The sequence below is a fragment of the Mucilaginibacter gracilis genome (assembly GCF_003633615.1).
Lineage (GTDB): Bacteria > Bacteroidota > Bacteroidia > Sphingobacteriales > Sphingobacteriaceae > Mucilaginibacter > Mucilaginibacter gracilis.
This window is the reverse complement of the sequence record NZ_RBKU01000001.1, coordinates 2,364,525-2,479,867: the sequence shown is the minus strand read 5'-3', so window position 1 is coordinate 2,479,867 and position 115,343 is coordinate 2,364,525. Positions and strand designations below refer to the sequence as shown.

Annotated in this window: 110 protein-coding genes, 1 tRNA gene and 1 pseudogene (2 of these 112 cut by a window edge); 61 read left to right on the top strand and 51 right to left on the bottom strand. The window is 42.2% G+C overall.

The genetic code is table 11. The annotated features are described in order from the left end of the window. A protein-coding gene (locus BDD43_RS10610; protein WP_040627014.1) for an SDR family oxidoreductase crosses the window boundary here: on the top strand, positions 1-359 show its end. The gene continues 370 nt to the left of window position 1, outside the view; only the last 359 of its 729 coding nucleotides appear in the window; the start codon falls outside the window, past its left edge; it ends in the stop codon at positions 357-359. Positions 360-513: 154 nt separating this feature from the next. On the opposite strand, the gene BDD43_RS10605 is transcribed toward BDD43_RS10610, so the two are convergent. Both BDD43_RS10605 and BDD43_RS10600 read right to left on the bottom strand, forming a co-directional pair. Continuing rightward, positions 514-819, bottom strand: coding sequence for an NIPSNAP family protein (locus BDD43_RS10605; RefSeq protein WP_008504411.1), 306 nt, complete (start codon positions 817-819; stop codon positions 514-516). Between the two features lie 12 nt (positions 820-831). Beyond that, positions 832-1,230, bottom strand: coding sequence for a DUF4267 domain-containing protein (locus BDD43_RS10600; protein ID WP_008504412.1), 399 nt, complete (start codon positions 1,228-1,230; stop codon positions 832-834). A gap of 16 nt (positions 1,231-1,246) precedes the next feature. Here BDD43_RS10600 and BDD43_RS10595 point away from each other — a divergent pair, with 16 nt between their 5' ends. Beyond that, the gene (locus BDD43_RS10595) at positions 1,247-1,525 is read left to right on the top strand and encodes an NAD(P)-dependent oxidoreductase (protein WP_040625684.1); all 279 of its coding nucleotides are present in this window, start codon (positions 1,247-1,249) and stop codon (positions 1,523-1,525) included. Between the two features lie 355 nt (positions 1,526-1,880). Beyond that, complete coding sequence (locus tag BDD43_RS10590) at positions 1,881-2,513, top strand: GNAT family N-acetyltransferase (protein WP_121197648.1); 633 nt, start codon at positions 1,881-1,883, stop codon at positions 2,511-2,513. Positions 2,514-2,635: 122 nt separating this feature from the next. Here the strand turns inward: BDD43_RS10590 and BDD43_RS10585 are convergent. Continuing rightward, positions 2,636-2,734 (bottom strand): annotated as a pseudogene (locus BDD43_RS10585) (AraC family transcriptional regulator); the annotation flags it as partial. A gap of 199 nt (positions 2,735-2,933) precedes the next feature. On the opposite strand from BDD43_RS10585, the gene BDD43_RS10580 reads away from it, so the two are divergent. The 5 genes from BDD43_RS10580 (at position 2,934) to BDD43_RS10560 (ending at position 7,567) form a co-directional block, all read left to right on the top strand. Then, on the top strand, positions 2,934-5,162 hold the full coding sequence (locus BDD43_RS10580) for a Nal1-like putative serine protease (protein WP_121197647.1): 2,229 nt from the start codon (positions 2,934-2,936) through the stop codon (positions 5,160-5,162). Next, complete coding sequence (locus BDD43_RS10575) at positions 5,131-5,775, top strand: hypothetical protein (protein WP_162847035.1); 645 nt, start codon at positions 5,131-5,133, stop codon at positions 5,773-5,775. The genes BDD43_RS10580 and BDD43_RS10575 overlap by 32 nt, the downstream gene beginning before the upstream one ends. Then, a complete protein-coding gene (locus BDD43_RS10570) occupies positions 5,775-6,305 on the top strand; it encodes a hypothetical protein (protein WP_121197645.1) in 531 nt (176 codons plus the stop codon). The genes BDD43_RS10575 and BDD43_RS10570 overlap by 1 nt, the downstream gene beginning before the upstream one ends. Before the next feature lie 117 nt (positions 6,306-6,422). Next, entirely contained in the window at positions 6,423-6,638 is a 216-nt protein-coding gene (locus BDD43_RS10565; protein WP_121197644.1) for a hypothetical protein, read from the top strand. 350 nt (positions 6,639-6,988) lie between these two features. After that, positions 6,989-7,567 carry a hypothetical protein gene (locus tag BDD43_RS10560; protein ID WP_121197643.1) on the top strand — a complete coding sequence of 193 codons (579 nt, stop codon included), beginning with the start codon at positions 6,989-6,991 and terminating at the stop codon, positions 7,565-7,567. A 69-nt stretch (positions 7,568-7,636) separates the two neighbouring features. On the opposite strand, the gene BDD43_RS10555 is transcribed toward BDD43_RS10560, so the two are convergent. Together BDD43_RS10555 and BDD43_RS10550 are read right to left on the bottom strand one after the other, a co-directional pair. Continuing rightward, positions 7,637-8,731: a hypothetical protein gene (locus BDD43_RS10555; protein WP_121197642.1), complete on the bottom strand. Its 1,095-nt coding sequence runs from the start codon at positions 8,729-8,731 to the stop codon at positions 7,637-7,639. Between the two features lie 170 nt (positions 8,732-8,901). Next, a complete protein-coding gene (locus BDD43_RS10550; RefSeq protein WP_162847034.1) occupies positions 8,902-9,456 on the bottom strand; it encodes a DUF4209 domain-containing protein in 555 nt (184 codons plus the stop codon). Between the two features lie 153 nt (positions 9,457-9,609). On the opposite strand from BDD43_RS10550, the gene BDD43_RS10545 reads away from it, so the two are divergent. From BDD43_RS10545 to BDD43_RS10525, 5 genes are all read left to right on the top strand, one after another. Beyond that, entirely contained in the window at positions 9,610-10,905 is a 1,296-nt protein-coding gene (locus BDD43_RS10545) for a tyrosine-type recombinase/integrase (protein ID WP_121197640.1), read from the top strand. Positions 10,906-11,016: 111 nt separating this feature from the next. Beyond that, a complete protein-coding gene (locus BDD43_RS10540; RefSeq protein ID WP_121197639.1) occupies positions 11,017-11,727 on the top strand; it encodes a hypothetical protein in 711 nt (236 codons plus the stop codon). 3 nt (positions 11,728-11,730) lie between these two features. Next, positions 11,731-12,120, top strand: a complete 390-nt coding sequence (locus BDD43_RS10535; protein ID WP_121197638.1) for a plasmid mobilization protein — start codon at positions 11,731-11,733, stop codon at positions 12,118-12,120. 31 nt (positions 12,121-12,151) lie between these two features. After that, positions 12,152-13,192, top strand: a complete 1,041-nt coding sequence (locus tag BDD43_RS10530; RefSeq protein WP_121197637.1) for a relaxase/mobilization nuclease domain-containing protein — start codon at positions 12,152-12,154, stop codon at positions 13,190-13,192. Between the two features lie 29 nt (positions 13,193-13,221). After that, positions 13,222-13,635 carry a hypothetical protein gene (locus tag BDD43_RS10525; RefSeq protein ID WP_121197636.1) on the top strand — a complete coding sequence of 138 codons (414 nt, stop codon included), beginning with the start codon at positions 13,222-13,224 and terminating at the stop codon, positions 13,633-13,635. On the opposite strand, the gene BDD43_RS10520 is transcribed toward BDD43_RS10525, so the two are convergent. Beyond that, positions 13,632-14,057 (bottom strand): hypothetical protein, encoded by a 426-nt coding sequence (locus BDD43_RS10520; protein ID WP_121197635.1) that lies wholly within the window; start codon positions 14,055-14,057, stop codon positions 13,632-13,634. The two genes, BDD43_RS10525 and BDD43_RS10520, sit on opposite strands and share 4 nt — an antisense overlap. Positions 14,058-14,120: 63 nt before the next feature. On the opposite strand from BDD43_RS10520, the gene BDD43_RS10515 reads away from it, so the two are divergent. Further along, positions 14,121-14,726 (top strand): hypothetical protein, encoded by a 606-nt coding sequence (locus BDD43_RS10515; RefSeq protein ID WP_121197634.1) that lies wholly within the window; start codon positions 14,121-14,123, stop codon positions 14,724-14,726. Positions 14,727-14,799: 73 nt separating this feature from the next. On the opposite strand, the gene BDD43_RS30005 is transcribed toward BDD43_RS10515, so the two are convergent. Both BDD43_RS30005 and BDD43_RS10510 read right to left on the bottom strand, forming a co-directional pair. Beyond that, a complete protein-coding gene (locus BDD43_RS30005) occupies positions 14,800-14,964 on the bottom strand; it encodes a hypothetical protein (RefSeq protein WP_162847033.1) in 165 nt (54 codons plus the stop codon). Positions 14,965-14,972: 8 nt separating this feature from the next. Next, positions 14,973-15,452, bottom strand: coding sequence for a hypothetical protein (locus tag BDD43_RS10510; protein WP_121197633.1), 480 nt, complete (start codon positions 15,450-15,452; stop codon positions 14,973-14,975). A 209-nt stretch (positions 15,453-15,661) separates the two neighbouring features. Between BDD43_RS10510 and BDD43_RS10505 the strand changes: the two genes are divergently transcribed. Genes BDD43_RS10505 through BDD43_RS10495 form a run of 4 tightly spaced genes read left to right on the top strand, consistent with a single transcriptional unit; the run spans position 15,662 to position 18,926 of the window. Further along, a complete protein-coding gene (locus BDD43_RS10505) occupies positions 15,662-16,336 on the top strand; it encodes a recombinase family protein (RefSeq protein ID WP_121197632.1) in 675 nt (224 codons plus the stop codon). 10 nt (positions 16,337-16,346) lie between these two features. Continuing rightward, positions 16,347-16,523: a hypothetical protein gene (locus BDD43_RS30000; protein WP_162847032.1), complete on the top strand. Its 177-nt coding sequence runs from the start codon at positions 16,347-16,349 to the stop codon at positions 16,521-16,523. Between the two features lie 3 nt (positions 16,524-16,526). After that, on the top strand, positions 16,527-17,867 hold the full coding sequence (locus tag BDD43_RS10500; protein WP_246001531.1) for a radical SAM/SPASM domain-containing protein: 1,341 nt from the start codon (positions 16,527-16,529) through the stop codon (positions 17,865-17,867). A 36-nt stretch (positions 17,868-17,903) separates the two neighbouring features. Continuing rightward, positions 17,904-18,926 carry an IS110 family RNA-guided transposase gene (locus BDD43_RS10495; RefSeq protein ID WP_121197631.1) on the top strand — a complete coding sequence of 341 codons (1,023 nt, stop codon included), beginning with the start codon at positions 17,904-17,906 and terminating at the stop codon, positions 18,924-18,926. Between the two features lie 448 nt (positions 18,927-19,374). Here the strand turns inward: BDD43_RS10495 and BDD43_RS10490 are convergent, their stop codons facing one another. The 3 genes from BDD43_RS10490 to BDD43_RS10480 form a co-directional block, all read right to left on the bottom strand. Further along, on the bottom strand, positions 19,375-19,698 hold the full coding sequence (locus BDD43_RS10490; RefSeq protein ID WP_121197630.1) for a type II toxin-antitoxin system RelE/ParE family toxin: 324 nt from the start codon (positions 19,696-19,698) through the stop codon (positions 19,375-19,377). After that, positions 19,688-19,903, bottom strand: coding sequence for a hypothetical protein (locus BDD43_RS10485; protein WP_147425608.1), 216 nt, complete (start codon positions 19,901-19,903; stop codon positions 19,688-19,690). Before BDD43_RS10485 ends, BDD43_RS10490 begins: the two co-directional genes overlap by 11 nt. A gap of 109 nt (positions 19,904-20,012) precedes the next feature. Next, on the bottom strand, positions 20,013-21,287 hold the full coding sequence (locus BDD43_RS10480; RefSeq protein WP_121197628.1) for a site-specific integrase: 1,275 nt from the start codon (positions 21,285-21,287) through the stop codon (positions 20,013-20,015). A 601-nt stretch (positions 21,288-21,888) separates the two neighbouring features. On the opposite strand from BDD43_RS10480, the gene BDD43_RS10475 reads away from it, so the two are divergent. From BDD43_RS10475 to BDD43_RS10440, 8 genes are all read left to right on the top strand, one after another. After that, a complete protein-coding gene (locus BDD43_RS10475; RefSeq protein WP_121197627.1) occupies positions 21,889-22,740 on the top strand; it encodes a universal stress protein in 852 nt (283 codons plus the stop codon). 3 nt (positions 22,741-22,743) lie between these two features. Then, on the top strand, positions 22,744-23,955 hold the full coding sequence (locus tag BDD43_RS10470; RefSeq protein ID WP_121197626.1) for an acetate/propionate family kinase: 1,212 nt from the start codon (positions 22,744-22,746) through the stop codon (positions 23,953-23,955). Beyond that, positions 23,936-26,305, top strand: a complete 2,370-nt coding sequence (locus BDD43_RS10465) for a phosphoketolase family protein (protein ID WP_121197625.1) — start codon at positions 23,936-23,938, stop codon at positions 26,303-26,305. Before BDD43_RS10470 ends, BDD43_RS10465 begins: the two co-directional genes overlap by 20 nt. Positions 26,306-26,328: 23 nt before the next feature. Further along, entirely contained in the window at positions 26,329-27,729 is a 1,401-nt protein-coding gene (locus BDD43_RS10460) for a L,D-transpeptidase scaffold domain-containing protein (protein WP_147425607.1), read from the top strand. Positions 27,730-27,829: 100 nt separating this feature from the next. Continuing rightward, positions 27,830-28,654 carry a universal stress protein gene (locus BDD43_RS10455; RefSeq protein WP_162847031.1) on the top strand — a complete coding sequence of 275 codons (825 nt, stop codon included), beginning with the start codon at positions 27,830-27,832 and terminating at the stop codon, positions 28,652-28,654. Positions 28,655-28,917: 263 nt separating this feature from the next. After that, positions 28,918-29,691: an MlaE family ABC transporter permease gene (locus tag BDD43_RS10450; RefSeq protein WP_121197622.1), complete on the top strand. Its 774-nt coding sequence runs from the start codon at positions 28,918-28,920 to the stop codon at positions 29,689-29,691. A 7-nt stretch (positions 29,692-29,698) separates the two neighbouring features. After that, on the top strand, positions 29,699-30,478 hold the full coding sequence (locus tag BDD43_RS10445) for an ABC transporter ATP-binding protein (protein WP_121197621.1): 780 nt from the start codon (positions 29,699-29,701) through the stop codon (positions 30,476-30,478). A 5-nt stretch (positions 30,479-30,483) separates the two neighbouring features. Next, positions 30,484-31,476 (top strand): MlaD family protein, encoded by a 993-nt coding sequence (locus BDD43_RS10440; RefSeq protein WP_121197620.1) that lies wholly within the window; start codon positions 30,484-30,486, stop codon positions 31,474-31,476. Between the two features lie 114 nt (positions 31,477-31,590). Here BDD43_RS10440 and BDD43_RS10435 read toward each other — a convergent pair whose 3' ends face one another. From BDD43_RS10435 to BDD43_RS10390, 10 genes are all read right to left on the bottom strand, one after another. After that, positions 31,591-33,999 (bottom strand): glycoside hydrolase family 3 N-terminal domain-containing protein, encoded by a 2,409-nt coding sequence (locus BDD43_RS10435; protein WP_121197619.1) that lies wholly within the window; start codon positions 33,997-33,999, stop codon positions 31,591-31,593. 20 nt (positions 34,000-34,019) lie between these two features. Further along, positions 34,020-35,243 carry an endo-1,4-beta-xylanase gene (locus tag BDD43_RS10430; protein WP_121197618.1) on the bottom strand — a complete coding sequence of 408 codons (1,224 nt, stop codon included), beginning with the start codon at positions 35,241-35,243 and terminating at the stop codon, positions 34,020-34,022. Positions 35,244-35,568: 325 nt separating this feature from the next. Then, positions 35,569-36,990 carry an agarase gene (locus tag BDD43_RS10425; RefSeq protein WP_121197617.1) on the bottom strand — a complete coding sequence of 474 codons (1,422 nt, stop codon included), beginning with the start codon at positions 36,988-36,990 and terminating at the stop codon, positions 35,569-35,571. A gap of 531 nt (positions 36,991-37,521) precedes the next feature. After that, the gene (locus BDD43_RS10420; protein WP_121197616.1) at positions 37,522-41,619 is read right to left on the bottom strand and encodes a hybrid sensor histidine kinase/response regulator transcription factor; all 4,098 of its coding nucleotides are present in this window, start codon (positions 41,617-41,619) and stop codon (positions 37,522-37,524) included. A 137-nt stretch (positions 41,620-41,756) separates the two neighbouring features. Beyond that, on the bottom strand, positions 41,757-43,967 hold the full coding sequence (locus BDD43_RS10415; RefSeq protein ID WP_121201952.1) for a glycoside hydrolase family 3 C-terminal domain-containing protein: 2,211 nt from the start codon (positions 43,965-43,967) through the stop codon (positions 41,757-41,759). Between the two features lie 57 nt (positions 43,968-44,024). Further along, on the bottom strand, positions 44,025-46,244 hold the full coding sequence (gene bglX / locus BDD43_RS10410; RefSeq protein ID WP_121197615.1) for a beta-glucosidase BglX: 2,220 nt from the start codon (positions 46,242-46,244) through the stop codon (positions 44,025-44,027). Between the two features lie 63 nt (positions 46,245-46,307). After that, on the bottom strand, positions 46,308-48,050 hold the full coding sequence (locus tag BDD43_RS10405) for a RagB/SusD family nutrient uptake outer membrane protein (protein WP_121197614.1): 1,743 nt from the start codon (positions 48,048-48,050) through the stop codon (positions 46,308-46,310). A gap of 23 nt (positions 48,051-48,073) precedes the next feature. Beyond that, a complete protein-coding gene (locus tag BDD43_RS10400) occupies positions 48,074-51,115 on the bottom strand; it encodes a SusC/RagA family TonB-linked outer membrane protein (RefSeq protein WP_121197613.1) in 3,042 nt (1,013 codons plus the stop codon). Between the two features lie 30 nt (positions 51,116-51,145). Continuing rightward, complete coding sequence (locus BDD43_RS10395; RefSeq protein WP_121197612.1) at positions 51,146-52,876, bottom strand: RagB/SusD family nutrient uptake outer membrane protein; 1,731 nt, start codon at positions 52,874-52,876, stop codon at positions 51,146-51,148. Between the two features lie 3 nt (positions 52,877-52,879). Then, complete coding sequence (locus BDD43_RS10390) at positions 52,880-56,050, bottom strand: SusC/RagA family TonB-linked outer membrane protein (protein ID WP_121197611.1); 3,171 nt, start codon at positions 56,048-56,050, stop codon at positions 52,880-52,882. An 868-nt stretch (positions 56,051-56,918) separates the two neighbouring features. On the opposite strand from BDD43_RS10390, the gene BDD43_RS10385 reads away from it, so the two are divergent. The 3 genes from BDD43_RS10385 (at position 56,919) to BDD43_RS10370 (ending at position 61,512) form a co-directional block, all read left to right on the top strand. Further along, positions 56,919-57,500 carry a helix-turn-helix domain-containing protein gene (locus tag BDD43_RS10385; RefSeq protein ID WP_121197610.1) on the top strand — a complete coding sequence of 194 codons (582 nt, stop codon included), beginning with the start codon at positions 56,919-56,921 and terminating at the stop codon, positions 57,498-57,500. 503 nt (positions 57,501-58,003) lie between these two features. Beyond that, positions 58,004-60,355 carry a TonB-dependent receptor gene (locus BDD43_RS10375; protein WP_121197608.1) on the top strand — a complete coding sequence of 784 codons (2,352 nt, stop codon included), beginning with the start codon at positions 58,004-58,006 and terminating at the stop codon, positions 60,353-60,355. Then, entirely contained in the window at positions 60,355-61,512 is a 1,158-nt protein-coding gene (locus tag BDD43_RS10370) for a PepSY-associated TM helix domain-containing protein (RefSeq protein WP_121197607.1), read from the top strand. The genes BDD43_RS10375 and BDD43_RS10370 overlap by 1 nt, the downstream gene beginning before the upstream one ends. Positions 61,513-61,818: 306 nt before the next feature. On the opposite strand, the gene BDD43_RS10365 is transcribed toward BDD43_RS10370, so the two are convergent. The 4 genes from BDD43_RS10365 to BDD43_RS29995 all read right to left on the bottom strand — a co-directional run bounded on the left by BDD43_RS10365 (position 61,819) and on the right by BDD43_RS29995 (position 64,606). Further along, positions 61,819-62,883 (bottom strand): serine hydrolase domain-containing protein, encoded by a 1,065-nt coding sequence (locus tag BDD43_RS10365; RefSeq protein ID WP_121197606.1) that lies wholly within the window; start codon positions 62,881-62,883, stop codon positions 61,819-61,821. Positions 62,884-62,897: 14 nt separating this feature from the next. Further along, positions 62,898-63,947 (bottom strand): alpha/beta hydrolase, encoded by a 1,050-nt coding sequence (locus tag BDD43_RS10360; protein ID WP_121197605.1) that lies wholly within the window; start codon positions 63,945-63,947, stop codon positions 62,898-62,900. 68 nt (positions 63,948-64,015) lie between these two features. Continuing rightward, positions 64,016-64,417 (bottom strand): hypothetical protein, encoded by a 402-nt coding sequence (locus BDD43_RS10355; protein WP_121197604.1) that lies wholly within the window; start codon positions 64,415-64,417, stop codon positions 64,016-64,018. 36 nt (positions 64,418-64,453) lie between these two features. Continuing rightward, positions 64,454-64,606, bottom strand: a complete 153-nt coding sequence (locus tag BDD43_RS29995; protein WP_162847030.1) for a hypothetical protein — start codon at positions 64,604-64,606, stop codon at positions 64,454-64,456. 129 nt (positions 64,607-64,735) lie between these two features. Here BDD43_RS29995 and BDD43_RS10350 point away from each other — a divergent pair, with 129 nt between their 5' ends. Continuing rightward, the gene (locus BDD43_RS10350) at positions 64,736-65,905 is read left to right on the top strand and encodes an IS4 family transposase (RefSeq protein WP_121196589.1); all 1,170 of its coding nucleotides are present in this window, start codon (positions 64,736-64,738) and stop codon (positions 65,903-65,905) included. Here BDD43_RS10350 and BDD43_RS10345 read toward each other — a convergent pair. The 6 genes from BDD43_RS10345 to BDD43_RS10320 form a co-directional block, all read right to left on the bottom strand. Next, positions 65,902-66,474, bottom strand: a complete 573-nt coding sequence (locus tag BDD43_RS10345; protein WP_121197603.1) for a hypothetical protein — start codon at positions 66,472-66,474, stop codon at positions 65,902-65,904. The genes BDD43_RS10350 and BDD43_RS10345 overlap by 4 nt on opposite strands. Before the next feature lie 56 nt (positions 66,475-66,530). Beyond that, positions 66,531-66,749: a hypothetical protein gene (locus BDD43_RS10340; RefSeq protein WP_121197602.1), complete on the bottom strand. Its 219-nt coding sequence runs from the start codon at positions 66,747-66,749 to the stop codon at positions 66,531-66,533. 48 nt (positions 66,750-66,797) lie between these two features. After that, positions 66,798-67,613: a sterol desaturase family protein gene (locus BDD43_RS10335; RefSeq protein ID WP_162847029.1), complete on the bottom strand. Its 816-nt coding sequence runs from the start codon at positions 67,611-67,613 to the stop codon at positions 66,798-66,800. A gap of 110 nt (positions 67,614-67,723) precedes the next feature. Then, complete coding sequence (locus BDD43_RS10330; RefSeq protein ID WP_121197600.1) at positions 67,724-68,503, bottom strand: LytR/AlgR family response regulator transcription factor; 780 nt, start codon at positions 68,501-68,503, stop codon at positions 67,724-67,726. Continuing rightward, positions 68,500-69,522 (bottom strand): sensor histidine kinase, encoded by a 1,023-nt coding sequence (locus tag BDD43_RS10325; protein ID WP_121197599.1) that lies wholly within the window; start codon positions 69,520-69,522, stop codon positions 68,500-68,502. Before BDD43_RS10325 ends, BDD43_RS10330 begins: the two co-directional genes overlap by 4 nt. A 262-nt stretch (positions 69,523-69,784) precedes the next feature. Beyond that, positions 69,785-70,237 (bottom strand): PA2169 family four-helix-bundle protein, encoded by a 453-nt coding sequence (locus tag BDD43_RS10320; RefSeq protein WP_121197598.1) that lies wholly within the window; start codon positions 70,235-70,237, stop codon positions 69,785-69,787. A 265-nt stretch (positions 70,238-70,502) separates the two neighbouring features. Between BDD43_RS10320 and BDD43_RS10315 the strand changes: the two genes are divergently transcribed. The 4 genes from BDD43_RS10315 (at position 70,503) to BDD43_RS29990 (ending at position 73,693) form a co-directional block, all read left to right on the top strand. After that, complete coding sequence (locus BDD43_RS10315; protein WP_121197597.1) at positions 70,503-71,690, top strand: MFS transporter; 1,188 nt, start codon at positions 70,503-70,505, stop codon at positions 71,688-71,690. Between the two features lie 141 nt (positions 71,691-71,831). Continuing rightward, the gene (locus BDD43_RS10310; protein WP_121197596.1) at positions 71,832-72,995 is read left to right on the top strand and encodes an ATP-binding protein; all 1,164 of its coding nucleotides are present in this window, start codon (positions 71,832-71,834) and stop codon (positions 72,993-72,995) included. Between the two features lie 327 nt (positions 72,996-73,322). Then, positions 73,323-73,505 carry a hypothetical protein gene (locus BDD43_RS10305; protein WP_121197595.1) on the top strand — a complete coding sequence of 61 codons (183 nt, stop codon included), beginning with the start codon at positions 73,323-73,325 and terminating at the stop codon, positions 73,503-73,505. Positions 73,506-73,537: 32 nt separating this feature from the next. Then, positions 73,538-73,693, top strand: a complete 156-nt coding sequence (locus BDD43_RS29990) for a hypothetical protein (protein ID WP_162847028.1) — start codon at positions 73,538-73,540, stop codon at positions 73,691-73,693. A gap of 80 nt (positions 73,694-73,773) precedes the next feature. On the opposite strand, the gene lpxB is transcribed toward BDD43_RS29990, so the two are convergent. Further along, complete coding sequence (lpxB, locus tag BDD43_RS10300) at positions 73,774-74,886, bottom strand: lipid-A-disaccharide synthase (protein ID WP_121197594.1); 1,113 nt, start codon at positions 74,884-74,886, stop codon at positions 73,774-73,776. A gap of 1 nt (position 74,887) precedes the next feature. Beyond that, positions 74,888-75,142 (bottom strand): hypothetical protein, encoded by a 255-nt coding sequence (locus tag BDD43_RS10295; RefSeq protein WP_121197593.1) that lies wholly within the window; start codon positions 75,140-75,142, stop codon positions 74,888-74,890. Between the two features lie 152 nt (positions 75,143-75,294). Between BDD43_RS10295 and BDD43_RS10290 the strand changes: the two genes are divergently transcribed. From BDD43_RS10290 to BDD43_RS29980, 4 genes are all read left to right on the top strand, one after another. Beyond that, positions 75,295-75,858, top strand: coding sequence for a hypothetical protein (locus BDD43_RS10290; RefSeq protein ID WP_121197592.1), 564 nt, complete (start codon positions 75,295-75,297; stop codon positions 75,856-75,858). Positions 75,859-76,079: 221 nt separating this feature from the next. Then, on the top strand, positions 76,080-76,250 hold the full coding sequence (locus tag BDD43_RS29985) for a hypothetical protein (RefSeq protein ID WP_162847027.1): 171 nt from the start codon (positions 76,080-76,082) through the stop codon (positions 76,248-76,250). A gap of 42 nt (positions 76,251-76,292) precedes the next feature. Then, complete coding sequence (locus BDD43_RS10285) at positions 76,293-77,213, top strand: IS1595 family transposase (RefSeq protein WP_121197591.1); 921 nt, start codon at positions 76,293-76,295, stop codon at positions 77,211-77,213. A gap of 13 nt (positions 77,214-77,226) precedes the next feature. After that, complete coding sequence (locus tag BDD43_RS29980) at positions 77,227-77,364, top strand: hypothetical protein (protein WP_162847026.1); 138 nt, start codon at positions 77,227-77,229, stop codon at positions 77,362-77,364. A gap of 95 nt (positions 77,365-77,459) precedes the next feature. On the opposite strand, the gene BDD43_RS29975 is transcribed toward BDD43_RS29980, so the two are convergent. Together BDD43_RS29975 and BDD43_RS10280 are read right to left on the bottom strand one after the other, a co-directional pair. Then, complete coding sequence (locus tag BDD43_RS29975) at positions 77,460-77,621, bottom strand: hypothetical protein (protein WP_162847025.1); 162 nt, start codon at positions 77,619-77,621, stop codon at positions 77,460-77,462. Positions 77,622-77,761: 140 nt separating this feature from the next. After that, positions 77,762-78,208 (bottom strand): hypothetical protein, encoded by a 447-nt coding sequence (locus BDD43_RS10280; protein WP_121197590.1) that lies wholly within the window; start codon positions 78,206-78,208, stop codon positions 77,762-77,764. Between the two features lie 525 nt (positions 78,209-78,733). On the opposite strand from BDD43_RS10280, the gene BDD43_RS10275 reads away from it, so the two are divergent. Beyond that, positions 78,734-79,246, top strand: coding sequence for a hypothetical protein (locus tag BDD43_RS10275; protein ID WP_121197589.1), 513 nt, complete (start codon positions 78,734-78,736; stop codon positions 79,244-79,246). A gap of 75 nt (positions 79,247-79,321) precedes the next feature. On the opposite strand, the gene surE is transcribed toward BDD43_RS10275, so the two are convergent. Next, the gene (gene surE / locus BDD43_RS10270; RefSeq protein ID WP_121197588.1) at positions 79,322-80,095 is read right to left on the bottom strand and encodes a 5'/3'-nucleotidase SurE; all 774 of its coding nucleotides are present in this window, start codon (positions 80,093-80,095) and stop codon (positions 79,322-79,324) included. A 118-nt stretch (positions 80,096-80,213) separates the two neighbouring features. Here surE and BDD43_RS10265 point away from each other — a divergent pair, with 118 nt between their 5' ends. Next, a complete protein-coding gene (locus tag BDD43_RS10265; protein ID WP_121197587.1) occupies positions 80,214-80,768 on the top strand; it encodes a Uma2 family endonuclease in 555 nt (184 codons plus the stop codon). Positions 80,769-80,804: 36 nt separating this feature from the next. Here BDD43_RS10265 and BDD43_RS10260 read toward each other — a convergent pair whose 3' ends face one another. The 4 genes from BDD43_RS10260 to acs form a co-directional block, all read right to left on the bottom strand. After that, positions 80,805-80,990, bottom strand: coding sequence for a CsbD family protein (locus tag BDD43_RS10260; protein ID WP_121197586.1), 186 nt, complete (start codon positions 80,988-80,990; stop codon positions 80,805-80,807). A gap of 75 nt (positions 80,991-81,065) precedes the next feature. Next, positions 81,066-82,427, bottom strand: coding sequence for a hypothetical protein (locus BDD43_RS10255; RefSeq protein ID WP_147425606.1), 1,362 nt, complete (start codon positions 82,425-82,427; stop codon positions 81,066-81,068). Positions 82,428-82,510: 83 nt separating this feature from the next. Further along, entirely contained in the window at positions 82,511-82,855 is a 345-nt protein-coding gene (locus BDD43_RS10250; RefSeq protein WP_121197584.1) for a hypothetical protein, read from the bottom strand. A 15-nt stretch (positions 82,856-82,870) separates the two neighbouring features. Further along, positions 82,871-84,778: an acetate--CoA ligase gene (acs, locus tag BDD43_RS10245; RefSeq protein WP_121197583.1), complete on the bottom strand. Its 1,908-nt coding sequence runs from the start codon at positions 84,776-84,778 to the stop codon at positions 82,871-82,873. A gap of 97 nt (positions 84,779-84,875) precedes the next feature. On the opposite strand from acs, the gene BDD43_RS10240 reads away from it, so the two are divergent. Next, entirely contained in the window at positions 84,876-85,385 is a 510-nt protein-coding gene (locus tag BDD43_RS10240) for a hypothetical protein (protein WP_121197582.1), read from the top strand. Here the strand turns inward: BDD43_RS10240 and BDD43_RS10235 are convergent. After that, on the bottom strand, positions 85,377-86,258 hold the full coding sequence (locus BDD43_RS10235) for an IS982 family transposase (RefSeq protein ID WP_121196630.1): 882 nt from the start codon (positions 86,256-86,258) through the stop codon (positions 85,377-85,379). The two genes, BDD43_RS10240 and BDD43_RS10235, sit on opposite strands and share 9 nt — an antisense overlap. A gap of 47 nt (positions 86,259-86,305) precedes the next feature. Here BDD43_RS10235 and BDD43_RS10230 point away from each other — a divergent pair, with 47 nt between their 5' ends. The 13 genes from BDD43_RS10230 (at position 86,306) to BDD43_RS10170 (ending at position 99,701) form a co-directional block, all read left to right on the top strand. Continuing rightward, a complete protein-coding gene (locus BDD43_RS10230) occupies positions 86,306-86,530 on the top strand; it encodes a hypothetical protein (RefSeq protein ID WP_121197581.1) in 225 nt (74 codons plus the stop codon). Positions 86,531-86,640: 110 nt separating this feature from the next. Then, the gene (gene rpmB / locus BDD43_RS10225) at positions 86,641-86,874 is read left to right on the top strand and encodes a 50S ribosomal protein L28 (RefSeq protein ID WP_008505040.1); all 234 of its coding nucleotides are present in this window, start codon (positions 86,641-86,643) and stop codon (positions 86,872-86,874) included. 112 nt (positions 86,875-86,986) lie between these two features. Further along, positions 86,987-87,169 (top strand): 50S ribosomal protein L33, encoded by a 183-nt coding sequence (gene rpmG, locus BDD43_RS10220; protein WP_121197580.1) that lies wholly within the window; start codon positions 86,987-86,989, stop codon positions 87,167-87,169. Between the two features lie 113 nt (positions 87,170-87,282). Further along, positions 87,283-87,450, top strand: coding sequence for a DUF4295 domain-containing protein (locus BDD43_RS10215; protein ID WP_121197579.1), 168 nt, complete (start codon positions 87,283-87,285; stop codon positions 87,448-87,450). A 71-nt stretch (positions 87,451-87,521) separates the two neighbouring features. After that, positions 87,522-88,487 carry a signal recognition particle-docking protein FtsY gene (gene ftsY / locus BDD43_RS10210; protein ID WP_121197578.1) on the top strand — a complete coding sequence of 322 codons (966 nt, stop codon included), beginning with the start codon at positions 87,522-87,524 and terminating at the stop codon, positions 88,485-88,487. Between the two features lie 124 nt (positions 88,488-88,611). Beyond that, positions 88,612-89,946, top strand: a complete 1,335-nt coding sequence (gene rimO, locus BDD43_RS10205) for a 30S ribosomal protein S12 methylthiotransferase RimO (RefSeq protein WP_121197577.1) — start codon at positions 88,612-88,614, stop codon at positions 89,944-89,946. Positions 89,947-89,992: 46 nt separating this feature from the next. Further along, positions 89,993-91,600 carry a bacillithiol biosynthesis cysteine-adding enzyme BshC gene (gene bshC, locus BDD43_RS10200; protein WP_121197576.1) on the top strand — a complete coding sequence of 536 codons (1,608 nt, stop codon included), beginning with the start codon at positions 89,993-89,995 and terminating at the stop codon, positions 91,598-91,600. A gap of 128 nt (positions 91,601-91,728) precedes the next feature. Beyond that, a complete protein-coding gene (locus tag BDD43_RS10195) occupies positions 91,729-92,805 on the top strand; it encodes an Ldh family oxidoreductase (RefSeq protein WP_121197575.1) in 1,077 nt (358 codons plus the stop codon). Positions 92,806-93,093: 288 nt separating this feature from the next. After that, positions 93,094-94,230: an FIST signal transduction protein gene (locus BDD43_RS10190; RefSeq protein ID WP_121197574.1), complete on the top strand. Its 1,137-nt coding sequence runs from the start codon at positions 93,094-93,096 to the stop codon at positions 94,228-94,230. Positions 94,231-94,233: 3 nt separating this feature from the next. Continuing rightward, positions 94,234-95,775, top strand: a complete 1,542-nt coding sequence (locus BDD43_RS10185) for an ATP-binding protein (RefSeq protein ID WP_121197573.1) — start codon at positions 94,234-94,236, stop codon at positions 95,773-95,775. A 144-nt stretch (positions 95,776-95,919) separates the two neighbouring features. Then, positions 95,920-96,600 carry a GNAT family N-acetyltransferase gene (locus tag BDD43_RS10180; RefSeq protein WP_121197572.1) on the top strand — a complete coding sequence of 227 codons (681 nt, stop codon included), beginning with the start codon at positions 95,920-95,922 and terminating at the stop codon, positions 96,598-96,600. 678 nt (positions 96,601-97,278) lie between these two features. Then, complete coding sequence (locus tag BDD43_RS10175; RefSeq protein WP_121197571.1) at positions 97,279-98,451, top strand: glycosyltransferase family 4 protein; 1,173 nt, start codon at positions 97,279-97,281, stop codon at positions 98,449-98,451. Between the two features lie 38 nt (positions 98,452-98,489). Continuing rightward, entirely contained in the window at positions 98,490-99,701 is a 1,212-nt protein-coding gene (locus tag BDD43_RS10170; RefSeq protein ID WP_121197570.1) for an acyltransferase family protein, read from the top strand. A gap of 76 nt (positions 99,702-99,777) precedes the next feature. Here the strand turns inward: BDD43_RS10170 and BDD43_RS10165 are convergent, their stop codons facing one another. Genes BDD43_RS10165 through BDD43_RS10155 form a run of 3 tightly spaced genes read right to left on the bottom strand, consistent with a single transcriptional unit; the run spans position 99,778 to position 104,733 of the window. Continuing rightward, the gene (locus BDD43_RS10165) at positions 99,778-100,929 is read right to left on the bottom strand and encodes an FIST signal transduction protein (protein WP_121197569.1); all 1,152 of its coding nucleotides are present in this window, start codon (positions 100,927-100,929) and stop codon (positions 99,778-99,780) included. Positions 100,930-100,941: 12 nt separating this feature from the next. Beyond that, a complete protein-coding gene (locus tag BDD43_RS10160) occupies positions 100,942-103,350 on the bottom strand; it encodes an ATP-binding protein (protein ID WP_121197568.1) in 2,409 nt (802 codons plus the stop codon). Positions 103,351-103,371: 21 nt separating this feature from the next. Next, the gene (locus BDD43_RS10155; protein ID WP_246001528.1) at positions 103,372-104,733 is read right to left on the bottom strand and encodes a sigma-54-dependent transcriptional regulator; all 1,362 of its coding nucleotides are present in this window, start codon (positions 104,731-104,733) and stop codon (positions 103,372-103,374) included. Between the two features lie 245 nt (positions 104,734-104,978). On the opposite strand from BDD43_RS10155, the gene BDD43_RS10150 reads away from it, so the two are divergent. Further along, positions 104,979-106,334 (top strand): BamA/TamA family outer membrane protein, encoded by a 1,356-nt coding sequence (locus BDD43_RS10150; RefSeq protein WP_246001527.1) that lies wholly within the window; start codon positions 104,979-104,981, stop codon positions 106,332-106,334. Between the two features lie 31 nt (positions 106,335-106,365). On the opposite strand, the gene BDD43_RS10145 is transcribed toward BDD43_RS10150, so the two are convergent. Continuing rightward, positions 106,366-106,797 carry a DoxX family protein gene (locus BDD43_RS10145; RefSeq protein ID WP_121201950.1) on the bottom strand — a complete coding sequence of 144 codons (432 nt, stop codon included), beginning with the start codon at positions 106,795-106,797 and terminating at the stop codon, positions 106,366-106,368. A gap of 282 nt (positions 106,798-107,079) precedes the next feature. On the opposite strand from BDD43_RS10145, the gene BDD43_RS10140 reads away from it, so the two are divergent. After that, on the top strand, positions 107,080-108,342 hold the full coding sequence (locus tag BDD43_RS10140; RefSeq protein ID WP_162847023.1) for a carboxypeptidase-like regulatory domain-containing protein: 1,263 nt from the start codon (positions 107,080-107,082) through the stop codon (positions 108,340-108,342). A gap of 171 nt (positions 108,343-108,513) precedes the next feature. Then, positions 108,514-108,708 (top strand): hypothetical protein, encoded by a 195-nt coding sequence (locus BDD43_RS10135; protein WP_121197565.1) that lies wholly within the window; start codon positions 108,514-108,516, stop codon positions 108,706-108,708. A gap of 9 nt (positions 108,709-108,717) precedes the next feature. Here the strand turns inward: BDD43_RS10135 and BDD43_RS10130 are convergent, their stop codons facing one another. The 3 genes from BDD43_RS10130 to BDD43_RS10120 all read right to left on the bottom strand — a co-directional run bounded on the left by BDD43_RS10130 (position 108,718) and on the right by BDD43_RS10120 (position 110,638). After that, positions 108,718-109,221: a hypothetical protein gene (locus BDD43_RS10130; RefSeq protein WP_121197564.1), complete on the bottom strand. Its 504-nt coding sequence runs from the start codon at positions 109,219-109,221 to the stop codon at positions 108,718-108,720. A 43-nt stretch (positions 109,222-109,264) separates the two neighbouring features. After that, entirely contained in the window at positions 109,265-109,675 is a 411-nt protein-coding gene (locus BDD43_RS10125) for a hypothetical protein (protein ID WP_147425605.1), read from the bottom strand. A 186-nt stretch (positions 109,676-109,861) separates the two neighbouring features. Next, complete coding sequence (locus BDD43_RS10120) at positions 109,862-110,638, bottom strand: SDR family oxidoreductase (RefSeq protein ID WP_121197562.1); 777 nt, start codon at positions 110,636-110,638, stop codon at positions 109,862-109,864. 92 nt (positions 110,639-110,730) lie between these two features. Here BDD43_RS10120 and BDD43_RS29690 point away from each other — a divergent pair, with 92 nt between their 5' ends. Next, positions 110,731-110,934, top strand: coding sequence for a hypothetical protein (locus BDD43_RS29690; RefSeq protein ID WP_147425604.1), 204 nt, complete (start codon positions 110,731-110,733; stop codon positions 110,932-110,934). Here BDD43_RS29690 and BDD43_RS10110 read toward each other — a convergent pair. Next, positions 110,931-113,273: an efflux RND transporter permease subunit gene (locus BDD43_RS10110; protein WP_121197560.1), complete on the bottom strand. Its 2,343-nt coding sequence runs from the start codon at positions 113,271-113,273 to the stop codon at positions 110,931-110,933. The genes BDD43_RS29690 and BDD43_RS10110 overlap by 4 nt on opposite strands. 100 nt (positions 113,274-113,373) lie before the next feature. On the opposite strand from BDD43_RS10110, the gene BDD43_RS10105 reads away from it, so the two are divergent. Continuing rightward, the gene (locus BDD43_RS10105) at positions 113,374-113,730 is read left to right on the top strand and encodes a diacylglycerol kinase family protein (RefSeq protein WP_121197559.1); all 357 of its coding nucleotides are present in this window, start codon (positions 113,374-113,376) and stop codon (positions 113,728-113,730) included. Then, entirely contained in the window at positions 113,730-114,455 is a 726-nt protein-coding gene (gene recO, locus BDD43_RS10100; protein WP_121197558.1) for a DNA repair protein RecO, read from the top strand. The genes BDD43_RS10105 and recO overlap by 1 nt, the downstream gene beginning before the upstream one ends. A 92-nt stretch (positions 114,456-114,547) precedes the next feature. Here recO and BDD43_RS10095 read toward each other — a convergent pair whose 3' ends face one another. Further along, on the bottom strand, positions 114,548-114,931 hold the full coding sequence (locus tag BDD43_RS10095) for a response regulator (RefSeq protein WP_121197557.1): 384 nt from the start codon (positions 114,929-114,931) through the stop codon (positions 114,548-114,550). Positions 114,932-115,135: 204 nt separating this feature from the next. Here BDD43_RS10095 and BDD43_RS10090 point away from each other — a divergent pair. After that, positions 115,136-115,210, top strand: a tRNA-Val gene (locus BDD43_RS10090). On the opposite strand, the gene BDD43_RS10085 is transcribed toward BDD43_RS10090, so the two are convergent. Then, positions 115,170-115,343, bottom strand: the final stretch of a protein-coding gene (locus BDD43_RS10085) for a recombinase family protein (RefSeq protein ID WP_121201949.1). The gene runs 1,392 nt beyond the window's last position; the window shows 174 of its 1,566 coding nt (coding positions 1,393-1,566); its start codon lies off the right edge, out of view; it ends in the stop codon at positions 115,170-115,172. The genes BDD43_RS10090 and BDD43_RS10085 overlap by 41 nt on opposite strands.

The window sequence follows — 115,343 nt, the reverse complement described above, 5'->3', positions numbered from 1 at the left end:
TTGATCTGCTAAAAAAATCACCGCAGCCACGCATTGTAAACGTGAGTTCTGCCATGGGCTCGCTTTCCCTCGCGGCAGGCCATCCCGGCAGCCCTAAAATGGCTTTATATCAATCAAGCAAAGCTGCGCTCAATATGTACACGATCAATCTTGCTTATGAGCTCCGTGATATGCCGTTTAAAGTCAACATGGTTTGTCCGGGTTATACTAAAACCGATTTTACAGGGCATCAGGGAACAAGCACAGTACAAGAAGCCGGGCAGCGTATTGCCAAGTACGCTTTGATTGATCAGGATGGCCCAACAGGAAAGTTTATCAGTGAAGAATATTTTCTTGAACCGGCGAGTTGCCCGTGGTAAAAAAGCTTTTCTTATAAATGAACTGCTTATGGCAGTGCAAAAAAGAGGCTGTATCATAATGACACAGCCTCTTTAATCTTAAAAGACGTTGACGGAAAGCCTAATTATAATGACTTTTACAAGATGTCAGAAAACGTCATGCAGTAAAATTCTGTTAGTTTCCAGACCTTAAAATCTTCGTTTCTATATTAATGATTTTGTTTCGGTCAAATCCCGCAGTATCAGCAGCAAATTCCGCGCTTTTTAAATAGCGTTCAGTCATTTCATCGGCATCGCCATCGTCCGGAAAGGATACCAGGGCGATGACCTGGTTTGCAATCCCCGGTGTATTACCGATCCAAACGCCTTTGACCTCAAAGCCGAACTTCGGAAGGTTTATTCTGTGCTTAGCCCAATTTGCTGTGAAATATTGTGCGGCTGTTTCTTTATCAGCGAGGGTGTAAATTCTTAGTTGGTCCATGATGTTAATTTTTTACTTTGATGGTGTTTTTATTTGAGGTTTAGCGGTCAGTAACAGTATGCCGACTACTGAACAAATAATAGTCGCTACAATATGCGGTATCGCCTGTGGCACACTGGTATAACTTTTTTCGAGCACAGTAATCATATCGGAAACAGGGATGATGGTTGCGACTACTAACATTACGCCCAGGGCCCGGCGTTCTTTCATCAAAACTAAAGCGCACAACAAGATCCCGGAAAATATATCCCTGATACCTTTGATGTGATGAAAAGAATAGTCGCCATTTGAATTAAAGCGGATGCCGAATGCGGCTGTTGCCACTTCAGGAGAGGAAAAAAAGCGGGCTCCCAGGAACACCATTCCCAGTCCCAGTAAAAATGCGATTGCATAAGAAATTTTTGTTGTCATGATAATTTGTTTTTAAATGTTGATACAAAATTATCCCTGCAGCAGCGGGCGTTCATGCACCTGGGTTAACAAATTAATTTTGCGTGGTAATTCTTTTACGGCCCCGGCTAATCATATAGAACCAGGTGAGCGCACGGGTGAATACAGGCTCGTAACCACTAATTTGGTTTTTGATGTGCATGGCGACAGCAAAATTTCTTATGTAGATTATGCCGCTGCTCTGGTTGACGAAATCAAAAACAAGCGATTTTTAAACCAACAGTTTAGCATCGGCCATTCACCCGACAATGAATAATGATTTGATCGGATGGCCGAATTACAAAACTCATTAGAAAGCAATTAATTTAATCGTCTAAATAGCTTTTTTAAATTGTTAAGACGCTAAGATCATATCTGTGGTACTTCGTTTAAATCTTATATCGCAAAAAAAATAATTCGTTAACGTTGTTGTATCAACGATTTCCGAGTGAGTTATTGGAATTGGAGAAAGGTCTTTGCGCCAAAATTATAGTCTGTTAAGTCATGAACGCAACAATCAACAGCGGAGTATAGCCACGAATATGTCAAAAAAGTGATGACACTTTCTGTTGCGTTCACCTGAAGGCGATCGTAATGCTAACTTTGTGCTCCCACACGATAAAATCGCCATAATGAATAAAGAGATCTCACCAGGTTACGTTTTTAAGTATGCAGCGCTTGCGGAATCCTTATATAACTCACTAAGCGATGACCCTTTTTATATTGCGTTGTTAAAACCGTTAGCGGGAGAAGCAGCTAAAAAAACTGCATTGTTAAAATACCTCGACTACTCCATGCAGGAGGCAACTCAATACGGCAGGTTATTTATCCCAGACGGTGACCCTAACGGAGTTTCCATCTGGGCTCGGCCTATGGATGAATCCGCTGAAACAGCAAAAAAACTGGCTAAGAAATCTTTTATCAGGCAAAACATCGGAAAACATTCACTCCATATTTACGACCTAATCAATGCTTTTATGGCGGATAAGGTACAGCAATCAATCCCTGATGATGCCTGGTACCTCTCTATTCTCGGTGTGAATCCTGCCCGCCAGGGACAAGGGCTGGGATCGGCGCTGGTACGTGGTGTTTTACAGGATACAGATCGTCTAATGAAACCGACCTACCTGGAGACTTTCAATCCCAAAAGCCTCCCGTTTTATCAGCGTTTAGGCTATGAAATAATAGCCAAGGTTGATGAACCCAATACCAATGCTTCATACTGGGTGCTGATGCGTAAACCGGTCAGTTCGTTGCTGGCCTGAAGTTTTCAAACGCCGCATCAAATATTTAAAATAAAAACACCAGAAGTATAGATCACGACCAAAATTGATATCGCTCCAGTTGATGCTTTATTGTTTCCGAGTAGGCTGCCTTTCTGTCGCTTTTAATTAAAAGACTGTCTGAACTCCAAAGGCGAAACATTTGTCTTTGTCTTGAAAAGTTTGCTGAACGATTGTGAATGTTCGAAGCCTAATTCATATGCAAAACACTATTGTTCCGACATAGTGTGCGGTCATAAGATGGCAAGAAATAATATGCCGGTACGCTGATATCTTTATTTAAAATACAAACAGCTCGTTCGCAAATCGGTGAATTAGCCAAGCTATTTAATAAATAATTAACATCTAACTTATTGTTTATTAATAAATTAAATAATACCTTGTAAGCCTAAACCGTAAACCATGAGCACCTTTGATCCTTCGGAATATAACTTCGCCGAACTTTCACTGAAAGATTTGGCTGACGCCCGTGAAGACTTCCACCTTCATTTGATGAAAAAAAAGAATGTAGTAGCAACCGCTCTAGGTTATTACCGCATTCGCAAAGCAGAAAAGTGGCCCACAGCCGAAAATCCCCACCCGGACAACTCAGGCTTTAAATCTACCGCCCGGACGCTGGAAAATTCCGAAATAAGACCGTATTCATGGCCGGCGATCCTCGTCTTTGTCGATACCTGGGAGAATCCCCAGGCGCTTATTTCCGACTCGTCGGCGATTATTCCCAAAACATACTATCTGAAAAACGGAAAGGCTGTTCCGATATGTGTCATCGAGTCGAAGAAACAGGATAGAGTAACCTCTGACGTAGATATCGACGGTTTGCATTTCCCGACCAATATCATCAGCGGCGGGTTCCCGCTGATGACCGAAGTACAAGGCCGCGATCACATTGCATCATTCGGCTGCCTCGTAACTGATGGCCACTACACCTATGCTTTAACCAACCGTCATGTGACGGGAGATCCCGGATCGGAGATCACGACGTTTCTTGATGGAAAAGAAACGGTGGTAGGTGAAGCGTCCGAACTGCAGATCGGCCGGGTTTTGTTCAACGAGATTTATCCTGATTTTCCCGCGCAGAAGACCTATCTCAACATGGATATCGGTTTGATGCGCGTAAACGACGTCAACCAGTGGAAAGCCGAAATACTGGAGATCGGCGAAATGGGCAGGCTGATTGACATTAATAACGATAATATCAGCCTAAAACTGGTCGGACAACCTGTAATAGGTTATGGTGCCGTTTCCGGTAAGAAGATCATTGGTGAATTGCAGGCCCTGTTTTACCGCTACAAGTCTGTCGGCGGGTTTGACTATGTCAGCGATTTCCTGATCGGCCCGGCGGCGGGGCAACCGGTCGGCGAACTGAACGTGCACCATGGCGATTCGGGTACCCTGTTGCTGGTAGATTGCCCGGAGGGCGGCGAGCCGCTGGGTATTTTATGGGGGATGCACGAATTTATTGAAAATGCCGGTAAAAAAGTTCAGCCGTATATCCTGGGTACTTTCCTGAGCAATGTCTGCAACTATCTCGATGTGGAGATCGTCCGTGACTGGAACCTCGGCCAGGTCAACACCTGGGGTTCCGTAGGGCACTTTAAAATTGGCGCTTACGCCTGTGAACTGGTTAAAGCGAACACCAAGTGTTCCACTTTCCTGATGGCCAACCAAAAAAACATCGGTTATACGGATTTGGATATGACCGGGGGCAAAATGGTACCCGGTAAAGTTCCGCACGGGACTTTTGTGCCGCTGGCGGACGTTCCGGATATCATCTGGCGCAACGATCCCAGGCGAAAAGCCGATGAATCTAACCATTTCGCGGATATGGATGAACATAACCCAGCGGTGATGAATGATCAGAGCCTGTTAAAACTGAACGAGGACCTTAATTTTATAACCATCGAACAATGGCTGGCGTTTGACAAGGAGATGGACATTGCTGATCCGGTTTATAAAACCGAGAAGGACGGCACCAAAACGCTGCGGCCCCGCCGCGGGGCCTTGCCGTTCCGGATATGGCAATGCTATAACCAGATGATCAAATCGCTGAAAGCAGGCAATTTGAAAGAATACCTCGTGGCCGGGGGGATTATGTCCCACTATGCCGGAGACGCCTGTCAGCCCCTGCATATTTCCTATCTGCACCACGGGGAGACCGTGAAGGAAATGGGTGTGCACTCGGATTATGAAACAGGTTTGATCGCCGCCAAAATGGCCGACCTCTTCCCGATGATCCACGCCCTGGGGCAGGAGGTCAACGATGCGGAGCTGATCGGCCCGCACGGCAAAGATGCCGCGGTTCATATCATCAGCCTGATGCGAAATACTATCGCGGCGTTCCCGCCGATGGAGGTACTGGAAAGCTGGAGGAATGCCAAAGGCCGGGGTAAAACGGAAAAAATGTGGGCCGAGCTGAATGATAAAACTGCTGCAACCATGGCGACCGGCGCGCATGCGCTGGCTATACTTTGGCAGAGCGCCTGGAAACACGGCAATGGCGATGCGCTTCCCACAGAAGCACTGATCGAGTTAAAGCAGGCCGACCTGATCAAATTATACAGCGACCTTACTTTCATCCCGTCTTATACGCTCGACGATGTCGAAGCTTATAAAGCGGTTTGCTGGTAGCTGTATTCAGTTATGCAGGTTCATCGGAATGATAGACAAAACAAAAGTTCCTTTTACTGAGTCAGCCCGGTATTTTGGCCTGTTGGCGATTTTGTTTGGCGCGGGTCTTTATGTTTGCTTTCATTTTCCTAAAACAATACCTGCAAAATTGCTCGACCTGCGGAAGGATAAAAGCAGGAACCATTACGCCGTGATTTTCTGCGAAAGGGACGCGGGGTTTTACGGCCATGTTTTCATCACGATGTCTGATTATCATGATCAGCGGAAATTCCCGGTCACGGAAGCTTATGGCTTTTACTCGGTAGCCCGCGATAGCTATGAAGTCGTGAGGGACAGCACAGACAGCAGGATAGAACTGGACCTGCAGGGCAAAAGAGCGATCCTGTTTCCGGTCAAATTTACATTGGTTGCCTGGATCGACAGCACGAAGTTCGAGGATTGCCAAAAACTGTTGTCGCTGTCATTTAAAAGGTCCAAACGGTACAAGTTATTTAATAACGACTGTATTACGTTCGTACAGCATTTTGAAAAAACACTAGGCCTGAAAAGCCCGTCCAGGTTATTGAATCCGGAGCCTAAGCAGTATATTGAAGCATTATTTGAACTGAACTGATGGAAATAAAACCCTACTGGGCCAACGTGGCCTTCGGCTGCCTGCTTTCGGTCATCGCAGCCGTAGTTTTAACGCGCAAGGATATCACCCTGGCAAACGGGATGCTGATATGGCTGCTGTTTATGATCTGCATCGGCCTGAGTTTTTCCGCCGGTTTCCAAGGCAGGCAGTCCGTAGGCAAAGCGGCTTTACTTATCTCATTAGCTTTGCTCGCCGCCCTGTGCTTTAAGGGTGCTGCGGAGATCATGATTAAAGGTGGGTACTTCTACGTAGCTAGTATCGGCGAAGTCAGCGTCCAGGAAATGAAGAATATCGACAATCTGAAAAAATACGCGGCGTTTTATTTTGCCATCTTCCTTCTTACGATCCCTGGATTGACCGTGGCCATCTTTGCCCGCAAAATCGTTATCGATCTGCTAACCAAGCTATTTTCCATCACGGAAGGACGATTAAAGACAATCACCAACATTCTCAATTATTCGATCAAGATCATTAGTATTGTACTGGGCGCAATCCTCGCATTAAAATAAAAAAGGTCGGCCAGGAACATTGATGGGCAATTTTCAATTTGAGGATGATATAAAGTCATTTGGAATTGATGTAGAGGTTACAATATAGAGTTCAAACCATTTCGGTAATTTAAAGCGATGAACAGATCTGGCCTGAGCGATTTAACAAGCCTTCAAATAAATCCGAAACCTAATCAGATTATAACCGATTTTGAAGAATTTAAGGCGGGGTACAAATTGATGCAACTCAAACTTGATGGTGATACATTGTTAAGTAGATTTTTCCTTGTTATTACTGGCAGCCTTAAACTTTTAACGCTGGAAATGCAGGTTCGCCTTCGCTCTGCGCGCTAACGCGCACGCCGCTGCGGATCGCCAGCATTTCCAGCAGCTGCAACAGCCGCAGTTTTGGCTGCGCTTCGCCAGCCCAGGCGGCTAAAGCCGTCCCTGCGCTGACCAAAACAACGGCAGTTGCCTTTATTTGGTTTTAATGACGACTTCTATACGGGCGGACAGGTTTTATCCAGCAATGCTCTAAAGCGCTGTGTTCCGGGTAACACTCTTTTCCGCTAAAAATTAAGTTTTTACAACAAAGGTAGCGCGCTATTCAGGTGCCCGTCAAGGGTATATAAACCCCGCTTCGCGAGGCCCTTGACAGGCACCCGCCGCGCACTGTAAGGTAATAAAAACTTAATTTTTAGCTTATGGAAAAGTTTGCATTAACCCTTCAGTCCAAAACAGCCATTGACGAACACATGGCTGACAACCACCTGATGCGCTACGAGCGGGAGATTATGGCTGAAATTGTTTCAGTTATTGAAAAAGACGACGAAAAAGCTTTAGCCTGGTTCGCAGGCTTCGGTGATAGTTTCCAGCAGATACTAATGAATGTAAATGAACACCGCAGGGCACTGGAGTTCGGATTTACAGATATTGCGTTTAATCAATACGGCTGGTTCGCAGCACCGAAGTTCTTAGACCGTGAGGTTATTAAGTTGGAGCAAAGCGAAATTCGTATCGGGCGTGGGCCAAATGGCATTTGGGCCTATGCTTTAAGCTGCAATTATGGTACTGCCGGTAGCAGCGGCCCGCTATGCGTTTTTTGCACAAAATATCCTAACCGCGAAGCGGCTTTAACGGCTGCCCTGGCGGAAATGAAAGCCAAAATGTCGCAGTATATCGGTAATACCGACACGACGAATTATAAGCAGCATGTGCTGCAAAAAACCTTAAAAGCGATTGCAGCATGTGAAGTTAGTATGGTGCAGCTGACTTTATTTTAATCGTTGTTTATTCAACAAACGGGTAGCTAATGCTGCGCATACGGTATAGTTTATACGCATCCGTGCTATTTATTTTTTCAGCAGGTCCTTTTTAAAGAAGTCTTCCATGATATGAAATTTCAACTGCTTGCCTGCCGTTTTTGGCTCTAAATATTTCTTCATGTCCTCAAAAATAGCTTTAGTATCGGCGAGTTCGGTATCGGTATAGATCATCACGAATACACCATGCTTTTTAAAAAAATCGCGGTGTTTGCGCATTTCTTTTTCAAAGTTATCTTTGGCCATTTCATTGATCTCCTTATTGGTCAAGCTGGCTGTTTTGGCCAGATGCCCGTGACTTGACCAGGGGGAAAGTTCAAAACCAACTTTATTTAGGGTATCTGATTGAATAATGGTGAAATCGAGTCTGTACTTATGCTTTTTCAATAACCCATCATACCGAAATTCAGGAATAAGCAATGGCACGCTTTCCGGGTTTTCATGCCCTTTTACATAATCGATATAATGCTGTGCAATAGGCTTTTCGTAAGCGGAACCGGAATTCCGCACAATAACGTTTTTAAAGAATTTGAGGTAATCATCCACTGTAGGAAATGTCATGATCTCGAATTCGTCGGGTACTACTAGTCCCGTCTTCAAAACATGCCCTATAGTCCAGTATTTTTTGTCGAAATGTCTGATCTCGCTCTTGTCATTTTCCCATTTATCGTTTGGAAACCGAGGGGTGATCAATAATCCATAAGATGCATTTTCCTGTCCGATCCAGATTTCGCTGTCCTCAATTGCCGGGCGTAGTTTTGATAAAGCCTCATAATTTCTGAGGTAGGTCCGCTCTAAAAAAACAAGCAGGTATTCTTTGAAAACTTTATACTTTTGTAAGAGCTTGAAGGTTTCGCATTCGGGACTGTCGGGATAATCCCTCATTTCCAATACCCGTTTTTCATATCCCTGCAACCAGGAACTAATAAAATGGTCTGCTGAAGTGATCACCTCATTTTTGATGTCGATATAGTCCGCAAATTTTCCGCCGATTTTACCATGCAGGGAATGGACAGAATCGATACGGGTTTTCTTCAGCACTTCTGCTTCCATCCCCTGAAGCTTGGCTGTCAATTCATCTATGATTTTATTTCTCGCTGTTTTTTCCGGGTCTCTTTTAGCCATGACAAGTTTGGTTTAGGAAGCAATATTTAATTAGGATAATATAATCGGTTATAATGGAATAATATCAAATCTAAACATGCTTTCCGGATAGTCAAAACTATTTTAATGCGTTCTGGGCATTTTAAGGATCGCGACTGAGAAGCCATCCGGTTGTCCCTAAGTTTTGTGCTTTACTTTTGTATTTCACTGATCTTCATGGCCTTCCGGACGATATCGTTGTACTTGGCGAGACGGACGTAGGCCACTAACAGGATGTTGGATAAGGCAACAGTATAATTATGGTCATAATAAAAAGCATGTGCCACATTATTCCGGATATTATAGCCGCATGCAGTGAACGTATAAAGCCAAAAGTCAAGGTCGTCTTTTTTAAATTTGGTTTGTAATTCGGGGCTTTGCAAAAGCTCGTTAACATCTTTATTAACGGTTTGATCTTCTCTTACTTTAATCGTCGTTAAACCCGCCATCCCGCAGAGATCGCGGAGCAGGCCCTCGAACTTAACTGCCAGTTGATCAAATGCCATCTGTTCTTCCGGTGTCAGCAGCTTTTCTTTGTCCGTAATGTTAACCTTTAAGAGGATCTCCAGTGCGGGGCGCAGGCTGGTCATCCACCGGTGGGTGAATTGTGTATCACTTAAAGCCGTTTTGACCAGTTCATTCTGGAACCAAGTATGGTTAAAATAATCAAGGCCTTCGGCCACGAAATCTCTTTTTGATTTTTTCATTTTATTTACCATATAGCAAGCATTAATTGTTAAGTACGATCAACGATTTAGTCATCGAAACCGGCCTTAACTGGTATTATTCCCACCGGCCCGTTTTTACTCACCAGGGGAGAACCGTGGCTGCACCGACCTAACCCACAGGAAAGGCTACCGATGACTAAAACTTTTAACTTTACGATCTCTGAATTAGATAAACTGCCAATACCAGCCAAAGGCAACAGAAGCTATTACAAGGACACCCAGGTCAGAGGGCTGTTCTTTGCCATCCAGCCCAGCGGCGCAAAATCATTCTATGTGATCAAAAAGATTGCCGGTAGAACCGAGAAGATCTTTTTGGGTAAATACCCCGATCTGACCATCGAAAACGCCCGAAAACTCGCTAAAATCAAACTTGGCCAGATTGCCATGGGCATCAACCCGCAAAACGAAAGGCGCAAAATTCGTAATGAAATGAATTTCGGGCAGCTATTCGACCAATATTTGCACCGTTACAGCAAGGTTCATAAAAAATCCTGGCTGGCCGATCAGCAGGATATTACCCGCTTTGTACCGCACTGGTTCAAGCGGAAGATTTCGGACATCAAACGCCCTGAAATCAAACGGCTGCACGAAACCATTTATCGTGACCACGGGTTATACCAGGCCAATAAAATGCTGCAGCGCATCCGGGCGATTTACAATAAGGCCACCGAATGGGGTTGGGAGGGTAATAATCCCACAACCGGCATCAAAAAGTATAAGGAAAAGTCCCGTGACCGGTTCATATTACCTGCCGAGTTGCCGTTTATTTTGCAAGCGATCAATGATTACGAAAGCGAGACGGTACGGGATTATTTATGGATGTTGTTTCTCACCGGCGCACGCAGAACCAATACTTTGATGATGCGCTATGAGCAGATCAATTGGGAATATTGCGAGTGGCGCATCCCGGATACCAAGAATGGCGACCCGGTAACGGTGCCACTGATGCCCCGCGCCATGGAAATTCTGCAACGCCGTTTTGAGGTAGCACAAAGCCAATGGGTGTTTCCGAAAAAAGGAGATTGTGAAAAACATACCGCCAGCGTCAAAACTGACTGGCAGAAAATTACAGAACGGGCGACCTTGTTGTTATGGCAGCAGAATGAAAAAAATGCTTGCTGGTTAGATAGCCTCGGAAAACGAATGTCTGGTGCGTATGATGGTGGCATGCCATTCAAGCAAATCATCAAACAGGCGGAATCGGAAAACTTTCAGCTTCCCCAGGGTGTCACCGATATTCGCTTGCATGATATCCGCCGAACCTTTGGCAGTTACCAGGCTATCAGCGGAGCGAGCCTCTCGATCATCGGCAAGAGCCTGGGGCATAAATCACCACAGGCAACCGAAATCTATGCACGGTTAAATCTTGACCCTGTACGGGCATCCGTTGAAACAGCAACCAATCTGTTTCTATTACAACCGGCGTAAATCAACGATCTAAAAATCCGAACTATCGAATCTGTTTCATAACAGGTTCGATAGTGATTCGGTGTGAAAAAACCGACGATGTAATAAAATTCGATCTACACGTACCTACCCATGTCTTTAATTTTGGAAAAGATCAATGCTTTTCCAGTGAAGCAAAACGAAAAAGAAAGCTGGTATCTGTCACCCCTGCGGGAGGAAAATACTGCAAGTTTTCATGTGACCGGTAATCTCTGGCACGACTTCGGGGACGGCACCGGGGGCAATAGCGTCGATTTTGTTTGCCATTACTTAAAATGCACGCAGGAAAACAACACGGCTTCGGATGCCTTGCGCTGTATAAACAACATGACGGCAAATTCCAAGCCTTTGCTGATTATTCCTGATGTAGTGCCCAGAAATGCAGAGAGCGAGCGATCATTGGTTTTAACCAAGGCCCATGCCATTCAGGAACCATCATTGATCGCCTATCTGCAAAAGCGGGGCATATCCTTAAACTACACGCCGAAATGTCTGAAAGAAGTCCATGTGTACAATAAAAAAACACAAAAGAGCTTTTATGCTTTGGGCGTTAAAAACGAAGAAAATGGCTATGAATTACGGAACCCTAATTTCAAAGGCAATATCGGAACAAAGGATATTACCTTTATCCGGGGAACCATTCCCAAACCCGATAAAATACACCTGTTCGAGGGCATGTTTGATTACCTGACGTTCCTGACGATCATGAAAACCCGCAATCATACGGATGATATGATCGTTTTAAATTCGCTGTCCTGCCTGAATTTAGCGGTGCCCTACATTAAAAACTATGGCCCTCTTTAAAAAATGAAAAAGAACATGAAACGCACGCGCAAAAATGGCGGCGAAAAACGCGACCTTTTTTTTAGGTTTCGCGTAAACGCCGATGAAAAATTGACTTATCAGCAACAGGCGAAAAATAATGGCTTGTCGGTCAGTGATTACATGCGCAAGCGACTTGAGGGCCAAGATGAATTATTAGACCGAAGGGATTATTTAAGATTGCTTGCCGAGTTAAGCAAGCAAGGTAGTAACCTTAATCAATACGCAAAAGCAATGAATATATGGGTCAATATAGGCAATGACCCTCAAATTGAACCGGGAATGATCCGGCATTGTATAACAGAAATTACCCGACTAAGCCGGGAACTCATGGAAATTATCAAACATGCTAATCGCAGGAAAACCACGCGGTAACGCTTCACAGCTTGCCAGCTATTTATTGACAATGGGCGAGAACGAACGCATCTCAATTTTTGATGTAGATGGGCGCAATGATGCGGATGCATCTCATTTAAAAGATATGCTTTACAGCATGCAATTAAATAGCGAACTGACTCGCAGCGATAAGAGTGTTTACCATGCTTATATCAACCCTAACCCGGATGATACGACCGACCGGGCCATGACGATGGAAGAATGGCAACAGTCGATTGATATTCTTACCAAGCAATTAGGCTATGAAGATCAACGCCGGGTTGTGGTGCTGCATGAAAAACCCGGCGCACGTGTTCATGCCCATATCGTTTTTGAGCGATATAACCATGAGCGCGGCACAATGGCAACATACGAGCATAATTATAAAGCCCATGACCGGGCGCGGGCGGAAATGGAAAAGAAATTAAACCATAGGCCGACCCCGCAGAAGAACAAAAACCGCGACCGCCATAAACAAACTTTAACGGAGATATGGAAGCGCACAAATACGGCAGACGAGTTTTTAAGAGAAGCGGAAGCGAATAACTATAAAATCGCCAAAGGCACAGACAGGCCGTTTCGCGTGATTGATGCGGATGGTGTTTCATTCGATCTGGTGAAAAAACTGGATGGGATCAACACCAAAGAAGTAAGGGTGCGTTTTGGTGAAACGGAACTGATCCCGGAAAAAGAAGCGATCCGGGAAATGCAAGCGATCAAGCAGCAACGCAGCCATTTACAGGAACAAAAGCCCGTTGAAAATATCCCGTCCGGTTCTGCAAAAACACCTGCCCTTGAAACCACCGCACAGGATGACGCGCGGCAGAAGTTTTTGCAGAACGTGAAGGATGTCAGAGAACGCAACCGTTCCCTGACGCGTGAGATAACATGGTCCGTCTTGATTGCATTGCGGGTGTGTTTCTCATTCAAGGGAAATGCTGCCGATCAACGCGCGGTACAGAAACAAAAGTTTGTTTCCTGTGGCTATGAAATCACAACAAGCCTGCAACAAAAGCCGCCGGATAAAACGCTTGGCTTTATTGAAGCTGCACAATTTTACAAACCAACATAATTATTATTCACCTTTAAATTTTTTCAATCATGAAAGAGGAAACCAATGAAACCACAAACGCATCACAACCAACTGAAACAGAAATGAACGGCATGTATCAAAATGCATGGCTGGGTTTTCATGCAGATGCGCAGGAAGCCAAACAGGATTTAAACCGCCGCTATGCTAAAATGGTCAATACGTTTGGCAGCTATAAACAGATGCCGGACGGCGTGAAAGAAATCCTGAAAGAGGATTACGCGGCCCATAAAGCCAAATGGGGCGAAAATGGCGAAGAACAGCAAAAGCGTTTTGGTGCTAATGAACCAGAACCTATTCAATTAGCTGGCACCACCAAAACACAGCCATCGCCGGAACAATCGCAAAAAAGGCAGGAGTTTTTGCAAAAGATGCAGGCACAACGCCAGCCACAGCCAAGCCGCAGGATGGAATATGAGCGTTAAGGTTGTTGCGGCCCGACATCATGCAGGATGCCCCTGTACGGCGGCAAGATGCCCTGATCGATACGATTCTGATCGTATGCAAGGGGAACGTCGTACAGGTCACCGATCACTTTTTTTAAAAAGTTATCGATATAATCCCAATCATGGCCGATTGTTTTATGGGTTATCAGGTATTCAATAAAACCTTGAATAAGCAGGCGGATAAACGGCTCATTGGTAATGGCGTTTTTGTGCGGGTTATAATGGTCGCCTAAATAATGCATGAGGGCTTTACGGGCAAGATGACCAAAACGCGGCAGGCTTTTGGGATCGTGGAATAAAAACCGGTCGGAATATTGATCGCCATAAAACCATTTGGAACATTCCAGTACACCGTTTTTATCGCGGAACGTGTCCCAGAAAGAAAGTTCGTATTTATACATTAAAATATTCTCCCGATATTTATTGATAAATAATATCACAAAGAAATCCTAAACTCAATTATTATGAATGATAAAGAGGAAAAAATCCCGCTTTTTGTTAAGGATTACCTGAACAAAATGGAGTATGAGGGCTATCCCGATTTTGTGAAACTCTCCCGCGATTACTTTAAGGAGCGGGAAGATTATCCGGGTAAGTATGCCGAGCAAGCGGCTCATTTAAATGACCACAATCGCCGCACCGGACAAAACCGCCAATTAAATTATGAGGACGGGCTGAAAGGCATTGATACCAGATATAAGCAAAGTGCTTATCAAACAGCTAAACAACATGGGTATAAAGGCCCCGATCCGAACAAGCCCAGTGATAAGCAATTTACCAAACAGGGCGAGAAGTTTCAGGGCATGATTGATAACGTAAGGAAACGCCAGACGGAACGCGAACAAAACCAGGAAGCTTTACGAAGCCATGAAAAGAAAAACATCGAAACCTTAAAAGCGCAAAACCCTTATAAGCAAGAAGCCCCAAAGGTGGAATTTAAAGACATGGAACAGCCATCCGGCACAAAGCAACAAAGCAAGGAACAACAACGTGCCGCATTCCTTGAACAGGTCAAAAAAACAAGGGAACAACAGACACAAATACAACCGGGAAAACAACCGGAAATCTAAATCTGAATTTTGGGCGTGACCCGATGGGCCGGGTTTTGTGTTGCAAGTCCGCGCCCTCCGGGCTGTGGGCTTTTCACTGCAATCCCTCACGCATAAAAATAAAGCCCCGGCACACTCGCTGTTTCGGGGTTTTAACCTTATCACAATAGTGGCGGATGCCACCGGTAATAGAAGCTGGAAAGTTAAAAAATAAATTAAAACCAAAATTTCCAAATCGGTGTGTTTTAGAATTATTCATTTCGCCTGTTATAAATGCCGCCCAAACCACTTAAGGCTTTTTTCGATTGATATGCTGTTATCGTAGATATCGTGCCCTTCAACTTTCAAGTGCAATTTTGACAATTCTTGACGAAACAAATCAATCGTTTCTTGATTGTCATTTGGATTAAGCGTTTCCGAGAATACCACCAGAAACCCGCCCGGAATAATCACTTTCTTATTTGTATCGTTAACTTCTACGTGATAATACCTTTTGGGGTCAATTTCCAAGCTGTCTTCTATTCGATCGTATGTTTTCCCGTTTCTGGTGAATATCAATTTATCTACAGTGAATGGACCGACCCCGTTATTCTGCACATGAACAAATAGCGTTCCGTCACGATCCTCAAAATCAATCTGTGCCAATGGCTTGACCGATTTTTGGTTATGGACGCGTTGCAAATACGCTTGATAATAGGTAGTCAGCAAGGCAAGGAGCGAAAGAACAAGCGTAAGAACCACAGCCATTATTGCCACCGTAAAATAAAAAAAACGATTTCGGTTTGCTTATTACCAAACCATCCTCAATCCATGGATAAAAAGCCCGATTTTTCTGCGATAGCCAAAATCTAAATCTATTGATTTACAATCGGTTCGAAATTTCCATTAAACGATTTTTAACCAATTTTCATTCAAATATAGTGGATGGTTTAACGGTGAACAAAAAGAGATAGTCCATGAAGCAAGCGATTGGGTATTACCGGGTATCGACGGGCAAACAGGGCAAAAGCGGTTTAGGGCTGGAAGCACAACAAAGCGCGGTTGAGCATTATTGCAAAGCCAACGATTACCAGTTGCTGACGGAGGTGGTCGAAGTCAAATCAACACGGAAACACCGTGCCGGATTATTCGATGCGCTCGATTTGTGCAAACAGAACAAGGCAACTTTAGTAGTTGCACGGCTCGACAGGCTTGGGCGGGATGTTGAGCAGATTGCAAAAATATTTAACTCACGTTCTAAAATTGAAGTAAAAGTGGCCGATAATCCCCATGCTAATCGTTTTACGATCCATATTCTGGCGGCAGTTGCCGAAGATCAGCGCCAGCGGATCAGTGAAACGACAAAAGAAGCGTTGAAAGCTGCAAAAAATCGCGGTGTTGAACTCGGTAAAAATGGCAAATTATTTTTATCGGTGGCCAATAAACAGGCAGCGGAAGACTTTGCCCGGAAACTGTTCCCGGTTATACAGCGGTTAAAAAAACGCGGGATCGTTACAGGCCGTGCGGTTTGCGATGAATTAAATAAGAAAGGTGTGCCGACCTTCCGCCCCGGCGGCAAATGGCACCCAAGTTCCGTTCATACATTATTGACACGGATACATAAACAAGAGAAAGAATTAGAAACCATTTAATATAATTACCATGTTAACAACAAACAACAACATCCTTTTTGACGATCTTGCAACAATTAGTTCAGCCCAACTTTCCGGTAACTCCGCAGATAATTCCATCATGTATGGAGATTGCGGCAATAGGTTTGAAATAGAGACCTCTGTTAATGAAAATCTTGATTGTGTAGATAATCAAATGGATTCCTAAAACATGAACTCCTTGATACCGCAGAGATCTCCTGAACTGCTCATCAATCGCGTAGGCAATGGTTTTGCCTACGCGGTAAACTGTTCCTATCCAAATTCATTCCGGCTGTTGAACGATCGCCAATACGAAATATTACAGGCGGTAAACGGTGTCGATGATATTCAGGTAATTGCCGATAACTTGTCTATACCATCTGATACGCTGGAGCAATTTCTATCGATGCTTGGTAAAACCGAGATTGTCAGTTTCAACGGTTTTACCGTGCCGGAAAAACCATCCGCACCAAAATCATTGAATTTCTGGATACACACCACCAATGCGTGCAATCTTGGCTGTAGCCATTGTTATATTTCCACGCTGAACACGGGCAAAGGCATGACCGATGCGGTACGGCAACAATTGCTGCTTAAGTTATTAGAAGCAGTTAAATTAAAAGGCATCCGGCATATTAGGCTCCGGCTGGCCGGAGGTGAACCGATGGGGCAGTTCAATGTTTGGAAAACATTTATCCCCGAAGCCAAACAGGTTTTGGCCGATGCGGGATGCAAGTTTGATGTCGGCTTTGTTACCAATCTGACCATACTGAATGATGAGATCATTGCGTTTTCTAAGCAATACGGCATTGGATATGGCGTATCGCTGGATGGTGTAGAAGCCACGCACGATGCCACCAGAAGTTTCCGGTCAGGTTGTGGTTCATTCGGCATCGTTGATACCAATTTGCGGAAACTAATAGCGGCTGGTATTCCCGTGTCGGTTAATACTGTGGTAACCAACCTCAATTTAATTGGTTTGCCTGAATTGACCCGCTATTTGATTGCGCTTGATATTCCGTTTCGGTATTCGATTGTGAAAGGCGCACATATAGATGCGGAATTGCTGGATCAATATCTTTCAGCATCTTACACCATTATGCAAGAAGCCATACAAAATGGCTGGGCTTTTTCCAAACGCTACCAATTTTGCGACTTAAAGCCGAATGAGTTAGGTTTTCAAACCTGTGCATCCGGGTTCTCTGGCGGTGCAATTTATGTTGATGGCAGTTTCAAATATTGTCATGTACAATTCGGCACCGAAACACAATCTGCCTATTCCATTTTTGATGACGGTTTAGACCTTGTCGATATGATCGCAAGCGGTGAGCATCATGAGGATGATAAATCAGACGATTGCAAAAAATGCCGCTATCGTTCCGTTTGCACAAGCGGATGCCCTGTGTATCGCGTTGACGGCAAAGACCCGCAATGCAGCCTTTACCATCGATTTATCCCGAAATATTACGAATTACAGGCGAAAGAAAGATTAGCATTGATGCGGCGATGCAAAGTACTAAAACTGGAATGATTTAACTATTTATATATTTTAAATTATATAAGTGCAATGGCAATCGATAAACCTAAAAAATACAGCTATTTTATAGGGATCGATGTATCACGTAATGAACTTGATTTTGCCGTGCAGCAAGGCGGTATTTACCTTTACCACAAAGAAATCGGTAATCAAGCAGCCTCTATAACCGAGTTGGTAAATGAATTCAAGAACCTGCCGAAATTTATCATGAGCCGGGCGGTTTTCTGTATGGAAAGTACAGGCATTTATTGCAACATAGTGATTGCCGTACTTAAAAAGTTTAAAGCGAATATCGTTCAGGAAAGCCCCTTGCATATAAGAAATTCTTTAGGGAATATCAGGGGCAAAAATGACAAAGTAGATGCCATGCGTATCGCCGCATATGCTTACCGGCATCGGGACGAACTTAGGCTATGGGTGCCAAAAAGAAAGGTTGTGCAACAATTGGCTGATCTGTCCGCGCTTCGTGTAAGGCTAATGACTACACAGGTCGCACTTAAAAACCCGTTACTGGAACAAAAGGATTTTTTGAAAAAAGGGGCGGCTTCCGAAACCTATAATTTGTGTAAAAGAAGCCTTACCAGTATTGCGCTGGATATTGATTCTTTGGAGAAACATATTTCAGCGCTGATCGCAGAAGACGAACATCTCAAGCGGTTATTTGATATCGTTACTTCGGTAACATGCATCGGTTTGATTACAGCCTTGCAAATGATTATTCATACCAATGAGTTTAAAGATATTTCAACGGCTAAAAAATTTGCCTGCTATGCTGGCGTGGCACCATTTAAAAACGAATCCGGTGGATTTTTGCAACGGGCACGCGTCTCGCATATTGCCAATAAGAGGATGAAATCCTTACTGCACATCTGTGCCGTGGGCGCGTTAAGGTACGACAAGGACATTAAGATTTATTATGAGCGAAAGATCGCCGAGGGCAAACCGAAAATGTCCGTTATTAATGCCGTGCGTGTAAAATTAATCAACCGCGTTTTTACTTGCGTACATCAAAATCGGCTCTATCAAAAGGATTATAAAAGCGTTGATGTTTAGAACATATTTGATAGCGAATTAAAATATAACGGCGGAGGTTGAATTAGGACCAGTTCAAGGTTTATGACCTTAGTGAAGAAATAATTACTCCACCGTTATATTTTTATAAATTTAATAAGCTCACATTATAGCGGTGGAGGTCGAATTAGGATCAGTTCCGGGTTAATGACCCTCGTAAAGAAATAATTGCCCCGCCGTTATTTCAATTGAATTAATCAAAACGATAATATAACTGGATAAAACACACCAAAATGACCCCTTTTGGCCCACTCAAAAAGGTCCCCTTTGCCAGTTGAAAGATATAACGGCAAGGAGCATCATATTCCGTTTAAGATACCCGCTCTATAAGAGGATTTGATACCTGCCGTTTTTTCCCCGCGCGCTTTTGTGGCTTACGTCCTGCGGCACGTTTTTGTTTTTAGGGAGGATTGTTGTTGGATAATTATTCTCAAATACTATCAAGCAGTTTTTGCAGTTCCTTATCGGAAATATCCGCTTGTTCCGATTTATCGTAAATCGACAAAAGCAAAACCGTTGTTTCAACAACGGCGCAATGCGTTATAACACGAGCGCCGCCGGATTTGCCTTTTCCTTTCGAGGCAATGGCAAGCCTGATCTTGTAACAACCCTTGCCCATCGGCGTACCAGCCGTTGGATCGGTCTCCAGCAAATTGAAAAGGTTAGTGATTTCCTGCTTAAGAGAGGGGTATTTTTTGATGAGCCGTTTCAAATCCTTATCGAACGGCTCAATTGTAATGACATTATAACTCATTAAGCAATTCGGAAGCCGGGCGCGTCTTCAACTTGCCAGCCTTTACCTTTTCGAGGTTCTTAAAGGCTTTTTTAATGTGCATAATTTCTTCCAATATCGCGGCATTCGGCTCGGATATCGTTTTCGCCTTCACATAGGAATGTTGTTTAATCAGTTCCTTAAAGCTTGCAGCCTTGTTATCTGCTATTTCCACTAACATTTTCATCGTTTCACCTTTTATACAAATATATACCGAACGCAGGCAAAAGTCAATCATTTACCGTCTTTTCAGTATGTTAAAATAAAATAACTGGAAGCTTTCGCCCCCAGTTATTTTAGAACCCAATCACGGCATCGATTGCATCATCCGCTTTTTTGGTGGAAAAATTCGACTGGTAACCCATTGTGGTAAGCAGGCTTTCATGGCGGTATAGCTTTTGCAGCACCTTAGGATGGATTTCTTTTTCTTCGGCGCGTTGCGCAAAAGAGTGCCGCGCCTTGTGTTGCGAGGCGTTTTTGGTGCTGCCGATCATCACCATGATACTGCCCATTGCCTTATTCAGCCGCTTTACCACATGCGAGATCCTGCGGCGCAGTGCGAAACGGTCATCCAGTGATGGTAAATCTTTCAGGTAAGGGAATATCAGGTTATGCCTGTTATTAACTTTATCGCCGCAGCCATAGCGGTATTGCTCAATAATTGCCAAAGCCTTGCCCGGCACTTTCAACGAACCATGCTCGCCGTTTTTCGACATTTGATAATACAGTCTGCCATCCTGTAAATCCGTCCATTTCAGCAACAGGCAATCAGTGACCCGCATGCCTGCAAAAAAATATTCCGTCAGCCAAATATTGCGGGCATCGTTATAAATCGGCGTATGCCCGGACAAGTCCAATGTTTCAAGGTTGGCTATCTCGGTTTCACTTAAACCCACTTTGGCGGATTGAGGGAACCTGATGGTAACCTTGCCATGTGCCCCAAATGGGTAATCTTCTTTACTGGCAAGTTTTGCCGAAATCGCTCGATTATAAATCGTGCGGACAATAATCAGGTGGTTGGTAATTGTCCGTTCGCTTAATGGTTGTATCGCGCTTTTATCGCTGAAACGGTATTTTTTTGCCGATTTCAGAAATACAACATAACGCTGCATAAATTCTGAATTGATTTCCGGGAAAGTAACCTTGCCATCTTTGGCAAACTCATAAAAGCGTTTCAGCCGCGCTTTATCAGTTCTAATAACATCATAATTTCCGCATTGAAATTGTTCCTGCATATGCCGGTCGGCAATATCCCTGAAATAGACTATTCTTTCTTCAACAGGCTTTAATTCAGTTTTCACCGCCTTTGCTGAAACCTTGCCTTTGGTTTCCAGTTCCAATGCCTTATCATTGGCTTTGGCTAATTCCGTCAGCAGGAAATTGTTCAGGCGCGTTGCATTCGGATGCGTTTTTCTGACGCGTTGCGATTTTTCATCCCACTGGCTTAAACTGTCAAGTTTTTGTCCGGTGAGAATGTACTCCTGCTTACGATTGATCGTAATGCAAATTGAAATTGGAAACTTGCCGTCCTTGGCGGCGCGTTTCCTGATGTAAACCCTTACGGTTGCCATGATGAAAATGTGTTTAAAACCCTTCTTTATCTCCCGATAAAGCTATTAGTTTTGGTCATACAATGTTCATACAATGGCTGTATCAATATGTGATGTAGTGTGATGACCTGAAAGAGAAAACTGCGTTTAAACGCCATATGGGTATTTTTTGCATCGCCTCATTTCAATTGTGGCAACTTTCATAACCCTAAGGTCGGCAGTTCGATCCTGCTCCCCGCTACCAAACAGGCGAAAGCGGCAAAATCCAGATTTAATTCTGGTATGCCGCTTTTTTTATTGCCTATAACCTGCTGTAAATAAGCAATATACAAAAACACAAAATTTATTCGAGAAGTTCGACACCCATCGGTTTTCTTACTGTAACCTATGCCGCTTGGGAATAGCAAAAATTGAATCTTCTGTTTTGTGAAATAATCCCGATGAAGAAATAACCAGGCAACGGCATAATTGAGTTGCTTGCATTTTGGGAGTACAAATTTATTTGATCACTCCGACACGACACTTCCCCAAAATTTACTGAGCCAGATCAATTTTCGGGGTGACGAAAATCATTTGATCAAGAATGTTAAATCGACAGCTTTGAATAATCAAAATATTGATTATGAAAACTTTACTCTTAGCCACAGATTTTTCGGAAACAGGCAATCACGCCGTAAAATATGGTTATAGGCTCGCCCAGCAGTTACAGGCCAATGTTATGATATGCCATGCCTTTATGATTCCTGCCGAGTTGCCGCAGGTAGGTATTGTAGTTTGGCCGACAGAAGTTCATGAGGATATCCTTGAGGATAATGAAAACAAGCTGCAACAGATTAAGCAAGAATTGAAAAAGTCTGTCCACGGCACATTTATCCCTTCGGTTAAACTACTGAACGAGATTGGCCCTGTGGCGGAGGTCCTAAAAAATGCTGGTACTTCGGAAGCTGCAGATATGATTATCATGGGAACGCATCATGAAGGTATTAACACCCTCTTACTGGCCAATCACAGCAAGACCATGATCGACTACCTGAAAAAACCCTTACTGCTGGTACCTCCGAAAGCAAAGATTAGTTTGCCCGGAAAAATCTCTTTCGCCTCCGATTTCAGGCATCCCGGTCAGGATCTGGAGATGATACTTTCGTTGATGCCATTGATCAGGTCGCTTAATGCGGAATTGCATATCACTCACATCCAACCCACAGGACACCACTCGGAACACAAGCTCTGGGAAATCCAATTTTTGAATGATATCGTTCAGCGTTCTTCTTATTCTAAAATATCGACCAAAATAATTTCGGATGATAACCGTGTAGCGGCATTAGAAAAATTAAGTTCCGGCTTTGAAACTGACTTGTTGGTGATGGTACACCATCACCATGGTTTTTTTGAAGAGATCTTTAAAGGGAGTTATACCAAAAAAACCGCAAAAAACACTGCCGTACCACTACTTATACTTCATTCAAACGAATAGACCATGGAAAATCGATCTTATATTTTAGCGATGAATTGCGGTTCATCGGGCATCAAGTTCAGCCTTTTCAGTTCTGATAAATTAGAAGCTGAACTGACGGGGAGCGTTGAGCTGGCTGATACCGCTGAAAGTCACTTTAATATTACCAGTCGCAACGGGATGGTACTGGTCAATTACCCGATAGCACACCAGGATATACATACCGCGGTGAAGGAGATCGTATCATGGTTCCACCTTAACAGGCAGCATTATCCGCTTTCGGCAATTGGCCATCGTATTGTACAAGGCGGCCCGGAGCACAGACGGCCTTGTGTGATAGATGCGGACTTATTGAATAGTTTACAACATTGGGCCTACCTTGCCCCGAACCATTTGCCGGACGATATCAAGGTGATCAAAGCTTTCCGCAAACAGTTCCCGGATGCTTTGCACGTAGCGTGTTTTGATACTTTTTTCCATCGGGATATGCCGGATGTGGCCAAGTATTATGCATTACCGTCCCTTTACCGGGATAAGGGGCTCATACGGTACGGTTTCCACGGTATATCCTGCGAATATATCATGAACAAGCTCGGTACAATTTCGCCGGCAATAACCCAAAAAAAGGTCATTGTTGCCCACTTGGGCAACGGCTCAAGTATTACAGCCATACAAAACGGCCAAAGTGTGGAAACAACGATGGGCATTAGTCCATCTGGTGGTATCCTGATGGGCACCCGTGCGGGCGACATCGATCCGGGTGTCACCCTGTTTCTGTTAAAACATGAAAATCTGACAGTTACCGAACTGGATGACTTGTTGAGCAAACACGCCGGACTGAAAGCACTCGCCGGCCACAGCAATATGGAGTTGCTGTTAGCGAAAGAAGAAAACGATACGCGATCCGAAGAGGCGGTAAAAGCATTCTGTTACCAGGCCAGGAAAGCAATCGGTGCGTTAACTGCCGCCCTTGGCGGATTGGATGTCCTGGTTTTCACCGGCGGTATCGGTCAGCATTCGGCACGCATACGCGAACTCATTTGCGAGCCGCTTGATTTTCTGGGTATCAACCTTAACCCAAAAGCTAATCATCAAAACCGGGTTTTGATCTCTGCTAAGGGGGCAAAGGCAAAAGTATATGCTTTGGCCACACACGAGGAACAAATCATAGCCAGCCATACCAAACAATTACTTCAGCAACAAACTATAACAGATCATGACCGCACTAACCATTAACAGGACAGAACTAATACACGCCTACTGGCGCGCCGCTAATTATTTGGCAGTGGGGCAGATCTATTTGCAGGATAATCCCTTGCTGCTGGAGCCGCTCAAGCCTGAACATATTAAGCCTCGCTTGCTCGGGCATTGGGGCACTTCGCCCGGCCTTAACCTCATCTATGTTCACCTAAACCGTCTCATCAACGATACGGGAGCAAATATTCTTTACGTTTGCGGGCCCGGCCATGGCGCTCCTGCCATTGTGGCCAATACTTATTTAGAAGGTACGTATACCGAAATTTATCCTAGCATCGAACAAAACGCGAAAGGGATGAAAAAACTCTTCCGTCAATTTTCCACGCCGGGCGGAATTCCGAGCCATACCAGCGCTCATACGCCGGGTTCTATCCACGAAGGCGGCGAACTCGGTTATTCATTGGTACATGCCTACGGCGCGGTAATGGACAACCCCGACCTGCTGGCGGCCTGTGTGATTGGCGATGGCGAAGCCGAGACCGGGCCGCTGGAAGGTAGCTGGAAATCATTGGCGTTCATCAATCCTAAAACAGATGGAGCAGTGTTGCCAATATTACATTTGAACGGTTACAAGATTTCTGGCCCAACGGTTCTGGCACGGATGGAAGAGAACCGCCTCAGGTCCCTGTTCAGCGGATACGGCTACGAGGTTTTCCTGGTGGAAGGTGATGACCCGATGGTGGTTCACGGCTTGATGGCTGAAACGCTCGACTTTGTTTACCAGCGTATCAAAGCCATTCAATACAAGGCCAGGACGAGCAATGGTAGTAATACGCAGCACATCAGCTGGCCGATGATCATCCTGAGGACACCCAAAGGCTGGACCGGCCCGAAGGAATGGAAAGGGGTGCCTATAGAAGGAACTTTTCGCTCGCACCAGGTGCCGCTTACAGGCGTGCGGGAAGACCCGGAAAAGCTAAAGATGCTGGAAGAATGGATGCGCAGTTACCGGCCCGAAGAACTGTTTGACAACAAAGGAGCATTAATTCCTGAACTGGTGAACCTCATACCAGAAAATGGTAAACGAATGAGCGAACTGCCGTATGCTAATGGCGGTTTGTTATTAAAAGAATTGCTATTACCCGATTTTAAAAAATACGCGCTTCCCATCCGCCAGCCTGGCACGATAGAATCTGAAAGTACGCGCAACCTGGGAAAATACCTGAAAGATATTTTTAAACTCAATGCTAAAAATCGCAATTTCAGGATATTCTGTCCGGATGAAACGACATCCAACCGATTGGACGCGGTGTTCGAAGTAACGGAACGACGGTTTATGGAACAGATTATCCCGAATGATGATCATTTGTCTGTAGACGGGCGGGTAATGGAAGTATTGAGCGAACATTTGTGTGAGGGCTGGCTTGAAGGTTACCTGCTAACCGGCAGGCATGGACTATTCCCCTGCTACGAAGCTTTTGTAACCATTGTTGATTCTATGGTGAGCCAGTACGCCAAGTGGGTCAAAACATCGCGCGAACTGCCCTGGCGCAAACCGGTAGCGTCGCTTAATTATCTTTTGACCTCGCACGTATGGCGGCAGGATAATAACGGCTATAGCCACCAGGGCCCAGGCTTTATTGATACGGTTGTGAATAAAAAAAGTGCCGTAGTGCGTATTTATTTGCCGCCCGATGCGAACAGTCTATTATCCGTAATGGATCATTGCCTGCGCAGTAAGGATTATGTGAACGTGGTTATCGCGGGTAAGCAGCCCGAGCTGCAATGGCTCACGATGGACGAAGCAATTGAGCTATGCACTAAAGGAGCTGCCGTATGGCCATGGGTGGGGAATGATGAGGGCGGTATGCCGGATGTGGTAATGGCCTGTTCGGGCGATGTGCCGACTCTGGAAACCGTAGCCGCTGCCGAATTATTAATGGCCTATTTTCCTGATCTCAAAGTGCGGTTGGTTAATGTACTTGACCTGATGTCGCTATCGCCATTGGCCTATCATCCACACGGTATGAGCGAAGCGCTGTTTACCTCCTTATTTACGGATACAGCACCCGTTATTTTTGCATTCCATGGCTATGTCAGGATCATCCACGACCTGGTACATGGCCGCCCCGAACCGGCCAGGTTCCATGTACGGGGTTTTATGGAAGAAGGTACAACCACAACACCATTTGATATGGTGGTATTAAACCAGATGAGCCGCTATCACCTGGCTATGGAGGCGGTAAAACGGGTTGGCGGTTTGTCGGAGCAAGTCCCGGCGTTCATTGATTTCTGCGAAAAAAAACTGGTTGAGCATCACGAATACATATGCAAATACCTGGACGATATGCCGGAGATCAAGAACTGGAAATGGGGCGGCACTAAATAATATTCACTAAAAAAAGGTAAACTATGAAAAAGTCCAGATATTTCTATCGCATCATCAGCATGGCAGGGCTTGTCTTGTTATTAAGCGGCAACACACTATTGGCGGTACAAGCTCCACCCGCAGCTATCCGTAACCAGCTCATTATACAAAGCCGTTTCCTATACTATCCGGCAACGGTCAAAAGGTTTTATGCAGCCACAAATTACAAGCTGGCATGGGTTGCCCCAGATACTGTGAGTACTCATGCTTCGGATGCCATGTTACTTTTAGATTGCGTTCGGCAATATGGGTTAAACCACGCCGATTATCATCCCGCTCAATTATTATACAACAAGTTAAATACACTAACCACTCACTACGCACTGGCAAGCGCAAATGATAAAGCCGCATTTGATATTTTTCTGACAGATGCCATAATCAGGTTCGTTAATGATCTGCATTACGGCAAACTTAATCCGAGGTACACGGCAAAATTGCTGGATTCCCGCATTAACGATGGTGTTGCAGCCGAAACTGTTTTGAGCTTAGCTATCCACAGTAAAAATTTCATGGCTGCGATAGAGAATGTGCAGCCAAAGTCAGCGCAGTATCGGGAACTGCAGCGGCAGATGCATTTAATGGCCGGAGTATTGGTTGGTGATTGTTACGACTTGCCCGAAGCATCCCTACGGAATGTTGCGGTAAACATGGAACGTCTCCGTTGGTTTCCTATCAAAGGTAGCAGGTACGTACAGATCAATATCCCATCCTTTACCTTAAAAGTTCACCAGCAGGATACTGATCTTTCTTACCGCGCAATAGTTGGAAAGAAGCAAACGCCCACAGCAGTAGCATCCGGAAAATTAACGGCGATAAGCATTGGCGAACCCGTGCCGGATATCCGCCGATGGCTACCTTCTTTACTTAACGCGCCTACTTACACAGAAAAACATGCTTACCAAATTTATGACCGCGATGGCAGGCGCATGGAGCCTACAGCCGCAAATATAGCCGCGGCCCGGCAAAACCCTGCCAAGTATCGGTTAATCGCTCCACCCACTGATCCGAATTTAGACAATCAGATCAATTTCAAGGTGGATGGTGCTAATGTTATTCTGTCTGGCTCAGCAAGCGGGCGCTTGCTTAAAAACAGGCAATCAGCTTTAACAAATGGGTCAATCCGTGTGGATGGGGCAGACCAATTAGCAATGGGTTTGCTTGCACAATATGCAAACCAGGACAGTCCGGCCGAGCTTCGTAGCGCAATTAAAAATAAGCAACTACGCCAATACCGGCTTAAAGAGCCACTTCCAATTTATGTAACCTACCTTACCTGCGAGGTGAAAGATGGCTTGCTGCAAACTTACAAAGATGTGTATGGCAGAGATCAGCAAGTGGCTGAGGCGTTATATAGGGGTGCTCATGTAGTACCGGCATACCAATAAGGGCCCGGTTTGATGTAGAACAGCAAATTCAGTGATGCCGGTCATTTTGTAAAGGGTTATGTGTGCGGATATTTACAAAGCGCTTCCAAATGCCTCGCAAATGAAAACTATCCTTGTAATTAACGACCACTCACCCGAAGCAATACACGCGGCAAAGGTGGGCCTATTAATAGCCCAACACCATCATGCCGACTTATTGTTGGCTAACTGCCAGACATATGCCGGAAAAACGTTGGAAAGAGCCGTAGCGGGCGGCCTTTATAAAGACACGGGCTATGCCCGTAGTGAAAATTACCTGCTGGATGATTTACAGTGCTTCAATCAATCAGTAAATGGCTTTAAGCCGCAGATCAGCTTGGCAGAACTATCAGGAGCTGGTGAAGTTGCAATAGCGGAATTTGCAGCGAAGAACCAAGTAGAAATGATTGTATGCGGAGTTATGCCCGATGCCGGGAATCCCCGGAGTAAACTAAGCAACAGCAAGCTTTTAAAAAAAATTAATTGCCCTTTATTGCTTGTGCCTTATGGCTGGGAAATAAAAAACATAGAGCGTATGTGTTATATAGCCGAACTACGATACTGTAGGCTTGACGTTGTAACCTACCTGGCCCATTTTGCGGCGCCCTGGCCGGCTGATGTATCTATTGCACATTTATGTGCCAAAAGCTTACCAGAGATGGAAGCTAAATATGCGCAAACCGTTTTTGAACAGCAGTATCAAAATAAGGTAAATTATCCGCGCTTGCTGTTTACCCCTGTTGGCGAGCGCGATGTACGCCTTGCCGTAGATGTATTTATCCATGCGATGAACACAGATATTTTGGTGCTGGTTAATCAATGTTTTCATTTCCAGGATGCTTTGGGAGGCTCCACCGTTGACCATTTCCCTGCGCACATAACGGTACCGTTGCTTATTTTTCCATAAGTCAATAAGCAATGCTATGCCATCCTCAATCTCCTCAAAACTTTTGGAGCGTTCCGGGGGATTAGATTCAGCAAATCGTGTTCTAACTCAGGCTAAATAGTGACGGCGGTCATTACATACAAGCATATTAAAGCAGAATTTTACAAGCACCAACTACCAGCATACGATCAAAGTAACCGTCATGAAAAAATTCATTTTAATTTTCCTTTCCCTCAAACTCAGACGGCTTAAAAAAACCATAACCCTATTATAATTGAGTACCGATGAACAGCTTGGTAACCAAAACAAGATCATTTTTAAACGAGACAGGCAGTATATCCAAATTCACGGCACGCTTTTTTTCCGTGGGGATACGCCCGCGTTACGAAGTAAAGGAACTGCTAACTCAAAGCTATGTTATCGGCTACCGGTCACTTCCATTAATCGCCTTAACAGGGTTTATCATGGGCCTGGTACTAACGATGCAACTGAGACCATCACTGGTGGTTTACGGAGTTGAGTCTAAGCTCCCCATCATGATCGGGATAGCTATCGTGCGTGAGATCGGCCCGGTTATTACGGCGCTCATCTTTGCAGGCAAAATAGCCAGTAGCATAGGCGCTGAACTCGGTTCAATGAAGGTTACCGAACAGATAGACGCGATGGAAGTTAGCGGCACCAATCCCTTTAAATACCTGGTAGCTACCCGTGTGCTGGCTGCAACATTAATGCTGCCGGTACTAACCGTCCTTGGCGACGCGATCTGCTTATTTGGCGCTTACATCGGCGTAAACATGCATACCGTAACAAGCTACCGCCTTTTTATTGCGCAGGTATTTGAGGACCTATCCTTCGGTGATTTTGTTCCTGCATTCATCAAAACCTTCTTTTTTGGTTTTGCCGTAGGCCTTATCGGTTGTTACAAGGGCTATTATTCGAGTAAGGGCACGCGTGGCGTGGGCAATTCTGCCAACACCGCGGTTGTACTGGCATCAGTCATGATCTTTGTGATCGATCTGCTTGCTGTTCAGATCACCGATCTTTTGGGTTTAAACTGATAAACAGATGAAAACCACCGAACTTAACCCCCCCACCCCATCCCCTGTTGAAGGATTTGAAAAGCCAGTCATCCTAATCGAACATTTATATAAATCGTTCGGCAACCTCACGGTGCTTAACAACTTTAACCTGGTTGTGAACAGGGAAGAGAATGTGGTTGTACTTGGAAAATCAGGTTCCGGAAAATCGGTGCTCATCAAATGTATTATCGGCCTGCTCAAACCAGAAAGCGGGAATATATTAGTTTTTGGTGAGAATGTACCTGAGCTGGCTCATGACGAACTTGACCGGATCAGGACGAAGATCGGTTTCCTGTTCCAGGGGAATGCACTTTATGATTCCATGACGGTCCGCGAAAACCTGGAGTTTCCGCTGCGTCGCCACTGGATCGATTTTTCGCAGCAAAAAGTAGACGAACTGGTGATGGAGGCACTCAACAACGTAGGATTACCGCATACTGTTGACATGATGCCCGCGGAACTATCCGGTGGAATGTTAAAACGGGTTGCACTTGCCCGAACGCTGATCCTTAAACCGGAGATTATTTTATATGACGAACCTACAACGGGCCTCGACCCGGTTACCGCCCGCGAGATTGACACCATGATCATCAGCCTCCAAAAAAAATACCACACCACTTCCATCATTATTTCGCACGATATGAACTGCGTGAAAAACACGGCCGACCGGGTAGTGCTACTTGCCGCCGGAAAGTGTTATGCGGAGGGAACTTATGCCCAGTTCGAGGCCTCGGCAGACGAAAATATCAAACAGTTTTTTGAATAAAAATCATGGCAAACGAAACATCAAATAACACAAAACTGGGAGTATTCGTACTCGCGGGGCTTATTGCGCTTATCGCGACATTTTATATGATCGGTAAGAACCATAATCTGTTCGCCGGGAGTTTTGAGCTGAGAACCCGCTTCCCAAACCTCAACGGACTGATTGTGGGTAACAACGTGCTCTTTGCCGGCATCCAGGGTGGTACGGTAAAAAGTATCAGGCTGATCAATGATACTTCGATCGAGGTAACGATGACCATCGATGACAAGGTGAGTCCATTCATTCACAAAAACGCACTGGCCGCCATCGGCACCGACGGCCTTATGGGTAACAAGGTGGTCAATATTTCGGCTGTCAAAACTCAAAGCCCGCTGGTACAAAGCGGTGATATGCTGGCCACAAAGAAAATGCTTAACACGGAAGAAATGCTGCAGACACTCTCAAAAACCAATAGCAATATCGCTCTCATCTCCGAAGGTCTTAAAACTACGGTTCTCCGCATAAACGAAAGTTCTGTTTGGGGCGTATTGAACGATAAAGATGTTGGTATTAGTTTGAAGACATCTTTAAACAACATCGTTAAGGCAACGGGCAATGCCAACCAAATAACGCTGGCTATAAACCATATGGTAATACAGGCCAAAAATGGAAAAGGTACGCTTGGTGTTTTGTTGGCCGATACGGTAACAGGATCAGAGCTAAAACAAGCGATTAGCCAAGTTAAAGCTGCCGGCGCAAACTCAAAACAAATGACCGCGGGCCTCAATACATTGGTACAAAACCTGAACAAAGACCTCGCCAGCGGCGATGGGCCGTTACATATGCTGCTTAAAGATACAGCCGTGTCCAATGATCTTAAAAAGAGCATGGAAAACATTCAAAAAGGCACTGATTCATTTAACCAGGATATGGAAGCCCTGAAGCACAACTTTTTGTTCAAGGGCTACTTTAAAAACCTGGAAAAAGAAAAGTTGAAACAGCAAACCAAAAAGAAGTAACGCGCACCTGAAAAAGAAATTCAGAGCTATAACCGACTGAACGGAATCGCTTTTCTAAAATAGCAAAAAAACAAATATTCCCCTCGCTTTTGAGTATAGCAAGGGGAATAAAGTTTAAGGTTTAACTTCGAATTCTTTTGATAAACGGATATTTTCAGATGAGCTGCCAATCATCACCTTAAACTTTCCGGGTTCAACTGTCCAGTTCATATTGCTATCCAATAAAGCCAAATCGTCGGGATGTAAAGTAAATGTAACACTCTTTTTTTCTCCCGGATTAAGCGGTACACGCTCAAAGCCCCGCAGGTCAAATTCATAGGTGGTTACGCTGCTTAATTCGTCTTTCAAATAAAGTTGCACTACTTCGTCACCGGCAACACGGCCTGTGTTAGCAATGTCCACCGTAACTTTAACTTCACCCTGAGCATGCTCGGTCTCGGGCGTTATGGTAAGGTTACTATATTCAAACGTGGTATAACTTAAGCCAAAGCCAAATGGATATAAAGCACCGTTAACACTACTTTTACCGTAACCATTGGGGCCAGAGGTTGGCTGATTTGCCTGCGACGCCGGTTTGAATGGAAAATTCAATTCAATCTGCCCTGTAGTTTTTGGAAAAGTGATCGGCAGTTTTCCACCCGGGTTATTATCTCCGAATATTGTTTCGGCAATAACCTGCCCGCTTTCGTTACCAGGGAACCAGGCTTCTAAAATTGCAGGCAAATATCTATTTTCCCAGTTAATGGTAAGCGGCTGGCCGTTCACCATAACCATCACAACTGGCTTGCCTGTAGCATGTAAAGCCTGGAGTAGCTTAAGCTGCCGGCCCGGTAAGCCTAAGCCTGTGCGCGATAAACCCTCGCCCACCTGCCCAACACTTTCGCCAACCACGGCTACAATTACATCAGCTTGTTTAGCAAGGTTTACTGCCGAATCTATTTTAGCCTGCTCAATTGCCGACAAGGGTGTTTCTATGATCTCGCTTTCAGGCCAAGTTGGGTCGGTTACATCACATCCTTTAGCGTAAGTAACATTTGTAGCTTTCCCAACGTAGTTTTTTATTCCATCAAGCACACTGATCACCGGGTTATTTGACGGACCGTAACGGCTAACCGCGTAAGCTTTATCGGCCGCGAGCGGCCCCGTGATAAAGATATTTTTGAGATTATTTTTATTTAATGGCAAGCTATTGTTCGCATTTTTTAACAATACTATTGCTTCGCGATTCATTTTTAAACTCATTGCCGTTGCATCCGCATTATGAACAAGAATATCGGCCGCTTTTGTATCAGGCACGTAAGGGTGGTCAAATAATCCCAGTTTAAATTTAACCTTCAATACATCCGCCACCCTCAAATCAAGCAGCTTCATCGATATTTTTCCTTCGGCAACTAATTCACGCGCGGGCAGTATATAAGTTTGCGGCATGGTAAAATTAGTACGCACATTTAAACCTGCTTCCATGGCCTGGCGCACCGCTTCCTTAATATCTGCGGCTACATGGTGTTTACTGTACAGCTGCTCCAGGGCTTCACTATCCGAAACAACATATCCTTCGAAACCATATTTTTCACGCAGCAGTTCAGTTAAAAAATAATGACTGCCGGTTATCGGTACACCGTCGTAATCGTTATAGCTGCTCATAACGCCTAAGGGGTGGGCTTCCTGTATAACCCTCCTAAAAGGGTATAGATATAGCTGATGCATTTCACGAGGTGCAACATGGGGGTCTGTACGCACATTACCGTCCCTTCCACCCTTCGGAATGCTGTATACTGCATAATGTTTCAATGTTGAGGCCACACCTTCCTCTTGTATCCCTAGCACCATTTGTTTTCCTAATTCGGCAATATGGAAAGGGTCTTCCCCATAACATTCAACCACCCGTCCCCACCGCTGGTCGCGTGCGGGGTCCAATATGGGCGCATATACGTTAGTGTATCCTAAGGCTTTCGCTTCGCGTCCAACAACCTGGCCGGCTTTTCGCACCAATGCCTTGTCCCAGGTGCTGCCAATGCCAATAGGTGCCGGCAAGCCGGTTGCCCTGTCGTGGTTAAGACCATGAATACCTTCGTTTGTAAAATCCACGGGGATACCTAAGCGTGTTTCTTCAACAAACCATTTCTGTATGGTATTGATGGCGCCGGCGTGCTTGCTGTATGGGTAGCTGTATTGTGTTGGCGCACGATCGGTACGCGAGGCGAGGCCGTTCAGTTCCTCATCTATATTAGCTATCCCATCTTTCCATACTTCATTTTTCCAGGATGCTGCTGGCATTTCTTCTTTGAGTACGCGTTTATAACCATACAGGGTGGCCAGTTGGCAAGTTTTCTCATCAACTGTCATCTGCGAAAGCAGATCTTTTACCCGGACTTCAATAGGCTGTTTTGGATCTTCAAAGAGATCCATTTTTCCGTTTTTATTGAAATCAACCCAGCCCTTATGATAGATTGAATTGGTTTGTGCCCGGGTATCAACTGCAACAATGGTAAAAAGTAAAATAGCAAGCGTAGTTTTTAACATATAATTTTAAATATATTTTATTAAAGCGTTGAAAGAGGATTTAGAAACAAGCCGTCGAAGAAATAATTCCAGGCGGCCTTCTTTGCATAATTCAAGTCATAAAGGGTAGCACTGTTTTTTTGTGTTTGCGGGCTATAATTAAATGTTGTGCCCGAATCCTTATCACCCACACTCCAGGTGGTTATACCGAAACGCTGAGCAGCAGGAACATATTTCCTGTACAACATAGGCACATGTTTGTACAACGAATCCTGTAAGCCTAACTGAACCGGGTTTGGGATGTATACGGTTGCCGGTTGATCTGCCAGTTTAACGTCCATCTCAGATATATGAACCAACAATCCGGTAGACGCCATCTTCACTATAGCGGCTTTGATTAATGATTCGTCGGCATTATAATCAAGGTGCATTTGTATGCCTATTCCGTCAATAATTGGTTTGCCATTATAAGAATATGTTTTGAGGTCCATTAACAACTTATAAATAGAGTCTCGTTTTACGGCAAGTTTTTCAATATTATAATCATTGTAAAAAAGCTTCAAATTCGGATTATGGTTTTGTTCGGCTGCCATACGGGCATAAGTAAACGCTTTTTTAATATCGTCCTTACCGATATTGCGGCGCCAGATACTTCCCTGGTCATCTCCGTTGCTGGCATCAATATTTTTCGCGTTGCGAATATTGCCGCTATCGTATATCGCTTCGTTAACCACATCCCATGATTTTACAATCGGCGTCATCCCGTCAGCCTCAAATTGTGTACTATAGTATTTAACCACTTCTGTGATGTGACGTTTCAAAAGCGTATCGAATAAGGCTGGTTGGGCTGTACCGGTTTCGTAAGCGGCTATCCACGCCGGATTACTCTTGTGCCACACCAGGTTATGACCATGAATGCGGATGTTATTGGCCTTGGCAAAGGTTAACAGCGCTTTAACGGTATCAAAGCTAAAACGCCCTTCCGAAGGCTGCAAAAACCTCACTTTCATGTTGTTTTCGGCAGTAATACTGTTATATTGCGTAGGCACAAGGCTTAAAAATGCTGAATTGGTTAAGAAACCAAGGTTTATGGATGCCCCAATAACAATATCAGTATTTGCTTGTTTTAAAGTGGTATAAACTACAGTATTGGTAGTGCCGTCTGTGGGCGTGGTAGTTTTGGTGCCACCATCTTTGGAATCGCTCTTCGAGCATCCCAAATACAATACACTCAACAATAAAACTTTGGTAAAAGTGCTTTTCATAAAATGGTAATTAATTTTTTATAATTGGTTTACAAAAATTGGTAATGTTTTAAAAAAGCGGGTTACATAAACAGACTTATTTAGGTAGTCAAAACGCCTTTTTATCCGGTACATGTAATCAAACCCGTACTCGCATTATTGTCAATAAAGATGCCCGTAGCAGACTCTTTTCTGCCGCGGGCATCAATATTTATCATTTCGTTATAAAAGCTTACTTTAAAAACCAGCTAGAATTGTATCGCCTAAACCATTGTAAAATTTGGTCCATCCGGCTTTTTTACTCCAACCTGGCAAACTCCATATTTCGGCGCTGTTTTGTTGTGTTTTATTGGGTTTTATTTCTCTTGTCAAAAAAATCGATTAGCGAATATGCCTGATCATTCAGTTCCTTCATTTTATTGGTTAAAGGCGTATAACTCTTATAGTGAATATCCAGGATGCCTTTGTTGGCGTCGGTATTGGACGGATCGACGTTTTTATTTGCAGGGTCGTTGTCCTGGTATTTAAACCAGTGCCAGCCAACACAATTCACCGATTCCATTAAACCCAGCGTAAAGTTTTGATAAAATAAGCCACGGTCGTCCTGGGTTTTTACCACCCAGCCCGCGCCTGCAAAATTACCCATACCCGAATCTTCGCCTTTGGTGTACCATTCCGTTATCAGGAAAGGCTTACCGGCCCATTCACCCCAGTGCTGCATATCTGCCACTTGCGGCGTCCATTGATTGTAGTAGTTGATGGATACGGCGTCGAGGTATTTACCGGCCGCTTTCAGCACTTCAGGAACGCTTTTAGGATAGCCATTAAAGCGGCATCCAATATACATATGGTTAGGGTCGTATTTTTTTATTGCCTTGGCTACCTGCGAAAAATAACGTTCAGCTACAAAGCCTAAAAATTGATTGCGGTAAATATCATTAATGCTGTCCCGGCTGATATGGTGCTCTTGTAACCATTTCCTGGCCGATAAATAACCAATATCTGTGGTATCTTTCTTCGATAAAAAATTATCCAGAGTTTTTCTGTAAAAAGGCAGTTCATTGTCCGAAAAATAACCGTACAAATTTTTGTCGTTTTTATTTTTTGCCAGTTGTTTTGCGTAAGTGTCACAATAAGCTTCAAACTCCTTATCAAACACAAAAATCGCATCGTCTGGGTAGCCCAAGTGGCCCGATTGCTGGTATGCGCCTTTTTTCCGCCCGTAACTTCCCATAAAATCCATGCTTACCGTATAGGCCATAGGCCTGATAGCTGCCGGCAAACTTTTAAAATCCTCCACAGACGACCAGGCACCCAACCCGTTGAAGCCGAGATTTTCTAACATTTCGGTTGTTTTTACCGCCCAATCCTTAGACCCCGAAAACTGATTATCAAACCCGTCCTTAGCATTTCCCGAACGGCTCATCACCACATTATTCATTCCTTTATGAATAAAACAGTATCCGTCAGGATCAATGGACCACCACCTGCCGTTAAGCTTTTCTACATGATAAAAGCCGGTAAATTTTCCATGCATATCCATACGGCCACCATACTTATCCAATTTTATTTTGTCGTTCGGCTGGTAACCGATCAGGGTATTTAAAGCGCGAGTGGGGTATTCTTTATATTCACTAAATCCGGGAGGCTTGCCGCTCCCCTGGTTAGATATTTTGGAACTTACCTTTAAGGTATATTCGCTAGCTGTTTGCGCGTAAACGGGGCTCGCAAAAAAGAGCACTGATAACAGGATAACTTTCTTTATCATTTATATAGGTTTATTATTTAAAAACTAACAACGGGCCATTGCAGCTTACCAGCCACATACCAGTGGTAATAAGCACTTATAACCTAAAATTTATTAATAGCTTTAATGGGCTTTCTATTAATTGGTGTCGCAAAACTGCGATGATTTAACATTGGGCGTGAGGCACAAACCGACTTTTTTAAGGGGCTAAAAAGCCTTTATTGGAGTTTCCGACTTAAAATGTTTTTTCAAAAAACAGACTATTGCTGAGTTTCCGTTAAAGTATCATATAAAGCGTTAATTACATGGGGACAGTAATTTCCGGCTTTTATTGATATAGAATTTTGTTGAGAATTTATCTTTAACGGAACCTCCTTATCGCGGCAAGCGATACGAATTGAGGCAATCTAAAAAAACGATGGAGCAGTTTTAAACCCCCTTGTCTTATCTGTAAAATCATCCTCACTTTTATAAGTGAAAACAGGTAATTATAGGCTTAACAGCCGCCGGTTAGGAAAATATCTTTTGAAGGGCGTTGAAATTTTATACCCACTAATTCATTAATTCGGATGGGTTTTTGCCATATTGCTTCTTAAATTCCCGGCTAAACCATTTTCGGTCCTTAAAGCCTACCTGATAGGATACTTCGTAAACGTTAAATTGCTTTTGCTGTAGCAGCATAGCGGCTTTTTGTAACCTAACAGATTTAAGAAAATCTAACGGCGACATATCAGTAACGGCACATATTTTTTTATACAATACAGTTTTACTCATACCAACGGCCTTGCCCAATGCAATTACTCCAAATTCGGGATCCCCGATATTATCATCTATTATTTTCAGCACCTTACTCATAAATTGTTCATCGGCCGAATTAAAAGCCAGAGTGGTGTGTTCCCCGGGTAACTGCCTGGCGAATTTTTTTCGCATGGCCTCCCTCGAAGCCAAAAGATTATGTACACTTAACTCCAGTATTTTTGTACTAAAAGGCTTCGTAAGGTAAATATCAGCACCCGTTTGGAGCCCGTTAATTTGATGAATGTGCGCTGCAAGAGCGGTTAACAATATCACCGGGATATGGCTTGTGCGCTCATCTTTTTTTATTTTATGGCATAGTTCCAAACCGTTCATCACAGGCATCATCACATCGCTAACGATCAGATCCGGAATCTTGTCAACTGCCTCATCAAACGCTTCCGCGCCGTTTGTGCAAGCTATAATATGATAGTTGGCTAAGGTATCGGCAATCAGTTCTCTTAAATCAGCGTTATCTTCCGTTATCAATACGGTGTACTCCTCATCTTCGTGAGTAAAACCGTGGTCGTTAAGCACATCGATCTCTGATCGCAGTTTATAAGAATTCAAATTCTCCTGTCCCCCTTCTGCGGCCATGATATGGACGTTTTGCGACACTGAGTTTTTATACGGCAACGAAACAGTGAATGTTGTTTCGCCAGCCTCGGTAGCTGATGCGGGGCGGCTATGAACTGTTATATTACCATTATGAAGCTCTATGATGCTTTTTGACAGCGCAAGCCCAACGCCCGTTCCAGGTTGCGACTTATCAGGATTTACCTGGTAAAAGTTTGTAAATAGTTTTTCCTGAAATTCTTTGGGAATTCCCTTCCCATTATCCGTAACTTTAATAACAGCATAGGTATCATCGGTAGTTGCTATTGAAATTTTAATTCTACCATGGTCGTGGGTAAATTTGAACGCATTGGAAAGCAGGTTAAAAAAAACCTTTTCTAACTGGTCATTGTCCGAATAAAGTGAAACGGTAGGGCCGGGCACTTCAAAGTCATATTGTATACCCCTGCTTTCCGCAAGTTGCATAAAAGACAAATAAATTTCGTTAATAAAAGGTACAATATTATTTTCATGTAAATAAAGCACCATATTACCGGTTTCCGCTTTCCTGAAATCCATTAATTCGCCAATAAGCCTGAATAGCCTTTCAGCGTTATTTTTCACTTGTAATATTTGCTTATTAACGGCCGGGTCTTCATACGTTCTTTTGTACAGGTTTTCTATCGGGCTTAAAATGAGCGTTAGCGGCGTGCGGATTTCGTGAGATATATTGGTAAAAAAATCCATCTTCATCTGGTAAAATTTCTGTTTCCTCTCATTCTCCCGGTGTTCGTTATAAAGATCCCGCTCCAAACGGGCCCGGCTCTGGAAAAACTGGACCACTTTGGCCAGAGTAAGCAAGGTTAAAACGGCATATAATAAATAAGCCCACCAGGTTTTCCAAAACGGCGGCAGTATCCGCAAACGTAAACTTCGCCCTGTATCATTCCATATACCATCGTTGTTAGATGCTTTAACACTAAAAACATAGTCTCCAGGAACCAGGTTTATTAAACTTACTTCGTTTTTGTTATCAATGAGCTGCCACTTATCATTATTAGCTAATCCGGCTATTTTGTAGGCGTATACATTTTTAGTGGGATTAATAAAGCTTAAAGCCGAAAATTTAACAGTGATATTGTTTTTATTGTACGGAAGGGATATCTCGTTAAGCTGGTTCAACGGTGCCTCGATATCGCCTTTCTCACCGAAACGCGCTTCCTGGTTATTGATAAACAGGTTGGTTAATAAAATTTCGGGCTTTCTTTGATTTTTGATGATCTTTTGGGGATAAAAAGCCGTGATGCCATTCATACCTCCAAATAAAATTTCGCCCTCCCGGGTGATGAGCCTAGAATTGATCAAAAACTGGTCACTCAGTAAGCCGTTTGCGGATGTAAAATTCTCAATCTCGTAATTTCCATTTAAAGGCAATTTACCTTTTTTTAGTTTGATATGAGAGATACCATTATTTGTGCTCGCCCATAAGCCGCCTGAGCTATCCTGCACAATAGCGTTTACAATGTCGTCAGCAAGGCCATCGGCTTGCCTTATGGCATAGATGCGGTTGCTTTTAGCATCAAAATAACATAGCCCGCCGCCATCACTACCCATCCACAGATGCCGATCTTTATCAATTAAAAAACAAAAAATATTATTACTTCCTAACACGGGATTTTTATTGCGCTGATAAATAGCAATGGTATGTGTTATTTTATTATACCTGTTTATACCGCCTTGCGTACCTATCCATAAATCATTACCGTCGGAGATCAAAGCGTTAACATAATTGTCACTTAAGCCATTGGGTTTGTTTTCTTTCTTTATGGTCATCAATTCGGCGCCGGCATAGCTCACCAGTTTTAATCCTGCGCCGTTAGTGCCAATCCAAACGCCGTCCCGGTCGGGCAATATGGCATTAATAAACTTGCCACCGGGCTTGGCAACTAACAGTTCAAGCCTGATGGGCAGAATTGTATGAGTAGCGATATTAAATTTGCAGAGCCCGTCCAACGTGCCCACCCACAGGCTCCCCAGCGAGTCCATGGCCAGCGACTTGATGTCATTACTGTATTTATCGGTTTTAAGACCGGTAATGGCGTAGTATTTTGAGAGCCCGGCAGCACGGTCAAGGCAATTCAACCCGCCTCCTAATGTCCCTATCCACAATTTTTTATTTTTATCTTCCAGTATCGTTTCCGCAATGGGTACGTTCAGTCCTAAATGATTGCCTACGCGCTCCCCAATGGTGCAAAAATTTGCGTTACCAGGATAAAAAAAGTTAATATTACCAGAGTAGGTCCCTATCCAAACATTGTTCGTTTTATCTTCCAGTAATGCCCAGGTAGAGTTATCACTAAGGGAAGTCGGATCTGCCCCATCATGGTTGTACTTGGTAATGGAGTTACTGTTAAGATCAACTATTGCAACTCCGTTTCTGGTAGCCACCCAAACTTCATTATTCCTGATCAAAATATCATTTATCCAATCTGAAGGCAGAGCTAAAGCCGTATTTTCATTGTAGTGCGTGCAAACGTTATTCCGTTCGCTATACCTAAATATTCCATGTTCTTCGGTTCCAAACCATAAATCGCCGTAATTATCTTGTTTGATAACCATAATACGGGCGGCTGCCAGCTCTTTATTTTGCCTTAAAGGTTCGGGCAGTGGTATAGCGGCCCCACTCTTGGAGTCAACTCTTTTCAGTCCATGTTTTACACCTACCCACAGTGTTTTACGTTTATCTTCAAACAACGACAGTGTGTATCCCTGGTATAAGTCTTCTTCGCCGGTTTTCTTTAAAGATACGGGGCTAATAAATTTTCTACTTTTAAGGTCTACAATTTTTATTCCTTTGAAGGTTGACACCCATATTTTGCCATAACTATCTTCCTGTACAGAGGTAACATAATTAGCCCCGCCCTTTGCCGCAGAGATGCCAAAATGTAAAAACTGCTCAGTATTTTTCTGGAACAAATTCAGGCCGCCGCCCGTTGCAATCCAAAGGCGCCCGGTTTTATCCTCATAAATTTTATTGATCCTGTTATGGCTGATACCATTGGGCAGAGAACTATTGTGCCTGAAATTTTTAAATTCGTTGCCATCATACCTTGATAGGCCAGCTAAATTACCTATCCATACGTAACCGCTCCTGTCCTGGACCATCGAACTGATTGGGCTTTGAATTAACCCGTTTTTGTAATTGATATGTTTGAAATTGATCTGCGCAACAACCACCGCCGTGTTCAAAATGAACATCGCTATCAGTAAGCTTGTCGAAAAAGCATATTTGCTTTTCATTTTAAGTAAAAATAATTCCGAATGGTTAATAATGGTCAACAAATTTACTTAAATCTACCGAACAATAGGTCGGTTAAATAATTTCATCAAGGGCGCGACGAATAATTGTCAACTTATTAGCGTATAGCGAAATATATTTAAATTTTAACAGTAGCTCTAAGCATTTCTCCACGTGATGAATTACCCAAAATCAAATCATAATTACCAGGTTCGATAACCCAATTTCTCTTTACTTCATCGTAATACTTCAACGCATCCAATTCAATCTGTATAGTCACTTTTTTTGATTCGCCAGCCTTAAGAAATACTTTTTCAAAACCCTTCAATTCCTTTTCCGCCCGCGAAACCGCCGAATTTTGTTTATGCGTATACAATTGCACCACCTCAGCGCCTGCCCTGCTGCCTACATTTTTAACAGTTAAAGTCGCTGTGATACGCTTCCCGGCAAACTTTGTAGATAACCCCTTAAAAGTAAAACTGGTATATGATAAACCAAAGCCGAAAGGAAACTGCGGTTCAACGTGATAAGTATCAAAGTAACGATAACCGACAAAAATCCCTTCGTTATAATGTTCCGTTCCATCTTTACCAGGATACTCACCTAATTTTTCGGATGGAGAATCGGCCAGCTTTTTAGGGAAAGTAAATGGCAACTTTCCGGAGGGGTTAACTACGCCAAAAATTACCTTAGCCAGCGCATTACCCCCCTCCATGCCCGGATACCAACCTTCGATAATTCCTTTGGCCTTGTCAACCCACTGAGTGATATCTATCGAACCGGCACCCATTAAAACAATAATTGTATTGGGGTTAGCTTTCAACACGGCGCTAATCAATTCATTTTGTCCAAACGGCATATCAAGGTTCTTTTTATCTACGCCTTCCGCGTCAAACGCGTTATCCTCCCATTTACTGTAATTATAGCCATGGGTCCAACCACAAAAAACAATGGCGGCATCTGACTTTGATACCGCGTTAACTGCATCCTTAATCAACTCCTCGTTAGCTTGCTGTCCCCTTGCAATTTTATATCCCTGGGCATAGTTGATTATAACAGAGCTGTCAACAAGATTTTTAATTCCCTGTAGCGGGCTAATTTCATACCTGGCTTTTATCTGCGAGCTTCCGCCGCCCATCGCATTTTCGCGAGAGGCATTTTCCCCAATAATCGCTATCGACCTAATCGCTTCCTTTTTTAATGGTAAAATGCCGGATTCATTTTTAAGCAACACAATACCCTCCTCCGCTACCTTTAAAGCAATTTGCTGATGATTGGCTGTGTTGTATTCACCAGGCTTCCGTTTGGTACCTATCATATTAGTTTTAAACATTACGCGCAATATGCGGGCTACCTTATCATCAATAAACGTTTCACTCACCCTACCGCTTTTAACCATCGCCAAGGCAGAATCGGCCATAAAAAAATGATCATAAACAGACCGGGGAATTTCCCCCCGGTTTACCACACCGGTTTGACTGACAGATTTGCTGAGCCAAACCAAGTCAGATCCCATTTCTATATCTGTACCGTTTTTTAAAGCATCCAGCGTATGATGAACCGATCCCCAGTCGCTCATAACCAAACCCTTAAAGCCCCATTCTACTTTTAAAATATCGTGAATAAGGTATTTATTTTCTGTAGCATACTGGCCCCTAAATTTGTTGTAGGCCCCCATAACTGTATTCACTTTACCAACCTGAACGGCGGCTTTAAAACCAGGCAGGTAAATTTCGCGCAAGGCCCTTTCAGACATTTCAACGTTAATACTCGTCCGGTTGAGCTCCTGGTTATTCGCAGCAAAGTGTTTTACGCAAGCCGAAATTCCCTGATCCTGCACACCTTTAATATAGCCAACTACCATTTTACTAACCAGGTATGGATCTTCGCTTAAATATTCAAAATTTCTACCATTCAATGGCGTTCGGATAATGTTAATACCCGGCCCCAGTATCACATCTTTACCGCGATAATTTGCTTCGCTGCCTAGCACAGTTCCAAAAGCATAACCTAATTGTGGGTTCCATGTAGCTGCCAGCGTATTACCGGTAGGCAGATAGGTTCCTGAGTCGTCCACGTTTTTGATTGCATTCCAGCCGCGTCCGTGCTCCAGGCGCACCCCGTGCGGCCCATCAGACATGGTCAGTTCCGGAATTCCTAATCTTTTAACCCCACCGGATGTAAACGAAGAACTACCATGAATCATCTGCACCTTTTCCTCCAGTGTCATTTGTTTCAATAGTCTGCTGATCTTCAATTCTGTGAGGTCTTGCGCGAAAGAATATGAAAAGGCCGTGAGAGCTACCAGCAATAAGCTCACTTTCACGAATGAATATTTATAAGTATGCATTGACATTTGTATTAATGGAATGGATTTACCCAAACCGGTTTTTTTTAAATAAAACAATTATTGAACCATGAAGTCGCCCTGTAACCGGATATCATCCGACGAACTACCCACCATAACTTTAAAAGCGCCAGGCTCTGTTACCCAGCCCGTGCCCGATTTATAAAACGAAAGTTGATTTGGTTTGATTTTGAAAGTAACTAGCTTACTCTCGCCCGGTTTCAGCATAACTTTTGCAAAGTTTTTTAATTCTTTCACAGGGCGAACAACTGACGCAATCTTATCCTGAATATAGAGCTGAACCACATCCGAACCCGAAAAAGAGCCGGTGTTAGTTAGTGTAAACGAAATATTAAGGTCATCCTTACCTAACAAAACCGGCTTGTCTAGTTTAATATCACTGTAACCAAATTTGGTATAACTTAGCCCATATCCAAAAGCATAGCGCGGGGTGTTAGGTAAATCTAAATAGGCCGATTTATATTTAATACCGCTATGTTCGGTAACCGGTCGCCCCGTATTGGCATAACTGTAAAAAACCGGAATTTGCCCCATGGCACGAGGAAAAGTTATGGGGAGCCTACCCGAGGGATTATAGCTGCCCGAAATAACATTTGCCAAACTGTTACCTGTTTCAGATCCCAACCAAAAAGCATAAATAATTGCATCCGCCTTATCGGCAATACTGTTAAATATCATCGGGCGGCCAGCCATTAAAACAACAATCACTTTTTTACCTGTAGCCTTAACTAAGTTAAAAAGCTCCTCCTGCCTTCCGGGCAAACAAATATCCGATCTTGATTTAGCCTCGCCAGACATGTAGCCGGCTTCGCCTAAAACCATAATAACCACATCAGCTTCTTTAGCAACTGCTAGGGCCTCATTGAATCCGGCGCTGCTGGTATCACTAATATCACAACCACGGGCATAGCTCAATTTCGATTTATTTCCATATTTATCCCGGATGCCTTCGTATACACTGGTATAAGTTGTCGTGTCCGAATAAACAGTCCAGGTGCTTCCCAGGTCTTGCTTTGCTTTCACCAAAGGCCCAATTAAAGCAATTTTAGCAGGAGCATTGTTCAAAGGCAAAATTTGCTTGTCGTTCTTTAACAGCACGATCGATTTTTCGGCTACCGACCGGGCTATGAGCGCAAAACTTTTATCATGCATAACTTTGTCTTCTCTCGCCTGCACAGAAAACTTGTATGGATCATCAAATAAACCGAGCTCAAATTTTTTATATAAAATTCGCCTAACAGCATTATCTACGGCCTCAACCTTCACCTCGCCCAAATTGACGAGTTTTTCGAGGTTGTTTTTATAAGCCAGGCTTTCCATATCCATGTCATTACCTGCTAAAATCGCTTTTTTAGCAGCTTCAGTTTGATTTTTTGCAAAGCCCCAGGTAACCATTTCATTAATTGAACCCCAGTCGCTTACTACAAAACCTTTATAAGCCCAATCCCGTTTCAAAATATCTTGTTGTAAATATGAATTCCCCGTGGCCGGTATCCCGTTTAAAGTGTTGAAGGAATTCATGAAGGTGGCAACGCCAGCATCTGCCGCTGCTTTGAAGGGAGGCAGGTAAACCTCGTTCAGCATTTGGTCACTCATATCAACCGAATTGTAATCACGGCCGGCAATGGCAGCGCCATAAGCGGCAAAATGCTTGGCGCAGGCCATAACAGCATCTGTACCACCTAATTTTTCACCCTGGAAACCCAAAACGCGGGCCCTTGCAATAACCGAGCCCAGATAAGCGTCCTCACCAGCACCTTCCATTACCCTTCCCCAACGCGGATCACGGCCTATATCAACCATAGGAGCAAAAGTCCAGTGAATACCGCTTGCTGCAGCTTCTGTGGCTGCTACGTGGGCCGACTGCCTTATTGCTAAGGTATCCCACGATGCCGACTCTGCCAGCGGTACCGGAAATACAGTTTTATAACCATGAATTACATCTAAGCTAAAAAGTAAAGGGATTTTTAACCGGGACTGGAGTGCCAGGGCCTGTATCTCGCGGGTATCTTTAACCCCTTTGATATTAAGGACCGAACCAACCATACCATTTTTAATATCATCCAGCAAAAATTTTTTCTTATCTGTTGCCGGACCGGTAGCATCCCTGCCTGAATACTGATTAAGCTGACCGATCTTTTCCTTAAGCGTCATCAGTTTGATCAGAGAATCAACACGCAGGTCTATATTCCTATTCTGTGCATAAACGTTAAAAGCCCCCATCTGCATCAAGCAAATGAGATACAAGTATTTTTTCATGTTGTAGATTTCACCAGAAATGTAAATAAGGCCGTACCATTAAAAATGGTATGGCCTGGGTAATTAATATCCGGGGTTTTGTTTTAAGTTGGGAGCTTTGTTTAACTCGGTTTGAGAAACTGGATACAGGTAATTTTTAGCAGCAAACGTTCTGTTTTCTACGGTAAAAGTTTGGTATGTATAAACACCGGCCGAACTTTTTGTGATCTGCATACCTATAATAGGCTGATTGAAAGTTACATCTGCTTCTTTCCAACGTCTTACGTCGAAAAAGCGATGCTCTTCAAAGCAAAGTTCAACTTCGCGTTCATTGTGTATGCGTTTGCGCAATTCGGCCTGGGTATTTGCTACGTAACCATTACCTGTTGGATTTGTTGTTTGTAAAGCTGGCATAGCTACCCCCGTTCTGGCCCGAATTGTATTTAAGGCCGACAATATTTGTGTTGTTTGGGCCGTTCCCTGCGCTTCGTTAAGTGCTTCGGCATAATTGAGCAATACTTCGGCATACCTAAACAGCACCCAAGGTTTACGCACATTGGTGTTAGATGATGAGTTCCAAACCGCTCCATCAGCTAAAAACTTATGTAAGTAATAGCCGGTTTTAGTTGCGTTATTGTTAGTGCCAATGCCATCCTTTCCACCAATAAACGTTTCAACCACCTTACTTTTAAATAACCCGGTTGTTGCAGTAGGGCTATTATATAATACAGCAAACCCCAATCTGGGATCGCGATTGGTATAGGGTGCCGAAGCAGAATAACCAGATGCGGCATCGCCTATTGGGCGTCCTGTCGTTTTCATCTCAAATAGGTCAACAATATTCTGGCTCGGGTCTGTTCTACCGGTTGCCCCGTCAAAGCTTATAGGTGCATTGGCCATTTCTACGCTAGCGTCGTTAAGCGTTTGAGTAGCGAAGATCACCTCGGTGTTATATGCCGAATTGGTTGTGTTCCATAAAAATATATTGGAGTATGAATTATACAACGCGTGCGCGTTCTTGTCTATCAAGGCTTTGGCGGCATCGGCAGCTTTTTGCCACCTGGTTACATCACCCGATGGATTATACTGAGGGCTTGCGGCGTACAAAAGCAACCTTGCTTTCAGGGCCATAGCGGCGGTTTGCGTGGCACGGCCACGATTATTGGTTGCCCATGCTGCTGTATTCAATGGTAAACGTGCAATTGCGGAGTCGCAATCCAAGGATATCTCATTTACGCATTCGTCAAAAGTGTTACGAGGCAAATCAAGGTTGTCATTGGTTGTTAAATTCTTGGTAATTATAACCATGCTTCCGTAACGTTTAACTAACTCGAATTCAAAAAATGCCCTTAAAAAAAATGCTTCACCCCGTATTCTGAATATCTGGGCATCGTAAGTAAGGTCTGCAGGTAATGAGGTTGTTAATTCGGCCGCAGGCAATATACCGCTGCCATTGGCCTTAGCCAAAAATATGTTGGCTTTATGTATACCCAGGTACATATTGGTATAAACATCATCTATGGTGCGCACTGGCCCCCAAGACCCATTGTTGAAAATATTGATCGAGGAGTTAAGGTTTGAATTAACGGCTTCATCACAGCCCGATGCTAACATCGCGCCGCTACCGTCAAGATCATACCTGATCTGCAAGGTTGAATAAATGTTGTTTAAAAAATTCCTCGCAAAATCCGGATTGGCCCATTCCTGTGCCTCGGTGAGCGACCCGTCAGAAGTAGTGGAACCGTCTTGCAGAAATTTATCTTTGCTACATCCCGCTATGTAAAAGCTGGCTGCGATTATCAGCAGAAATAATAAATATTTTTTCATTGTCTTCATGTTAGGGTTATTGATTAAAACTTGAGGTTTAGCCCGAATGAATAAACTTTCATTAACGGATAGGAAGAATTGTATCCTGCTTCAGGTACCTCGGGATCGATATTTAAACTCCCCAGCTTGTCAAAAGTCAGCATATTCAAGCCACTTATATAAAACCTAACTTGCGATAGTTTAGCTCTCTTGATTAAAGAAGCGGGCAGGGAATAGCCTATTTCAACATTTTTAAGGCGCAAATAATCTCCGGACCTTAACCAAAAATCAGAGTTCTGGGTATTATTTCCTCTATCTGCCTGCAGCAATCTCGGATAACTAGCGGTAGGATTAGCAGGTGTCCAAGAGTCGACACTGAATTGGTTCAGGTAGCCGTTGTTTGCATTTCCGGAGTTGATAATATTTTGAACACTAATCGTACTGCCACTTGTGCCCTGAAAAAATGCTGAAAAATCGAAATTTTGGTAAGCGGCCGAAAAACCAAAACCATAATAAGCACTTGGAACATAATTATAATCAGTTGCAACGAAGTCCAGGTTATCAATTACGCCGTCGTTGTTGATATCCTTATATTTGATATCACCGGGACGTACTGTAGCTGAAAAACGCTGTATTGGCGAAGCGTCGATCTGCGCCTGGCTTTGAAAGATCCCGTCAGATTGCAAGAAATTCCTAACATTGCTTGTTCCCTGCACTACACTTGCAATAGGGTGGCCATTTACCTTTTGATAATCTGGTAGCCCCGCTCCCTCGTTTATCGCTATAATTTTACTCGTGTTGTAGGTGTAGTTACCGAAAATGTTAAAATCAACCTTACCAAATTTGGTTTTATAATTGGCGTTAATTTCAACGCCTTTATATGATGCTTCCCCATCGTTAGACTGAACTAAATTGCGACCCAGTATGCTAGGATACAATGGTGTTGTTAATAGATCCTTCCTGTCTTCGTAAAAATAGTCGGTACTGATGCTAAGCGATTCCTTAAAAAATTTAGCATCAAAGCCTACACTACTTTTGTATGCTTTTTCCCAGGTAAGATCAGGGTTTGCCAAAGCATTTTCCGAAGTACCGCCAACGGCTGTATAACTTGTACCAAAATTATAGCCGGTAGCACTACGGTTATAGCTATCTATAAAAGCAAATCTGCGCACCAGCGTAGTAAGGGCATCGTTACCAACCAGCCCATATGAGGCTCTAAGTTTCAAAAAGCTTAGAAAATTAACATTTTTCAAAAACTTTTCGTCCGAAATTATCCAGCCCGCTGATGCGGCCGGGAAAAATCCAAAACGCTTTCCTGGCATAAAACTCTCCGACCCGGAAACTGTACCTGTTAACTCAAGGAAATAACGTTGACTATAGTTATAGGAAATCCGGTTTGACCAACCTTCGCGATCATTGGGTAATGACCCATATGTAGCATAAGTGGCCTGCGATGCCCGCGTTGAAATATTAAATCCATTTTTACCGAAATTGTGGTCGTAGTCAAAACCGGCCCACAACTCGTTTTTGCGAATGTTACCCGAAAAAGTATTGGCCGAGTACTTTGCTATTGATGCCGTTCCGAACCGGGCACCGGTTTGATCGTAAACTTCATAATTTTGGTCAAAACCCGATCTGTACAACCCCGTGATATCATAAGAATAGAAAATATTGAAGCTTAAGCCATCCAGTATGCCATTCATTTTTTGTTTGGCTGATATAGAAGTGAGCATATTCCGGGTCAGATCTGTGCTTACACCGGCTGCCGACAACATGGCCAAAGGATTATTTTTTTGAAACAGAGAAGTTCCGCCGTATGAGCCATCGGCATTCAACACCGGAAAGGCGTTGGGCGGCGTGCTATAAATGGTATTCAAAAAAGTACCGGTGCCAACCTGCGGAAAGCGAAGGTTAAAAATCCTTCCGCCAATATCCAATGAAACGTCGAGGTTTTTATTTACATGCAGGTCAAGGTTAGTCCGCAGGTTATATCTCTCAAAATTTGTATTGGCGTCATAAAGGTTATTTGTGCCCCCTTTATAAATTCCTCCCTGGTTAAAATAACTCAGTAAAGTATAAAATTTAACAAAGCTATTGCCACCAGATACTGTTGCTACATAACGTTGCGTTGGAGCTATATTGCGGGTAAAATCGCGCACAAAATTATTTGTTGGATAATTGTATGGGTCTGATCCGGTTTGGTATGCATTCAAAGCCGTGGCATCGTACTTAGCAGTATTCCCGCTGTTGGCTAAGCCTTGGTTAAATAAGGTAGCATACGTGTAAGAATTTAAGGGCTGGGTAATTTGCAATGCCTTTTGAGCACCGCCCTGCGCGTCAAAGGTAACCTTGGTAGATGTTGCATTGCCTCGCTTCGTTTTAACGTAAACAACACCATTAGCAGCGTACATTCCATACCAGGCCAAAGTACCCGCATCTTTAAGTACACTAACGCTTTCAATTTCGTTCAGGTCCATTGATCTGAAATCGCGTTCCGCACCATCAACCAATATTAAAGGATCCTGACTGTTGTTATAAGATGAACGTCCACGAATTAAAAAACTCGATATATCCATACCGGGTTGCTGCGAGCCATTGGCTGATATCAACAAGCCCGACAAGCGACCAGTAAGAACATTATTTAATGACGAAGAGGGTATTTGCGGCAACTCGTCGCCCCTTACAGTACTAATACTGGCCGATATCTGTCGCCTTTTCCTTACGCCAAACGGTATGTATACGTCGTCGTCATCGCCGGCATCAATTAATGCTTTAATTAATTTTATGCGGGTTTCGTTTATTTCTGTAGCCGGTTTGGTAAGTGTTAAATAACCCTGCATTTTAAATACAAAAACATCGCTCGAAGTGCATTTCATGTAAAATTTCCCTTCCCCGTCCGTATTAACGCTTTTACCTGCTTTACCTTCCTGAATGTAAACCTTCACACCGGGCAGAGGATCGTTATTTTCATTTACAACCTTGCCCGTTACCATTGTTTGCTCATCAGGGCTCTGCCCATGTACCTGTACTATACTAAGCCATAAAAAAAGGCCGCATAATATATATTTCAATTTTGATAATTTCATATTAAAGATATTGTTAGCGTAAATAAATGCTTAGTTTTCCCATCCTGGGTTTTGTATCAGTACACCCTTACTTTTATAGATTTCACTCTTAGGAATCGGATAGTGGTGCATATAGTCCAGGTAGGTTTTCTGAAACTGGTTACCCAGCAAAACCTTTGAATATGTAAATGTGCCGTTTGTATTTTTCACAACGTTCATCCCGTACATTGGGGTTGCTATAACCTGGGTTCCAATCCTCCATCGCATAATGTCATACCAGCGATGATCCTCAAACGCAAGTTCAATAGCCCTTTCATGGCGTATCACATCGCGCATGGTGGCGGTTGTTTGCCCACCTGGTACACTAGGCATTCCTGCACGGGTGCGAATTAAATTGATGGCGTCTGTAGCAGACAGGTGCTGATCAACGAGAGAAAGATCAGACAAAGCTGGTGGAACCACGGTTGGGCCATAAGCCTCGTTTACAGCTTCTGCATAATTTAACAACACTTCTCCGTAGCGGAAGTGGATGTAATTAATAAGCGAGGTTCCGCCACCAACCGTGTTATAAACCTCTGGCCAGTATTTTTTACAATAGTACCGCGTTGCTGTGTAAATGATACTGCTCGGATCGTAATCTCTACCGTGAGTAGTTCCCTGAGTCCACATTTCAATGGTTCTTCCTTGCCATGGCAGGCCGTTGTAAATTATATTAGCATAAAATCGCGGATCGCGGTTAGCATATGGATTCTGCGGATCGTAGGTCGAAGCCGGGTCGGTAATCGCCTTACCATTTTTCATTTCGTACATGTCTACGTGGTTTTGTGTTGGGTCCATCTGTCCTTGCGCACCACCAGAGCCCGGAGACATGGCAAAATCGTTTAAAAGACTGCTGATATTCCTTGGCCCTCTAATGGCGATCATAATATATTCCGTTGATGAAGGAACATTGAGTAGATCAGCATACGTAGCCTGAAGGCTGTATTGGTTAAGGCCAATCACTGTTTGGGCAGCCTCGGCAGCTGCCTTCCATTTGGTTACATCGTTTGTTGGATTGTTTAGCGGGCTCGCAGCATATAATAATACCCTGGCCTTAAGCGCCAATGCGGCGCCTCTGGTTGCCCGCCCGTAATTTGAAGCGGTTAAATCGGCAGCGTTTGGTAAAGCGCTTGATGCATAAGCCAGATCGGACAGAATAAAACTAACGATCTGATCGTAACTTGCTCTTGGAAAATTAATATCATCATTAACCGTGTAGTCCTTATCCATCAAGGGTACACCGCCAAACCTCTTCTCCAATTCAAAGTAAAAGAAAGCACGTAAAAAACGCATTTCGCCCTCAATCTTTATCGGGTTAAAAACAGCTGCGGCAGAAGATCCTGGTGCCGGCAATGGAACAGTTGGCAAATGAGCCAATACTTTATTTGTTATGGCTATGCCTGTGTACATTCTTGACCAAACACCTGTTATGTCATTGAGCGCCGCACTTAACGCATGGGCATGATAGTTACCTGTTGTTAATGTTGTTACGGTTGATTCTGAATTACCCGATACAGCTTCATCCGAAGCTTGTGAGGTACAACCCCTGTGATCGTTAAAACGGACATAATCATTGATGAGGCTATTATATGCATTATCGGCAAAGCGGGCCGTTTGTACCGGGTCGGCAAACGTTTTCGCCTCATCCAGGTCAACTCCGGGTGTACGATCTAAAAAGTTTTTTTTGCATGATGCCGAAAAAGTAAGCACCATGGCTAATAGATATATTTTGTAATTTTTCATTGCTTAAAAATTAATGTTTAAACCTACGTTGAACACTCTTGATGAAGGATATACAGCGGTAAGTGGGAAGGCTTGATTAACCATATTTAAGTTTTCCGGGTCTACATACATTTTAAATGGCGTCCAGGTGTATAAATTTGTGCCGTTTACATACACACGCGCTCCGGCTATTTTGAGGGCATTTGTCCATTTTTTAGGTAGCGTATAAGCCAACTCAACATTTCGTATTTTTAAATAAGCCGCGTTCTGAAGTATAAAATCGTTCAAAACATAGTTTGAGCCGGTATAACCACGCGCATGTAGTGCCGGCCAGGTTGCTGTTGCGGCATTGTCAGGCGTCCACGAATTCAACATAAAGGGATACATTTGCTGCCCGTTGTTCTGCTCATTCAAAATATATTTTGAACTTACATGTGCTACGCCCTGGAACTGGACAGAAAGTGTAATGTCTTTATAGGCTACTCTTGGTGTAAAACTGTAGATATACTCCGGATTTGGTGTATAACCAATCGCCTGGAAATCATCTGTTGTAATCACGCCGTCGCCATTAGTATCCTTAAATTTCAAGTCCCCTGGAATTGGAGTAACTCCTTGTGGTTTTGGAGAATTGGCTATATCAGCAGCGTCTTTATAAAATCCTTCGGTTACGTATCCAATAAATTGGTCAATACTTTTTCCGGCCACTTTACTGCCTTCGGGCAGGCCTAACGGTTCGTCGTTATTTAATACTACGTTTTTAGCATAACTCAATTGTCCATTAATGCCTAATGCTACCTGCCCTATCCTTCCCTGGTAATCAAGCTCAATTTCATAACCTTTGTTATATACCTTACCTACATTTAGCTTGGGGTAGGTATAACCAAAACTCAACAAGCCACTTTTTGGCGTTTGTAAAATATCTTTACGGGTTTCGTCAAAAATATCAACAGTCAATTTCAGTTTGTCATTCAGAAACCTTGTCTCCAATCCTAAATTCCGCTTTGTTCCTGTTTCCCAGGTAACTTCCGGGTTTCCTAGGGCGCTAATGGTGTTAGTTGGATAACTTGTTGTTGAATTGGGCGAACCAAACAGAACAGAACTACCTGGACCATAAGTAGTAAGGAATAAAAAGCGGTTAGAATTAAGCTTATCGTTACCAACTAAACCGTAGCTACCTCTAAACTTAACATAGGTTACTGCTTTGTTTTTGGGGAAAAAGCTTTCGTTACTCAAAGTCCACCCGGCAGAAATTGCGGGGAAAAAACCGTATTGGTGTGCTGTACCGTATGATGGAGGTTCAAAATTTTCAGATCCGTTGTAGGCAGCACTAAATTCAAGAAAATATTTTTCAGCATAATTATACGTTGCACGGCCAACTATACCCTGCGCTGCCTGCGGAGGCGAGGTGAGTACTGTTGATATGGTAGGATCCGTTGGCCCCTGAATTAATTGGCGCACGCCCAATAATAATCCAGATATACTATGCTGTCCAAAACTGCGGTTATAATAAAAACCACTTTGTATACTAGTTGTGGTATTACCTGATGGCGGAGTTCCCGCAGGTGAAGTTACTGTTATGGCGCCTAAAGGCTCATCCCGGTTGCGGGTATCTGTGGATAACGTTATGGCTCCGGTTTTTCTGTCCCACACGTAGGCAGCCCAATTGGCGTTTCTGTGCTCAACATTGGTGTAATAAGAGTCGTAGCCAAAATTGGTTTTGAAAGATAGCCCCTTGGTAATAAAATCAAGCTTGTAGTTGATGTTAAATGTGCTCTCTATAGTATTGTTATCGTCATAACGGGTACCAAATCGGGTCAATACAGCATATGGATTCCAGATGTTGGTACCTACTCCCGGATTTTGAGCTATGCGCCCATCAGGTAACGTTACCGGATACGCATAGGAAGGAACCTGCAAAATACGGGAAATTAACCCTTCAATAGTATCGTAAGAGAAAGCGGATGTCGAAAGCAAGCCAGATGGCTGGTACCTTTGTGAAAAACGGCCACCCAATTTAATTCCCACCGTCAGGTCTTTACTCAGTGTTAAATCAAGGTTCGAACGGAAATTATACCGACTGTTATTCGGAACCGTATTGATCCCATAAGGAGAATCAAAACTTTTAAAGATCCCATCCTGAAAAGCATAACCCGCCGAAACAAAATACCGGGCAACTTTGGTTCCGCCGCTAATGTTGATGTTATGCTGGGTTTGCATGTAAAACTTCTTTGTTAAATAATCAAACCATTTAACATCCGGATAGCCGTAAGGATCAGACCCATCTTTAAACTTTTGCAACTCATCATCTGTCCATGGGGCGTTCTGCCCATCATTTTTAAATGCCTGGTTTTGTAGCCTTGCATTATCATAAGAGTCTAACCCTATAGGTAAGCCAGTGTAGGTTTGTAAAGCATAATTACCGGTATAAGTTACTTGTGGCTTGCCTATTTTACCTTGCTTAGTAGTTATTACAATTACGCCGTTTGCTCCTTTTATACCATATATAGATGTTGATGCCGCGTCTTTCAACACGGTAATAGTCTCTATCTCGTTTGGGTCGATATCGCCGAAACTTGGCCGCTCAATACCATCCACCACCACAATTGCAGTTGAGTTGTTAAAAGTTGCTGCGCCCCTTATCTTAATAGTAGCGGCATCCGCACCGGGCTGCCCGCTGCTTTGTACAGCTTGTAAACCTGGCAATTTCCCTATTAACGAGTTGGTTACATTAATAGCAGGTGATTTCATGATCTCCTCAGAGGATATCTGTGAGGTAGCACCGGTTAGCGTACTCTTCTTCTGCGCGCCGTAACCTACTACCACAACTTCGTTCAGCTTCGTAGATTCATCTTCTAAAACAATGTTTAGCGAAGTTTTATCCGTCAGCAAAACATCTTTGGTAACGTAGCCGATGTAAGTAAATTCGAGTGTTACGTTGTTATTGGGAACTTTAATACTGTATTCTCCATTATTACCTGTTGATGTACCGGTAGTTGTAGTTTTAACTCTCACGTTTACGCCTGGCAGCGTAATGCCGTTAGCATCTTTTACAACACCAGTCACAACAGATTGCGCCTGTGCGGAAATACAAATAAAACTAAGCAATAATGCAGCTATAGTAGTTTTGTACAGTTGTTTAGGAATTGTTAAAAAAAAGGGCGTAAAAATTCCTTCTCGATAGTATATTTTATCCATAATTGATTTATTTTTTAGGATTTGAATGAAAAGCGCAGCAACTTGATTTTAAAAAAGGTAAAATCATCGTTTGCGGACTCGATTTGTTTCCTGAAGGTTTAAAGTAAAGTTCAAGCATAATTTTGTGTGGATGTTATGGTTGAATTGATAATTGGAAGCGTTCGCCGATTTTTTACGTTGGGTTTATTCATGGTTTATAATTTGGTTTATAGTTTGGTTTGCCTTTATTTAAACTTGTTGAAACATCACAATTTGTCCTACATCGGGTTTACGATCCGGGAATTTTAACGTACTAGCTATTACCCTAAGCAGAATAAGTAGGTAGCGTTATTAAATATTAGAATGTTAAAAAAAGCCAAAGGGCCTTATAATTGATTAAAACAAAACTAAGGCGTAGTAAGGAAAGCCGAGGGTAACAAACGGTTTTAAAAAGGGGGACATAACGACTTATTTAGAGCCAAAAAGTGCCAAATAGCAGTAAAATACCGCTATTGCTTATCTAAAATAAATCGATAGCTATAGAAAATCGAAACTTTAAATATAAATCAGAAACCGCCGTTAACGGTATTGCAAGGCTTACAGATATTTGTTTAATATGGTTGCTTACGTCAACTTTAGCAATATAATTTAAGTAGCTGTTTAGCAACCGCAAGGGTAAAGCGGTTTGGTATCCTTTGAGGTATTACGATGTATGAAGATTATAATTGAAGTTTGAAGGGACTCAAACCGATGTGTTAACACTTTCTTTAAACTAAAAAAGAAGATAGGGCAATGTATGTAAAATTCATTTTTTTAAGTGATGTTAAGGCGATTTCCCTGAGCAATAATAACACCCGTCAAAGTATTATATTAGCACCTGCAAAAAATAATGAAAGCAGATACCATAGTCCAAATCAGTAACCGAATAAAAGAAAGACGACGTGAAAAAAACATTACTGTACAGGAATTAGCTGATAAGGCCAATGTAAGTAAAGGTTTAATATCACAAATTGAAAACAGCCGCACCATCCCCTCGCTGATCGTTTTAATTGATATTATTAAAGCATTGGGGATCGACCTTAATGTCTTTTTCAAAGATATTAAAACCGGCAGCGAACAGCCCATAGTTTTAACAAAGCGTAAGGATGAATATGTATCTTTTGAAAAGGAGGATGCCATCGGTTTTAATTACAATCGCATTTTTAGTCAGTCTATTAATAAAGGAACCGTTGATATTGTATTGCTTGAATTAACGGTTGGTTCCAGCCGGCCCATGGTACAAACAGAAGCTTTTGAATACAAATATATTATTGAAGGCGTAGCCGACTACCACATAGCCAACGAAGTGTATACATTGCATCCGGGCGATTCAATACTTTTTGATGGACGTGTACCGCATACTCCAAAAAATGCAGGCTCTTCTAAACTCAGTATGCTGGTTGTTTACTTTTTTGAAACCGGGGATAATTAACCTTTATTTTTCATTTTTAAAATTTCACGTGAACTAATTTTGGCTGCAATTTCTTCGCCTATCGTTAACAATGGCATCCCAGCATAACCCAATGCCGTAGGCTACTTGCCCACCCACTCGGTACCGATCCCGGTAATATTGATGTTTAACGTGTTTAAATTTAATGGTAAGGGTTGTAAAAAGTACGTTGCTGTAGGGGCATGTACTGCTTACCCAGCGATGTAATTTGATGATCTCTTCCGGATAAGTTAGCAAGCTAAAGGTAATAGTAAATATTCCCGTATACTTTCGCCGAATTATCAATAGCAGATTCTCTGATAAAAAAGTGTTCTTTATTTTTATTTGGATTTATTCTAAATAAGAATTTACTTTGCAGCATCACAGTTTAATAAGCGCCTATGCATTCAAAATAGCTAATAAAAAAACCCGGTGATCCATCGCCAAACTTCACACCGGGCCAATGTTAACAGATTCATCAACCCATTAATCATCTCAACAAAACTATGAATTCTTCACTATGGAGTAAGAACATTTACTTTACTTTTCTTTTGGTGCTCGCTTCGGTCACCGCTTTCGCCCAAACCGGAACCATCAAAGGCACCATCAAAACCTCTGATGGCCAACCCGCCGCCGCTATTACCATCGGTTTATTGGGCACTACCAGGGGCACCATTACTAACGAACAAGGACATTACCAGTTAACAAAGATAGAACCCGGAACCTATACCCTGAAATTAAGTGCGATAGGCTTGATAGGTTATGAGCAGTCGGTCAAAGTTGTAGGCGGTCAAACGTTGGTCGTTAATCTTAGCCTGAAACAGGATGCGAGGCAGTTAGCTGATGTAGTGATAAGCACTAACCACCGGCTAAAATTCGGTGATAAAACATCCGACATGGTGGCACGTATGCCGCTGGCCAACCTGGAAAACCCGCAAGTATATTCGGTGATCTCCAGCGAATTGCTGCGTGAACAAAACATCGTTGATTATAAAACCGCGATGCGAAATGCTTCAGGCACCTCTACTATAGCGCAAGCCGGCAACGGACGCTCTTATACCATGATGCGCGGTTTTATCACCGGTAACTGGATGCGCAACGGTTTAGCTGCTTATCAATTTTCGGCTATTGATCCCGCCAATATCGACCGGATTGAAGTAATCAAAGGCCCTTCGGGTACCTTATTTAGTAGTTCAGTAATCTCTTATGGTGGTTTAATCAACCGTGTCACTAAGAAACCTTTAGACACCGCATTTACCGAACTGTCTTACACGGGCGGCAGCTTTGGTTTAAACCGCGTAACCGCTGATGTGAACACGCCCTTAAGCAACGATAAAAAGGTATTATTCCGCCTTAATGCGGCTGCCGACCATAACGGTAATTTCCAGGACGCCGGGTTTGAGCATAATTACTTTATCGCGCCGAGCCTTACCTACAAAGCCAGCAATAAACTAACTTTTAACTTTGAAGCAGAACTGTATCAGCGCCATACCGGCTCCATTAATGGTTTCAACCTGGCGGATAATACTTACTGGGCTGGCAAAAGCTATAAGGATATCCCGCTGGATTATAACCGCAGCTACCAGGGCAATGATATAGACACCAAGCTGACTAATTATAATGTTTACCTGCAAGCTAACTACCAGTTCAGTAAACAATGGAAATCCCAGACCCTTTTTACCTTGAACGGAGTTTACGCGCCGCATCAGATGTTTCTGGATAAATATATTTTAGATGATCACCAGATGATTCGGCAGGTTGGCTTATTATCAGACAAGTATCACCAAACGGAAATCCAGCAAAATTTTACCGGCGACGTGCAGCTCGGTGGCATGCGTCACCGTTTGTTGTTAGGGTTTGATTATACCGCTTACCGCCAGGACCCGTATTACTATGTATCAACCAACTTCGATGTAATCAACTATACACAGCCGGGCAATCTCTTTGTAAGCCGTTCGGCTTTTGATAAAGCGATAGATACGCTAAAGAAATCTCCATCGGATCAGAACACCTTTAATTCCGCCGTTTATTTCGCAGATGTGATTAATATTACTGATCGCCTGAATGTGCTGGCTTCGGTGCGGATCGATCATTACGACGATCACGGTTTCCATGATATTAATACAAACACTTATACCGGTGCTTTTAGTCAAACTAAAGCGTCACCAAAATTCGGTGCAGTTTACCAACTAATAAAAGGTACTTTATCTGCATTCGCTAACTACCAGAACGGATTTAGCTATACCAATGCCAAAGCTGAGGATGGTAAGTTATTTAAGCCCGAACAAGCCTTTCAATATGAAGGTGGCTTTAAAATGGAGAGCGCGAATAATAAATGGTCGGCTACGCTGAGCTATTATGACATCCTGGTGAAAGATAAATTGCGTACCAATCCGGCTAACACTAACTTTTATTTGCAGGATGCAACGCAAAGTAGTAAAGGACTGGAGGCGGAACTAGTAGCTAACCCGGTAAATGGCCTCAACATTCTGCTGGGCTACGGTTACAATATCAGCGAATTTACCAAGGCCGACGCCGCCATCCAGGGCAAAAGGCCTTATGGCACTCCTAAGCATTTAATTAACGGCTGGGCCAGCTACGCGCTCCGTAAAGGATCTTTAAAAGGCTTTGGGTTGGGTTTTGGCGGTAATTACTCAAGCAGTTCGTATGGCGACGATACGGACCTGGTGACCGTACCATCATACGTGTTATTAAGCTCGACCGCTTTTTATGACCGCGGGAAATACCGTATCGGCTTAAAAGTGGATAATTTAACAAACGTGTACTATTGGGGGCCGTTTATGCAGCCGCAACCTACCCGTTCTTATTCGTTAAACCTAAGCTATAAATTCTATTAATGATTAAAAAGATAGCCGGCAAGTTACACCTCTGGCTCGGTCTCGCGTCCGGGCTGGTGGTTTTTATTAGTTTATTTGGCGCAGCTGTATTCGTCTGGCAAACGGAATTGACCAACTGGCTGCACCGCGACATGGTTTATGTACCGGCAATAGGACGGCAGGAACTGCCGATGGATATTTTGATCAGGAGTGCGAAGCTGGTAGAACCTGGCCGGGATATTACCTACGTGGCAAGGGCACGTGATCCGCATAAGTCGGTCGTATTTGACGTAGTTAAACTCAATCCACACCCGTCCTGGTATTATCAATCGGCTTATTTGGTTTACGAACAGGTTTATGTGGATCGTTATACTGGTAAGGTGCTGGGCATTATTGACAACCGGCGCGAACTGATCTGGATTATGTATGCCCTGCACACTTCGTTGCAGCTGAAATACGAGGTAGGCCATTATATAGTTGGTACGGCTACACTTATCCTGTTTGTTATGGCCCTAACCGGTATTGTGCTGTGGTGGCCTAAACATAAAGCGGCTTTAAAACAACGGCTTTGGTTCCGCTGGAAAAAGACCACGCGCTGGCGGCGAAAGAATTACGATCTGCACAATATCGGCGGTATTTATACCTGGATCTTTATTTTGTTTTTTGCTGCTACCGGTCTCGCCTGGACGTTTAGCTGGTGGGAAAGCGGCATTTATCGTTTACTGGGTGCGGACCCGAAAAAGATGTTTGCCGAACCCAGTGTAAAGCCCGCCATCAAAAGTGCTTATACTTATGAAAGCCTGATCCAAAATGCGGAAAAGCGCGTGCCGCATTGGGAAAGTATTGGTTTTAGTTTACCAGGACAAGCCAAACCAGACAGCGCGCAGGCACTTTTCTGCGTGGTTCATTACAATACCGGCTCTGGCTGGGATGAGTGGGACGAATACTTGTACAATTCACAAAACGGCCGTTTATATTATTCCCAAACCCAGGCACAAAAGCAGTTGGGCGAGAAATGGCGGACAAGCAATTATGCCTTACATACCGGGAGCATCTACGGCCTTCCCACTAAAATACTGGCTACTTTCATTGCCCTGTTCTGCGCTTTCTTACCCATCTCGGGCTTCCTGATCTGGTTAGGACGGCGAAAAAAAACAACCCGAATGAGCGGCAAATAACCGTTAGATTACCGCAGAAAGCTTAAAAGTTACAAATTTAACTCCGGTGCTCAAATGCATATAGTATCTGTTTTAAAACTGATGATGCAGCACCAATCTAAATTTCATTCTTTTTTAATTTTCAATTTATGATGCCACCGAAATGCCCTTCAATTTACTGAGTGGGATGTAGCTAGTGCCATGTTAATAGTGTAATGACGGATAGTCTTTAGCCACAAGTATTAAGTTCTAAGTCAGAAAGAGAATAAGCTAACTTTCCACTCAAGACTTAATACTATTAACATGACACTAGTTCATATTTACAATTTACTTCACTGCTTCATCAACCAATGCTTTCAGTTCTTTATAACGTTGGTTGCGCCCGTCGTTCTTAATATAGAAGGTCATCATAAAGGCCGCGTATCCCTTATTATAATCCACCCAGGGGAAACTGCCAAATAAACCCGGACTGGTTACCGCGCCCTTTTCCATAGTCCACTCGCCATAGCCGTAGCCAAAGCCGCCGGCTTCAGTTGGCGAATAGGCTACTTTAACATCGGGTGTAACACGGTTCATCTGCATTTGGGCAATGCTGGCCTCGCTTAATATCCGCCTGCCGTTAAATGTGCCTTTATTCAGTATCATCACTAAAAAATTCATATAATCTTCGGGCGTGCTAATGCCGCTTCCCGCCGGCAGCGGCACTTTCCCGGTACCGTAATCCGTGTTTTTCATATTCAACGGTTTTGCAATTCTTTCGGCAAATAAGGTTTTAAAGCTTTTACCGCCTATTTTTTCAATCACAGCACCGGCTATTTGCAAGCCCACGTTACTGTAACGGAATACTTTGCCGGGTTCGCCTTCCATCGGTAACTGCGCTATGTACTGCATGGCTTCGTCCATGGTACTGATGCTGCGCATTTCGGCCAGGTCGTCTTTCAAAGATGCGGCCATGATACCGGTTTGGTGCGACAGGCACTGGCCAATAGTGATTTTCCCCTTGCCATTTTTACTAAGGATAGGTATGAATTTACCTACAGTATCTGTGAGCTGTAGCTTACCTTCATCCACAAAGGTCATCACCAATGCAGCGCTCAGCCATTTGCTGCAACTGGCAATAGCCTGGCGGGATGAGGGGCTGTAGTCATCCAAATCCGCTGTTTGTCCTTGTTTTTTAGCCATAAATTTGGTCGCCATCTTTTGCAGCATATCCATCTGGTTTACCGAATGGGTATAAACGATCTTGCCGTTATGGTAAACCATCAGGATCACCCGGCCACCCATATTGGAAACGTGGACATCAAGCCATTGATTTACTTTGGTAAAGGGCTGCTGGGCGCAGGCATACCCCAACCTTGTTAGCATCAGCAATAGGAATACGATTTTTTTCAACTTGTATGAATTGATTAGTTACAATTGGCGATCCTGGGATTGTCAGAACTGTTGCATTGAAACAGGTATCTACTTTGACTGTATTTAGGGCTGGGATTATCGGTAACCTCCAGCGGAGCCATCAGTTCGCCTTTATATCCGGGCATGGTAACCTGCTCGGCCGAACCATTGCCCAAAGCTACGTTCTTTGCCGCCTGGTTATTGTTAAAGCTGTAGTCTATCAGTGCATCCAATAAGCGGTATACACCGTAATAATCATAGGCATCGTAAGCGCTCCTGGAATTGGGCAGGTTATGCTCCGTGGTATATTTATAGCCGGCCACCGTTGAAGACTTGAGGTAGTAGAAGTCTTTTTCTGCATTGGCAATATTGATGTTTTTAAAGATGTCGATGGCCAGCCGGTGATCGTTAACGTTATCTTCGTCATACACCTGGGTTATCATCTTCGTATTAGCCGGGAAGCTTGCTAGCTGCGAAGGGGTGATCTGATAGCTGTACCATGGAGCCATCGTGAAAAGGAAACGGCCGTCCTGGCCCCATCCTTTTTCGGTAAAGGCCTTGTAAGACAAGCCTATGGATGCCCCTCCGCCAAACGAATGCCCCATAAAACCTACTTTTTTGGTATCGATTATATTTGGGTAATCTGCGGCAGCTTTGGTAAAACCGGTCCATAGGGTTAAATAGCGATGATCAATGCTGCTGTCTGTCGTCGGATAGGGAACAAATACAACCACATAGCCTTTTTTTGCAATGAAATCGAACAGGCCACGGTTGTATTCCTTGTCTTCTCCGCCGTATGGGTGCGAGTAAAAAATAGTGGGCCTGGCTGTTGTTATTCCGGCGGGATAGAAAATGGTAACCTGTGTTCCGGGATATTCGGTGTTAGGAAAATTAATCTCCGCGACTTTATAACTGCCGTCGGCACCATAGCCCGATGAGGGACGGGAAATGGGCCCTTGCAGGTCATCATCAGTCGGCTCGCTGTTAGATGATGAACCATCCTTTTTAGAACAAGCGGCTATAAGCAGCAATAAAAAACTTAGTTTAAACAGGGTATATTTCATTTTGATGTTTTTAACAATAAATAGTGAACAAGTTGTGCGGGCGGGTTTAATACCGGGTTATGCCGGTGTTAGTGCTGCCCCATTTTATCTTTCATTTTGGCCTTCAATTCTGCTTCAAAAGCCTGGTACTGCTTGTATTGTTCGGCGCTGAACACTTTTTTTAATTCCTCATCCTTATCTTTTTGGATAGCCATGGCAGCCCGGTATTTTTTCAATTTACCATCATCTCCTTTTATAATGGGTTCCATTTTCTGCGCATATTTAAGGTTAATGGCTTGCACCTTCACTATTTGAACGGTATCCAATTGCAACTTGCCTTTCATTAAGCCGGTTTGAAATTGCGCCCTTTGTTCGGGCGTTTTATTTTTCATATTGGCCATGTCCTGCGCTTTGGCGGGTTGCACTAAAGCCGCCAAAACAAGTATGGCGCATGCAATGGCTGTGCTAAATTTGCTAATTATCTTTTTCATATCTCAAAAGCTATTAAGTATTATTAAATATAGTATTTACCATTGAATAGTATATGATGCGCCGCTATTTAACACCAATGTGGCTTTATTGCCGCCCAGAAAGGTGATAGTACCGTTATAGGTAAAGCTTTTGCCCGATGTGGAACTACCCGAAATAGCTACCGTTGCACTCCCCGACAGTATTTGCAATGTTGCTTTATTGGTGATGCGTTAAGTTTTCAAAATTTGTTGTAAATATCTGAATATAAATATATTATAGCCGTTCTTTGATTTTTTGATTTGATTTGACCTTTAGTTTTGGCCTTTTATGATAAGGCGATGAATTCAGGGAAATACGTTTTTGCGCAACTTTTGCACTTTGTTGACCGGTATGAGTTTGAGAAATATGTTTCAAAGTATAACGGCGATTTCAGGACAAGGGACTTCGACTGTTGGAACCAGTTTATTCAGCTGTTCTTTGGGCAGTTAACCTCCCGTAACTCTCTTCGGGATATTTGTGTTTGCTTAAAAGCCCATAAAAACAAATTGTACCATCTCGGTATCCGGAAATACGTAAACCAGTCTACTTTATCCCGTGCAAACGAAAACAGGGATTGCCAGATATTCGCGGATTTCGGTAATTACCTGATCGGAAAGGTTAGGCCGCTCTATGTCAATGAACCGGTTGCTAATGTGGATATTGCCAATGAAGTGTTTGCTTTAGACTCTACAACGGTTTCCCTGAGCCTGAAGCTGTTTAGTTGGGCTCCCGGAAAATATTCGCGCGGTGCTATTAAAATACATACGCTTTTAGACTTAAGGGGGAATATACCCGCTTTTATCCTGATCACCGACGGTAAATACCACGACAGCAATGCCCTTGACACAATAGTTCCGGTTTCAGGGGCCATATATGTTATGGATAAAGCCTATGTCGATTTTATTGCATTATATAATATACACAACAGCGGCGCGTCATTTGTTACACGGGCAAAAGACACCATGGATTACACTGTCATTGAGAGCAACTTCAACATTGACCCACGATCCGGTCTCAGAGGGGACAAGACCATCCTGTTGAATGGATACAGGTCTAAGAAACTTTATCCCGAGCAACTAAGGCTGGTGGAATACTATGACGATGAAAAAGGTGCTGAACTGATATTCTTGACTAATAACTTCGAGGTTTCTGCCCTGGAAGTTGCAAGGCTGTACCGCAACAGATGGCAAATAGAGACTTTTTTTAAATGGATCAAACAGAATTTGACCATTAAATCTCTCTGGGGGCAATCGGAAAATGCGGTAAATACTCACATTTGGGTCGCAATCTGCACTTACTTGATCGTTGCTTGCGTAAAGCATAAGTTGAAAAGCACCCTTTCCATTTACGAAATAATGCAGATTCTTGGGATCTCAGCTTTCGATAAAACTCCTTTGAAGGAGTTATTAACAGAAGATCAAATCATTCAAAATGTCAAAGAACAATCAAACTTGTTTAGTAAAACTTAACGCATCAGTAATAATGTTGCTTTATCAATCACCATATTGGTTGACGTAATGCCCAGCGTGCTGGCAAAAGCATAATTACGGCCAATTTTTGATGTTTGGTTGCCTGTACGATTATAGGTAGTGCTTAACGTATAGGTGCTTGGTGCGGCCTGTAATACCAAACTACCGGTGCTGTTATCGTTTGATGACATGCGTAAGCCATTATAACTGCTGCTGCCGGTGAAGCCGGCGGTAAACTGGCCGGATGAACAGTTGAGCAGGTAATTCCATTTTAACGAATAATTGTAAGCTGGTATTGCGCCTGCTACGCTCGACCGGGTTATCGTGGAGTCCTTTTGTGTACCGCAGATCTGCGTACCCGTTTTGTATACCGTTACCGAACTGTTTACCTGCAAGGCAAATCCGCCGGTGGAGGCCGTTACGGCGCTGGTAGTCAATTCGGCGGCATCAGCTTCTGTAACAGAATCAGTTGAGCTATTTTCCTTTTTGCATGAATTAAGGCTAACACTTAGTGTTGCGGCTAATAGCATACTGGCTATTAGTTTACTGTTTTTTAATGTGAGTTGCATGGTTTTTAATATTTAAAGGTTAATTATCTGATACTTTTAATTAAACAGTTATTTGATTAGTGATGAACGATTACCACACGCTTGCGTACAACAGGGCGTACTACGGTTACATGCGGGCGCACAACTACAGCCCTGGCAGGGGCTACCACAACGGGCCTAACCGGCCTGCGTACTACCACAACTTTACGGGCGGGTGTTACCACTACGCGGGTTTGGGCATTGGCGTATAAACTACCTGTTACTGCCAGCGCGATAATTAAAATGAACTTTTTCATGGTTTTACTTTGTTTTTATAGGTATGACACGTAATACGGGGCGAGTTTTTAGTTTCGGGGTGAACCCTCTAAAACGGGGGTTGAATTAACCGGCAGGTTAGGCGAACTTGCAGGTTTAAACCAGTATACGAAACCATGGCATACCAGTTTAAAAGGGTTATAACTTAAAAAACCGGTGGTTAATCCATAGTTCACCTTTTCGGTTTCGGGCTGGTAGGTACCAAACAACCTGTCCCAGATAATAAACACTCCACCAAAATTTTTATCGATATAAATAGGGTTGCTGCCATGGTGTACCCTGTGCGATGATGGGGTATCCATCACTTTTTCTACCACTCCTAAAGTGCCTACAACTTCTGTATGTAAAAAAAACTGATAAGCCAGGTTAAGTACGTAAGCAATCACAATATAATCAATTGGCATACCCAGCAAAGCAACCGGCACAAAAAACAGCGGGCTAACCAGGGCCGAAAACCAATTGAGCCGGTACGCCGCCGTAAGGTTCATGTGCATGGCCGAATGATGGATCAGGTGAAACGCCCATAGGGGCTTCCAGCTGTGCGATACGCGATGGAACCAGTAATAGATAAAATCAGCAGCAATAAACGTAAACGCGAATATCCAGCCGTTATGAGGCATCTTTAAGGGAGCTAAACGGGCAAAAAAACCGAGGATGCTTAACTGGTAACCGGCAAACAGGTATTTAGAGAACTGGAAACCAACAAACACGGCCAGGTTAGCAAACGTTTCTTTTACATCATAGGCGCTACGGTCTTTCCGCCAGCTCCAGATAATCTCGGCGGTGATAATCACCAGCAGGAAAAGCAAAATGTAAATACGGTATGGACCTATATGATTTTTCATGATCGTAAATTTTTGTGTGATGATCATCGGTCATCTGCACAAATGTGACCATGAAAAGCGGGCAGCGTTACCTAAAAAACGGTAAAGCTGAAAAAACAGCGGGCGAATTGTTAGTTATTCATCCAACTTTTAAACTCCGGTACACGGGCTTTGCTTACCAGGATGCGTTCATCGGGCTCAGGTTTTATTTTGATGAGCAACCGCCCGTTAAAAAAGAAATCCATTTCGGTAATGGCATTACGGTTAACTATAAACTGGCGGTTAGCGCGGTAAAAGGTTTGCGGGTCTAACTGTTGCTCCAGTTGCTCCATAGTAAAGTCCATTATATACTGGCGGTCGTCGGTAGTGCGGGCGTACACTATTTCATTAGCGGTGTAAAACCAGGCTATGCGCAGCGTTTCTACAGGGATCAGCTTCTCTCTGAAATGCACCAGGAACGACCGTTTATAGGGTTTTATCCATTGATTGATCTGCTGCATCAGTAAATTTACGTCTGTATTGCTACCCGTTTGGGGGTTTTGCGCCACCAGGCTTTTAAACTTTTGTAATGACTTTGCTATCTCTTGCTCATCAAAGGGTTTTAGTATATAATCTATCCCATTATTCTTAAAGGCGCGGATGGCATAATCATTATAGGCGGTTACAAAAATAACAGGTTTGGATATGGCGGCGCGCACAAAAATATCAAACGACAAACCATCGGCTAAACGAATATCCATAAAAATAAGGTCGCATGCGTTTGGGTATTCATTAAACCAGGCCACCGCCTCGGCAACCGAACTTAATGTGCTTACAATAGTTAAACCTGCTTCCTGGCTTTGCAATACATAAGCCAGGTTACGCGCGGTTACAGCCTCGTCTTCAACTATTACTACACGTAAAACATTCATGCGTTTAAAGGTAATTTAACTACAAACTGCCCGTCGGCTTTTAATATTTCCAATTCGTGCCGCATCATAATTTTAAACCGCTCGTTCAAATTACCCAATCCTACGCCATTACTGCTTTCGGGCACCGGTATTTCTTGTAAATTATTGCTAATCACCAAGTCACCGGCCTCTATGTAAATTTTCACCTCTAATGGTTTAGCAATCGTTGCTGCGTTATGTTTAACCGCGTTTTCCAGCAAGGGTTGCAAAGTTAAATGGGGCAGTTGGTAACCTAAAAAAGCTTCGGGCACATCAATAATTAACCGGAAAGCACCCTCTAACCGCATATAAATTAATTGTGCAAACGAGCGCAGCATCGTTAACTCTTCATTAACGGTAACCATATTCACTTTTGATTTGGTGATGGCATATCTAAATACATTTGACAACTCGAGTACATACTTTTGCGCCATTACCGGGTTCTCCCTGATTACGCCCGAAAGGCTGCTTAACGAATTAAACAAAAAATGCGGGTTTATTTGATCCTTCAGCAGTTCCAGTTCGGCTAGCATGTAAGCATTCTTTAGCTGTTCGTTTTCAATTGCCTTGCTCTTGCTGTCGCGCAGCAATAAAATCAGCTTGATAACAATGGTTATCAGTACAGTGCTCAAACCTAAACGGCCCAGATAACCCGCGGCAATGCCACCCGGTATCCGGTTAGCACCAAAAAACGTGCGTTGTAGTAAACTTCCGGTTACCATAGCACCAAGTATAATCAAACCATTAACAAAGTAGTATAAGCCATACTGCTTTTGCTGGTGGTAAATTGAAAGTGCTTTGTTTCTGCGTAAATTCAAATAAAACAATAAGTAACAAAACGCCAGGTTAAACAACATCTGGAACGCCAACTCAACCGCGTCGAAATGCCAGTAACGGGCAATAATGCCGTTCTCGCGCAGGGCCAGCAGCTTGCCCGAATTCATCATCAGGGCAATAAGCAGGGAACTGTATCGGGAAATGCGCAGCTCGTTTTTATCCATCAGATAAAGTTATTGAAAATAGCTGTCCAAACAGCTATCATTTAAGGGCGAAGCTGAAAAAATCGGGCGTGAACTTAATCATGGCACCTTAACCTATAGCCGAAGCGGAGCAGTGTAAATACACATAGGTAATAACATCAAGTTAACCAGGCTTTCCGATTGAAATTTTATAAAAACCCGGTTTAATTTTGCACTTAAAAGGCCAAGGGGCCATTAAATCGGTTAATTTAATGGCCCCTTGGCCTGGTGTTTTAATTTTTGTTTAAGCTAAATCGCGCAACGATTTCACTTCGTTATGCGCTGTTCTTAACAGCTCTTTTTCGCGGGTAATAATCTCCCTTAAAAAAGCCGGAAGCCCTTCGTCTTCTAAAGCACTTTTGTAGGCCTTTTGGGCGGCATCTTCGCCGGCCTCGCAATTTGCAAGTATAGCCTTACGGTCGCTTCCGGTAAATACAGCCTTCACATCCATCCAGGCACGGTACAGTTTACCGCTGTTGGTGCTGCCAGTTTCCATATCTTCGCCATAAGCCTGTATCTCGGTACCAAGTTCCATTTTACATTGGTGGCTTTGCTGAATGTAGTTGGTAAACAGAGGCCTTAAATCGGCATCCTGCTCAGTCAATTCTTTGAGGGCTTTTTCATAGCCTTCTATCCTATCATTGTTGATCAATACCAGATCGTTCAACGCGTCAACGGTTGCTTCTTTAGTTTCCATGGTGATTATTGTTTTATATAATTTACAACCAAGAAACTTTTATAATGTTTAGGTTAATTTTAAAAACTTTAAGTTTCATTATTTTATCAACCAGCATCGGCAGGGGGGAAATATGGTGTTTTATTTTAATGCAATTCTCGTTTTCTATGTTTTTGTAAAAGATAGTTAAACATAAGGGGTACCGCCTGTTTTCCATAAGCAGGTCAAAAAAAAATCTAATTATCCCAATTCAAAAACATATTACGGTACTTTGCCCCTATCAAGCATGAATAGCAAAACAGCACATCCGCACCTCACCCCGTTAACACTTTGGGTTATAACCATAGCCACCGGTTTAATTGTAGCCAACCTGTATTACAACCAGCCGTTGCTTAGCCTGGTTTCTAAAACATTTAATGTAAGCGAAGATAAAGCCGGCCTCATTTCTATGCTCACACAGTTGGGGTATGCCGCAGGCATGTTATTTTTAGCACCCTTGGCCGATAAAATGAAACGTAAACGGTTAATGATGATTGATTTTGTTTTCATCCTCATATCGCTTATTGCCGCAGGTATAGCTCCCAACATTAATATATTAATTGTAGCCAGCTTTTTTATAGGAGCATCGTCTATGATACCACAGTTGCTGGTGCCTATGGCGGCACATTTGGCCACGCCCGATAGCCGGGGCAAAGTAGTGGGCCAGGTAATGAGCGGCTTGCTAATAGGCATTTTACTATCGCGAACGTTAAGTGGTTTTATTGGCCAGCACTTTGGCTGGCGCGCCATGTTTTTAATAGCGGCAGCTTTAATGCTTGTGATATGGGCATTCCTTTTCTTTTTATTGCCGGAGGTTGAACCAGAATACAGCGGAACATATAGCGCCTTAATGCTATCAATGGTTGCTTTGTTTAAAAACGAACCCAAGCTGAGGTTGGCCGCCTTTAGGGGAGCCTGTGTATTTGGCTGCTTTGGCGCCTTTTGGACAACCCTTACCTTCCTGCTCCAACAACCTCAGTTTGATACCGGCAGCCAAACCGCCGGCCTTTTTGGGCTGGTAGGCGTAGCCGGTGCTTTAGGCGCATCGGCAATGGGCCGCATAAGTGATAAAACCGACCCTTATTATGTAACCACCGCAACAATTGCAGCGGTTATTGTATCTTACATTGTTTTTATGCTCTCCGGCTCCAGCCTGGTTGGTTTGGTTATCGGGGTTATTTTGTTGGATATGGGTGTGCAAGGCACACATATATCAAACCAAACCATGGTATTGGCCCTGCACCCCGAAGCCCGCAACCGCATTAACACGGTTTATATGGTATCATACTTTATAGGTGGCTCAATAGGCACCTATCTTGCCAGTCATTTCTGGTCGGCATACCAGTGGACGGGCGTATGTATCATTGGCCTCATCTTCTCGGGCGGTGCCCTAACAGCCCATTTGCTTTGCCGTAAAATAGCTATGGCCAAATAGCCGGGCGAAGATTATTGAAGTGTGATAGGTTACTTTGACGACTGCATTTTCCATGTAAATTGGAAGTAAAGTTTATGTATATTGGAAATAGAACTTATGTAAATTGGAAGTAATTGATATTTTTGAGTAACTTTATAACTTATGAGTAAATTTATTCAGAGGCAAATTGCGCCTATAATTAGTGCTCAAAAAAGCAAGTTTCCTGTTTTGGCACTTACCGGGCCAAGACAATCGGGTAAAACAACTTTACTTAAAGAACTATTTAGCGATTACCGTTATGTAAGCCTGGAAAATCCAAACATGCGTTCGTTTGCTTTGGATGATCCGATAGGCTTCTTGAACCAATACGATCAAAAAGTCATTTTAGACGAAGTACAACGGGTACCCGAACTCTTTTCGTATATCCAGGGCCGGGTTGATGAATCCAAAATAATGGGCCAATACATCTTATCCGGTTCTCAAAATTTTCATTTATTAAATAGCATCACACAAACTTTGGCAGGCAGGGTTGCCCTGTTTAAATTACTGCCATTAGATTTTACCGAACTAAAACGGCCTGGTATATTACCAAATTCATCAAGCAAAGCCGCTATAAAAGGCTTCTATCCGGCCATATTTGATAGGGATATAGACCCCGTGATTTTTTACGCTAACTATATTCAAACCTATATAGAAAAGGACGTGACGGAGCTGATGAATATAAGGGACTTGAAGTTATTTCGCACTTTTTTAAGTTTATGTGCGGGCAGAGCCGGGCAATTGCTCAATTTTAGTGCTTTGGCTAACGAATGCGATATATCTCATCATACAGCCAAAGCCTGGTTGTCTATACTGGAAAGTAGTTATATCATTTTTCTTTTGCAGCCTTATCATCAAAACTTTAACAAGCGTTTAATTAAAAGTCCTAAGTTATATTTTTACGATACAGGTTTATTAAATCATTTACTGGGGATACGAACCGCCGAAGAATTGGAAGAAAACAGATTGAAAGGCCATATTTTTGAAAACATGATATTGGCCGAATATCAAAAACAGAACCATCATCTATACCTACATCATGATTATTATTTCTGGCAGGATAGTAATGGCTATGAGGTTGATCTGTTAATGAAAAAAGGACAGGGCTTTTCTATTTTCGAGATCAAGGCAACAAAAACTATAAGTACCGCTTTATTTAAAGAGATGGATCGCTTTGAAGAAATTGCGTCTCCTGCACCTGTAAGCAAAACGCTTATTTATGGCGGAAGCGAAAACGAGAAAAGAACCAAGTATAATGTTGTGAGCTGGCAAAACATTCACTCATAACGTTCTTAATCCTCCTTTTGAAGAATGACTGTTTACCACATTTGATTTTGCCGAATGCTGCGCCGTTAGGTGCAATAGCTCGATAGAAATCAGGACCAAATCTTTTTTGCGCCGTTAGGTGCAATACTTAACTTTATCTCTATTGACCACCATTCCCCACAACCTGTAGTTTTTACCAAACTGTATTTTGCATTATAAGCTTCATTAGTATTAAATTTCTCAAATAAAACCGCCAATAGGGCTTGCTACGTATTTGTTTAAAACAAAAATACAAGCATTGTCAAGTTTGGCATTTTATTGGCAAGGCTACTATCAAAGGAGTAATTCATGATGATAGTCACCAAAAAATCAACAACTGAAAATACGGACGACAAGGAATGGGAAAATCCTTTAAACCCGGAAGAACCAACCGATGCGCGCGACAAAGAACAAGCTAAACGCCTGTACGAAGAAGCAAAAAGACAAAAGGAAAATTTAACCGACACAGACGATACCAATAACAACGGCTAAATATTAAAACATTCAACCTTAAAAACACCACTATGAAAACCTACAAAACAACATCGGTAAGCCAATTAGTTGCAAGTTTTGACAACGAGTTGAAAAACCTTTTGCTCGACGATTTAAAAGCCATTAAAACCGCAAAACAAAAGCTAATTAATGCAGGGCTCAACCAAGGCAGTTTAACCGCTGCCTAACTATCATATACATATATCTACCTATTTTAACATTCACCTCTACCCTATGGAAAGTTTATCCTGGCCCGAAAGGCCGGGATTTATTTTTTTGTGGTGTACTGTACAATAAGCTCGGCTGCTTTTGCCGACGCGCCGGGTTTACCCATTCGTTGGTCCAACTCGGTATAATTTTTCAGCATGCTTTCGCGATAAGTGGTGTTATGCAACAGCATTTCCAGTTCGGCATTCGCGGCATCAGCACTATAGTCGCCTTGTATCAATTCTTTAACTACCAGCCTGTCCATAATTAAATTAACCAGCGATATAAACCTGATTTTGATAAGCATACGCGCTATACCAATAGTAACCGGATGCCCTTTGTACACAACCACCTGTGGCACATGGAATAAGGCGGCTTCCAACGTGGCCGTGCCCGATGCTACAATGGCAGCCTTCGCATTTTTTAAAATATCATAAGTAACATCAAAAAGTACAGGGATAGCCTGCCCGCCTATAAATTGCTCATAAAAATCTGGTTTAAAGGATGGCGCACCCGCTACAACAAATTGATATTGCGGAAATTTACCGGCCAGTGCTACCATGCCCGGCAATAAATAGTTAATTTCCTGTTTACGGCTTCCGGGCAAAAGTGCTACAATTGGTTTTTCGGTCAGTTTATAATGGTCAATAAAATCCGGATTAGGTTTAAATGCCGATACAGCATCAAGCAAAGGGTTGCCCACATAGTCAACCTTCATTCCCCATCCTTTGTAAAAGTCAACCTCAAAGGGCAGTATGCAAAACATATAGTCAACCACGCGTTTTATTTTCAAAACCCGTTTTTGGTTCCAGGCCCAAACCTTGGGCGATATATAGTAGCACACCAATATACCATTGGCCTTGGCAAATTGGGCTATCTTTAAATTAAATCCGGGGAAATCAATCAATATCAAAACATCGGGTTGCCATGTTAAAATATCCTGCTTACAGGCTTTAAGGTTACCTAAAATAGTGCGCAGGTTAAAAGCAACTTCCACAAAACCCATAAAAGCCATATCGGCATAATGCTTTACCAACTCGCCGCCCTCGGCCTCCATCAGGTTGCCGCCAAAATATCTAAATTCGGAATTAGCATCACGCTCTTTAAGGCCCTTCATCAGGTTTGAGCCATGCAAATCTCCCGAGGCTTCGCCGGCAACTAAATAATATCGCATATCAACATTTTAATTTAAATATAATTAAGGCAATAATTAGTGTGCTGATAATTAAGCCATACCCGGCAACTTCTTTATCGTTACGGATAAAATAACGCAGAATAAACAAATTAACAGCTATAGCAATGAAATAAGGAATAGCTGGCCGGTTTAAAAAAACCAGGCCTTTAAATACAACTTCAAAAACAACATAAGTAATAACCGGCACAATAACGCCCGATATTAAACCGCCTACAAATTCAACCTTTTTAGCCATCGCTTTTTAGTAGCCTTAAATAACAGTAATAAATACCGCAAAACTAAGCGCAATTATATTATAAACTGTAGTTTAACATAAAACACCTAAAATTCATTAAAACACTACCGTTTTTTAATTTTCAATTAATAGCACTAAGGTAGTTTGGCTGCATGAAAAAAAGCATCATGTTATTAATAGCTATGGTTAGCTGCTGCTGTGCTGTTTTTGCGCAAAAATTTGTTCCGAAAATTGAGGCTGGCACCGAGATGACCTACACCGTATCCATGAACGGCGAAAGCATCCAGTTTCAACTGAATGTAAATAGCATTGGCGACTCGGTAAAAATGACCTGGGAAGTTGCTAAATACGGTTCGGGCCAATATGTGATGGCAGCGCAGAGTTTAGAAAACGGCAACAAAATGACATTGCAAGCTCCCGAACCCGACGAAACAACTAAGCTATCAAACTCGGAAACGATGGTTTTTATTTCCAGATCGGCCTATAAAAGCATAGCCAAAAATCAGGAAATGGAATTTGATAACCTGAAATATATTTTAACCAAAGATGCCACCCCGGCCATAAAAATTGACAACAAAGAACTGGATGTGCTGCACGCCATATCAACCGATGGTAAAAACGAAATGTGGGTGTTAAACAACCCTGCTTTTCCGCTAATTTGCAAAACCAAAAACGGCACCGCTGGCGCAAGCTTTACCTTACAATCAATCAGGTAAAATATCCTTTCGCTAAAACCGGTAATGGTAGTTAATGCCTAAATGCTTACTTTTAAGGCATGAAAAAACTGCATTTACTTATATTACTTGCTTTAGTTTTAAGCAATGCCGCGCTGGCGCAAAAATATATGGCATTTATATACAAAGGTAAGGAATAAATAAAACTTCTCAGTTTACGGGTTCCCGTAAAAAATCTGCAATAATCAAAGCTACTTTTGAGCATGGAAACAGTATTAGCGTACGTACATGCCGGAAGTAGCTTTTGGTTTGGTGGGGTTGAGTTTATTAAAACAGGGTCTACTTATCACAAACTGTATATTTGTACCATAGCAAATACGACCATGACCGTGCATATTACCGGCGCGGCCTGTGTTTCAACAAAAAAAGTTTAAATTTTTATAACAAATTAATAATCAGTTTGTTATATTTGCACCATGACTTTCAGAAACATCATTGAGTTAGCAACCAAGTTCAAAACAGAGAAGGATTGCCACCAATATTTAGCCGCTCAGCGCTGGGACACCGGCGTATTGGAATGCCCACATTGCACCCACGATCAAGCTTATGTATTTAAGGACGGCATTCGCTATGAGTGCAAAAAATGCAATCTGCAGTTTACTGCCAAAACCAAAACATTTATGGAAGGTAGTAAGTTGCCTACTGTAAAATGGTTAATGGCGCTTTACCTGGTTATGCACAAGAAAGGTATAAGCTCAGTTCAGTTAGCTAAAGATGTATCGGTTACACAAAAGACTGCATGGTTTATGTTACAGCGCATACGCGCAGCTTTTAGTAACGATAGCAAAGAAAGCCTGAAAGGAACCGTTGAGATTGATGAAACGTTCGTTGGTGGCAAAAATAAGAACAGGCACTACGCTAAACGCATGGAGTATAAAGAATTAACTGGTCGTACATTCCCCGATAAAACCACAGTATTCGGTATGTACGAAAGGGAAACTGGTAAGGTTCGTGCCATGGTTATTAGCCGTCAGGAATTTAGAAGCCTGGCCCGAATAGTAACATACAATATTCAGCCGGGATCTACCTTAATGACCGACGATTGGAGTGGCTATAACGCGTTAGATAAGATGTACACCCGCCATTCAATAGATCATGGTAAATGGATATATGCAGATGGTGATATCACGACCAACCGCGTAGAAAATTTCTGGTCGCACTTTAAACGCGGGCTTAATGGAACTTACATATCGGTTAGCCCGAGGCATTTAAATAAGTATGTAAAAGAATTTGAGTTTAGATTTAATAATCGTAACTTCGATGTACAGCAGCAGATAAACAATGTACTATCTATCGGAAACGTTCGTTTGAAGTACAAAGAATTGATAGCTGCTTAAAAAACTCTGACAAATGAAAAAAGAAACCCAAGTAAAAACCGGGGCTTCTACAAACCAGCCAACGCCGGCGCCAAAGGTTAACAGCGGCGACCGTCAGTTTGACCAGTTTGTGCATCAAGCCCTGCAAGCTGTATTTAAACCAAAAAAGTAAAATGGCTAAATTACAAATCGAAAGCAATGTTGCAGAACTTCAAAGTATTGCAAATGAAATACAAGTATTGTTAGATCGATTCAATAATTTTGAACTTACCGTTTCGGTACCTTTCGACCCGGAAGTGGATTCCGCAGAGACGGTGAATCATTATTCGTCGAAGGCTTAGATTGAATTTCTTTTAGCTTTTTGTCTTTAATATCTTCAATTGCTTTTTCGGCTTCTTTGCCCCAATCCTTTAATTTAATAGTTTTCATAATTTACATTTAATGTTAGCACTACAAATGTAAAAAAATAGCCGACTTAACATCGGCTATTTGTGCTTAACGCGGAAATATCAACCACCAAAAGCAAAGCAGGTAATATTTTATTGTGCGTAATATCCGATTTCGCTTTCTTAATTGTTGCATACCTTTGGTCCATAAAAAGCGATTGTATTGCCTAAACTGTCGGGCAAATGATGCTTTTTAAGCCATTTGCTAACTTTTAAATCCAACCATTTATCTGCCTTTTTTCCAGCAACACCCGGAGCATCAGGATGGGCTTGATAGTACTCATCATCCATTTTATTTGCCTGTGCTTCCCACTGCTTATACTCGTCGTAAAACTCACAGTATTGATATCCATTTTTGGCAAACATAACTTGAATGTCAACCATTTCGTTACGCTCTGCCGTATCCGGCACCGAAGTGGAATCTGGTATTATTGCTGTCTGCGGGTTTGTGTAATTGGCAACTGGAATATCTTGTTGTTTTGCTTGTGAAGCGTGATTTTCATATGCAACGATGCACACTGATATGAAGGCCGCGATAAGAATTATCGGGCCGGTAGTCAATCTTTTCATTTGTCGTTATTGGAGAAAAAATTATGGCGTGAACTGTAAATATCTCTGGCTTTCTCCGGGTAACGACACCCTATCACGCACAAAGTTACAGCCACGCCATGACGGCGTACTATAGGTCTTTGTATTGCGTGATTTCTACCTGTCGTTAATTTGAGAAAGCAATACTCAACGTAGTACTATACGTTTAATATGTGGTTAGTTGGGGCTAATCTGGTTGTTTGATTTTCATAGATGTCAGAGTTTAAATATCATATTCTATGAACCTCTGCCTACAATGTCCTATTTTGAGCGGCCTATGATTTCATGAATATTTGCTATAAAAATAAACAAGAAATTTGAAAATAAAAAATATGGCGTGTTACGATAATGCGGCCGCTCAGGGTTAGGACACCCATTGAAACACAAAAATCATAAACACGCCAATATATTAACTAATCAAAGTTAAACTTAATTACACGAAACTATTTAATTATTAGGTGAACGGGTTTATTTACATGGTGAAACTTTCCTTACCTTTGTATATAAATGCCAAAATATATTCCGCAAATGGGTATTGGCACAATACTCAATTTCAATATCGAAGCTGTTAACATGGGCCAGCAGGTACCGCTAACGTTAACAAGCGTATCTTTAAACGACCCGATGAAGTTTAAGTGGGTGGTGGCCGGCTTAGGCAACGGCAGTTTTTTAATACCTGTTAAGGCTTTAGAAAGCGGCACCAAAATGACCATTAAAGTGCCCGAAAGCGACCGCGCCACAATTTATAAAGACGATGAAACCATTTTGTTCATATCCAAGGCCGCTTTAGCCGACCTGGTGAAAGATCAATCCTTCACCATGAATAAAACCAAATTCACTGTAAAGCCGCTGGATACGCCTTACCTCATTAACAACAAAGAAGCCGATGTTATTTATGCAACTACCGATAACGGCAAGGTTGAAGTATGGATATTAAACAACCCCAACTTCCCGCTATTGTGTAAAATGAAGGGCAACCCCGCCGGAATAGATTTTAACCTTACCGGTTTTAAAGAATAATATTGCAGCTATAGCGAAACATAAAACCATTGCGGCGCGGCTATATGCCCGCCGCAATGGCACATGGCCAACAGGTTAAACGTCAAATTTCCAGCTATTTAAAACGGGTATAGCATGGTGGGCGGTAAGATCAAACTGAACGGGCACTATCGATACATAGTTGTGCTCCAGAGCCCAAACATCGGTATCCTCGCCCAAATCATTATTTTGAAACACGCCCGATAGCCAGTAATATTTGCGCTTGTAGGGGTCCAGGCGCTCGTCAAATTCCTCTGCCCATTTGGCATTGGCCTGGCGGCAAATTTTAATACCCTTAATATGTGCCCCGTTGGGGAAGTTTACGTTAAGCAAAGTACCCTCCTGTAAACCGTTTTGTAAAACCTGCAAAGCTATTTGCTTAATGTATTTTGCACAATGGCTAAAATCGGCATCCCAGGTATAATCATCCAGCGAAAAACCTATTGATGGTATGCGCTCAATGGCCCCCTCAACCGCTGCCGACATAGTGCCCGAGTACAACACATTAATGGAGTTATTTAACCCATGATTAATGCCCGATACGCATAAATCGGGCTTTTTACCTTTAAATATTTTGGTAACAGCAAGCTTCACACAATCAACAGGCGTGCCGCTGCATTTGTACATTTCAACACCTTCGTAAATATCAACCTTATCCAAACGCAAGGGTTTACCAATGGTAATAGCATGCCCCATCCCACTCTGCGGACTATCCGGCGCAACCACTACCACATGGCCAATCTCGCGCATTACATCCACCAGCACTTTAATACCCGGCGCAGTAATGCCATCATCATTAACAACAAGTATAGTAGGTTTTGAGGTTTTCATATTGGTTGCGAAATTAGTTATATTTCATTTATTTAATTGCTTTTTTAATGGACAATGAAACAATGCTCAATACTTTTTGATGCTTTTATTTCAGGCTATTTTTAGCTAAATTTGGTTTATGCTTACCACTGAAAAGAAAAAGAAATATACCATTGAAGACTACCTGCTATTGGAGGAGGGTGCACCTTTTCAGTTAATTGAAAACGATTTAATTATGTCACCATCTCCTAATTCATTACATCAGGCCCTTGTTTTGCGTATTGCGCAATTAATGCTCAATTTTTTAGACCAAAACGATATAAATGGTTACGTTGGCGGTACCGTTGATGTAGTATTTGATGAGAATAACGTTTTTCAACCGGATGTTGTTTATGTAAGCCCTGAGCGAAAAGAGGAAATAGTTAAATTAAAAATAGAGGGTGTACCTGATCTGGTAATTGAGATCCTTTCACCGTCAAACGCTTATTACGATCTCCGCCAGAAGAAAGATGCATATCAAAAATATGGTGTGAAGGAATATATCATTATCGATCCACTCGAAATGAGCGCTGAACTTTACGCCTTAGAAAATAATGAGTATAAGCTTCATCAAAAGGCTTTCAAAACCGAATTATTACATTCAATAATTATTGCTGGTTTAAACTTTGATTTAACTAAACTGTTTAGATTATAGTAAAGACCCTAATTAAGGGCCTTTACTATAATCTCTTTACAAGCTATTTATCCAGCTTACCAATTCATCGCGGCCTTTGCCGGTTTTTTGCTGCAATTTACCTAACAGTTCATCGTCTTTTCCTTCTTCGTGGGTCAGGTCGTCTTCGGTTAAATCGCCATAGGCTTGTTTAACTTTTCCTTTTATCTCGTTCCACTTTCCTTTAATTTCTAACTTATCCATGATTTCTATTTTTAGATGTAGTTAAACAACATCATAAAATAAAATTGGTTTTATAAGCAGCTCACAAAATATTTTTTACTCCTTGCCCGTCTTTATCCTTATTTCGTTTACACAAATATTGCCTCTGTCAAAATCAATTTTAAAACTTTCGGTCAAAAATCGTTTATCGGCCGTAATCTTACCCTCAAAAACCTTTTTTCCATTTAAATTTACAATTACAGGCTGCTCCAAATTAACCATAACCGGGTTAACAGAAATAACTAATTTTTTAACTCTGTACGATTGTATGTTAAACACATTATTATTGTATGAAGCTTTAATTGCCGAACATTTATTCAATTTATAATAGTATTCCCGATCTTTAAAATATTGTTTCGACCTTTTATCATAGCTTTTAAAATTTAGCGGCCTATACCAGTCAGAAACAACACTGGCAGTATCTACACCTGTAATTTTTAACCATCGGCACATATTATAAATATCGGGCCTGTAAGTTTCCCACATCAGTAGGGTTTGAAAGGGGTTACGGCTCGTGCTATTAATAAATAAAGGCGTAAAGGGTAAATCCTTATCTAAATGTTTATCATAATGCTGATAGCCGATGTACTCTTTATAAAGAATATTACCGCTTGTTTTACTCAATTCATCAATTATAATTCGCGTTTGTTGGATGGGCCTCAAATCATCTAAATCAGAATGGACTGTATATAATGGCACATTTAAAATGTTTCGGATATAAAAATCGCGAGCGAAAATATTGGTAAACATAGAATTATAAGCTACATACGCCGCAAATAAATTGGGTGAATAAACACCTAAGCCTATTGCACCATCAGACCCATCCGAATGCCCCATCGCAAATACTTTATTATCGTCAATATTCAGTACCTTTTTTATCGATATAACAATATTGGTTAAAGTTTGAAAAGTTAGATTAGTTGCATTTTTATCCTGCCCACTAAACATATTCACACTCCAGTTAAATTTCTTTTTGTTTTCGGCAACCGGGCGGATAATGATATAATCCTGTTTTTTTAAGGACGAAAAAAGAATATCATCATCAAACTTATTTAAGCTGTCAATATCCGCAAACTTTGATCCACCAGTACCACCATGCAAAAGCAATACACAAACTGATTTACGCGAACGATTGTAATTAACCGGCACATAAACGCGAACAGGCACAACACCATAAAAAGGATCGCTGAAATAATAAAGATAATCGTACCCGGTTTTTTGTATAACCGGATAATCCGACCATTGCGATAATGCCTGAAAGGCCGAATCGGCACTTATAGCTTTGTTATCTCTTATTTTATCAATAACTGCATTAACATCGTTTCCAGTGGGCAATTGCAGGCTCTTTTGCTGCGCAACAGCCGATGTAAATGCGAACAACAAAATAATTATGCATGCCTTAGTTATCAGTAATTTCATTTTCCAGTATGAAACATAAATATAATAAAAAGGCGATGGTTTGGATGCCATCGCCCTTTCTAAATTCTGGTTATTGCAAATCATTAGGCATAAAAACTCTTCGTAACTTCTATAACTCCAACTATATTATCGTTAAACTCTTCCAGCTCCTCTGCCGGAACCCATAATTCGTTGTGAATTACACCGCCTACATTTTCAACCCTGAATTTTTTTAAATATTCAGACAAAACGGAAAATTTGGTGACAAAGCCCGAACCGGATGCAGGTACGTTCCAGTCGCGGGCGATCTGAATAGCATATTCTTCGTTCATAACCGGATAAAAAATAGGCTGTTCTGCCAACCGCTTCGGGAACCTTCTATACTCCGATTGTTCAATCAAAGCCAATTCCTTCGGGCCAACCGGTCTGTAAAGTATAGTCATTTCCATATCAAATACCAAAACTTACAAAGCCCCATTCTTTATCTCATCCACAACACCCGGATCTAACAATGTAGACGTATCGCCCAAGTTCGAAGTATCACCCTCGGCTATTTTTCGCAATATGCGGCGCATAATTTTACCCGATCGCGTTTTTGGCAAACCGCTCACAAACTGAATTTTATCGGGCTTGGCAATGGCGCCTATAATGCGCTGTACCGTCATCATAATATCCTTACGGGTAAGGTCGGCATTGTCATGAATATTGGGGCTAACCACAAAAGCATAAACACCCTGGCCCTTAATATCGTGCGGGTAGCCAACCACTGCCGATTCTACAACCGTTGAGTGCATGTTAATGGCATTCTCCACCTCGGCAGTACCAATTCGGTGGCCCGATACATTTAGCACGTCGTCAACACGGCCTGTAATACGGTAATAACCATCTTCGTCGCGCAGGCAACCGTCGCCGGTAAAATACATATCGGCATAAGTGGCAAAATAAGTTTGGCGGCAACGTTCATGGTCGCCATAGGTAGTTCTTAGCATTCCCGGCCACGGAAACTTGATACATAAGTTACCGCTAACGCCGTTGCCTTCAATAATATTTCCCTGCTCATCAACCAGCACGGGTTGCACACCAGGTAAAGGTAAAGTGGCATAGCCTGGTTTAGTAGGCGTTATACCCGCTATGGGCGATATCATTAAACCGCCGTTTTCGGTTTGCCACCAGGTATCAACTATAGGGCAGTTGCCTTTGCCAATTTTTTCGTCAAACCAGTGCCAGGCTTCCTCGTTTATCGGCTCGCCTACCGAACCCAGTTTCTTTAACGAACTCAGGTCTTTACCCTTTAAAGGCTCTTCACCAAAACTCATTAACGACCGTATGGCCGTTGGCGCAGTATATAATATATTTACTTTGTGCTTATCAACAATATCCCAAAAACGACCGGCGTCCGGCCAGGTTGGTATACCCTCAAACATCAGCGTAGTTGCCCCTTGCGATAGCGGCCCGTAAACAATATACGAGTGGCCGGTTATCCAGCCAATATCGGCGGTACAAAAATAAACCTCGCCCGGGTTGTACTGAAAAACATTGGCAAACGTATAGCCCGTATAAACCATATAACCACCGCAGGTATGCACAACACCCTTGGGTTTACCGGTTGAGCCGGAGGTATATAAAATAAACAGCATGTCTTCGGCATCCATTTCTTCCGCCGGGCAATCGGGGTTGCCTTGTGTTTCTACTTTTTTAACTTCATCTTCCCACCATACATCGCGGCCCTTTATCATGGCTACCGGGGTGCGACTGCGGGTTAAAACAATAACCCGTTTAACCGACGGGCATTGCACCAGAGCATCGTCAATCACGTTTTTCAATGGTACCTCCTTGGTGCCGCGATAGCTGCCATCGGCAGTTATCACCACTTCGCATTGCGCATCAATAATTCTATCCGCAATAGATTGTGCCGAAAAACCACCAAATACCACCGAATGTATAGCTCCCAAACGGGCACAGGCCAGCACGGCAATGGCAAGTTCGGGCAACATAGGCATGTAGATACAAACGCGGTCGCCCTTTTTTACGCCGTTGTTTTTAAGCACATTGGCAAACTGGCAAACCTTACCATGTAGCTGGCGGTAAGTTAAAACGCGGTGATCTTCGGTAGGGTCGTTTGGTTCCCAGATGATGGCAGGCGTATCGCCATTTTTTTCCAGGTGCCTGTCAAGGCAGTTTTCGGTAATGTTTAATTTGGCACCCTGAAACCACTTTATTTTGGGTTCCTTAAAGTTCCACTCCAGGGTTTTATCCCATTTTTTGCGCCATAAAAAATTTTCGGCAATGCCATCCCAAAATTGTTCGGGCTGTTCAACACTTTGTTTATACACTTCGTTGTACTCGGCAAACGATGATATTTTCAGATTCATTGGTATAGGTATATTTGGAGCGGTTAAATTAGTAAAAATCCCTATTACAACTTTAGATTAATGAAAATTTAGTAAGTTTATATTACATTTTACAGATATGTCTTTCAATAAATCTATCCTGTTTTCAATTATTTTACTGGCCTCATGTACACCCAAAAAACAAGAGCCTGTCATTACATGGCTTTACGGTTATGGGCAGGTTGAAAAACTTAATGGTAGGGTTAAAAAATTAACTGAGAAAAGGTTTGCTAATAATCAAATGATACCCTTTTTTGCTTACACATTTGACAGCAAAGGGGATTTAATCATCATAGAAGATTTATTTAAAAATGGCACTGACTCTACTAAATATAAAACCGAGTATAATAATGGCAAGAAAACAAAAGCAATTGGCTCATATGTAGATAGTGGTAAGCAAATAAGAGAAGTTTACACGTATGATGATTTGGAACATATGACTCAATACATAGGCAATACAAATAACCCGCCTCAATATCCAGATCGTTTTTCCTATGATAATGCGAATAACCTAATTGAGCATCAGCAATATTTTGAGAAAAAACCGCTATGGATATTTAAGTACACCCGTAGTGCATTATCAGACTAAATTTATTTTAATGTGATTCATGTTCCTTTTAAAGATAAATTTGTTGAGGTATTGAATGGTGGTCAGGGCAGTTATTTTACTTAACGTCCTTGTCTTAAACCCCTCAAAAGTTTTGGCATAATTTCTTCTGATCATAAACTGATCGCACAGTTGCGAAAATAGCGTTTCAATCCTTTTCCTTGATTTTTTGAATAGGTATGGATACGGTTTGAATTTCTTTTGATTGTTTCTCATCGGGGTTTCCAATCTAATGTTTACAGATTCAAAAAGATTGACCTGTACCTCTGCGGACAAATAGCCTTTGTCTCCAAGTAGCACGCAATCAGTCATTTGTTGTTGTATATCTTTCAGGTAATGTATGTCATGTACGGAAGCAGGGCTTAGGTCAAAGTTCTCAAAAACACCATCTACTGAACAAACTGCATGCAGTTTGTATCCATAATACCTCGAACTTTGCGCAGCACAAAAACCATGGTTTGGAAAAGCGTATTCCTGTTCTTTGCAGATTTTACTTCTTGCTGCACGGGCATTTTTACATACCTCTAAAGGCATTGAATCGACAATGAAACAGTCCTGGACAGCGTTCAGTTTCTGAACAAGCTTTTTTCTCACCTCATTTATGTGCGGGAACAATTTTCTTTTTCTCTTATTGTAAACACTTCGTTCGATCAAGATATCAAGCGGGGTACCTTTCAGGTTTCTAAATAACTGATATTCAGAATCTATTCCACAATATTCAGCGGTCAAATTTAACGTAATTAACTCTAAATCAGACAGTCTTGGCCTTACTGGTTTGTAATAAAAGTCCTCTTTTATTGACAGTTTCCTAAACTCTTCTAAAATAAAAGTGTAATTTTGAATCAAGTTGTTCATGTTTGTAATTGATTGTCAGTCAATACAATATACCATTTATTGGCGAAATGAACAACTTTCTTTATAATGCACTACGGGTTAAGTACAAATATTTTTATAACAAAAATCAAATCTGCGTAGGTGTTGAGCAATCTATGACTACATGGCGCACTAATTTCAAGACTCCAGGAAAAGACACCACCCGGTATATCGCATTTGATTCCAAACTTAATTGGTTAAAAGCTGTCAACTTTTTAAACGATACCATCACCCGCAAAATCACCTATTACTAAACCTTCAATCTTTTTTAAATTATTTTTGAAAACACTATTGTCTTATTCACCTAAATTCCTGATATTTGCAAACTCTTTCAAAAAAGGGATTTATTAAAAATTGATCAGTCATGTCAAGAATTTGTGATTTAACAGGAAAGGGCTCAATGAATGGGTTCAACGTTTCTAACTCAAACGTTAAAACAAAACGTAGATTTTATCCTAACCTGCAAACAAAAAAGTTTTATATACCAGAAGAAGATAAATGGATTACTTTAAAAGTATCCACTGCTGCTATTAAAACCATCAGCAAGAACGGTATAACTGCTTGCATCAATAAATTTGTAAAAAAAGGATACATATAACATTTGGTTTAAGTTATTGGTTAATGGTTATTAAGTAATTATAAAAATTACGCTAAGAATAACCCTTTTAAACAATAACTCAATAACCTATAACTCAATAACCAACAAAGCAATGGCAAAAAAAGGCAGCAGAGTTCAGGTAATATTAGAGTGTACAGAGCACAAAACCAGCGGTTTACCTGGTATGTCTCGTTACATCACTACCAAGAACAAAAAAAATACAACTGAGCGTTTAGAATTAAAAAAATTCAACCCGGTTTTACGTAAAGTTACTGTTCATAAAGAGATCAAGTAATTTGGGGTTTAGTTATTGGGTTAATAGGTTATTGAGTTATTAGTAACACCTAACCATACCATCCAATAACAATTAACTTAATAACTCAATACACTTAATAACCACAACAAGACATGGCAAAGAAAGTAGTTGCAACCCTAAACACTGGTAAGGGTAAAGAATATTCAAAGGTTATCACAATGGCTAAATCACCTAAAACAGGTGCTTACTCATTTAAAGAAATAATTGTACATAACGATGGCGTTAAAGATGCAATTATTGCAGGCACAAAAGGTCAATAATATTTTATAACCAAAATATAAAAGCCGTTCCGTTTTAACCGGGAGGGCTTTTTTTGTTAATTATAATTTCGATGGGATTATTCGATTTTTTCAAGAAAAAGGAGAGCACCCCGCAAGAGCAGGAAGCACTTGATACCGGTTTAGAAAAAACCAAGGAGAACTTCTTTTCCAAAATCACCAAAGCCGTTGCCGGTAAAACCACCGTTGACGATGATGTGTTGGACGAACTGGAAGAGATACTGGTAACATCCGACGTGGGCGTAGCCACAACCTTGAAAATTATCGACCGCATACAGGCCCGCGTTGCCCGCGATAAATACCTGGGTACCGCCGAATTGCAAAACCTGCTCCGCGAAGAAATCCAACTCTTATTAGCCGAAAACAACAGCAACGATTTTCAAAGTTTTGAGTACGGTGCCCATAAACCTTATGTTATTATGGTGGTTGGCGTTAACGGCGTGGGTAAAACCACCACAATTGGCAAATTGGCCCATAAATTAAAACAAGCCGGCAACAGCGTGGTGCTTGGTGCCGCCGATACCTTTAGGGCCGCAGCGGTAGACCAGATTAAACTTTGGGGAGCGCGCGTTGGCGTGCGCGTTGTGGCACAACCCATGGGGTCCGACCCGGCTTCCGTAGCCTTTGATACCCTTAAATCGGCAGTAGCCAATAACGATGATGTGGTAATAATTGATACCGCAGGCCGTTTGCACAACAAGGTAAACCTCATGAACGAGCTTACCAAAATAAAAAGTGTAATGCAAAAGGTAATACCCAATGCACCGCACGAAATTTTGTTGGTATTAGATGCCTCAACCGGGCAAAACGCCATTGAGCAATGCAAACAATTTACACAGGCAACAGATGTTAACGCCCTGGCATTAACCAAATTAGACGGTACAGCCAAAGGCGGCGTTGTAATAGGCATATCCGATCAGTTTAAAATACCCGTTAAATACATTGGCGTTGGCGAAGCCGTAAATGATTTGCAATTGTTTGACAGAAAGGGATTTGTAGATTCTTTGTTTAAAAGTTAATACAAAAAAGCCTTCGTTCCCACGTGTCATTGCGAGGAACGAAGCAACCGCACGGAAGCATAGCCGCCCTGTAAAGTATGCGGTTGCCACGCTATCGCTCGCAATGACGTAGTAGAAAAAACAAATGAAGACGAAGAATATAATCCAGCCGTTTCCCATTAAGAAGCCTCGTGTAAACGTGGTTACCCTCGGCTGCTCAAAAAACACCTACGATTCCGAAATACTAATGGGGCAGTTGCGTGGCAACAGCTTTGATGTGGTACACGAAAGCGATAAAGTAAATAGTGATGATATTATTGTTATCAACACCTGTGGTTTTATTGATAATGCCAAGCAAGAATCAATTGACACCATCCTCCAGTATAGCGAATTGAAAGAACAGGGCAAGGTTGGCAAAGTTATCGTTACCGGGTGTTTATCCGAGCGTTACAAACCCGAGCTTGAGGCCGAAATTACCAACGTAGATGCGTATTTTGGCACAAACGATTTGCAAAACTTATTGCAAAGTATAGGCGCCAACTACAAGTACGAATTAATAGGCGAGCGTTTATTAACCACGCCATCTCACTTCGCCTATTTTAAAATATCCGAGGGTTGTAACCGCCCCTGCTCGTTTTGCGCTATACCGTTAATGCGTGGCAAGCACCTATCAACCCCAATGGAACAATTGGTTAAGGATGCCGAAAACCTGGCCCGCAACGGCACCAAAGAGTTGGTTGTAATTGCTCAGGATTTAACCTACTACGGTTTAGATTTGTACGGCAAACGCAACCTCGACGAGCTATTGCGCCGCTTATCTGATGTAAACGGTATCGAATGGATACGCTTGCAATACGCCTACCCTTCGGGCTTCCCGATGGAGGTTTTAGATGTGATGAACGAACGCAGCAACATCTGTAATTACATGGATATGCCCTTGCAGCACATTAGCGATAATATGCTCAAATCAATGCGCCGTGGCATCACCAAGCAAAAAACTATTGATATTGTTAACGCCATTCGCGATAAAGTACCCGATATTGCTTTTCGCACCACGCTAATAACCGGTTACCCCGGCGAAACCCAGCAGGATTTTGAAGAAATGATGGATTGGGTTGAAGAAACCCGTTTTGATCGTTTGGGTTGCTTCACCTATTCGCACGAAGAAAAAACACACGCCCACCAACTGGTTGATGATGTGCCCGACGAAGTAAAGCAAGAGCGTGCCGATGCCGTAATGGAAATTCAGCAGGGCATTTCCTTCGATAAAAACCAGGAGCGTATTGGTAAAACCTATAAAGTGCTGATTGATAAAAAAGAAGGCAATTACTTTGTTGGCCGTACCGAATATGATTCGCCCGAAGTTGATAACGAAGTATTGATTGATGCCAGCAAACACTACGCAACCGTAGGCAGTTTTGTAAACGTAAAAATTGATACCGCCGAAGATTTTGATCTTTATGGACAAATTGTAAAATAATTTATTCCGTAGGGCTAATTTACTTATTGCTTTTACTTTTGACCAAATGGACGCCAATTGTATCAACTATGCTAACACCGGTTACTTCTCCAAAACTATCATCAGTTACCTGGATAACGACGCCGCTTTAAAGCCATTTTACAATTACCGCCCCAATATGGATGGGTTTACACAACTCATCCAAAACAAAAAACCCACCGCAGGCAGACAGGTTTTAGCCAATGTTTTAACGGAACAATATGCTTCAATTTCGGATGCCGGATTTTCGATCTCGGATTTCGTATCAGCAAATATTGAGTTACTACGCCACCACAATACCTTTACCATTACCACCGGGCACCAGCTTAATATTTTCACCGGTCCGTTTTACTTTATCTTCAAAATAGCTTCGGCAATTAAATTGTGCAGCCAGTTAAAGGCACAGTTTCCTGATAAAAACTTTGTTCCCGTTTATTGGATGGCAACTGAGGATCATGATTTTGCCGAAATAAACCACACCAGCGCCGGCGGAAAAAAAATACAGTGGAACCTGGACGCTGCCGGGGCAACCGGCAGGTTAAGCACCAAAACCATCCGCGAAGCGTTAAACCAATACAAAGGCGTTTTGGGTATGGAAAACCATGCGCCCGAGCTTGCCGAGATAGTTGAAACTGCTTACAGCAAATTTACCAGCCTTGCCAATGCTACCCGTTACATGGTAAACGCCCTGTTTGCCCACTACGGTTTAGTAATTATTGATGCCGATAATTCGCGCTTAAAGCAACTGTTTGCGCCTATTATGGAGCAGGATATTGTTGGCCAGCATAGTTTTAAAAATATAATTGAAACTAATAACGCCCTGCAAAAGCTGGGTGTACATATACAGGTTAACCCGCGCGAAATCAACTTTTTTTACCTGATTGATGGCTTACGCGAACGTATTGTTTTTGAGCATGGCGCATACCATGTACTTAACTCGGATATTCAATTTACCGAAGCCGAACTTCGCGCGGAAATAAACCAGCATCCCGAAAGGTTTAGCCCCAACGTAGCCATGCGCCCGCTTTACCAGGAAGTAATACTGCCCAACCTGGCCTATATTGGCGGCGGCGGCGAACTGGCCTATTGGTTTGAGCTAAAAAGCAACTTTGATTTTTACGGGGTCGATTTTCCAATCATTATTCTGCGTAATTCGGGGTTAATTGTAAACAATCAAACTGCCGATAAAATAACCAAACTGGGTTTTAAAACTACCGATATATTTAAAAGCGCCGAAGAGTTAAAAACCCAATGGGTAAAACAACACAGCCAAAACGATTTAACCTTGCAGGAAGAATGGCGCGAATTGCAATGTGTTTTTGAGAAACTTAAACTGCGTTCCTTTAAAATAGACCCTACCCTGGCCCCATCAACACAGGCTATACAAGCAAGGCTTAAACACGCTATTGATAACCTGGAACGTAAAATAATTAAAGCCGAAAAGCGAAACTACAGCACCCGCCTCATCCAAATAGATCACATCAAAACCGACCTGTTCCCCGGCGGCGGTTTGCAGGAACGTAACGAAAATTTCGGCTTGTTTTATGTAAAATTCGGCCAAAAATTAATTGACGAACTGATTGAAAAATTTGAACCGTTAACGTTTAAATTTACAGTGTTGACGGAGAATAATTAAAATCAATGTCATTGCGAGCGATAGCGTGGCAACCGCACGTAAGCCTAACCACTATGCAGAGCGAATATCGTCTCCGTGCGGTTGCTTCGTAACGCGCAATAACGTAAACAAATAATAAACTTTGCTTCATGATAGTTCCCCAATCCACCCTCCGCACATTTACCCAAAACATATTCCTGGCTATGGGCTGCAGCGTTGAACATGCGCACCTGGCTGCCGATGTTTTGATACGGTCGGATATGCGGGGTATTGATTCGCACGGCGTGGCCCGTTTAAGCGGCTACGTATTGCTTTGGGATAAAAAACGGATAAACCCAACGCCCAATATCACAATAGTTCATCAAACACCAACTACCGCCACGGTTGATGGCGACGCCGGTTTAGGCTTGGTTGTAGCCCCTTTCGCCATGCAGATAGCTATCGAAAAAGCCGAAAAATATGGCTCGGGATGGGTATCGGTACGTAACTCCAACCACTTTGGCATTTCGGGTTATCACGCCCTAATGGCCGTTGAACGGGATATGATAGGCTTCGCCATGACTAACGCCAGTCCGCTTGTAGCACCAACATTTAGCAATGAGCGCATGTTGGGTACCAACCCCATGTGCTACGCTTTCCCGGCAGCTAATTACCCGCCCGTTGTGGTTGATATGGCAACATCGGCAGCAGCAAACGGCAAACTGGAGATAGCCCAGCGCGCAGGCAAATCTGTACCCGAAGGCTGGATACAAGATAGCGACGGCAACTTCACTACCGACCCACACGCCCTAAAAAACGGTGGCTCACTCCTGCCGCTTGGCAGCGACCGCGAACATGGCAGCCACAAAGGTTTTGGTTTGAGTGCTACCGTTGATATACTGTCTGCCGTATTATCGGGTGCCAACTACGGGCCCTGGGTGCCGCCGTTTGTATCGTTTTTAGATCCCCCTACCGATCCCGTTGGTTTAGGCATCGGGCACTTTTTGGGTGCAATGCGGGTTGATGGTTTCCGCCCGGTTGATGAATTTAAAACCCATATGGATAACTGGGTCAATCGCTTTAAGTCGGCGCAAAAAATTGATCCAAACCAAGGCGTAATTATTCCCGGCGAACCCGAATTTGAAGCAGAACAAGAACGGACTATAACCGGAATACCCTTAGTAGATGCCGTTGTTAAAGATTTAAATGAGTTGGCTTTAAGGTTTGGAATTGAAATGTTGCATTAGTCTATTTCCAAAAATGCAATTGCGAGCAAAAAGCACTTACAGCTTAAAAACACGGTAATTCATAATTTACGAGCTTCCTCCTCCCCATTTTTGCACTATACTTTTTCATTGTCCGCACTTTTGTTTTGGCTTTTCTTACCAGGGTTAAAATTCATTAGGCTGCAAAACCAGGGTTTCATGTTTTGCGTATTTAGTTTTAGTGAGTTTATTTAATAATAATTAACGGATTTACAATAAATTACTAACTTAGCTATCCTATTAATTTAACACCTGCGTGTAGGCCCCTATATGAAAACCAATCAGCATCATTTTTTAAATGGTAAGTGGAAAAATCAACCGTCGGAAATAAACGCTGAAAAATGCCAATTGGTACTTGCATTTGGCTCGTCGGACTGTATTGTAAATCCCGAAGTTAATATATTTCTAAAGTCAACCTATCCAAACGCCAACATAGTTTTCTCATCAACTGCCGGCGAAATTATTAACGATGCCGTATATGATAATAGTGTAGTTGTAACAGCTATTGAATTTGAAAAAACGGTTATTAAATGCATTGAAACAAATATTAACCAACAAAGCAATAGTTTTGAAACCGGTTTGTATTTAATGAGCCAATTAGCAGCAGATGATTTAAAATGTATCTTCATTATATCCGACGGAACATTTATAAACGGAACCGAACTGGTGGCAGGTTTTAATAAAAACAACAACCGCCATATACCAATAACAGGAGGCCTGGCTGGCGATGCTGCAAGATTTGAAAAAACTTTTACCGGCCTAAACAATGTACCAACCCAGGGCAATGTTATAGCAATAGGTTTTTACGGAAACGATATGCTTATAGGCCACGGCTCGTTTGGCGGATGGGACGAATTTGGACAAGAACGTGTGATAACAAAATCCGACAAAAACGTATTGTACGAAATTGATGGTAAAAACGCTTTAGACCTTTACAAACAATACCTGGGCGATTATGTGAGCGAACTTCCGGGCTCGGCTTTATTGTTCCCGCTTTCTATCAAAGTAAACGGATCGGACAAAAACCTGGTGCGCACTATATTAAGTATTAACGAAGACGAAAAATCAATGACCTTTGCCGGCAACCTTCCCGAAGGCAGCAAGGTACGCCTGATGAAGGCCGACTTTGATAAAATAATTGAAGCTTCATCTACAGCGGCCACAAATTCCTTTACAAGCATTAAAACGCACCGGCCGGGGTTAACTATATTAGTAAGCTGTGTTGGCCGTAAGCTTATTTTGCAGGAACGTATAGACGAAGAAGTTGAAGCCGCCCGATCAATATTGGGTGAAAAAACCACCATAACCGGCTTTTACTCGTATGGCGAAATTTCGCCGTTTAATGTTGGCAGCCAATGCGAACTGCACAACCAAACCATGACCATTACCACGTTTACTGAAGTATAAGGAATGGAATATCACAGTATTTTAAACAAGCAGATAGAAAAATTACTTCCCGAAGAATATCTTAAAGACGAAGTTATAGCTAACTTTCTGGATAAGGTGAGCACCTCATACCACGGTTTTGAAAGGGCAAAAAAAATATCCGAACACGCATTTAACATCAGCGAAAAAGAATATCAGGAACTTAACCATAACCTGCAAAAAGAGAATGAGATTAAGCAAAAATCCATCTCCGAAATAAAAAAGGCAATCAGTTCGCTTTCGCCCCAATCTGTTCCCGATTTGTTAAATTCGGATTACGATCTGGTACATATTATACAATACCTGCACCAACAGGTTAGCAAGGCAAAGGAGTTAGAAACACAGCTTATTCTGTCTAAAGAAATAGCCGAAAAAGCTGCACTTACCAAATCGCAATTCTTATCAACCATGAGCCATGAGATAAGAACACCGATGAATGCAGTAATTGGCTTTACACATTTGCTGCTACAGCTTGAGCCCCGGCCCGACCAAATGGAGTACCTTAAACTTTTAAAGTTTTCGGCCGAGAACCTTTTAGTGCTTATTAATGATATTTTGGATTTTAGCAAAATAGAAGCCGGTAAAGTTGAATTTGAAGATGCCGACTTTAGCATACGCGAACTGGTAAGTAACATACGCCTGGCCCTATTGCAAAAAGCGAATGAAAAAGATATACAACTTAAGCTTTTAATTGACGACGATATGCCTGGCGCCGTTAAAGGCGACCCCGTTAGGCTGGGTCAAATATTAACCAATTTAATAAGCAATGCCATTAAGTTTACCAAAATTGGTAGAGTTACTATTTTGGCATCGTTTAATAAGAAAACGGCTACCGAAACCATTATTGATTTTGAAATATCAGATACCGGTATTGGCATTCCGGCCGATAAGCTCGAACATATTTTTGATAGTTTTACCCAGGCTGCCGCCGATACTACCCGCAAATATGGCGGTACTGGTTTAGGCCTTACCATTACCAAAAAATTGCTCGAGCTAATGGGCAGCGAAATTAAGGTAAAAAGCGAAGTGGGTGTTGGCTCTACGTTTTATTTCAGCATAAAGCTTAAAAACAGCAACGTGCAGTTTGTAAACGACATAAAAAGTCCGTTACAGATAGAAACCAAAAGTTTAAAGGGCGTTAAACTTTTAATAGCCGAAGACAACCAGATTAACGTAATATTGGCCAAACAATACATGAAACTGTGGGATGTAGAGTGCGACGTAGCCGAAAACGGTGAAATAGCGTTAACACTGGTACAAACCAACAACTATGACATGGTACTGATGGACCTGCAAATGCCCGAACTGGATGGTTACCAAACCACGGTTGCTATAAGAAACCTGCCCGATGAAAAGTTTAAAAATTTACCAATTATAGCCCTCACGGCATCGGCAATGTTGGATATTAAAGATCAGGCCTTTGTTGTTGGCATGAACGATTATTTGAGCAAGCCCTTTAACCCCGACGAGCTTTATAAAAAAATACACAATTACTCAAAACTTAATAATTTAGCTGCAAGCCGTTAAAAGCATAAAATGTAATAACCAATGCATTTATTGTAGCCCCAAAATCTATTTTAAAATACCATTAAGGCAACCCACTTAAATTAAGCGTTATAGTTTATTGGGCTTACACAAAGCCATTTACCGCCTTAAAAGTAAATAACTATCATGTACCATGTTTTAGATAACCCGGCCTGGAATGCGCTGGTATCTGGCAACAAGCACTTGGCAAATGGGGCCGACGTAGCCAAATACTTCGACAAAGCAGTATCGCCTTTTGCCGCCTTAAAAGAAAATAACGTTGCCAACTTTCAAACCATTTATAACCTGATACCGCAAACCGGGGCTACGCTTTTTGTTACACCCGAGCAAATTACAATTCCGGCCCCATGGCAAGTGTTGCAATTTATCGCGGGGCAACAAATGGTGTATAACGATGTAAACGAGCCGGAACAGGTTTCGTTACCATTAGTGCCCCTAACACAAAAGGATGTTCCACAAATGCTCGGTTTAACAAAATTAACCAACCCGGGCCCCTTTGCCGAGCGAACAATTGAGTTTGGCCATTATTTTGGCATTTTTAACGGCCAACAATTGGTTGCCATGGCAGGGCAACGCTTACACGTTTTTGGCTATGCCGAAATAAGTGCCGTTTGCACACACCCCGATTATTTGGGGCGGGGCTATGCCAGGCAATTGTTGCTTCATCAAATTAAGCGGATTAAGATGGCGGGCGATATACCGTTTTTACATGTGCGGGACGACAATTACCGCGCTATTAAAGTTTACCAAAGCTTAGGATTTAAAACCCGCCGCAACATTTATTTTTATGTGGCAAAAAATGCCTAAACCATTAAACATCGCTATGCCAATAAAGCGATTTAAATATTAAACAGAAAACATCCAATTTGTTACAAGCCGCATTTAAAATATACCTATCATAAAAAAACCGCCTTCATTTTATTGAAGACGGCTGGTTTAATCAGTATATAGTTATTAATTGAGGGAATTAATGTTTATCAACTATTGGCCACTTTAACAATTATATAATACCCATTCCTACTGCGGTTGCGGTTGTGATACAAAAAATTGCTAAAGCTGCTAATATTATACCTAAGGTTTTCATAGTTGAGTTTTAAGTTTTAATGTTTAAGATATGATGCCTTATACCATTTCAATGCCAATTAATTAACTACCTGTTTATCAAGCAATTAATTAATTGTCATTTTCAATTAATTCCATATAACGGAATAAAATCCGTTATATGGAATACCACACTCTATTTTTTACGTGCAAACAGCCCTTAAAATTCTTTAAAAGAGCTGCATAATCAACCTTCCCCGCCGGGCCCTTTTCCACCGCATTTAAACGTCCGTTTCTTTAGTTTGAGCAATCCAACCAATGGACTATTTTCCATTTTTTGGAAAACTTTATTTCAGAACCAAATTTAACCATCTAAAAACCAACACCTTAATTAATGGCACAGCAATGGTATACCTAAAAACATCACCATAAAACAACGGTAGCATGAAAAATATAATAGCTGTACAAATGTTGAGTAGTAAAAGCCAAAGCTTCGGAGTTTTTAAACAATCGGTAGCGGCGTTAGTAAATACAGGCTTTAACGTTAAAACCATAACCACGGCCTCACAAGCCGCACAGCTAAGTGATTTAAAAGGAGTTGACGCCCTCATTTTAAAAAACAATGATGAGTTTAACCCCTCACCAAGTATATACGCTATTTTTAAAACACAGATAAAATTATTTTTTAAGATTATTAAAATGGCTCAACCCGGAGATGTAGTTTACATCAACTCTATCTATTCGGTTATGCCGGGGTTTGCTGCCAAAATTAAAAAGGCGAAATTAATTTGGCACATTGATAATGCTAAACAACAGCCCCGTTTGTTTAGCTTGTTTTTAAAGCACGTTATTAATAAAACCGCCAACCAAGTTATATTTGCGTCGGCTGCATCTAAAGATCAGCTTGGTTTAAAAAACAACCAAAAACAAGCCATTATATACAACACGCCCACAACCGAGTTTATACAACAAAGTGCTCAACTACGCAATACCAATCCAACAAAAAAATTTACCGCGTTAATGATTAGTGCCTCGCATGCAAAGCAGAGCATTAATAATTATTTCGAATTAGCCTGTAGGATGCCGCTCATTGATTTTGAGTTGCTGCTAACCGATACTACCGAAAATGCATTATCGTACATGCTATCAAGCGCAAGGCCGGCTAATTTAAACGTGTTTATAGAAGATAATAACCGGCCCGAGTTTTACAAACGTGCCAATATTTTTATTAACCCTTCGCCGGCAAGCGAGCATAGTGCATCTGCCGATGTAAACGTACTTGAGGCTATGTATTTTGGCATGCCCGTAATTGTGCCAACGGCCGGCGGGTTAAAAGAACTAATTAGCACCGGTAAACACGGTTTAGTTGTTGATGGTGCAGATATAACTACAATTGAAAAAGCCTTGTTAGAGTTAAAAACCAACCAAAGCTTATATAACAGGGTATCGGCGGCATGTTTAAAACAGGCTACTTTATTTAACCCGGCACTGTTTAGCTTGCAGTTTACAAATTTATTTAAAGGCGAGCGCGCACAACCATACGCAAATTTGATACAATTGTTTGGAAACTCGTATCTTAATAAAGAGATATCAGTGTTTAATACTAACTTAGCCTAGTCTCAACGGTATTGTGTGAGCTTAATGCTAATTCATCGATGCTACTACCTCTGCGTTTATTAAAAGCTAATACCCAACCACGGTTATCAGCACATCTTAATTCATTAAGATATACCTATCATGGTACGCAATGGATTATGGGCCAAAGCAAGTTCCGTCCTCCTGTTATTGCCAACAGTGGTGCTGTTGAAGGTGCCGGGGTAAAAAAAAACTATTTGGTAATTGATACCATTAGGTTTATAGCAATGTGTTCTATCGTTTGGGGCCATTGTAACCTGGGTTGCGAACAAAGAGTTTTCCATAATATAGACGATATTTTTATCCAATCGGTTATTTTACAATTGGGTAAAATAGGTACTATTATTTTCTTCCTGATATCCGGTTTTTTAATGGAATCCAAAATTGATAGTTATACTCCGCTTAGCTTTTTAAAACTCAGGTTGCGGTCAACAATAATACCATGGTTTGTAGTTGTGCTTTTATTTGGTTTACTAAACCTTTCTAACGACGCCTCGTTAAAAACAGCATTAGCCCAACACCATTATAAAGAGGCCCTAAATATCAACTTTATTATTTTACGCACCGCTATTTTTTACTTTGCCTACTGGTTTATTATAGTGTATCTAATTTCGGCGGTATTGTTAATTGCCTTAAAAAAGCACCTTAATAAGGCATGGCTTGGCCTATCGTTAGCATTAATTACGGCATTTTATTGTGTAAATTTGCACTACGGGTGGGTATCGGCTTACCATACTAAGGCTTTTTTAGGTTATGCCTTTTTTATGTGGCTTGGCATAATAATCAGTAAAAACTATACCCGTTTTATTGCTTTTTTAGAAAACACCTCATGGGGCTATTTTATTTTGGCCTTTGCCATTTCGTTTATATTTGCCTGCCGGGAAGGGATAAACTTATCCAAAATTGGCTGCGCAGACCCATACGCCTCAATCAGGATTACTAATATTTTTAACTCACTGCTTGCTTTTGCCTGCCTATTTAAACTTGGTAAAATAAACCTGATTAACAAATTAGATCCGCGTAAAACCGTTTACGGCATATACCTATTGCACAATATGGTTATATACGGCATAACGGAGCTTTACCACAGTTTTTTTAGCAATTACAATATCAACCCCAGCATTAGCAACCTTTTAGTTGCCGAAATTATAGCCTTTATATTTGTTTTAAGCGTTACTTACTTAATAACAATTTTGCTTTTGGGGAAACGCAGGCAACTTGTAATTACTTAATAAACTACCAATTATTTAAGATATTCTACAATTAACCTTTTTTTTAGCTGTCCCTGTATTAATTTGTGGTATAATACTAGTCTTCGTTAAAGGTTGTAATGGTCATGGTTTGATTGTGTAGCTCGCACTTGGCCCTTGAGTTTAAAGGCGATATTTCGCCATACGAATAAAAGCCCGTTAAAAGCGTGCTTTTGCCAAAAGTTTCCCTTATGGCCTCAATTTCTTCTTCAATGCGTTTTCCTAAAATCAGCTTGCGGCCAACACAACTTATCAATAGCGCAAGTTTGGGCTTTGCCTCGTTATGCTCCGGAAACTGGGTTAACGTGTTGCCTGCCGCATGGCTGGCCGCATCAATAAGTTTATCAAAATTGGCCTTCATAAACCTAATGTACGATCCCTGTGGTATATCGCCAGCAAAAACCATGCTTTGCTCATCATTATCGATAGATAAAATGGTACGTACAACCGAATTAATGCCCCCCTCCGGACGAACATATAACGGAAATAACAATGCCGAACCAGGCAACTCCTCGGCATATTTGCCCAGGTATTGTTTGTATAATTCGAGCGCACTTTTGTTGTCAATTTCGTAAAGACGGTTTTCAACCGACCGGGTTACCTTTTTTTCGGGGCCAAAAATATCCCAGCCACCAAACGAGCCGTGGCCTATTTGCAAATCATCGCCATAAAAACCAATAGCTACAATTTTTCCTGTTTCGGGTATTGCGTTACAACCTACAACGGTATAATTAAACTTATCGGCATCGCCTGCAAGGCCACCCGTTATGGGGATGTTGTTAATATTTAAACTTTCGATGCCTCTAACCAGTTCGCTCCCGTTTACCAACCCCCCGTCTGAAATTACCATGATATAGGCGAGGCCAACATTATTTAATTCATCAAACAAAACCTGGCCGGCATCAAAGCTCGAAGGCATTTGTTTAATATCAACGCTTATGGTTTTTACCCTGGTTTTTTCAAACTCTATTATCACTACCGATACCGTATGATCAAATACCGATTCGTCATAAATTTCGCCCGCGGTTGAACATAATACAATATCGGCCTGTGGGTTGTCTTTTTTAAGTACACCATATACATCATCATTAACCAACACATATTTTTCTCCAAAGGCCAATACCAGCGTTGCGCCCTCTCCGGTAAGGTTATCGCTCGCCTGGTTTGTGGTAAATTGGCCATCTTTATAAAGTTGTTGCTTAATTTTCATATACAAATTGCTTTAATGAGACGGATATTCTAAGTTCATCATAGCTATCACCTTCGCAACCGTGTCGCTTACTTTTTTTAGCATGGCAGGCATATTGGGGTTTGGCAGCACTTCTTTATCGGCTCTTTCAATAGTTCTAATTATTTCGGCCAGCGAGGTGATATTTAAGTTATCTAAACTGGGCTTTATTTTGTGGGCAACGGCACCTAAAAGTTTTAAGTTGTTATCGCGATAAGCATCAAACATCTCTTGCACCATTTGTGGGGCTTGTTCGCTAAATATGCTAACCATTTTGTAAATAAAAGTATCATTACCACGGCTAATGGCTTTAAGTGCCGATAAATCATACAAAGGTCCCGCGCTCGGTAACTCATCCGCTTCGTTTTCGGGCTTGGCTGTATTAGCTAAATTGGCACGTAACCATTTAGCAATCTTTCTTAGCAAGTCGGCCTCTTTAAAGGGCTTGGCTATATAATCATTCATACCGGCATTAATGCATTTTTCGCTTTCGCCTTTAATAGCATTGGCGGTAAGGCCAATTATGGGTATATTATTGCCGGTGTCCCGGATGATTTTGGTGGTGTCGAACCCGTTAATGCCCGGCATTTGGATATCCATAAGCACAACTTCAACATTTTGCCATTTTAAAGCTTCAATAGCCTGCTCTCCGTTTGCTGCCTCAATTACTTCGGCACCATAATTTTGCAGGCAAATAAGGGCTACAAGGCGGTTCATTTCGTTATCATCAACAACCAAAACCTTTTTGCCTGTTAAAAACGTTTTACTTAAATTAAAAGCTTCGGTTTTAGGCAGGTCGGTAAAATTGCCCTTTTTAAAGGTTACCATAAAGGCTATAGTTGTGCCTTGGCCTTTTTGGCTGGTTGCGGATATTGTACCGCCCATTAACTCAATCAACTGTTTACAAATACTCATACCCAGGCCGGTACCGCCATAAGTGCGGCTTACAGATTCATATTCCTGACTAAATTTATCAAACAGGTGGTCAACAAAGTTCTGGTCCATACCAATACCCGTGTCGGCAATCTCTACTTTTATCAGTTGGCTGGCTTCGCTGTCGTTTAATAAGGTAAAACTTAGGGTAACCGAACCTTCGTCGGTAAATTTAATAGCGTTGCTTATCAAATTTAAAAACACCTGGTTTAACCGGTAAGGGTCGCCAATTAAAACGGGCGATATATTGGGGTCGAAATAAAAGTCGTCTATCTTAATACCCTTTTCTTCGGCCTTATGAATAATAACCTGTATAGCACGGCTTGCAACTTCTTTCAGCTCAAAACCAATGCTTTCGAACGTGAGTTTACCGGCTTCGATTTTAGACAGATCGAGAATATCATTTATAATAACCAATAAATTGTCTGACGCGGAATGAATAATATCAAGATAAAATTTTTGCTGACTGGTTAGGTCGGTTTTTGACAACTGGCTGCTCATGCCCATGATGGCATTCATAGGTGTACGAATTTCGTGACTCATATTGGCTAAAAAATTCTCCTTTGTTTTACCCAATTGCTCGGCTTGTATCTTTGCCCTTATCAACTCGCCTTCCAGCTTTTTTTGCTTGGTAATATCCAGGTGAATACCCAACGAACCAACTAATTGGTTGTTATCATTATAACGCGGCGCACCGCTTATTAGCCACCATTTTAAGTTTCCTTTTTTGTCTGTTACAGATATCTCGTAGGCATCGGCCACGCCCCTTTGCCTTAAATTGTTTTTATCCTTCAATAAATCGGTATCTTCTTCCCTGGTTGCTAATAGGCTGCTGGCTTTTTTACCCATTAATTCATCTAAGCTGTAACCGCTCATTTTGCAAAAGCTATAGTTGGCGTATGTTATAATTTCGTAATTATCAACCTCCAATAAACCAAGGTTCATGTTAGCAATAATATTGCGGTACTTTTCTTCGTTAGTGCGCAGCTTATCTTCAATTTCCTTTCTTTCGGTTACATTCATCATAAAGCCAGTAAACGCTTCTGCGTTATGCTGTGCCTTATTTTCTAATAGTTGCAAGTACGCTATGGTTTGATCGTGATGAGCAAAATCGCCGGCTGTGAGGCTAAAGTTGCTCATCTTTTCAACCGAATCAACCCAGGGCGAGCCCACAAACAAAATAGTATTATCGGCTTTTAAAAACTCAAACTGGCCCCTAATTGTTGTTTGCCGTATGGTTAACACAACCAACTGGTTACATATAGCTTTTAAGGAGTTAAAATCGGTTACTTTATGCCGGGGGTTAGCAATAGCCACATAATCCAGAAAAGATTCATTAAACAAATCCGGACATAGTTTTTTTACTGTACTGCCACACGCTATAACAATTAAGCCGTCACCAATAAGTATATAAAACGGAAACAGGCGATTAAACTGTTCATCTTCAAGCAATAACCCATGTCTAATCATCTTTTCTGTCCTTATTTTTTATCAAGCAAGTTCGCCGGCTTGTATCATTTTATAAATAGTGCTTTTACCAATATCTAATATCCTGGCAGTAAGCAAAACATCGTCGTTGTTCTTTTTCAGGTAATATTTAACAATTTCGCAGGTGTATTCCCTTAAAGTTTTGTCTTCCATCACAATTCCGTCATCACGCTTAACTACGTTGATGTTGATCTCGTTTGCTGTAATCTCGTTATCATTACACATCACTACCGCCAGTTCAATTATTGCTTTGAGTTCGCGCACATTCCCCGGAAACTGGTAGCGTAAAAGCTTGGTTTTAGCCTCCTTTGATATGGTTATTGAGCCCAGCTTATTTTGTTTGGCAAAATCGTCGGCAAAGTGCCGTGCCAAAATTAATACATCGTTACCCCTATCGCGCAAAGGCGGCAACTCAATAGGCAGGCCCATAATGCGGTAATAAAGGTCTTCTCTAAAATTCCCCCTTTTTATCTCATCGGCCAAATGCTTGTGGGTGGCTACAATAACGCGTACATCAAGCTTAACTTTTTCGTTACCGCCCACGCGTACCACTTCCCGCTCCTGCAATACCCGCAGTAGCTTACTTTGCAAGCTTAAATCCAGTTCGGCAATTTCATCCAAAAAAATAGTGCCGCCGTTAGCGTTTTCAAAACAGCCCGATTTGCGGGCCACTGCTCCCGTAAAAGCTCCTTTTTCGTGCCCAAATAGTTCGCTTTCTATTAGTTCGCGGGGTATTGCGGCCATGTTTACGGGCACAAATGGCTTTTTCTTCCTGTCGCTGTTGTAATGCACGGCTTTGGCAACAACTTCTTTACCTGTACCGGTTTCGCCGGTTATTGATATATTGATGTTGGTTTTAGATGCCTTATCCATCATGGCAAAAACCTTTTTTAAGGTTCCGCTTTGCCCGATTATCGTTTTTTCGAAAGAAAACTTTTGCCCCAGTTCTTCCTTTAAAACCTCAACTTCCTTTTTTAAATTTTGGTTCTCTTTTATTCTGATAATACTGTTCCACAGCAAATCTTTGGTTGCGCTATCTTTCACAAGGTAATCGCTCACGCCGTTTTTAAGCAAATCAACCGCAACAGCAATTTTATCTTGCGAACTGATAACAATTACCGGCACCTGCGAATTGACTTCGCGTATTTTTTGGTACAACTTATCGCCCGCCATATCCGGTAACGAAAAATCAACCGTTATCAAATCGGGCTGCAGATACATTTTATCAAGGCACTCTTTGGCGGTGGTAAAACGGGTTAGCCTATAATCCGGATTAAGGCTTAAATGGTATTCAAGTATTTCGCCATACCAGGGGTCGTCTTCTACTATAAATATATTGTACTCGTTCATGTCAGAATTAATCACACCTAATAGTTTTAGATTTAAAAAGGGGCTTTAAATCCTAATTAATTGGTACGTAAATAAACATTTAAAGTTATCAAAAAAACCTAAAATACTTTTCAATAAAGCAGGCCGCTTAAAATAAAACACCAAACAAGTTGGTACAAAGGTAAGGTTGGCCTTTCATAACAAATTAGATACAAAACATTTAACTCCCCGATGGGTTTAACAGGTAGTTTTAAACTACACAACTCTATAAATTATTAAAATTGAACTTTTATAATTTACCTCAGCAGTTTAGCCCGGCCCTGCAAAAGCCTGTTGTTTTAAAATTGCTTTTGCTATTTTTTACTTTCGTCCCGCTTTTTACCTATAGCCAGGTTGGCGCACCAATTGATTCGCTCAAAGCGGATTCGCTGCTGATTAAAACCACAAAACATAACAAGGTTAAAGAGAACCTGAATAAGCAGTATGATTTTGGCGATTTAACCCGTAATATTTTACACCCTAAAAAACAGGCCGATACACTGCATAAAGGATCGGGCATTACCATAGTGCCAAACATTGCCGCCAACCCAACCATTGGCGAACAATTGGGCATTAAAGCCGTTGCCGGGAAACGCCTGGGCGGCGACCCTAATACGCTGCTCTCGGTTGCCGCCACATCAGCTTCTATCACTACTAAGGGCATTATTTATTTTTACATCAATCATAACATATTTACACCCGGTAATACCTGGAATTTTCAGGGTAATATTGTGGTTTCGAAAACTGTAACGCCCGATTACGGCCTGGGCATCAATAAGCAAGTGAGCGGCGGCAGCGCCACAGACAACATACTGGCCGACCCTAAGCGACAGGTATATTCGGTACACTCGTACTACTTTAACTTTAGGGAAAAGGCTTATAAAAGGATAGATAAGAATTTGTTTGTAGGTGCAGGCATGTCGTTTGAAGTACGGCGCGATATTACTAATAAAGACACCGTTAATAATGCAACGCCATCCAGCGTGTATAATAACAGGCACGGTTTCCCGCAGGACCATTACTCGGCCAATGGCTTTTTGTTCAATATAGAATACACCACGCGCGATAACCCAAACCGCGCTTACAAAGGAATTTATTTTGACGCAGGCGTAAGGATTAATCAAACCTGGGTAGGAAGTACAAAAAATTCGGTTCAGGTTACTACCGACTTTAGAAAATATTTTAGCCTATCGGATGTTTTACCCGAAACCGTACTGGCGTTTTGGAACTGGGGATCGTACCTGGTTGACGGCGATATACCTTACCTTGAACTGCCCGGCACAGCACGCGATGGTGCCTTTAAAAGCGGCCGGGGCTATACAGCACAATATTTTAAAGGCACACAATTTAACGATACCGAAGCCGAATTTAGGTTCCCTATATTAGCCAACAAGTTTATTAGCGGCGTTGCCTTTGCAAGCATGCAAAGTGCTAACGACGAGCAGGGAACCAAGTTATTCCAGGTATTTCAACCGGGTTACGGTGCCGGTTTGCGCGTATTGTTTAATAAAGCAACCCGCACAAACCTTGCACTCGATTATGCCTTTGGCAAATTTGGCAACCAGGGCTTCTTTTTAAATTTAAACGAAAGCTTTTAAGCTAACCAACAGCTAAATTGCGCTGGCTGCATTAACGCCTAAAGCGAAGTAATTTTTTAACCGAAAACCTTTTATCCTCATTGCTGGTGCTTTTTATGGCCCAGTAAACTAAAGCCGGCTGAAACAGCAAGCGTACAAATCGTTTTTCGTCGGTATCTAAACCAAATGCGCTGCGGTGCTGCGTATATTGAGCAATATTACCAGGGAAAACTGCCGTAAAAAAAGCACCTGCTATTTTACCTACTGTAGCCTTATGCTTATCGGGAGTGAGCACCAGGGCAGTACCTAACGCTATTTCGGCTATGCCAGAGTACACTACAGTATCGTCTTTTTTTAATGGCACCCAATCGGGCACTTGTGCTTTAAATGCTTTACGTGCAAAGGTTAAATGGCTTATACCTGCAAATATTAAATTTGCTCCTAAAAGTATCCTTGCGGCTGTTTTTATATTTTCTGTTTTCACAACTTTCTGTTTTATATTACCATACATGCAAATACTATTCCATTTAGGTGCCCGGGTATTTTTGTTACCTATGCTTTTAATAAATTGCTGCCAATATAAATATAGCTTACGTATGCAAAAAAGCAGTATCATTAAAATCCGCAATGTAACATTTGCGTGGTTTGGTTATTAAATTCAATGAGTTAACACAATCAAATTTGGCAGGCATCGTTTAACAACACCGCATACACCTACCTTTATATCAAGCGTATGCGGCACTCATCAACAAAACAATTATTGCACATGATTAAACTTGTACGCCATTTATTTTTTACGTTAATATTAACCATACTGGCTTGTCGGGCTTTTGCACAACCGGGCAGCATTAGTATTAGCGGCAAAGTAACGGCTTTAAACGATGGGCACCCTATTGTACAGGCAAGCATCAGCATTAGCCGTAAAGGTGTTGGCACGGCTACCAATGCCGCGGGTATGTTTGTTTTAATTATACCGGCAAATAACCTGGGCGATACCCTTAAAATATCGTGCGTTGGCTTTAAAACCAAACAACTGCCCATTGCCAGCCTAACAAACAAAGCCGAACTAAACCTAGCCCTCGAAAACAACAATACCGAACTTAAAGAGGTAACTATTGCGTATTACGACGCCGTAAAAATTATTGAAAAAGCGATAAGCCGCATACCCGATAACTACATCAATCACCCGCATATATTACGCGGCTTTTACCGCATGTATACTTACAGCGGGCAGGCGCCCCTGCAACTATCGGAAGCTGTTTTTGATGTTTACAACTTTGGTTATGCCGATAAACATGCCGACTTGTTTAAACTGATAAAGGCCCGGAACGAAAAAAATGAACGTGATTTTAATGCGGTAGAATTGGGGCAAAAACCTAATTCGGTTTTTGAGGATGACATTATTAACCATATTAACGCCTGTGGCTTTTTAAACAACGAAGGTTTAACCAAACACCGGTTTGAGGTAAAAGGCATTGTTGATTTTAAAGGTTATGAAGCATACCAAATTGATTTTAAAGAAAAAACGCCCGAATTGGAAGGCACTTTTCGTGGCAGCATATACATTGAAACTAAAACCTATGCATTTATCCATTTCGACTTTGGTTTGAGTCCGTTTGCCTTAGGCGATTTGAGTTCGTGGAACTTTATTAGCCGTGCGCTGATGAAGATGGGGGACGTTAAAATTGATTTGGAAAAAAACCATGCCCAGGTAAGCTACCAAATGGTTGGAAACAAATGGGCACTTTTAAGCATGCAAAGCAACGATGTTTTGGCAATTGAAAACACCAGCGCCCATACTCATCTGCCGGCAAATGTTAAATTTAACTACCAGGTTACCGCAGTTGATACCGTGGAGAAAGCCCCGTTCAGCTCAAAACTTGGCCGTAATGAAAACATAAACAACTACGATGGCAGCGTGGGCGAAAAGTTTTGGAAAGATTACAACATTTTGTTATCCGACTATAATACCGAAGATATTTTTAAGCAGATACAGGAAATTAACAAGGCGATTAAGAAAGCTAAATGATTGCCTTACCAGGCTAATTTATCCGCTACGCGGCTTTGCTGATAACTGCTTCATTGAAAATAATGGCGGGCAGAGTTGAATTAATCTATCTTTTTAGAGCCAAAAGTAACCGCCTCTGCGGCTATTGAGCAGAAACTATGCAAATTCAAAATCGAAAATTATCTTTGCATCATGAATTCTACATACCGCAAACCCCTCATTATTTTTATAGCAAGTTTCGCATTAATTGGCTTAGGCATGGCAAGCAAAATTATGCATTGGCTACCTATACAAGTTTCGGGTACTATTTTTGGTGCCGGTATGCTGGTACAATTATTTTCTATCCTGTGGCTGATAGCGGTAATTTTAAAACCAAAAAAGAAGTAACCTGCGGATTTAAAACAAACACACCAGCAAAGCCACCAGTGGTATTGTAATAGTAGCAGCAATATCCCATTTGGTAGGTTTATACATTTTGCGGATGCCAATTACCAACTCTTTCCCCTCCCGTTGCAACGACATCCGCCTGAACGAATGATACAACGCCAGCACAACCGGCAAGCCGCAAAGCGCAGTAAGCACATTGCCGAAGGACCACTTGCCCCACATTAAGCTGTTAGCGTTTATAAAGTAAACTACCAGTTGTAAAAAGCCTATGGCGCACCACAACCAAAAAACGCGCTTCACCCGCAATTGCTCCTGATAAAAAAACAAAAAGAAAACGCTAAACAAGGTATAATAACCCAAAATAAGCATCTTAAAAGTTTCAATATTGCTGTAAAGCAAAAAATAAGCCATCACAAAAAATAGCCCCATGCCCAAATGCACAACCAGTATAATCATGCTATCCTTAGGTAAAACAGGCTCTTTGTCAGGAAGAAGTTTTTGTTGATTTGTCATAGATTAAATGACAAATTAATTGGGAAAGTGTTTGGTGGGTTGCTTATTTCCTATAGATGTCAAATATTTCGGGATAAGTTGTCGAGTATTTTAAGATATAAGTTCTACCCTTTTTCAAACGCCCATCATCATTTGGTGTTTCTTTAAGTATGACTTTTCCATTGGCGATATATTTAATTTGTGCACGCAAATGCGAACCGCTTCTTCCTTGGGTAACAACAATGTCCGTAACAAGGGCCGTAGTCGACACTGTCACTTTTTTATTGCTTAAAATATCCATCTCTCGTGCATGTTCTGCCACTATAACTACATACCCATTGCCGAACATAAAACTCACTTGTAAAATGGAAATCAGCCATTTTCTTACAAGCTGCTTTATTTTGCCAAGCCTATCTGTTTTAAAAGGAATATCTTTATCAAATAAATATTTTCCAGCCAAAGCTATACCTACCATTGACCACCCGATCAATAGTGATATTATCAATATATACATTAGCAATGTACTATATTTATACTCTAAGCAATAATAACTAACTGATCCACATGTAATTATAATAAAACCAAATATTACTATTTGAAATTTATTGATTCGCAATTTAGATTTTTGGGACATTGTATTCAACCTCTATTCAATACTCTCTCAATAAATCCCCCTATTACTCCCGCCATCAACCGGTATAGTAGCCCCGGTAATATAAGCCGCTTGTGCTGATGCTAAAAAGGCAACCAGGGCGGCCAGTTCTTCGGGCTTGCCAATGCGGCCAAGGGGTATATTGGCGGTTTTTTCTTTAAGCGCGGCTTCTATGTCACCAGGTGGCAAAGTTTCTTTAATACGGCCGGTTAGGATAAGCCCTGGCGCAACGTTGTTTACGGTAATACCGTCGGGGCCAAGTTCGTCGGCAAGTAGTTTAGCCATGCCAACCACGCCCATACGCATACTGGTACTCAAAACCGAGTTTGCCATTACCGATTTAACCGACGCGCTGATAATATTGATAATGCGCCCTCCACCAGCCACCCGCATATGCGGGATAGCCAACCTGCTGGTGCGCACCACACTTAACAAGTTTTGGTTAAAGGCTGCAAGCCATTGCTCATCGTTAAAAGTTTCAAATTTGTTAAAAGGCGGGCCTCCGGCGTTATTCACCAATATGTTTAAGCCACCAAATACTTTAACGGTTTGGTTAACTATGTTTTGTAGCTGGTAAGGTTGGGTAACATCAACCGCTACAGCAATAATGTTGGGGTTAGCAGTTTCGGCAATAATTTCGGCTGCGGTTTGTTCAAGTTCCGCCTGGTTTCTTGCTCCTATAACCACTCTGGCACCTTCATGGGCCAATGTTGTTGCCACGGCGCGGCCAAGCCCTTTGCTGGCGGCCAATACCAAAGCTGTTTGATGTTGCAGGTGTAAATTCATATCAAAGTAAAGTTAATAACATATTTACAAGCAATAATATTGATTGTGTGTTAAAAATCGTTATCTTTAAAAATAACAAACAATCACTCTCAATGAAAAAAGTATTGGCTCTTACCTTAGGTTTTGTAGTTAGCTCAAGTTTGTATATCCTGGTAACTACTTTATTGTTTGATAATTCGCTTTTAAAATCAATAGCACCGGCATTTGTTTGCGGCATTGGCAGCATGGCCATTATAGCCTTGTTTTTTAACCGCCGAAAAATGCAGTTGATTCCCGTACGGTCAAAACGCTACTAAATATCCTGCGCCTGGGTATCTGTATCGCGGCTTTTCCGCTTATCAATAAACTTCTCCGCGCTCAGTAAGAAGGCTGGCAGCAGGGTAAGGTTACATATCATGGCCACAAGTAACGTAACCGATAGCAGTATACCCAGTGCCACCGTGCCGCCAAAGGTTGAGGCCGCAAATACGCCGAAGCCAAAAAACAAAATAGTAGCAATATAAATCATGCTGATACCCGTTTCCGCAATCGTGTCGGCCACTATCTGCGATATACTTTTACCTGTGGTACGCAATTCGTTGCGGTAACGGGTTAAAAAGTAAATGGTTTGGTCGCTTGATATACCCATCGCTATACTGAAAATCAAAATAGTTGAAGGCTTTAGCGCAATACCCAAATAACCCATAATTCCGGCAGTAAAAATAAGCGGAATAAGGTTGGGTAAAATAGAAATAGCTATCATGCGCACACCGCGAAACAATATCCACATCACCAAGGCAATTAATATAATAGCGAGGCCCAGGCTTTGGTACAGGTTTTTAACCATGTAGTTAGCACCCTTCACAAAAATAACGCTACTGCCTGTAAGCTCCACATGATATTTTTCAGGATTGAATATCGAATCGATCCGCGGCCTTAAACCATCAAAAATTACGTTAAGCTTTTTGGAGCCCACATCCACCATCTGGAAACTTACACGGGTAATTTGCTTGGTGCTGTCCAGGTAATTATGCAGCATATTGTTGCTCTTGCCCGAGTTTGCCGCATAACCCAAAATAAAGTTTTGCTCCATATCGTCAGGTAAACGGTAATAACTACTATCGCCACCATAAAAGGCCTGGGTAGAGTATTTCAAAACCTGCGTTAACGAAATGGACCGGCTAAACTCCGGGTACGACGATATGAGGTTTTCCAACCGCTCCAACTTGTGTATCATGGCCAGGTTCATCAACCCGTTTTTGCGTTTGGTATCAATACTCACATCTAAAGGCAAAACGCCTTTAAAGTTATATTCAAAAAATTTAAGGTCGGTTAGGGTACTGCTTTTTTTAGGCAGGTCGTCCACAATATAACTGTTCACGTTAATAAGCGAAAGCCCGTAGCCGCTTATCAGCAACAGCACCATAACGCCGCCATAAATAAGCTTGCGCTGGTGGTGTACCAAATAATTAACCTTGAGCAGCAAAGCCTTCATCACCTTGCCATCTTTAATACCGCTCTGGCTTTTGCCGGGTGCGGGCAGGTAACTAAAAATAATGGGGATGAGTATCAGCGTAAGCACAAAGGTGAGCATAATACTTACCGAAGCTATAAGGCCAAACTCGGTTAATATTTGGCTGTTGGTAAAGCACAGCACGCCAAAACCAATGGCGGTGGTAATGTTGGCTATAAAGGTGGTAATACCCACTTTTTCTATCACGGTATGCAACGAAGCCATTTTATCGCCGGTAAGGGCAAACTCGTGGTAATATTTATTGAGTAAAAATATACTGTTGGGTATACCGATGATAACAATAAGCGGCGGAATAATGCCTGTTAACAAGGTAATATTATACCCCTTTAAAACTAACAATCCCAAACTCCATATCACCCCAAAAACCACTACGATTACCGGGAAAATAACGGGATAGAACGAGCGGAAAAACAACAGCAAAATAACAGCAGTTATACCCAGCGAAAGCCCCAAAAACAACACAAACTCGTTTGATACCAGCTTGCTTACCACAGTACGGATGTAGGGTTGCCCCGATACATGCACGGTAATATTTTGCCTGGCCTCAAAAGGTTTTATTTGCGCTAAAATGGCGGCTATAACCTTATCGCGCTGCGGCGTATTCAATATTTTGGTATCCAGCGATATGGCCATTAACGACGATTGCTTATCGCCGCTTAAAATTAACCCCTTGTAAAACGGCATATTGTAAACCTGTTGCCTAACACTATCTACCGCTTGCTGCGTAGCTAAAGTATGGGTAATTAAGGGTTTTAAAACAAAGCGGTGTTGTGCGGTATCTTTTTGCAGCTTGTAAATATTGGCAAGCGAAACTACGCCGCTTATGCCCTTTATTTTGCCAATATTATGGCCTAGGAGATACCAGTCGTTAAAAAAATCCTTCCTGAATAAATTTGGCGATTTTACGCCCAAAACCATCGCCGTGGCATCTTCCCCAAATAATTTACGGAAATGCATGTAATGGATATAGGCCGAATCGGTAACGGGCAATATTTTGCCGGCATTGTAGGTTAGCCGCACTTTACTGGCCTCAAACCCCATAAAAGTGCTTAAAACCAATACAATAAATAAAATAGTTAAGCGGTTTTTAAGTATAAGGGTCGCAATTTTTTTCCAGATCATATACGCAACATTATTTGGCAGCGGCGCGCAAAACTACGAAATTTGAGCAAACTACTATTTATTGAATGATATTGCAACAATATGCTAATTTAGTGTTGGGATGAAAAAGCTGTTGAGGAGTTTTGGGTATGCGTTTAAAGGGCTCGCTTATGCTTATCGCACACAGCTTAACTTCCGTATACATTTAGTTTTAATGGCTATTGCCCTGTTATTGGGCTGGTGGCTGCACGTATCAACAAGCCAATGGCTATGGCTAATGCTGTGCATCACAGCCGTACTATGTGCCGAACTGCTCAATACCGCCATAGAAACCTTAACAGATATGGTATCGCCGGGCTACCACCCCAAGGCCGGGCATGTAAAAGATGTTGCAGCCGCAGCCGTTACCATTACAGCAATATTTGCCCTTGCAGTAGGTTTTATTATTTTTATCCCCAGGCTTATTTTATTGTTTTAATGCTGCATAAAACACGGGGCATTGTTTTTAAAACCACCAATTACGGCGAAAGCAGCGTAATAGTGCAGGTGTATACCGAGAAATTTGGACTTCAATCCTACATCATCAACGGCGTAAAAAAACCAAGGGCCAAAATAAGCCGCAATATGCTACAGCCCCTTTACCTGCTTGATATGGTAGTTTACCACAAGCCCGCCGGCAGCATTCAGCGCATTGCCGAACTGAAAAATGCGCCACCTTTACAAACCATTGCTTATGACCTGGTTAAAACCTCAATAGTGATGTTTTTAAACGAAGTACTATATAAAGCGGTAAAACACCAGGACGCCGACGAAAATTTGTTCGGCTTTGTTTTCCACGCCATTGAGTGGCTGGATCATCAGCAACAGGGTTTGGCCAATTTCCACATGCTGTTTCTGCTCAAACTTACCCGCTACATGGGCTTCTACCCAGAAATAAACGTTGATGTTAATGCCGACTTTTTCGACATGAAAGAAGGGGTATTTAAACACTATAAACCCGAGCATACACTATACCTATCGCCGCCGCACACCCAAAACTTCAACAAACTGCTGCAACACAGCTTCGAGAACATGCAGCACCTCAAACTAGCTAAAGACGAACGCCGTTACCTGATAGCCAAACTACTGGAGTACTACGCCCTGCACATAGAGGGCTTTGGTTACGTGCATTCGCACGAAATACTGGAAGAAGTATTAGGATAGTGGAGCTGTGGGGAGTCTTGAGTCGGTAGTCTTTAGTTCTAAGTCAGGAGCCTTTAGCCTACATCTATGAGTGAATAAAGAACCCAACAGACTCAGAACTCCCGACTCAATACTACCCGGTTTATCACCTTTTCCAGTTCATCAATATCAAACGGTTTGGCCAGATAGCTATCCGCGCCGGCATTTGCGGCCAGGGTATGAATATCATTATTGGCCGAAAAGTAAATCACCGGGATCTCTTTCATTCCTTCGTCGCCCTTTAATAATTGCGTAGCAAGCATACCGCCAATATCCGGTATCCAGTTATCCATCAAAATCACATCCGGACTAATTGACGACACTTTGTCCAAAATGTTATTACAATTGGTAAAAGTATGTACATCCCAGCCCTTCTCCTCCAAAATATAAGTGCATATCGAAAGGATATCCTCGTCATCATCAAAAATAATTACACGTTTATGTAGGTTTTGCGACATGGTAAACAAAAAAAATTAAAAATATATTCAGCTAAAATTTACCCCAAAATACTAATACACAAAAGGATAAAAAATGTTTTAAAAACTTAATGTTGCACCTCAATAAAAAAAATAAAAAAAAGTTTTGCAAAAACCCATAACACTTCTATATTTGCAGTCCCAAAACGAACGAGATTATTTAAATTCAAGTTCGCCAAAGCAAACGGGAGCTTAGCTCAGCTGGTTCAGAGCATCTGCCTTACAAGCAGAGGGTCACTGGTTCGAACCCAGTAGCTCCCACCCTAGTGGACAACCGCATTAAATCGCTGGTTGTCCATTTTTTTTGCACATCTAATTCCTTGTTTATCAGCCTGATATTGTGGTTTATATCATTAATTCGGGTGGTTCGAACACCATTATCGCAAAACACCAT

Coding starts and splice junctions, on each gene's coding strand:
- acs (WP_121197583.1), bottom strand. CDS start 84,778: ATGAATCTGAAAATATCATCGTTTGCCGAGTACAACGAAGTGTATAAA.
- BDD43_RS10425 (WP_121197617.1), bottom strand. CDS start 36,990: ATGATAAAGAAAGTTATCCTGTTATCAGTGCTCTTTTTTGCGAGCCCC.
- BDD43_RS10180 (WP_121197572.1), top strand. CDS start 95,920: ATGTACCATGTTTTAGATAACCCGGCCTGGAATGCGCTGGTATCTGGC.
- BDD43_RS30000 (WP_162847032.1), top strand. CDS start 16,347: ATGTTAACAACAAACAACAACATCCTTTTTGACGATCTTGCAACAATT.
- BDD43_RS10485 (WP_147425608.1), bottom strand. CDS start 19,903: ATGAAAATGTTAGTGGAAATAGCAGATAACAAGGCTGCAAGCTTTAAG.
- BDD43_RS10160 (WP_121197568.1), bottom strand. CDS start 103,350: ATGATTAGACATGGGTTATTGCTTGAAGATGAACAGTTTAATCGCCTG.
- BDD43_RS10555 (WP_121197642.1), bottom strand. CDS start 8,731: ATGGCTAAAAGAGACCCGGAAAAAACAGCGAGAAATAAAATCATAGAT.
- BDD43_RS10305 (WP_121197595.1), top strand. CDS start 73,323: ATGATGATAGTCACCAAAAAATCAACAACTGAAAATACGGACGACAAG.
- BDD43_RS29980 (WP_162847026.1), top strand. CDS start 77,227: ATGAAAAAAGAAACCCAAGTAAAAACCGGGGCTTCTACAAACCAGCCA.
- BDD43_RS10540 (WP_121197639.1), top strand. CDS start 11,017: ATGTCTTTAATTTTGGAAAAGATCAATGCTTTTCCAGTGAAGCAAAAC.
- BDD43_RS10265 (WP_121197587.1), top strand. CDS start 80,214: ATGCTTACCACTGAAAAGAAAAAGAAATATACCATTGAAGACTACCTG.
- BDD43_RS10285 (WP_121197591.1), top strand. CDS start 76,293: ATGACTTTCAGAAACATCATTGAGTTAGCAACCAAGTTCAAAACAGAG.
- ftsY (WP_121197578.1), top strand. CDS start 87,522: ATGGGATTATTCGATTTTTTCAAGAAAAAGGAGAGCACCCCGCAAGAG.
- BDD43_RS10310 (WP_121197596.1), top strand. CDS start 71,832: ATGAGTAAATTTATTCAGAGGCAAATTGCGCCTATAATTAGTGCTCAA.
- BDD43_RS10600 (WP_008504412.1), bottom strand. CDS start 1,230: ATGACAACAAAAATTTCTTATGCAATCGCATTTTTACTGGGACTGGGA.
- BDD43_RS10235 (WP_121196630.1), bottom strand. CDS start 86,258: ATGAACAACTTGATTCAAAATTACACTTTTATTTTAGAAGAGTTTAGG.
- BDD43_RS10505 (WP_121197632.1), top strand. CDS start 15,662: ATGAAGCAAGCGATTGGGTATTACCGGGTATCGACGGGCAAACAGGGC.
- BDD43_RS10330 (WP_121197600.1), bottom strand. CDS start 68,503: ATGAATGTTTTACGTGTAGTAATAGTTGAAGACGAGGCTGTAACCGCG.
- BDD43_RS10550 (WP_162847034.1), bottom strand. CDS start 9,456: ATGAAAAAATCAAAAAGAGATTTCGTGGCCGAAGGCCTTGATTATTTT.
- BDD43_RS10605 (WP_008504411.1), bottom strand. CDS start 819: ATGGACCAACTAAGAATTTACACCCTCGCTGATAAAGAAACAGCCGCA.
- BDD43_RS29985 (WP_162847027.1), top strand. CDS start 76,080: ATGGAAACAGTATTAGCGTACGTACATGCCGGAAGTAGCTTTTGGTTT.
- BDD43_RS10370 (WP_121197607.1), top strand. CDS start 60,355: ATGATTAAAAAGATAGCCGGCAAGTTACACCTCTGGCTCGGTCTCGCG.
- BDD43_RS10435 (WP_121197619.1), bottom strand. CDS start 33,999: ATGTTAAAAACTACGCTTGCTATTTTACTTTTTACCATTGTTGCAGTT.
- BDD43_RS10560 (WP_121197643.1), top strand. CDS start 6,989: ATGGAAAAGTTTGCATTAACCCTTCAGTCCAAAACAGCCATTGACGAA.
- BDD43_RS10315 (WP_121197597.1), top strand. CDS start 70,503: ATGAATAGCAAAACAGCACATCCGCACCTCACCCCGTTAACACTTTGG.
- BDD43_RS10480 (WP_121197628.1), bottom strand. CDS start 21,287: ATGGCAACCGTAAGGGTTTACATCAGGAAACGCGCCGCCAAGGACGGC.
- BDD43_RS10395 (WP_121197612.1), bottom strand. CDS start 52,876: ATGAAAAATTACAAAATATATCTATTAGCCATGGTGCTTACTTTTTCG.
- BDD43_RS10405 (WP_121197614.1), bottom strand. CDS start 48,050: ATGAAAAAATATTTATTATTTCTGCTGATAATCGCAGCCAGCTTTTAC.
- BDD43_RS10125 (WP_147425605.1), bottom strand. CDS start 109,675: ATGGTAGGTATAGCTTTGGCTGGAAAATATTTATTTGATAAAGATATT.
- BDD43_RS10345 (WP_121197603.1), bottom strand. CDS start 66,474: ATGCAACTCACATTAAAAAACAGTAAACTAATAGCCAGTATGCTATTA.
- bglX (WP_121197615.1), bottom strand. CDS start 46,244: ATGAAAAAATACTTGTATCTCATTTGCTTGATGCAGATGGGGGCTTTT.
- BDD43_RS10455 (WP_162847031.1), top strand. CDS start 27,830: ATGAAAACTATCCTTGTAATTAACGACCACTCACCCGAAGCAATACAC.
- rimO (WP_121197577.1), top strand. CDS start 88,612: ATGAAGACGAAGAATATAATCCAGCCGTTTCCCATTAAGAAGCCTCGT.
- BDD43_RS10590 (WP_121197648.1), top strand. CDS start 1,881: ATGAATAAAGAGATCTCACCAGGTTACGTTTTTAAGTATGCAGCGCTT.
- BDD43_RS10415 (WP_121201952.1), bottom strand. CDS start 43,967: ATGCATACTTATAAATATTCATTCGTGAAAGTGAGCTTATTGCTGGTA.
- BDD43_RS10375 (WP_121197608.1), top strand. CDS start 58,004: ATGAATTCTTCACTATGGAGTAAGAACATTTACTTTACTTTTCTTTTG.
- BDD43_RS10230 (WP_121197581.1), top strand. CDS start 86,306: ATGAACAACTTTCTTTATAATGCACTACGGGTTAAGTACAAATATTTT.
- BDD43_RS10475 (WP_121197627.1), top strand. CDS start 21,889: ATGAAAACTTTACTCTTAGCCACAGATTTTTCGGAAACAGGCAATCAC.
- BDD43_RS10185 (WP_121197573.1), top strand. CDS start 94,234: ATGGAATATCACAGTATTTTAAACAAGCAGATAGAAAAATTACTTCCC.
- BDD43_RS10535 (WP_121197638.1), top strand. CDS start 11,731: ATGAAAAAGAACATGAAACGCACGCGCAAAAATGGCGGCGAAAAACGC.
- BDD43_RS10595 (WP_040625684.1), top strand. CDS start 1,247: ATGTTGATACAAAATTATCCCTGCAGCAGCGGGCGTTCATGCACCTGG.
- BDD43_RS10580 (WP_121197647.1), top strand. CDS start 2,934: ATGAGCACCTTTGATCCTTCGGAATATAACTTCGCCGAACTTTCACTG.
- BDD43_RS10515 (WP_121197634.1), top strand. CDS start 14,121: ATGAATGATAAAGAGGAAAAAATCCCGCTTTTTGTTAAGGATTACCTG.
- BDD43_RS10495 (WP_121197631.1), top strand. CDS start 17,904: ATGGCAATCGATAAACCTAAAAAATACAGCTATTTTATAGGGATCGAT.
- BDD43_RS10420 (WP_121197616.1), bottom strand. CDS start 41,619: ATGAAAAGCAAATATGCTTTTTCGACAAGCTTACTGATAGCGATGTTC.
- BDD43_RS10325 (WP_121197599.1), bottom strand. CDS start 69,522: ATGGATAAAAACGAGCTGCGCATTTCCCGATACAGTTCCCTGCTTATT.
- BDD43_RS10530 (WP_121197637.1), top strand. CDS start 12,152: ATGGGCGAGAACGAACGCATCTCAATTTTTGATGTAGATGGGCGCAAT.
- BDD43_RS10320 (WP_121197598.1), bottom strand. CDS start 70,237: ATGGAAACTAAAGAAGCAACCGTTGACGCGTTGAACGATCTGGTATTG.
- BDD43_RS10440 (WP_121197620.1), top strand. CDS start 30,484: ATGGCAAACGAAACATCAAATAACACAAAACTGGGAGTATTCGTACTC.
- BDD43_RS10120 (WP_121197562.1), bottom strand. CDS start 110,638: ATGAATTTACACCTGCAACATCAAACAGCTTTGGTATTGGCCGCCAGC.
- BDD43_RS10575 (WP_162847035.1), top strand. CDS start 5,131: ATGTCGAAGCTTATAAAGCGGTTTGCTGGTAGCTGTATTCAGTTATGC.
- BDD43_RS10250 (WP_121197584.1), bottom strand. CDS start 82,855: ATGGAAATGACTATACTTTACAGACCGGTTGGCCCGAAGGAATTGGCT.
- BDD43_RS10520 (WP_121197635.1), bottom strand. CDS start 14,057: ATGTATAAATACGAACTTTCTTTCTGGGACACGTTCCGCGATAAAAAC.
- BDD43_RS10165 (WP_121197569.1), bottom strand. CDS start 100,929: ATGAAAATTAAGCAACAACTTTATAAAGATGGCCAATTTACCACAAAC.
- BDD43_RS10135 (WP_121197565.1), top strand. CDS start 108,514: ATGAATTCTACATACCGCAAACCCCTCATTATTTTTATAGCAAGTTTC.
- BDD43_RS10140 (WP_162847023.1), top strand. CDS start 107,080: ATGATTAAACTTGTACGCCATTTATTTTTTACGTTAATATTAACCATA.
- BDD43_RS10095 (WP_121197557.1), bottom strand. CDS start 114,931: ATGTCGCAAAACCTACATAAACGTGTAATTATTTTTGATGATGACGAG.
- BDD43_RS10340 (WP_121197602.1), bottom strand. CDS start 66,749: ATGAAAAAGTTCATTTTAATTATCGCGCTGGCAGTAACAGGTAGTTTA.
- BDD43_RS10130 (WP_121197564.1), bottom strand. CDS start 109,221: ATGACAAATCAACAAAAACTTCTTCCTGACAAAGAGCCTGTTTTACCT.
- BDD43_RS29690 (WP_147425604.1), top strand. CDS start 110,731: ATGAAAAAAGTATTGGCTCTTACCTTAGGTTTTGTAGTTAGCTCAAGT.
- rpmB (WP_008505040.1), top strand. CDS start 86,641: ATGTCAAGAATTTGTGATTTAACAGGAAAGGGCTCAATGAATGGGTTC.
- BDD43_RS10400 (WP_121197613.1), bottom strand. CDS start 51,115: ATGAAATTATCAAAATTGAAATATATATTATGCGGCCTTTTTTTATGG.
- rpmG (WP_121197580.1), top strand. CDS start 86,987: ATGGCAAAAAAAGGCAGCAGAGTTCAGGTAATATTAGAGTGTACAGAG.
- BDD43_RS10430 (WP_121197618.1), bottom strand. CDS start 35,243: ATGAAAAGCACTTTTACCAAAGTTTTATTGTTGAGTGTATTGTATTTG.
- BDD43_RS10290 (WP_121197592.1), top strand. CDS start 75,295: ATGAAAAAAAGCATCATGTTATTAATAGCTATGGTTAGCTGCTGCTGT.
- BDD43_RS10460 (WP_147425607.1), top strand. CDS start 26,329: ATGAAAAAGTCCAGATATTTCTATCGCATCATCAGCATGGCAGGGCTT.
- BDD43_RS10545 (WP_121197640.1), top strand. CDS start 9,610: ATGACTAAAACTTTTAACTTTACGATCTCTGAATTAGATAAACTGCCA.
- BDD43_RS10105 (WP_121197559.1), top strand. CDS start 113,374: ATGAAAAAGCTGTTGAGGAGTTTTGGGTATGCGTTTAAAGGGCTCGCT.
- BDD43_RS10190 (WP_121197574.1), top strand. CDS start 93,094: ATGAAAACCAATCAGCATCATTTTTTAAATGGTAAGTGGAAAAATCAA.
- BDD43_RS10170 (WP_121197570.1), top strand. CDS start 98,490: ATGCTACTACCTCTGCGTTTATTAAAAGCTAATACCCAACCACGGTTA.
- BDD43_RS10195 (WP_121197575.1), top strand. CDS start 91,729: ATGATAGTTCCCCAATCCACCCTCCGCACATTTACCCAAAACATATTC.
- BDD43_RS10390 (WP_121197611.1), bottom strand. CDS start 56,050: ATGGATAAAATATACTATCGAGAAGGAATTTTTACGCCCTTTTTTTTA.
- BDD43_RS10110 (WP_121197560.1), bottom strand. CDS start 113,273: ATGATCTGGAAAAAAATTGCGACCCTTATACTTAAAAACCGCTTAACT.
- BDD43_RS10295 (WP_121197593.1), bottom strand. CDS start 75,142: ATGGCTAAAAAGGTTGAATTTGTAGGCGGTTTAATATCGGGCGTTATT.
- BDD43_RS10215 (WP_121197579.1), top strand. CDS start 87,283: ATGGCAAAGAAAGTAGTTGCAACCCTAAACACTGGTAAGGGTAAAGAA.
- BDD43_RS10525 (WP_121197636.1), top strand. CDS start 13,222: ATGAAAGAGGAAACCAATGAAACCACAAACGCATCACAACCAACTGAA.
- BDD43_RS10465 (WP_121197625.1), top strand. CDS start 23,936: ATGACCGCACTAACCATTAACAGGACAGAACTAATACACGCCTACTGG.
- BDD43_RS10255 (WP_147425606.1), bottom strand. CDS start 82,427: ATGAAATTACTGATAACTAAGGCATGCATAATTATTTTGTTGTTCGCA.
- recO (WP_121197558.1), top strand. CDS start 113,730: ATGCTGCATAAAACACGGGGCATTGTTTTTAAAACCACCAATTACGGC.
- BDD43_RS10260 (WP_121197586.1), bottom strand. CDS start 80,990: ATGGATAAGTTAGAAATTAAAGGAAAGTGGAACGAGATAAAAGGAAAA.
- BDD43_RS10490 (WP_121197630.1), bottom strand. CDS start 19,698: ATGAGTTATAATGTCATTACAATTGAGCCGTTCGATAAGGATTTGAAA.
- BDD43_RS10280 (WP_121197590.1), bottom strand. CDS start 78,208: ATGAAAAGATTGACTACCGGCCCGATAATTCTTATCGCGGCCTTCATA.
- BDD43_RS10175 (WP_121197571.1), top strand. CDS start 97,279: ATGAAAAATATAATAGCTGTACAAATGTTGAGTAGTAAAAGCCAAAGC.
- BDD43_RS10510 (WP_121197633.1), bottom strand. CDS start 15,452: ATGGCTGTGGTTCTTACGCTTGTTCTTTCGCTCCTTGCCTTGCTGACT.
- surE (WP_121197588.1), bottom strand. CDS start 80,095: ATGAAAACCTCAAAACCTACTATACTTGTTGTTAATGATGATGGCATT.
- BDD43_RS10570 (WP_121197645.1), top strand. CDS start 5,775: ATGGAAATAAAACCCTACTGGGCCAACGTGGCCTTCGGCTGCCTGCTT.
- BDD43_RS10240 (WP_121197582.1), top strand. CDS start 84,876: ATGTCTTTCAATAAATCTATCCTGTTTTCAATTATTTTACTGGCCTCA.
- lpxB (WP_121197594.1), bottom strand. CDS start 74,886: ATGCGATATTATTTAGTTGCCGGCGAAGCCTCGGGAGATTTGCATGGC.
- BDD43_RS10385 (WP_121197610.1), top strand. CDS start 56,919: ATGAAAGCAGATACCATAGTCCAAATCAGTAACCGAATAAAAGAAAGA.
- BDD43_RS10350 (WP_121196589.1), top strand. CDS start 64,736: ATGAATTCAGGGAAATACGTTTTTGCGCAACTTTTGCACTTTGTTGAC.
- BDD43_RS10565 (WP_121197644.1), top strand. CDS start 6,423: ATGAACAGATCTGGCCTGAGCGATTTAACAAGCCTTCAAATAAATCCG.
- BDD43_RS30005 (WP_162847033.1), bottom strand. CDS start 14,964: ATGAATAATTCTAAAACACACCGATTTGGAAATTTTGGTTTTAATTTA.
- BDD43_RS10470 (WP_121197626.1), top strand. CDS start 22,744: ATGGAAAATCGATCTTATATTTTAGCGATGAATTGCGGTTCATCGGGC.
- BDD43_RS29990 (WP_162847028.1), top strand. CDS start 73,538: ATGAAAACCTACAAAACAACATCGGTAAGCCAATTAGTTGCAAGTTTT.
- BDD43_RS10450 (WP_121197622.1), top strand. CDS start 28,918: ATGAACAGCTTGGTAACCAAAACAAGATCATTTTTAAACGAGACAGGC.
- bshC (WP_121197576.1), top strand. CDS start 89,993: ATGGACGCCAATTGTATCAACTATGCTAACACCGGTTACTTCTCCAAA.
- BDD43_RS10355 (WP_121197604.1), bottom strand. CDS start 64,417: ATGAAAAAGATAATTAGCAAATTTAGCACAGCCATTGCATGCGCCATA.
- BDD43_RS29975 (WP_162847025.1), bottom strand. CDS start 77,621: ATGAAAACTATTAAATTAAAGGATTGGGGCAAAGAAGCCGAAAAAGCA.
- BDD43_RS10500 (WP_246001531.1), top strand. CDS start 16,527: ATGAACTCCTTGATACCGCAGAGATCTCCTGAACTGCTCATCAATCGC.
- BDD43_RS10360 (WP_121197605.1), bottom strand. CDS start 63,947: ATGAAATATACCCTGTTTAAACTAAGTTTTTTATTGCTGCTTATAGCC.
- BDD43_RS10445 (WP_121197621.1), top strand. CDS start 29,699: ATGAAAACCACCGAACTTAACCCCCCCACCCCATCCCCTGTTGAAGGA.
- BDD43_RS10275 (WP_121197589.1), top strand. CDS start 78,734: ATGCCAAAATATATTCCGCAAATGGGTATTGGCACAATACTCAATTTC.
- BDD43_RS10335 (WP_162847029.1), bottom strand. CDS start 67,613: ATGAAAAATCATATAGGTCCATACCGTATTTACATTTTGCTTTTCCTG.